Annotated in this window: 104 protein-coding genes and 1 pseudogene (2 of these 105 running past the window's edge); 56 read left to right on the top strand and 49 right to left on the bottom strand. The window is 72.3% G+C overall.

Annotated elements, in window-relative coordinates; translation table 11 throughout:
- A protein-coding gene (locus CRP56_RS39155; RefSeq protein ID WP_097272315.1) for a sensor histidine kinase crosses the window boundary here: on the top strand, positions 1–746 show its 3' portion. It extends 457 nt beyond the left edge of the window; only the last 746 of its 1,203 coding nucleotides appear in the window; the start codon falls outside the window, past its left edge; it ends in the stop codon at positions 744–746.
- On the top strand, positions 743–1,420 hold the full coding sequence (locus tag CRP56_RS39150; RefSeq protein WP_097272313.1) for a response regulator: 678 nt from the start codon (positions 743–745) through the stop codon (positions 1,418–1,420). The genes CRP56_RS39155 and CRP56_RS39150 overlap by 4 nt, the downstream gene beginning before the upstream one ends.
- A gap of 7 nt (positions 1,421–1,427) precedes the next feature.
- Here the strand turns inward: CRP56_RS39150 and CRP56_RS39145 are convergent, their stop codons facing one another.
- Genes CRP56_RS39145 through CRP56_RS39135 form a run of 3 tightly spaced genes read right to left on the bottom strand, consistent with a single transcriptional unit; the run spans position 1,428 to position 3,969 of the window.
- On the bottom strand, positions 1,428–2,075 hold the full coding sequence (locus CRP56_RS39145; protein ID WP_097272311.1) for a 3-oxoacid CoA-transferase subunit B: 648 nt from the start codon (positions 2,073–2,075) through the stop codon (positions 1,428–1,430).
- Complete coding sequence (locus tag CRP56_RS39140) at positions 2,072–2,767, bottom strand: 3-oxoacid CoA-transferase subunit A (protein ID WP_097272309.1); 696 nt, start codon at positions 2,765–2,767, stop codon at positions 2,072–2,074. Before CRP56_RS39140 ends, CRP56_RS39145 begins: the two co-directional genes overlap by 4 nt.
- Positions 2,764–3,969: a thiolase family protein gene (locus tag CRP56_RS39135; protein ID WP_097272307.1), complete on the bottom strand. Its 1,206-nt coding sequence runs from the start codon at positions 3,967–3,969 to the stop codon at positions 2,764–2,766. Before CRP56_RS39135 ends, CRP56_RS39140 begins: the two co-directional genes overlap by 4 nt.
- Positions 3,970–4,040: 71 nt before the next feature.
- Between CRP56_RS39135 and CRP56_RS39130 the strand changes: the two genes are divergently transcribed.
- Positions 4,041–4,922 carry a LysR substrate-binding domain-containing protein gene (locus tag CRP56_RS39130; RefSeq protein WP_097272305.1) on the top strand — a complete coding sequence of 294 codons (882 nt, stop codon included), beginning with the start codon at positions 4,041–4,043 and terminating at the stop codon, positions 4,920–4,922.
- Positions 4,923–4,949: 27 nt separating this feature from the next.
- Here CRP56_RS39130 and CRP56_RS39125 read toward each other — a convergent pair whose 3' ends face one another.
- Both CRP56_RS39125 and CRP56_RS39120 read right to left on the bottom strand, forming a co-directional pair.
- Positions 4,950–5,681 (bottom strand): dienelactone hydrolase family protein, encoded by a 732-nt coding sequence (locus tag CRP56_RS39125; protein ID WP_097272303.1) that lies wholly within the window; start codon positions 5,679–5,681, stop codon positions 4,950–4,952.
- Positions 5,682–5,895: 214 nt separating this feature from the next.
- Positions 5,896–6,411: a putative immunity protein gene (locus CRP56_RS39120; protein WP_097272301.1), complete on the bottom strand. Its 516-nt coding sequence runs from the start codon at positions 6,409–6,411 to the stop codon at positions 5,896–5,898.
- A 427-nt stretch (positions 6,412–6,838) separates the two neighbouring features.
- Here CRP56_RS39120 and CRP56_RS39115 point away from each other — a divergent pair, with 427 nt between their 5' ends.
- The 4 genes from CRP56_RS39115 (at position 6,839) to ligA (ending at position 12,849) form a co-directional block, all read left to right on the top strand.
- On the top strand, positions 6,839–8,254 hold the full coding sequence (locus CRP56_RS39115; RefSeq protein ID WP_097272299.1) for a family 2B encapsulin nanocompartment shell protein: 1,416 nt from the start codon (positions 6,839–6,841) through the stop codon (positions 8,252–8,254).
- A 53-nt stretch (positions 8,255–8,307) separates the two neighbouring features.
- On the top strand, positions 8,308–9,759 hold the full coding sequence (locus CRP56_RS39110; RefSeq protein WP_097272297.1) for a family 2 encapsulin nanocompartment cargo protein terpene cyclase: 1,452 nt from the start codon (positions 8,308–8,310) through the stop codon (positions 9,757–9,759).
- A 14-nt stretch (positions 9,760–9,773) separates the two neighbouring features.
- The gene (locus tag CRP56_RS39105) at positions 9,774–10,649 is read left to right on the top strand and encodes a geranyl diphosphate 2-C-methyltransferase (protein ID WP_097272295.1); all 876 of its coding nucleotides are present in this window, start codon (positions 9,774–9,776) and stop codon (positions 10,647–10,649) included.
- A gap of 112 nt (positions 10,650–10,761) precedes the next feature.
- Entirely contained in the window at positions 10,762–12,849 is a 2,088-nt protein-coding gene (ligA, locus tag CRP56_RS39100) for an NAD-dependent DNA ligase LigA (protein ID WP_179851227.1), read from the top strand.
- 39 nt (positions 12,850–12,888) lie between these two features.
- On the opposite strand, the gene CRP56_RS39095 is transcribed toward ligA, so the two are convergent.
- Positions 12,889–13,575 carry a TetR/AcrR family transcriptional regulator gene (locus CRP56_RS39095; RefSeq protein ID WP_097272290.1) on the bottom strand — a complete coding sequence of 229 codons (687 nt, stop codon included), beginning with the start codon at positions 13,573–13,575 and terminating at the stop codon, positions 12,889–12,891.
- A gap of 53 nt (positions 13,576–13,628) precedes the next feature.
- Here CRP56_RS39095 and CRP56_RS39090 point away from each other — a divergent pair, with 53 nt between their 5' ends.
- Together CRP56_RS39090 and CRP56_RS39085 are read left to right on the top strand one after the other, a co-directional pair.
- Positions 13,629–14,750, top strand: coding sequence for an FAD-dependent oxidoreductase (locus CRP56_RS39090; RefSeq protein ID WP_097272288.1), 1,122 nt, complete (start codon positions 13,629–13,631; stop codon positions 14,748–14,750).
- A gap of 182 nt (positions 14,751–14,932) precedes the next feature.
- Positions 14,933–15,832 carry an NAD-dependent protein deacetylase gene (locus CRP56_RS39085; protein ID WP_097272286.1) on the top strand — a complete coding sequence of 300 codons (900 nt, stop codon included), beginning with the start codon at positions 14,933–14,935 and terminating at the stop codon, positions 15,830–15,832.
- A gap of 69 nt (positions 15,833–15,901) precedes the next feature.
- Here the strand turns inward: CRP56_RS39085 and CRP56_RS39080 are convergent, their stop codons facing one another.
- The 10 genes and pseudogenes from CRP56_RS39080 to CRP56_RS39035 form a co-directional block, all read right to left on the bottom strand.
- A complete protein-coding gene (locus CRP56_RS39080) occupies positions 15,902–18,022 on the bottom strand; it encodes a PQQ-dependent sugar dehydrogenase (protein ID WP_097272284.1) in 2,121 nt (706 codons plus the stop codon).
- 38 nt (positions 18,023–18,060) lie between these two features.
- Positions 18,061–19,224, bottom strand: a complete 1,164-nt coding sequence (locus CRP56_RS39075; protein WP_097272282.1) for a sugar phosphate isomerase/epimerase family protein — start codon at positions 19,222–19,224, stop codon at positions 18,061–18,063.
- Between the two features lie 196 nt (positions 19,225–19,420).
- A complete protein-coding gene (locus CRP56_RS39070; RefSeq protein WP_257041543.1) occupies positions 19,421–20,572 on the bottom strand; it encodes an inositol-3-phosphate synthase in 1,152 nt (383 codons plus the stop codon).
- A 427-nt stretch (positions 20,573–20,999) separates the two neighbouring features.
- Positions 21,000–22,262 (bottom strand): Gfo/Idh/MocA family protein, encoded by a 1,263-nt coding sequence (locus CRP56_RS39065; protein ID WP_097274910.1) that lies wholly within the window; start codon positions 22,260–22,262, stop codon positions 21,000–21,002.
- Between the two features lie 95 nt (positions 22,263–22,357).
- Positions 22,358–23,404: a substrate-binding domain-containing protein gene (locus tag CRP56_RS39060; RefSeq protein ID WP_097272277.1), complete on the bottom strand. Its 1,047-nt coding sequence runs from the start codon at positions 23,402–23,404 to the stop codon at positions 22,358–22,360.
- Between the two features lie 323 nt (positions 23,405–23,727).
- Positions 23,728–24,756, bottom strand: coding sequence for an ABC transporter permease (locus tag CRP56_RS39055; protein ID WP_097272275.1), 1,029 nt, complete (start codon positions 24,754–24,756; stop codon positions 23,728–23,730).
- Positions 24,753–26,276: a sugar ABC transporter ATP-binding protein gene (locus tag CRP56_RS39050; RefSeq protein ID WP_097272273.1), complete on the bottom strand. Its 1,524-nt coding sequence runs from the start codon at positions 26,274–26,276 to the stop codon at positions 24,753–24,755. The genes CRP56_RS39055 and CRP56_RS39050 overlap by 4 nt, the downstream gene beginning before the upstream one ends.
- Positions 26,277–26,427: 151 nt before the next feature.
- Positions 26,428–27,609, bottom strand: a complete 1,182-nt coding sequence (locus CRP56_RS39045; protein WP_097272271.1) for an ROK family transcriptional regulator — start codon at positions 27,607–27,609, stop codon at positions 26,428–26,430.
- Positions 27,610–27,869: 260 nt separating this feature from the next.
- Positions 27,870–28,529, bottom strand: coding sequence for a DUF1707 SHOCT-like domain-containing protein (locus CRP56_RS39040; protein ID WP_257041542.1), 660 nt, complete (start codon positions 28,527–28,529; stop codon positions 27,870–27,872).
- A gap of 180 nt (positions 28,530–28,709) precedes the next feature.
- Positions 28,710–28,787: pseudogene (locus tag CRP56_RS39035) on the bottom strand (VOC family protein); the annotation flags it as partial.
- A 309-nt stretch (positions 28,788–29,096) separates the two neighbouring features.
- Here CRP56_RS39035 and CRP56_RS39030 point away from each other — a divergent pair.
- The 4 genes from CRP56_RS39030 (at position 29,097) to CRP56_RS39020 (ending at position 31,190) form a co-directional block, all read left to right on the top strand.
- The gene (locus CRP56_RS39030) at positions 29,097–29,951 is read left to right on the top strand and encodes a methyltransferase domain-containing protein (protein ID WP_179851226.1); all 855 of its coding nucleotides are present in this window, start codon (positions 29,097–29,099) and stop codon (positions 29,949–29,951) included.
- Between the two features lie 87 nt (positions 29,952–30,038).
- The gene (locus CRP56_RS39025; RefSeq protein WP_097272267.1) at positions 30,039–30,425 is read left to right on the top strand and encodes a YrdB family protein; all 387 of its coding nucleotides are present in this window, start codon (positions 30,039–30,041) and stop codon (positions 30,423–30,425) included.
- 43 nt (positions 30,426–30,468) lie between these two features.
- Positions 30,469–30,624 carry a hypothetical protein gene (locus CRP56_RS47800; RefSeq protein ID WP_179851225.1) on the top strand — a complete coding sequence of 52 codons (156 nt, stop codon included), beginning with the start codon at positions 30,469–30,471 and terminating at the stop codon, positions 30,622–30,624.
- Between the two features lie 38 nt (positions 30,625–30,662).
- A complete protein-coding gene (locus tag CRP56_RS39020) occupies positions 30,663–31,190 on the top strand; it encodes a hypothetical protein (protein ID WP_097272265.1) in 528 nt (175 codons plus the stop codon).
- Positions 31,191–31,291: 101 nt separating this feature from the next.
- On the opposite strand, the gene CRP56_RS39015 is transcribed toward CRP56_RS39020, so the two are convergent.
- On the bottom strand, positions 31,292–31,495 hold the full coding sequence (locus tag CRP56_RS39015) for a cold-shock protein (protein WP_059190954.1): 204 nt from the start codon (positions 31,493–31,495) through the stop codon (positions 31,292–31,294).
- Between the two features lie 244 nt (positions 31,496–31,739).
- Positions 31,740–32,363 (bottom strand): histidine phosphatase family protein, encoded by a 624-nt coding sequence (locus tag CRP56_RS39010; RefSeq protein WP_097272263.1) that lies wholly within the window; start codon positions 32,361–32,363, stop codon positions 31,740–31,742.
- A 122-nt stretch (positions 32,364–32,485) separates the two neighbouring features.
- Between CRP56_RS39010 and CRP56_RS39005 the strand changes: the two genes are divergently transcribed.
- Positions 32,486–32,896, top strand: a complete 411-nt coding sequence (locus CRP56_RS39005; protein ID WP_097272261.1) for an AAA family ATPase — start codon at positions 32,486–32,488, stop codon at positions 32,894–32,896.
- Positions 32,897–32,940: 44 nt separating this feature from the next.
- Here the strand turns inward: CRP56_RS39005 and CRP56_RS39000 are convergent, their stop codons facing one another.
- Both CRP56_RS39000 and CRP56_RS38995 read right to left on the bottom strand, forming a co-directional pair.
- Complete coding sequence (locus CRP56_RS39000) at positions 32,941–33,354, bottom strand: cytidine deaminase (RefSeq protein WP_097274906.1); 414 nt, start codon at positions 33,352–33,354, stop codon at positions 32,941–32,943.
- Positions 33,355–33,376: 22 nt separating this feature from the next.
- On the bottom strand, positions 33,377–33,757 hold the full coding sequence (locus CRP56_RS38995; RefSeq protein ID WP_097272259.1) for a winged helix-turn-helix transcriptional regulator: 381 nt from the start codon (positions 33,755–33,757) through the stop codon (positions 33,377–33,379).
- An 87-nt stretch (positions 33,758–33,844) separates the two neighbouring features.
- Between CRP56_RS38995 and CRP56_RS38990 the strand changes: the two genes are divergently transcribed.
- A complete protein-coding gene (locus CRP56_RS38990) occupies positions 33,845–34,825 on the top strand; it encodes a zinc-dependent alcohol dehydrogenase family protein (RefSeq protein ID WP_097272257.1) in 981 nt (326 codons plus the stop codon).
- 36 nt (positions 34,826–34,861) lie between these two features.
- On the opposite strand, the gene CRP56_RS38985 is transcribed toward CRP56_RS38990, so the two are convergent.
- Entirely contained in the window at positions 34,862–36,778 is a 1,917-nt protein-coding gene (locus CRP56_RS38985; protein WP_097272255.1) for an ABC transporter ATP-binding protein, read from the bottom strand.
- 261 nt (positions 36,779–37,039) lie between these two features.
- On the opposite strand from CRP56_RS38985, the gene CRP56_RS38980 reads away from it, so the two are divergent.
- A complete protein-coding gene (locus CRP56_RS38980) occupies positions 37,040–38,254 on the top strand; it encodes a GNAT family N-acetyltransferase (RefSeq protein WP_097272253.1) in 1,215 nt (404 codons plus the stop codon).
- A 57-nt stretch (positions 38,255–38,311) separates the two neighbouring features.
- On the opposite strand, the gene CRP56_RS38975 is transcribed toward CRP56_RS38980, so the two are convergent.
- Together CRP56_RS38975 and CRP56_RS38970 are read right to left on the bottom strand one after the other, a co-directional pair.
- Positions 38,312–39,001 carry an NADPH-dependent F420 reductase gene (locus tag CRP56_RS38975; protein ID WP_097272251.1) on the bottom strand — a complete coding sequence of 230 codons (690 nt, stop codon included), beginning with the start codon at positions 38,999–39,001 and terminating at the stop codon, positions 38,312–38,314.
- 117 nt (positions 39,002–39,118) lie between these two features.
- Positions 39,119–39,364, bottom strand: a complete 246-nt coding sequence (locus tag CRP56_RS38970; protein ID WP_097272249.1) for a DUF5133 domain-containing protein — start codon at positions 39,362–39,364, stop codon at positions 39,119–39,121.
- A 181-nt stretch (positions 39,365–39,545) separates the two neighbouring features.
- On the opposite strand from CRP56_RS38970, the gene CRP56_RS38965 reads away from it, so the two are divergent.
- A complete protein-coding gene (locus tag CRP56_RS38965) occupies positions 39,546–40,526 on the top strand; it encodes a tetratricopeptide repeat protein (RefSeq protein WP_097272247.1) in 981 nt (326 codons plus the stop codon).
- Between the two features lie 32 nt (positions 40,527–40,558).
- On the opposite strand, the gene CRP56_RS38960 is transcribed toward CRP56_RS38965, so the two are convergent.
- On the bottom strand, positions 40,559–41,260 hold the full coding sequence (locus CRP56_RS38960; RefSeq protein WP_097272245.1) for a hypothetical protein: 702 nt from the start codon (positions 41,258–41,260) through the stop codon (positions 40,559–40,561).
- Between the two features lie 300 nt (positions 41,261–41,560).
- Between CRP56_RS38960 and CRP56_RS38955 the strand changes: the two genes are divergently transcribed.
- Entirely contained in the window at positions 41,561–42,883 is a 1,323-nt protein-coding gene (locus tag CRP56_RS38955; RefSeq protein ID WP_097272243.1) for an alpha/beta fold hydrolase, read from the top strand.
- A 28-nt stretch (positions 42,884–42,911) separates the two neighbouring features.
- On the opposite strand, the gene CRP56_RS38950 is transcribed toward CRP56_RS38955, so the two are convergent.
- Positions 42,912–43,841, bottom strand: a complete 930-nt coding sequence (locus tag CRP56_RS38950; protein WP_097272241.1) for an ornithine cyclodeaminase family protein — start codon at positions 43,839–43,841, stop codon at positions 42,912–42,914.
- Positions 43,838–44,566 carry an IclR family transcriptional regulator gene (locus CRP56_RS38945; protein WP_097272239.1) on the bottom strand — a complete coding sequence of 243 codons (729 nt, stop codon included), beginning with the start codon at positions 44,564–44,566 and terminating at the stop codon, positions 43,838–43,840. Before CRP56_RS38945 ends, CRP56_RS38950 begins: the two co-directional genes overlap by 4 nt.
- A gap of 197 nt (positions 44,567–44,763) precedes the next feature.
- Here CRP56_RS38945 and CRP56_RS38940 point away from each other — a divergent pair, with 197 nt between their 5' ends.
- The 3 genes from CRP56_RS38940 to CRP56_RS38930 are packed head-to-tail and all read left to right on the top strand — an operon-like array spanning position 44,764 to position 47,686.
- The gene (locus CRP56_RS38940) at positions 44,764–46,086 is read left to right on the top strand and encodes an amidohydrolase family protein (RefSeq protein ID WP_373559733.1); all 1,323 of its coding nucleotides are present in this window, start codon (positions 44,764–44,766) and stop codon (positions 46,084–46,086) included.
- Positions 46,083–47,186, top strand: coding sequence for a dipeptidase (locus CRP56_RS38935; RefSeq protein ID WP_218878011.1), 1,104 nt, complete (start codon positions 46,083–46,085; stop codon positions 47,184–47,186). Before CRP56_RS38940 ends, CRP56_RS38935 begins: the two co-directional genes overlap by 4 nt.
- On the top strand, positions 47,183–47,686 hold the full coding sequence (locus CRP56_RS38930; protein ID WP_097272235.1) for a carboxymuconolactone decarboxylase family protein: 504 nt from the start codon (positions 47,183–47,185) through the stop codon (positions 47,684–47,686). Before CRP56_RS38935 ends, CRP56_RS38930 begins: the two co-directional genes overlap by 4 nt.
- Here CRP56_RS38930 and CRP56_RS38925 read toward each other — a convergent pair.
- From CRP56_RS38925 to CRP56_RS38905, 5 genes are all read right to left on the bottom strand, one after another.
- Positions 47,679–49,118 carry a GH1 family beta-glucosidase gene (locus CRP56_RS38925; protein ID WP_097272233.1) on the bottom strand — a complete coding sequence of 480 codons (1,440 nt, stop codon included), beginning with the start codon at positions 49,116–49,118 and terminating at the stop codon, positions 47,679–47,681. The genes CRP56_RS38930 and CRP56_RS38925 overlap by 8 nt on opposite strands.
- A 97-nt stretch (positions 49,119–49,215) precedes the next feature.
- Positions 49,216–50,235 (bottom strand): LacI family DNA-binding transcriptional regulator, encoded by a 1,020-nt coding sequence (locus tag CRP56_RS38920; RefSeq protein WP_097272231.1) that lies wholly within the window; start codon positions 50,233–50,235, stop codon positions 49,216–49,218.
- Between the two features lie 86 nt (positions 50,236–50,321).
- Complete coding sequence (locus CRP56_RS38915) at positions 50,322–51,302, bottom strand: alpha/beta fold hydrolase (RefSeq protein ID WP_097272228.1); 981 nt, start codon at positions 51,300–51,302, stop codon at positions 50,322–50,324.
- A 130-nt stretch (positions 51,303–51,432) separates the two neighbouring features.
- The gene (gene hppD, locus CRP56_RS38910) at positions 51,433–52,638 is read right to left on the bottom strand and encodes a 4-hydroxyphenylpyruvate dioxygenase (protein WP_097272226.1); all 1,206 of its coding nucleotides are present in this window, start codon (positions 52,636–52,638) and stop codon (positions 51,433–51,435) included.
- Between the two features lie 178 nt (positions 52,639–52,816).
- Positions 52,817–53,488, bottom strand: coding sequence for an IclR family transcriptional regulator (locus tag CRP56_RS38905; protein ID WP_097272224.1), 672 nt, complete (start codon positions 53,486–53,488; stop codon positions 52,817–52,819).
- 171 nt (positions 53,489–53,659) lie between these two features.
- On the opposite strand from CRP56_RS38905, the gene CRP56_RS38900 reads away from it, so the two are divergent.
- From CRP56_RS38900 to fahA, 3 genes are read left to right on the top strand one after another with little or no spacing between them, the layout of a single operon-like run.
- Positions 53,660–54,841 carry a homogentisate 1,2-dioxygenase gene (locus CRP56_RS38900; protein ID WP_097272222.1) on the top strand — a complete coding sequence of 394 codons (1,182 nt, stop codon included), beginning with the start codon at positions 53,660–53,662 and terminating at the stop codon, positions 54,839–54,841.
- Positions 54,838–55,704: a hypothetical protein gene (locus CRP56_RS38895; RefSeq protein WP_097272220.1), complete on the top strand. Its 867-nt coding sequence runs from the start codon at positions 54,838–54,840 to the stop codon at positions 55,702–55,704. The genes CRP56_RS38900 and CRP56_RS38895 overlap by 4 nt, the downstream gene beginning before the upstream one ends.
- A complete protein-coding gene (fahA, locus tag CRP56_RS38890; protein ID WP_097272218.1) occupies positions 55,701–56,897 on the top strand; it encodes a fumarylacetoacetase in 1,197 nt (398 codons plus the stop codon). Before CRP56_RS38895 ends, fahA begins: the two co-directional genes overlap by 4 nt.
- Here fahA and CRP56_RS38885 read toward each other — a convergent pair.
- Positions 56,872–57,237: a MarR family winged helix-turn-helix transcriptional regulator gene (locus CRP56_RS38885; RefSeq protein WP_257041538.1), complete on the bottom strand. Its 366-nt coding sequence runs from the start codon at positions 57,235–57,237 to the stop codon at positions 56,872–56,874. The two genes, fahA and CRP56_RS38885, sit on opposite strands and share 26 nt — an antisense overlap.
- A 97-nt stretch (positions 57,238–57,334) precedes the next feature.
- Here CRP56_RS38885 and CRP56_RS38880 point away from each other — a divergent pair, with 97 nt between their 5' ends.
- The gene (locus CRP56_RS38880; protein WP_097272214.1) at positions 57,335–58,603 is read left to right on the top strand and encodes a cytochrome P450; all 1,269 of its coding nucleotides are present in this window, start codon (positions 57,335–57,337) and stop codon (positions 58,601–58,603) included.
- Positions 58,604–58,632: 29 nt separating this feature from the next.
- Here CRP56_RS38880 and CRP56_RS38875 read toward each other — a convergent pair whose 3' ends face one another.
- From CRP56_RS38875 to CRP56_RS38865, 3 genes are all read right to left on the bottom strand, one after another.
- Positions 58,633–59,658, bottom strand: coding sequence for a YihY/virulence factor BrkB family protein (locus tag CRP56_RS38875; protein ID WP_097274902.1), 1,026 nt, complete (start codon positions 59,656–59,658; stop codon positions 58,633–58,635).
- Positions 59,659–59,727: 69 nt separating this feature from the next.
- Positions 59,728–60,387, bottom strand: a complete 660-nt coding sequence (locus tag CRP56_RS38870; RefSeq protein WP_097272211.1) for a response regulator — start codon at positions 60,385–60,387, stop codon at positions 59,728–59,730.
- Positions 60,384–61,526 (bottom strand): sensor histidine kinase, encoded by a 1,143-nt coding sequence (locus tag CRP56_RS38865; RefSeq protein WP_097272209.1) that lies wholly within the window; start codon positions 61,524–61,526, stop codon positions 60,384–60,386. The genes CRP56_RS38870 and CRP56_RS38865 overlap by 4 nt, the downstream gene beginning before the upstream one ends.
- 290 nt (positions 61,527–61,816) lie before the next feature.
- Here CRP56_RS38865 and CRP56_RS38860 point away from each other — a divergent pair, with 290 nt between their 5' ends.
- Positions 61,817–62,467 carry a hypothetical protein gene (locus CRP56_RS38860; protein ID WP_097272207.1) on the top strand — a complete coding sequence of 217 codons (651 nt, stop codon included), beginning with the start codon at positions 61,817–61,819 and terminating at the stop codon, positions 62,465–62,467.
- 130 nt (positions 62,468–62,597) lie between these two features.
- Here the strand turns inward: CRP56_RS38860 and CRP56_RS38855 are convergent, their stop codons facing one another.
- On the bottom strand, positions 62,598–63,065 hold the full coding sequence (locus tag CRP56_RS38855) for a winged helix-turn-helix transcriptional regulator (RefSeq protein ID WP_097272205.1): 468 nt from the start codon (positions 63,063–63,065) through the stop codon (positions 62,598–62,600).
- Positions 63,066–63,158: 93 nt separating this feature from the next.
- Here CRP56_RS38855 and CRP56_RS38850 point away from each other — a divergent pair, with 93 nt between their 5' ends.
- Both CRP56_RS38850 and CRP56_RS38845 read left to right on the top strand, forming a co-directional pair.
- The gene (locus tag CRP56_RS38850; protein ID WP_097272203.1) at positions 63,159–63,662 is read left to right on the top strand and encodes a PaaI family thioesterase; all 504 of its coding nucleotides are present in this window, start codon (positions 63,159–63,161) and stop codon (positions 63,660–63,662) included.
- 98 nt (positions 63,663–63,760) lie between these two features.
- Entirely contained in the window at positions 63,761–64,228 is a 468-nt protein-coding gene (locus tag CRP56_RS38845) for a hypothetical protein (RefSeq protein WP_097272201.1), read from the top strand.
- Here CRP56_RS38845 and CRP56_RS38840 read toward each other — a convergent pair.
- Positions 64,210–65,421 (bottom strand): MFS transporter, encoded by a 1,212-nt coding sequence (locus tag CRP56_RS38840; RefSeq protein WP_097272198.1) that lies wholly within the window; start codon positions 65,419–65,421, stop codon positions 64,210–64,212. The two genes, CRP56_RS38845 and CRP56_RS38840, sit on opposite strands and share 19 nt — an antisense overlap.
- A gap of 352 nt (positions 65,422–65,773) precedes the next feature.
- Here CRP56_RS38840 and CRP56_RS38835 point away from each other — a divergent pair, with 352 nt between their 5' ends.
- Positions 65,774–66,448, top strand: coding sequence for a hypothetical protein (locus tag CRP56_RS38835; protein ID WP_097272195.1), 675 nt, complete (start codon positions 65,774–65,776; stop codon positions 66,446–66,448).
- Between the two features lie 18 nt (positions 66,449–66,466).
- On the opposite strand, the gene CRP56_RS38830 is transcribed toward CRP56_RS38835, so the two are convergent.
- Complete coding sequence (locus CRP56_RS38830) at positions 66,467–67,204, bottom strand: VOC family protein (RefSeq protein ID WP_097272193.1); 738 nt, start codon at positions 67,202–67,204, stop codon at positions 66,467–66,469.
- 298 nt (positions 67,205–67,502) lie between these two features.
- On the opposite strand from CRP56_RS38830, the gene CRP56_RS38825 reads away from it, so the two are divergent.
- The 8 genes from CRP56_RS38825 (at position 67,503) to CRP56_RS38790 (ending at position 75,123) form a co-directional block, all read left to right on the top strand.
- Entirely contained in the window at positions 67,503–68,354 is an 852-nt protein-coding gene (locus CRP56_RS38825; protein ID WP_373559732.1) for an ABC transporter permease, read from the top strand.
- 38 nt (positions 68,355–68,392) lie between these two features.
- The gene (locus CRP56_RS38820) at positions 68,393–69,445 is read left to right on the top strand and encodes a taurine ABC transporter substrate-binding protein (protein ID WP_097274900.1); all 1,053 of its coding nucleotides are present in this window, start codon (positions 68,393–68,395) and stop codon (positions 69,443–69,445) included.
- Entirely contained in the window at positions 69,432–70,247 is an 816-nt protein-coding gene (locus CRP56_RS38815) for an ABC transporter ATP-binding protein (protein WP_097272189.1), read from the top strand. The genes CRP56_RS38820 and CRP56_RS38815 overlap by 14 nt, the downstream gene beginning before the upstream one ends.
- Positions 70,248–70,283: 36 nt before the next feature.
- Positions 70,284–71,168 carry a TauD/TfdA dioxygenase family protein gene (locus CRP56_RS38810; RefSeq protein ID WP_097272187.1) on the top strand — a complete coding sequence of 295 codons (885 nt, stop codon included), beginning with the start codon at positions 70,284–70,286 and terminating at the stop codon, positions 71,166–71,168.
- 55 nt (positions 71,169–71,223) lie between these two features.
- Entirely contained in the window at positions 71,224–71,487 is a 264-nt protein-coding gene (locus tag CRP56_RS38805) for a hypothetical protein (RefSeq protein ID WP_097272185.1), read from the top strand.
- Positions 71,488–71,762: 275 nt separating this feature from the next.
- Entirely contained in the window at positions 71,763–72,872 is a 1,110-nt protein-coding gene (locus tag CRP56_RS38800; protein WP_097272182.1) for an LLM class flavin-dependent oxidoreductase, read from the top strand.
- Entirely contained in the window at positions 72,869–74,269 is a 1,401-nt protein-coding gene (locus CRP56_RS38795) for an NtaA/DmoA family FMN-dependent monooxygenase (RefSeq protein WP_097272180.1), read from the top strand. Before CRP56_RS38800 ends, CRP56_RS38795 begins: the two co-directional genes overlap by 4 nt.
- Positions 74,270–74,298: 29 nt before the next feature.
- Positions 74,299–75,123 (top strand): DUF1684 domain-containing protein, encoded by an 825-nt coding sequence (locus CRP56_RS38790; protein ID WP_097272178.1) that lies wholly within the window; start codon positions 74,299–74,301, stop codon positions 75,121–75,123.
- Between the two features lie 34 nt (positions 75,124–75,157).
- Here CRP56_RS38790 and CRP56_RS38785 read toward each other — a convergent pair whose 3' ends face one another.
- The gene (locus CRP56_RS38785) at positions 75,158–75,940 is read right to left on the bottom strand and encodes a DUF899 family protein (RefSeq protein WP_097272176.1); all 783 of its coding nucleotides are present in this window, start codon (positions 75,938–75,940) and stop codon (positions 75,158–75,160) included.
- Positions 75,941–76,061: 121 nt separating this feature from the next.
- Positions 76,062–76,949 carry an SDR family NAD(P)-dependent oxidoreductase gene (locus tag CRP56_RS38780; protein ID WP_097274898.1) on the bottom strand — a complete coding sequence of 296 codons (888 nt, stop codon included), beginning with the start codon at positions 76,947–76,949 and terminating at the stop codon, positions 76,062–76,064.
- Between the two features lie 71 nt (positions 76,950–77,020).
- Between CRP56_RS38780 and CRP56_RS38775 the strand changes: the two genes are divergently transcribed.
- Both CRP56_RS38775 and CRP56_RS38770 read left to right on the top strand, forming a co-directional pair.
- On the top strand, positions 77,021–77,950 hold the full coding sequence (locus CRP56_RS38775) for a LysR family transcriptional regulator (RefSeq protein WP_179851353.1): 930 nt from the start codon (positions 77,021–77,023) through the stop codon (positions 77,948–77,950).
- A gap of 128 nt (positions 77,951–78,078) precedes the next feature.
- Positions 78,079–78,960 (top strand): YhjD/YihY/BrkB family envelope integrity protein, encoded by an 882-nt coding sequence (locus tag CRP56_RS38770; protein WP_257042068.1) that lies wholly within the window; start codon positions 78,079–78,081, stop codon positions 78,958–78,960.
- A 22-nt stretch (positions 78,961–78,982) separates the two neighbouring features.
- Here CRP56_RS38770 and CRP56_RS38765 read toward each other — a convergent pair whose 3' ends face one another.
- Positions 78,983–79,414 carry a VOC family protein gene (locus tag CRP56_RS38765; RefSeq protein WP_097272172.1) on the bottom strand — a complete coding sequence of 144 codons (432 nt, stop codon included), beginning with the start codon at positions 79,412–79,414 and terminating at the stop codon, positions 78,983–78,985.
- 40 nt (positions 79,415–79,454) lie between these two features.
- Positions 79,455–80,612, bottom strand: coding sequence for an FUSC family protein (locus CRP56_RS38760; protein WP_097272170.1), 1,158 nt, complete (start codon positions 80,610–80,612; stop codon positions 79,455–79,457).
- A 168-nt stretch (positions 80,613–80,780) separates the two neighbouring features.
- Between CRP56_RS38760 and CRP56_RS38755 the strand changes: the two genes are divergently transcribed.
- Complete coding sequence (locus tag CRP56_RS38755) at positions 80,781–81,698, top strand: glycoside hydrolase family 16 protein (protein WP_097272167.1); 918 nt, start codon at positions 80,781–80,783, stop codon at positions 81,696–81,698.
- Here the strand turns inward: CRP56_RS38755 and CRP56_RS38750 are convergent.
- Complete coding sequence (locus CRP56_RS38750) at positions 81,661–82,671, bottom strand: helix-turn-helix transcriptional regulator (protein ID WP_097272166.1); 1,011 nt, start codon at positions 82,669–82,671, stop codon at positions 81,661–81,663. The two genes, CRP56_RS38755 and CRP56_RS38750, sit on opposite strands and share 38 nt — an antisense overlap.
- Before the next feature lie 107 nt (positions 82,672–82,778).
- Between CRP56_RS38750 and CRP56_RS38745 the strand changes: the two genes are divergently transcribed.
- On the top strand, positions 82,779–83,201 hold the full coding sequence (locus CRP56_RS38745; protein WP_097272164.1) for a VOC family protein: 423 nt from the start codon (positions 82,779–82,781) through the stop codon (positions 83,199–83,201).
- A 14-nt stretch (positions 83,202–83,215) separates the two neighbouring features.
- On the top strand, positions 83,216–84,310 hold the full coding sequence (locus tag CRP56_RS38740; protein WP_097272161.1) for a winged helix DNA-binding domain-containing protein: 1,095 nt from the start codon (positions 83,216–83,218) through the stop codon (positions 84,308–84,310).
- 7 nt (positions 84,311–84,317) lie between these two features.
- On the opposite strand, the gene CRP56_RS38735 is transcribed toward CRP56_RS38740, so the two are convergent.
- Positions 84,318–84,773 (bottom strand): Lrp/AsnC family transcriptional regulator, encoded by a 456-nt coding sequence (locus CRP56_RS38735; RefSeq protein ID WP_097274894.1) that lies wholly within the window; start codon positions 84,771–84,773, stop codon positions 84,318–84,320.
- A gap of 79 nt (positions 84,774–84,852) precedes the next feature.
- Here CRP56_RS38735 and CRP56_RS38730 point away from each other — a divergent pair, with 79 nt between their 5' ends.
- Positions 84,853–85,902, top strand: coding sequence for a Glu/Leu/Phe/Val dehydrogenase dimerization domain-containing protein (locus CRP56_RS38730; protein ID WP_097272159.1), 1,050 nt, complete (start codon positions 84,853–84,855; stop codon positions 85,900–85,902).
- A 13-nt stretch (positions 85,903–85,915) separates the two neighbouring features.
- Here the strand turns inward: CRP56_RS38730 and CRP56_RS38725 are convergent, their stop codons facing one another.
- Positions 85,916–87,169, bottom strand: coding sequence for a sulfite oxidase (locus CRP56_RS38725; RefSeq protein WP_097272157.1), 1,254 nt, complete (start codon positions 87,167–87,169; stop codon positions 85,916–85,918).
- 316 nt (positions 87,170–87,485) lie between these two features.
- On the bottom strand, positions 87,486–87,956 hold the full coding sequence (locus CRP56_RS38720; protein ID WP_097272155.1) for a DUF5709 domain-containing protein: 471 nt from the start codon (positions 87,954–87,956) through the stop codon (positions 87,486–87,488).
- Between the two features lie 313 nt (positions 87,957–88,269).
- Between CRP56_RS38720 and CRP56_RS38715 the strand changes: the two genes are divergently transcribed.
- The 10 genes from CRP56_RS38715 (at position 88,270) to CRP56_RS38670 (ending at position 105,353) form a co-directional block, all read left to right on the top strand.
- A complete protein-coding gene (locus CRP56_RS38715; RefSeq protein WP_097272153.1) occupies positions 88,270–90,288 on the top strand; it encodes a DUF1996 domain-containing protein in 2,019 nt (672 codons plus the stop codon).
- A gap of 68 nt (positions 90,289–90,356) precedes the next feature.
- Complete coding sequence (locus tag CRP56_RS38710) at positions 90,357–90,848, top strand: hypothetical protein (protein ID WP_097272151.1); 492 nt, start codon at positions 90,357–90,359, stop codon at positions 90,846–90,848.
- Positions 90,849–91,038: 190 nt separating this feature from the next.
- Positions 91,039–91,905: a DUF4132 domain-containing protein gene (locus tag CRP56_RS38705; RefSeq protein ID WP_097272149.1), complete on the top strand. Its 867-nt coding sequence runs from the start codon at positions 91,039–91,041 to the stop codon at positions 91,903–91,905.
- Positions 91,902–96,809: a DNA-binding protein gene (locus tag CRP56_RS38700; protein WP_179851223.1), complete on the top strand. Its 4,908-nt coding sequence runs from the start codon at positions 91,902–91,904 to the stop codon at positions 96,807–96,809. The genes CRP56_RS38705 and CRP56_RS38700 overlap by 4 nt, the downstream gene beginning before the upstream one ends.
- A gap of 74 nt (positions 96,810–96,883) precedes the next feature.
- Positions 96,884–98,044 (top strand): ATP-binding protein, encoded by a 1,161-nt coding sequence (locus CRP56_RS38695; protein WP_097272147.1) that lies wholly within the window; start codon positions 96,884–96,886, stop codon positions 98,042–98,044.
- Positions 98,041–101,562: a vWA domain-containing protein gene (locus CRP56_RS38690; protein WP_097272145.1), complete on the top strand. Its 3,522-nt coding sequence runs from the start codon at positions 98,041–98,043 to the stop codon at positions 101,560–101,562. Before CRP56_RS38695 ends, CRP56_RS38690 begins: the two co-directional genes overlap by 4 nt.
- Complete coding sequence (locus CRP56_RS38685) at positions 101,559–103,412, top strand: hypothetical protein (RefSeq protein ID WP_097272142.1); 1,854 nt, start codon at positions 101,559–101,561, stop codon at positions 103,410–103,412. Before CRP56_RS38690 ends, CRP56_RS38685 begins: the two co-directional genes overlap by 4 nt.
- Before the next feature lie 221 nt (positions 103,413–103,633).
- Positions 103,634–104,356 (top strand): nucleotidyltransferase family protein, encoded by a 723-nt coding sequence (locus tag CRP56_RS38680; RefSeq protein WP_097272140.1) that lies wholly within the window; start codon positions 103,634–103,636, stop codon positions 104,354–104,356.
- Positions 104,353–104,610 (top strand): BON domain-containing protein, encoded by a 258-nt coding sequence (locus tag CRP56_RS38675; protein WP_097272138.1) that lies wholly within the window; start codon positions 104,353–104,355, stop codon positions 104,608–104,610. The genes CRP56_RS38680 and CRP56_RS38675 overlap by 4 nt, the downstream gene beginning before the upstream one ends.
- Positions 104,607–105,353 carry a metallophosphoesterase family protein gene (locus CRP56_RS38670; RefSeq protein ID WP_097272136.1) on the top strand — a complete coding sequence of 249 codons (747 nt, stop codon included), beginning with the start codon at positions 104,607–104,609 and terminating at the stop codon, positions 105,351–105,353. The genes CRP56_RS38675 and CRP56_RS38670 overlap by 4 nt, the downstream gene beginning before the upstream one ends.
- 9 nt (positions 105,354–105,362) lie before the next feature.
- Here the strand turns inward: CRP56_RS38670 and CRP56_RS38665 are convergent, their stop codons facing one another.
- Both CRP56_RS38665 and CRP56_RS38660 read right to left on the bottom strand, forming a co-directional pair.
- Positions 105,363–106,079, bottom strand: a complete 717-nt coding sequence (locus CRP56_RS38665; protein WP_179851222.1) for a YoaK family protein — start codon at positions 106,077–106,079, stop codon at positions 105,363–105,365.
- Positions 106,080–106,136: 57 nt separating this feature from the next.
- The gene (locus tag CRP56_RS38660; RefSeq protein ID WP_097272132.1) at positions 106,137–107,840 is read right to left on the bottom strand and encodes an NAD-dependent malic enzyme; all 1,704 of its coding nucleotides are present in this window, start codon (positions 107,838–107,840) and stop codon (positions 106,137–106,139) included.
- 120 nt (positions 107,841–107,960) lie between these two features.
- Between CRP56_RS38660 and CRP56_RS38655 the strand changes: the two genes are divergently transcribed.
- The 3 genes from CRP56_RS38655 (at position 107,961) to CRP56_RS38645 (ending at position 110,157) form a co-directional block, all read left to right on the top strand.
- Positions 107,961–108,890 carry a LysR substrate-binding domain-containing protein gene (locus CRP56_RS38655; protein WP_097274889.1) on the top strand — a complete coding sequence of 310 codons (930 nt, stop codon included), beginning with the start codon at positions 107,961–107,963 and terminating at the stop codon, positions 108,888–108,890.
- A gap of 92 nt (positions 108,891–108,982) precedes the next feature.
- Entirely contained in the window at positions 108,983–109,627 is a 645-nt protein-coding gene (locus CRP56_RS38650) for a dihydrofolate reductase family protein (protein WP_097272130.1), read from the top strand.
- Positions 109,628–109,638: 11 nt separating this feature from the next.
- On the top strand, positions 109,639–110,157 hold the full coding sequence (locus CRP56_RS38645; RefSeq protein WP_097272128.1) for a mycothiol transferase: 519 nt from the start codon (positions 109,639–109,641) through the stop codon (positions 110,155–110,157).
- 16 nt (positions 110,158–110,173) lie between these two features.
- Here the strand turns inward: CRP56_RS38645 and CRP56_RS38640 are convergent, their stop codons facing one another.
- Positions 110,174–111,691: the 3' portion of a multicopper oxidase family protein gene (locus CRP56_RS38640; RefSeq protein WP_097272126.1), read on the bottom strand. 66 nt of this gene lie beyond the right edge of the window; the window shows 1,518 of its 1,584 coding nt (coding positions 67–1,584); its start codon lies beyond the right edge, outside the window; its stop codon occupies positions 110,174–110,176.

Raw genomic sequence — 111,691 nt, 5'->3', positions numbered from 1 at the left:
GCAGCTACGTCCGGGTACGCCGTGAGTACGCCGCCGCCCGCGCCGAACACGCCGCCCGGGAGCGGGAGGAGGAGGCCAGGCACCGGGTGTTCCAGGAACGGATGCGCATCGCCCGGGAGTTGCACGACGTGGTCGCCCATCACCTGACCCTCGCCGACGCGCAGGCCTCGACCGCCGCCCATCTCGCGGCGACCCACCCCGAGCAGGCGCTGGACATCATCGGCAAGCTGCCCCAGACCACCTCCGCCGCCCTGAGCGAGCTCAAGGCCACGGTCGGGCTGCTGCGCCAGGACACCGACCACGGCGACGACCTCACCCCGGCGCCCGGACTGCGCGACCTGCCCGAGCTCGTCGACGCGTGCGCGGCGGCCGGCCTGACGGTGACCGTCAGCGTCGAGGGACAGGCGTGCCGGCTCACGCCGGTGCTCGACCTGACGGCGTACCGGATCGTCCAGGAGGCCCTCACCAACGTCAGCAAGCACGCCGCCACCCCGGCCGCGCGCGTCCGCCTCGCTTACGCCCCGCACCGGCTGACCCTGAGCGTCACCAACGACGCGGCCCCCGGCGGCCCGCCGGTCACCCCAGGAGGGTTCGGCCTGGTCACGATGCGCGAGCGGGCCACCGCCGCGGGCGGCACCTTCCACGCGGGCCACCGCCCGCAGGGCGGCTTCGAGGTCGCCTGCACCCTCCCGCTCGACGACCGCGAAGACGTTCAGGAACACGACCCCGAAGGCCCCGCCCGATGACCATCCGAGTCCTGCTCGCCGACGACCAGGCGCTGCTGCGCGCCACCTTCCGCATCCTCATCGACTCCGTCGAGGACCTGACCGTGGTCGCGGAGGCCGCCGACGGTCAGGAAGCCGTCGACCTGGTGGCCGAGCACCGCCCCGACGTGGTGCTCATGGACATCCGGATGCCGAACCTCGACGGAGTGTCCGCCACCGCCGCCATCTGCGCCCGGCCGGAACTGTCGGGGACCCACATCCTCGTCCTCACCACCTTCGAGAACGACGAGAACGTCGCCAAGGCTCTGCGGGCCGGCGCGAGCGGCTTCCTCGGCAAGGGCGTCAGCCCTGACGTCCTGCTGGCCGGCATCCGCACGGTCGCGGCGGGCGAGGCCCTCCTGTCGCCCGCCGCCACCCAGGCCCTCATCGCCCGCTTCCTGGCCACGCCCGACACCGACGGCTTCCTCACCCTGCCCGACGCCGTCCAGGCCCTGACCGACCGCGAGCGCGAGGTCGTGGCCCTGGCCGCGCACGGCAAGTCCAACGCCGAGATCGCCGACCGGCTGGTGCTGAGCCCGCTGACCGTGCGCAGCCACATCCATCGGGCCATGACCAAGCTGGACGCCCGCGACCGCGCCCAACTGGTCGTCATCGCCTACCAGAGCGGCCTGGTCAAACCACGCCCACACATCTGACAGGGGTTCAGGGCTGCTCGATGCCGCACCGGTGCGCGAGTTCGTCGGCGCTGATGCCGTACGTCTCCCTGATCCGTACGCCGTCGGCGCCGACGTCGAAGACGCCGTGGTCGGTGTAGACGCGGCTGACGCAGCCGAGGCCGGTGAGCGGGTAGCTGCAGTGCGGTACGAGCTTGGGCTCGCCGGTGCGGGTGAAGAGGGTCATCATCACGTAGACGTCCTTGGCGCCGATGGCGAGGTCCATGGCGCCGCCGACGGCGGGGATGTCATCGGGTTTCCCGGTGGTCCAGTTGGCCAGGTCGCCGTTGAAGGCGACCTGGTAGGCGCCGAGGACGCAGACATCGAGATGTCCGCCGCGCATCATGGCGAAGGAGTCGGCGTGGTGGAAGTAGGCCGCGCCCGGCAGTTCGGTCACCGGGACCTTGCCCGCGTTGGTCAGGTCGGGGTCGACGGCGTCGCCCTCGGCCTTGGGGCCCATGTTGAGCATGCCGTTCTCGGTGTGCAGCACCACCCCGGAGTCGGCCGGCAGATGGTCGGCGATCTTGGTGGGCTGTCCGATGCCGAGGTTGACGAAGGACCCGGCCGGGATGTCGCGGGCGATGACGGCGGCCAGCTCGTCCATCGAGAGACGGTGGTCGGTGTGCGCGGTGGTCATCGTGCCCCCTGGACGGTGTAGTGACGGGCCGCCACCTGGACGATCCGGTCGACGTAGATGGACGGGGTGACGACGGCCTCGGGGTCGAGCTTGCCGGCCTCGACGACCTGCTCGACCTGGACGATGGTCGTCGTGGCTGCGGTGGCCATGACCGGTCCGAAGTTACGGGCGGTCTTGCGGTAGACGAGGTTGCCCAGCGTGTCCGCGACATGGGCGCCGATCAATGCGTAGTCGCCCTTGATCGGGTACTCCAGCAGATACGTGCGGCCGTCGATCTCCCGCACCTCCTTGCCCTCGGCCAACGGTGTGCCGACCGCGGTCGGGCAGTAGAACGCGCCGATCCCGGCCCCGGCTGCGCGCATCCGCTCGGCGAGGTTGCCCTGCGGCACCACCTCCAGCTCGATCTTCCCGGCGCGGTAGAGGTCGTCGAAGACCCAGGAGTCGGCCTGGCGCGGAAAGGAACACAGCACCTTGCGCACCCGGCCGGCGGCCAGCAGCGCGGCCAGTCCGACGTCGCCGTTGCCGGCGTTGTTGGACACGATCGTGAGATCCTTCGCGCCCTGCCGGATGAGCGCGTCGATCAGGTCGAACGGCATCCCGGCCAGGCCGAATCCCCCGACGAGGACGGTGGAGCCGTCCTCGATCCCGGCGACCGCGGCGTCCGCGCTCTCGACGATCTCCGCCCGGCTCATCGGCCCTCCCCCGTGGCAGCGCAGTTCTCCAGTACGACGGCCAGGCCCTGGCCGACCCCGATGCAGATCGCGGCGACGCCGTAGCGCTGCCCCGTCTCGCGCAGCACCTTGGCCAGCGTGGCGAGGATGCGGCCGCCCGAGGCGCCCAGCGGGTGGCCGATGGCGATGGCGCCGCCCTTCTGGTTGACGATCGCGGGGTCGATCTTCCACCCGTCGACGCAGGCGAGGGACTGCACGGCGAAGGCCTCGTTGAGCTCGACCGCGCCCACCTGGTCCCAGCCGATCCCGGCCCGGGCCAGCGCGCGGTTGGCGGCCTCGACCGGGGCGTAGCCGAAGGCCTGCGGTTCCAGGGCCATGACGCCGCGGCCGGCGATACGGGCGATCGGGTCGGTGCCGATCCTGGCCGCCGCCTGCTCGCTGCCCAACAGCACCGCGGAGGCGCCGTCGTTGAGCGGGCTGGCGTTGCCCGCGGTGATGGTGCCGCCCTGCTCCGGGGTGCGGAAGACCGGCTTGAGCCCGGCGAGCTTCTCGGGCGTGGAGCCGGCGCGAATGCCCTCGTCGCGGGTCAGGTCGACGCCGTCGACCGGCGCGACCAGGTCGTCGTAGAAGCCGGACTCCCAGGCGGTGTGGGCGAGTTGGTGGGAACGGGCGGCGAACTCGTCCTGCCGTTCCCGGGTGATACCGAAGCGCTCCTGAAGCTGTTCGTTGGCCTCGCCGAGGCTGACCGTCCACTCCTTCGGCATGCGCGGGTTGACCAGCCGCCAGCCGAGCGTGGTGGAGACCGCGGTGACATCGCCGACCGGGAACGGCTTCGCCGACTTGGGCAGCACCCAGGGCGCCCGCGTCATCGATTCGACACCCCCGGTCAGCACCACCTCGGCGTCGCCGGACTCGATCGTGCGGCTGGCCATCATGGCCGCGTCGAGGCTGGAGCCGCAGAGCCGGTTGATCGTGGTGCCGGGCACGCTGACCGGGAGCCCGGCGAGCAGCGCCGCCATGCGGCCGACGTTGCGGTTCTCCTCGCCGGCGCCGTTGGCGTTGCCCCAGACCACGTCGTCGATCGCGGCGGGGTCGAGGTGCGGCACCTTGGCGAGCGTCGAGGTGATCGCGGCGGCGGCGAGGTCGTCGGGGCGGACGCCGGCCAGCGCGCCGTTGAAGCGGCCGAACGGCGTCCGGGTGGCGGCGTAGAGGAATGCGCTCATGGCTACGACGCTAGCCCGCCTGCTAGATATCCTGAAGTACGTATATCCGAGTCGATTGATATGGACAATGTATGGATCTGCGGCACCTCAGGTACTTCGTCGCGGTGGCCGAGGAGCGGCACTTCGGCCGTGCCGCCGAGCGGCTGCACATGGCGCAGCCGCCGCTCTCGCAGCAGATCCGCCAGCTGGAGGCGGAACTCGGCGTCGAGCTGCTGCACCGCACCACGCGCCGCGTCGACGTCACGGAGGCGGGCCGCGCCTACCTGGAGCGGGCGCGCGCGATCCTCGCCGAGGTCGACGAGGCCGCCCAGCACGCCCGCCGGGTCGCCGCCGGGACGGTGGGCCACCTCGCCATCGGGTGCGTGGGGTCGGCGACGTACAGCCTGCTGCCGACGCTCTCCCGGCGGCTCACGGAGGACCTCCCGGGCGTCGACTTCTCCTTCCGCGGCGAGATGCTCGCCCCCGACCAGGTCGAGGCGCTGCGCACCGGCGCGATCGACGTGGCGCTGCTGCGGCCGCCGGCCGCCGACCTGTCCCTCACCGTGCACACCCTGCGCCGCGACCGGCTCGTGGTCGCCGTGCCGGTCGGGCACCGGCTCGCCGGGCGCAAGCGGCTGCGTGTCGCGGACCTCGCCGGCGCCGACCTGATCGTGCACTCGGCCGACCGCCGGTCGGTGATGTACGACGTGGTGCTGGGCCTGCTGCGGGACGCCGGCGTCGAGCCGCACATCCGGCACGAGGTCGGCGAGACCTCGACGCTCATCACGCTGGTGGCCGGCGGCCTCGGCGTCGCCGTCGTCCCCGAGCCCGTGACCGCGCTGACCCTCGACGGCGTGGCCTATCTGCCGCTGGCCGGGGCCGCCGCCCGCGTGGAACTGGCCGTCGCCCACCGCGCCGACCGCGCCGAACCGCACCTGGCGCGGACGGTGGGGATCATCCGGGCGGCGTTCTGAGGCGTCGTACGACGCCGGGCCGGTGGCTCAGGTGGTCAAGGTACGGCCGAGAAGGGGCAGCAGGCGGTCCCAGTGGAGCCGCAGCGCGTTGGCGTCGAAGGCATCGGTGTCGGACATCGTGAAGCCGTGGACGGTGCCCGGGTAGATCTCGGAGGTGTAGGTGACACCCGACCCGTCCAGGGCCTTGTTGAGCTCACCGAGCGCCTCGGGCGTCAGGTCGCTCTCGGCGTGACCGAAGTGGACCTCCGCGGTGAGCTCGGCCAGGCTGCCCGGCCCGTCGGCTCCCACGGGAGCGTGGAACGCGGCAAGAGCGCCGACCTGACCCGGGTGGGCCACGGCGGTGCGCGTCGCCAGGAGGCCGCCGATGCAGTAGCCGGTCACCGCGACCGGTCCGGCGCTGACCTCGGGCTGAGCGGTGAGGAACCTCAGGTAGGCGTCCGCGTCGCTCAGGACGCGTTCCTTGGTGTGCGCCTCGATCAGGGGCATCAACTGGGCGAAGACCGCGGGCCGGGCCTCTTCCCCGATGTGCTCGGGGAGGTCGATCACCGGTGCCGGGCCGTGCCGGTAGAAGGGGTTGGGGACGAGCACGTAGTAGCCGTGTGCGGCCAGTTGACGGGCCATGTCCCGCAGTACGCGCCGGATGCCGAAGCCGTCCGGGTACATCAGCACCCCGGGGTGCTGCCCGCCGTGGTCGGGGAGTGCGGCGAAGGCATCGGCCTGGCCGTCCGCGGTGGGAATCCGCAGCGTTGTGACGGTCATGAACTCTCCTGTCGTGGTTGATGTGACGAGCGTGTGATCAACACGACGGAGGTGGAGCCCGCGCGGTGGCGCGAGATTCCCGAGCGAACAGCGGGCGCACACCGGCCCGTTCGGCGCTCAGAACAGCACCGGGTCACCTGTCCGTGCGTGGCGCGATGCCGTCCCGGTAGTCATGTCTGCAACATAGCCCAGCCAGCAGGGCCGCCGTCAACGGTCAGCAGTCGAACACCGACCAGCAGATGTCGTTCCGCAACCGCTGGTCGTCGAGGACCAGTTCGCGGATCGACTCCGGGAGCCGGTCACGCTGCCACTGGCACTCGCGTCGTCCGGCCACCTCGCTCTCGGCTTTCGGTGCGGCGGCGCGTGCGGCTTTGATCGCGTAGGCGGCCGCGCCGAGTTCGTGCGCGGCGACATGTGCGACTACCGCGGCCTGTCCGGCGGCATAGGCGGCGTGCCGTGCCGCTCCCCGCAGGTCGCGAGCGGCACCCATGGCATGGCCGCCCGCCGCCCGGGACTCCATCATCCTGACCTCGCCGCGTGTCCAGGCGCGGGCGTGCTCGATGGCCTGGCGCGGGCGTGGGTCCTCGGGCCGAGCCGTCTCGAAGAGGCCGAGGACGTGTTCCGCGCAGGCTGCCGCCCAGAGGGCGAGGAGATGGTGATCGGCGTCGGTGAGGGTCCCGCCGCGGCGGATCGTCACGAAGCGGGGGTCCCTGGCCTTCGGGAGGATCACGGTTGCCTTCCTTCCTGCGGGCCTTCGTCTCGTCCACGAGACCGCGCACCAGCGTGCCATGCCCCTCCCGGAGCCGGCCGTGAAACCGGGCCGAGGCGGAGAACAGCGGGTGTCACGGCTTGATCATGTACGACTCGCTTGCCGCCGGGCGTCGTTCGGCCTGGTGAGAGGTCTGTGGGGCTCGTAGCGGTCCGGAGAGAGTGGCGCAATGTTGCTCTTGGGTCGATAAACCGGATTCACATGATTGTCACCGCTTCGAAGGAAGCAGCCGGCTTCTCCGGGCGAGGCGGCGCGACCGGCCGTTACGGTCCTGCCGGGTGGATGGATCACCGCCGCCGTCCCGCCCCGTCACCGAACCCTCCCCGACTCCCGACCGGCGTACAGCTGTGCGCCGGACGCCCGGCCACGCAAGGAGCAGCCCACCCCGATGACCGTGGACAGCAGCCCGGAAGCCGAGGCCGCACCGGCCGCGCCGCAGCAGTCCCTGAGCACCGCCGCCGCACGCAATCTGACCACCATCACGAAGTCCGCCCCGCAGATGCAGGAGATCACCTCCCGCTGGCTGCTGCGGATGCTCCCCTGGGTCGAGACCAAGGGCGGCGCCTACCGGGTCAACCGGCGGTTGCGCCACACCGTCGGCGATGGTCGCATCGAGTTCGTGCAGGAGGGGGCCGCGGTCCGGGTGATCCCCCGTGAACTCGGCGAACTGGCCCTGCTGCGGGGCTTCGAGGACCTGGAGGTCCTCACTGCGCTCGCCGACCGCTGCGCACAGCGCGACTTCGCCGCCGGCGAGGTCATCGTCTCGCGCGGCAGCCCGGCCGACCGCATCCATCTGATCGCCCACGGGCGGATCCGACAGGCCGGTGAGGGCAAGTACGGCGGGGAGATCGCCCTCGGAGTCCTCGCCGACGGCGCCCACTTCGGGGAGAACGCCCTCCTCGACGCGGACGCCCGCCACGACCACACGGCCACCGCCGAGACCTCCGGCACGCTGCTCACCCTCTCCCGCGCCGACTTCGCCGCCGTACGGGACTCCGCGCCCGGTCTCCAGGCCCATATCGCCGAGTTCGACTCCGGCACCCGGCGACCGCAGAACAAGCACGGCGAGGCCGAGATCGCCCTGTCGGCCGGTCATGTCGGCGAGGTCGACGTGCCGAACACCTTCGTGGACTACGAGTTGAAGCCCCGGGAGTACGAACTCTCCGTCGCGCAGACCGTCCTGAGGATCCACACCCGGGTGGCCGACCTCTACAACGGGCCGATGAACCAGACCGAGGAGCAACTCCGGCTGACCATCGAGGCGTTGCGTGAGCGCCAGGAGCACGAGCTCATCAACAACCGTGAGTTCGGGCTGCTCCACAACGCCGACTTCAAGCAGCGCATCCAGCCCCACTCCGGTCCGCCCACCCCGGACGACATGGACGATCTGCTCTGTCGCCGCCGCGGCACCAAGTTCTTCCTCGCCCACCCCAGAACGATCGCCGCGATCGGCCGCGGCTTCAACGCCTACGGGCTCTACCCGGACCACGTCGACGTCGGCGGGCAGTCCGTCCCGGCCTGGCGCGGGGTTCCGATCCTGCCCTGCAACAAGATCCCGATCAGCGAGGAGCAGACCAGCTCCATCATCGCTCTGCGCACGGGCGAGAAGAACCAAGGGGTCATCGGCCTGTGGCAGACCGGACTGCCGGACGAGGTCGAACCGGGGCTCTCGGCGCGCTTCATGGGCATCAACGAGCAGGCGGTCATGTCCTATCTCGTCAGCACGTACTACTCCGCCGCGGTGCTCGTGCCCGACGCGCTCGGCGTCATGGAGAACGTGCAGATCGCCCGCGGTCGCGACTGACGCCCCCGCGCGCTTGCCGAGCCCGTCCCCGACACCACAGCAAGGAGTAGTGGATGCCCGAATCCGGGCCCCCTGGACCGTCCATCCCCGGGCAGCGGTCGCTGCCTTCCGGCGCCGCGCCGGAGGTTCCCACGCCGGCGGTCCCCGATCTTCCGATCACCGCGGCCGCCTTCGGACTTGAGGCCGTACTGCATCCGACGACCGCTCCCCCACCCCCGCCGGTCACCGGCACGCCGCCTGCCGAGCCCGTCTTTCAGCGGGTGTTGGGCGGGCCGACCGGGCTGGGCACCAACTCGCTGTCGTTGGCGGGCAGTTCAGCAGGAACGGCTCCGTCACCACCGGTCGCCGTCGCGGAATCCGCCGCGCCTCCCGTGCCGGAGGCCGTGCCCGAGACCGCGCCGGGTGTCGAGCGGGTCCTGGGCGGACCCACCGGCCTGGGCACGGCCTCGCTGTCCCTCGCCCGCACCGCGCTTCAGCCGCCGCCGGAATCCGTCCCGCCGCCCCCGGCCGCCGCGCCACCCGCCGAGGGCCAGGCGGTTCCCGGCCTCTACCACCACCCGATCCCGGAACCCGACCCGCAGCGCGTCGAGGAGGTGAGCCGGCGGATCAAGCGGTGGGCCGAGGAGGAGGTCCAGCTCTATCCCGAGGAGTGGGAGGGGCAGTTCGACGGCTTCTCGGTCGGCCGGTACATGGTCGGCTGCCATCCCGACGCCCCCACGGTCGACCATCTCATGATCGCCACCCGGCTGATGGTCGCGGAGAACGCGGTCGACGACTGCTACTGCGAGGACCACGGCGGCTCACCCGTCGGCCTCGGCGGCCGCCTTCTGCTGGCCCACACCGCGCTCGACCCGCTCCACACCACCCCGGAGTACGCGCCGGCCTGGCTGGAGTCGCTCGGCTCGGACCCGCCGCGGCGCGCCTATCGCAGTGCCATGGACTACTTCACCGCCATGGCCTCGCCCTCCCAAGTGGACCGCTTCCGCCACGACATGGCCCGGCTGCACATGGGTTACCTGGCCGAGGCCGCCTGGGCCGAGACCGATCACGTCCCGGAGGTGTGGGAGTACCTGGCCATGCGCCAGTTCAACAACTTCCGCCCCTGCCCCACCATCACCGACACCATCGGAGGCTACGAGCTACCAGCCGACCTGCACGCCCGGCCGGAGATGCAGCGTGTCATCGCCCTGGCCGGCAACGCGACCACCATCGTCAACGACCTGTACTCGTACACCAAGGAACTCGCCAGCCCCGGCCGGCACTTGAACCTGCCCGTGGTGATCGCCGAACGGGAGAAGCTCTCGGAGCGCGACGCCTATCTCAAGGCGGTCGAGGTCCACAACGACCTCATGCACGCCTTCGAGGCGGCGGCGGCCGACCTGGCCGCGGCCTGCCCGCTGCCCCCCGTGGTGCGCTTCCTCAAGGGCGTGGCCACCTGGGTCGACGGCAACCACGACTGGCATCGCACCAACACCTACCGCTACAGCCTGCCCGCCTTCTGGTAAGGAACGGACACTCAGTGACCACAGAAATCACCCCCACCGTCTCTGCGACGATCCCGGCCCCCGCGACCCCCTACCAGGGGGACATCGCCCGGTACTGGAACAACGAGGCGAGGCCGGTGAACCTGCGCCTCGGTGACGTGGACGGGCTCTACCACCACCACTACGGCATCGGCGCCGTCAACCACGAAGCCCTCGGCGACCCGGAACACAGCGAGTACGAGAAGAAGCTCATCGCCGAGCTGCACCGACTGGAGTCCGCCCAGGCCGAGTTCCTCCTGGACCACCTCGGCCCCATCACCGCCGACGACACCCTCGTCGATGCCGGCTGCGGGCGCGGCGGCTCGATGGTCATGGCCCACCAGCGCTTCGGCTGCAAGGTCGAGGGCGTCACCCTGTCCGCCGCCCAGGCCGACTTCGGCAACGGACGGGCGCGGGACCTGCGGATCCAGGACCATGTGCGCTCCCGGGTGTGCAACATGCTCGACACCCCCTTCGAGAAGGGCAGCGTCACCGCGTCGTGGAACAACGAGTCGACCATGTACGTCGATCTGCACGACCTGTTCGCCGAGCACTCCCGCTTCCTGAAGGTGGGCGGCCGGTACGTGACCATCACCGGTTGCTGGAACCCCCGCTACGGCCAGCCGTCGAAGTGGGTCTCCCAGATCAACGCCCACTTCGAGTGCAACATCCACTCGCGGCGTGAGTATCTGCGGGCCATGGCCGACAACCGGCTCGTGCCGCAGACCGTGATCGACCTGACCCCGGACACCCTGCCCTACTGGGAGCTGCGGGCGACGTCGTCGCTGGTCACCGGGATCGAGGAGGCGTTCATCGAGTCGTACCGGGACGGCTCCTTCCAATACGTGCTGATCGCGGCCGACCGCGTCTGACAGCCGGTAACGGCAGGCGTGGCGGCTCCATACGGGCCGCCACGCCTTCCTCATGGTCACCCGGCGCCTCGGCGGCGGGGCGTTGTCAGTGGCGGCGTGCAAGATGATCCGCATGACGACACCAGCTGCACAGATCGTGGATGCCGCCGCCTACGCGCAGGCGGTCGAGGACGCGGTGAAGGCCGCGGCCGCCTACTACGAGGGCGGCACCTCGCCCCTGGACGACGACACCTACGACCGGCTGGTGCGCGGCATCGCGCAGTGGGAGGACGCCCACCCCGATCAGGTCCTCCCCGACTCCCCCACGGGCAAGGTCGCCGGCGGCGCGGTGGAGGGGGACGTCCCGCACACGGTGCCGATGCTCAGTCTCGACAACGTCTTCTCCGCCGAGGAGTTCACCACCTGGGCCGCCTCGCTGGCGCGCCGTATCGGCCATGACGTCACCCGTTTCAGCAGCGAGCCGAAGCTCGACGGGCTGGCGATCGCCGCCCGCTACACCCGCGGCCGCCTGAGACAGCTGATCACCCGCGGCGACGGCACGGCGGGGGAGGACGTCAGCCATGCGATCGGCACCATCGAGGGCCTGCCCGCCACCCTGTCCGAGCCGGTCACCGTGGAGGTCCGCGGCGAGGTCCTGATGACGACGGCCCAGTTCGAGCACGCCAACGAGGTGCGCACACAGCACGGCGGGCAGCCGTTCGCCAATCCGCGCAACGCCGCGGCCGGCACCCTGCGCGCCAAGGACCGCGCGTACACCGTGCCGATGACGTTCTTCGGCTACGGACTGCTCCCGCTGCCCGGTACCGACACCGCTCTCGCCGACCGGCTCGGCGAGAGCGCGCACAGTGAACTGATGGCGCAGGCCGCCGGGTTGGGGGTGAACACCACCGCGTCGACCGCCGTGCCCGGCACCACCGCAGACGGCGTCGAGGAGGTCCTGGCCCGGGTCGAGGAGATCGCCTCACTGCGCGCCGAGCTGCCGTTCGGGATCGACGGCGTCGTCATCAAGGCCGACCTGGCCGCAGACCAGCGGGCCGCCGGTTCCGGCAGCCGTGCCCCGCGATGGGCGATCGCCTACAAGCTGCCCGCCGTCGAGAAGATCACGCGGCTGCTGGACGTGGAGTGGAACGTGGGCCGCACCGGCATCATCGCCCCGCGCGCGGTTCTGGAACCGGTCGAGATCGACGGCTCCACCATCACCTACGCCACCCTGCACAATCCGGCCGACATCACCCGGCGCGACCTGCGCCTGGGCGACCACGTCATGGTCTACCGGGCCGGTGACGTCATCCCCCGCGTCGAGGCCCCCGTCGCCCATCTGCGCACCGGCGACGAGCAGCCCATCGCCTTCCCCGAGGTGTGCCCGCGCTGCGGATCGGACATCGACACCAGCGAGCAGCGCTGGCGCTGTACCAACGGCCGCAACTGCCACCTGGTCGCCTCCCTCTCCTACGCCGCGGGCCGCGACCAGCTCGACATCGAGGGTCTGGGCCACACCCGGGTCGTCCAGCTCGTCGACGCCGGCCTGGTCGCCGATCTCGCCGATCTCTTCACCCTCACCCGCGAGCAGCTCCTGGCCCTGGAGCGGATGGGCGAGACCAGCACCGACAACCTGCTGGCCGCGCTGACCACGGCCAAGGGCCGGCCGCTGTCCCGGGTGCTGTGCGCGCTCGGGGTGCGGGGCACCGGACGGTCGATGTCCCGGCGGATCGCCCGCCACTTCGCGACCATGGACCGCATCCGGGCCGCCGACGCCGAGGCGATGCAGGAGGTGGAGGGCATCGGCACGGAGAAGGCGCCGTCCATCGTCGCCGAACTCGCCGAGCTGGCCCCGCTCATCGACAAGCTCGTCGCGGTCGGGGTCAACATGACCGAGCCCGGCGCGACGCCGCCGCCCGCGGCGGACGCCGACCCTGCCGAAGTACCCGGGGACGCCATGGCCGCGGACCTGCCGCTGGCGGGGATGACCGTCGTCGTCACCGGCTCGATGACCGGCCCTCTCGAAAAGCTCTCCCGCAACCAGATGAACGAGCTCATCGAACGGGCAGGCGGCCGCTCCTCCTCCAGCGTCTCCAAGAAGACGGCCCTGGTGGTCGCCGGAGAGGGCGCGGGCTCCAAGCGCGCCAAGGCCGAGGACCTCGGCATCCGGTTGGCGGCGCCGGACGAGTTCGCCGCGCTCGTCGCCGACTTCCTGCCCTGATCTGCCCACGGCCCCCTTCGGGGGTCTTGGCGGAGGCGCTCAGGACCGGGCGAGTTTGGCGGCCACGGCGTCGAGGACCCAGTCCAGGCCGGTCTCGAAGGATTCCTCGGCATCCACGTGGGTGGCCTCGTGCACGGCCTTGGACAGCGCCGGGAAGCGTCCTGTGGCCAGCATCCTCGTCACGTGCGGGCCGTTGGCGCGCTGCCAGTCGCTCTTGGACAGGCCCGTGGCGCGCTCGGCCCGCAGGTTCGCCACCTCGCGTCGGATCGCACCGGTGGTGTAGGCGCTCACCGTCTCCGCGGCGCGCATCACGGTGTCGATGTCGGCGAGGCCGTCCAGGGCGGCCAGTCGGGCCTCGGTCACGGCGAGGCCGTTCGGGCCCAGGGCCGGACGGCCGCCGAGCAGGTCGGCCAGCCATTCGTGGCGAAGCACGGCCTGCCTGGTGCGGCGGGCGAGGACGCGCAGCGTCTCCCGCCAGTCCCCGGGTGGCACCTCGGGGAGGATCTCGGCCTGGACCTCGTCCACCATGAGGTCGAACAGCTCCTCCTTGGTGGCGATGTAGCCGTACAGCCGCATCGGTCCGGCCTTCAGCCGGGCGGCGACCTTGCGCAGCGACACCTCGTCCAGTCCACCCTCGTCGGCCAGCTCGACGGCGGCGGCGACGATCCGCTCCCTGTCGAGCGGCACGGGGCGCGTCGGCGGCTCCGGCCGGTCCCACACAGTCATGGTCACATCGTACTGTTGCGATGCAGCGTATCGAACCAATACAGTGTATCAACATGAGGCATCGTATCGCCGTGGTCGGAGCCGGTCCCTCCGGTCTCACGTTCGCCCGTGTCCTGCACCGCCATGGCCACTCCGTCACCGTCTTCGAACGCGATCCCGCTCCCGATGCCCGCCCTCCGGGCGGCACGCTGGACCTGCAGGCCGGGTTGGGGCAGCTGGCCCTGGACAAGGCGGGGCTGCTGGCGGAGTTCCGGACGCTGTCCCGCCCCGAGGGGCAGGCCATGCGGATCCTGGACACGGACGGGACCGTCCTGCGCGACTGGCGCCCCCGGCCGGGCGACGAGGCCAATCCCGAGATCGACCGGGGGCAGCTCCGCGACCTGCTGCTCGGCCCGCTCGACGTCCGGTGGGGTCGGGGTGTGGCAGAGGTGGTGCCCAAAGCCCCCGCCGACGGCGTGCTCGTCCGGTTCGAGGACGGGCGACAGGAGGTGTACGACCTCGTGATCGGCGCGGACGGCGCCTGGTCCCGGGTCCGTCCGGCCGTTTCGCCGGTGACGCCGCACTACACGGGGGTCACCGCGGTGGAGACCGCCCTCGACGACATCGACACCCGCCATCCCGACCTCGCCCGGCTGATCGGTGACGGCTCCCTGGCCGTGTACGGGGTGAACCGAGGTCTCGTCGCCCAGCGCAACAGCGGTGGCCACGCCAAGGTGTACGCCCAGTTCCGGGTGCCGCTGGACTGGCACAGGGACCTGGACCTGTCCGACGTCGAGTCCGTCCGCGCCAGTCTCCTGGCCCTGTTCGACGGCTGGGCCGCTCCCGTCCTCGAACTCCTGCGCCGCGGCACCGTTTTCACCCCTCGCACGCTGTACGTCCTGCCCGTGTCCCACACCTGGGCCCACGTCCCCGGCGTGACGCTCCTGGGCGATGCCGCCCACCTGATGCCGCCGCTTGGGGCGGGCGCGAATCTCGCGATGCTGGAGGGCGCCGAACTCGCCGAAGCCATCGCCGCCCAGCCCGAGGACCTGGACAAGGTCGTCCGCGCCTTCGAGGAACAGATGTGGGCACGAGCGGGCCGATGGGCGCAGAGGACGGCGGCCGGCCTGGAACGTCTCGTGAGCCCCGACCCCGCCCGGGCCGTCGCCGTTTTCGACGAGGTCCAGCCGTCGTGACGTGCTGATGGACGGCTGCCGAGCCGAGGTCGGTCAGGCGGGTCATTGGGGTGTGACCTGGCAGCCGTCGGGGTCGGCGAAGGTGAAGGTCCGGCCGAAGGGGCCGGCGTCGACCTGGAGACGTCACTGGGCTACAGGTCGCGGCACGCGGAAACCGAGCGCGGTTCCGTACGCTGGCGGACATGCGGATGCGTCCCACCCTTCACTGGACCCCTCCCTCCGACCTGCCGCCGGGCACCACGGATCTGCGGCCGGTGGTCGAGGCGGTGCGTGCCGGTGGTGTCCTCGTGCTGAGTGGGGCGGGCATCTCCACGGAGTCGGGCATCCCCGCCTACCGGGGCGAGGGCGGAAGTCTCAGCCGGCACACCCCGATGACGTACCAGGACTTCACCTCCAGCCCGCGTGCCCGGCAGCGGTACTGGGCGCGCAGTCATCTCGGGTGGCGTACGTTCGGCCGCGCGCTGCCCAACGCCGGTCACCGGGCCGTGGCCGCGTTCGCGCGGCACGGGGTGCTGTCGGGTGTGATCACGCAGAACGTCGACGGTCTGCACCAGGCCGCCGGCAGCGAGGGGGTCGTGGATCTGCACGGGCGGCTGGACCGGGTCGTGTGTCTGTCGTGCGGAGCGGACAGTCCGCGCCGCGATCTCGCCGTACGGCTGGAGGCGGCCAACGCCGGATTCGCGCCGACGGTCGCGGAGATCAATCCCGACGGTGACGCCGATCTCACCGATGACCAGGTCGGTGACTTCCGGGTGGTGCCCTGCGGGGAATGCGGCGGGGTGCTGAAGCCGGACGTGGTGTTCTTCGGTGAGCCGGTGCCGGTCCAGCGGATCGAGCAGTGCCGAAGGCTGGTCGCTGAGGCGTCCTCGCTGCTGGTGCTGGGCTCCTCGTTGACGGTCATGTCGGGGCTCAGATTCGTCCGCCAGGCGGCCCAGGCCGACCAGCGGGTGTTCATCATCAACCGGGATCCGACGCGGGGCGATCAGTTCGCCGTCACCCGCGTCGCGCTCCCCCTCGGGACCGCCCTCACGACCATCGCCGACCAGCTGGACATCGCCGTCGACGGACAGCCTGCGGCGTAGCGGGACACCGAGCGCGGGGCGCCCCCCCCTGAGGGCGCCCCGCTGGTGTGCTGTCCCGTCGTCAGTCGGTCAGTCCTCCGGGGTCAGGGCGACCTCGGCGCTGCCCGAGAGGGACGGCAGGCCCGCCGGGGGCGTGTCCGTGTAGCTTGCGTTGAAGACCGCCTTCAAGTTGTCCGAGCCGGAGTGACCGCCGTCCACGAACGTCTTGAAGGAGCCGGAGCAGCCGTTGCTGGTGGACAGCGGGTGGCCGTGCGTGTCGTGGCCGAGGATGAACGAGACGCTGACCTTGGCGCAGTCCACCGGCTGGTCGTCCGTGACGGTGACCTGCCAGGTGACCGTGTCCCCCCAGTGGAACGGGGTGCCTCCGTGCGGGGCCGGGTCGGTGGTGAGCGAGACGACCGGCGCCTTGTTGCCGACGACGACCGGAAGGGAGGCGGAGGCCGAGCGGCCGGTGCTGTCGGTGACGTTCAGCGTGGCGTCGTAGACCCCGTTCTTGTCGAAGGTGTGCGTCGGGTTGGCCTCCCTGGAGTCCACGGTGCCGTCGGCGTCGAAGTCCCAGGCGTAGCGCAGGGCGTCGCCGTCGGCGTCCTTGGTGCCGGCGCTGGAGAACCGGACCGCCAGCGGGCTGGTGCCGTTGACGACGTCGGCCGCGACCTTGGGCTCCGGGGTGCGGTTGCCGCGGACGAAGTCGATGCGGGAGAGCTGGGCCTCGGGCAGCTCCGCGAAGTACCCGGTGCCGTACTCCAGGACGTAGAGCGCCCCGTCGGGGCCGAACTCGGCGTCGATCGGGCCGTCCGTGGTGATCCCGGGGATCGCGTCCTCGATCTTCAGGACCTCGTTGTTCTTGCCGAGGGTCAGTGCTTTCATCTGGTCGCGGGTCCACTCGTAGAAGAGCGGCTTGCCGTCGAAGTACTGGGGCCAGCGGTTGGCGGCCTTGTTGTGCTTGTCGTAGCGGTAGGCCGGGCCGCCCATGGGGCCGATGCCGCCGGTGCCGAGTTCGGGGAACTTCGGGGTGGCGCCGTAGCCGTAGACGATCTCCGCGTTCTCGACCGGGGGCAGCACGCTGCGGCCGGTGTTGTGGCGGGAGTCGTTGACGGGCTTGGCGCAGTCGAAGGCGCCGCTGGAGGTCTGGGTGGCGAAGTCGTAGTCCTGGTAGGGCTGGTCCGTGGTCACGCAGTACGGCCAGCCGTAGTTGGCGGGGCGGTCGATGACCATCCAGCGGCCCTGGCCGGCGGGGCCGCGGCCCGGGTTGGCGGTGTTGGCGTCGGGTGAGTAGTCGGCGACGTAGACCTCATCGGTCTTGTCGTCCACGCCGAAGCGGAAGGGGTTGCGCAGGCCCATGGCGTAGATCTCGGGCCGGGTCTTCGCGGTGCCCGGCGCGAAGAGGTTGCCGTCGGGTATCGCGTAGCCGCCGTGGCGCTTGACCTTGATGCGCAGGACCTTGCCGCGCAGGTCGTTGGTGTTGCCCGCGGTGCGGCGCGCGTCGTAGGCGGGGTTGCGGTCGGGGCGGTCGTCGAGCGGGGCGTAGCCGTCGGAGGAGAACGGGTTGGAGTCGTCGCCGGTCGACAGGAACAGGTTGCCCTTGTGGTCGAAGTCGATCTTGCCGCCGACGTGGCAGCAGATGCCGCGGTCGGCGGGCACGTCGAGGATCTTCTGCTCGGTGTTGTAGTCGAGCTTGTTGCCGACGAGCTTGAACCGCGAAAGCCGGGTGACGCCCTTGTACTTGGCGAAGTCCGCGGCCGTGCCGAACTGCGGCGCGTCACCCTCGTTGACGCCCGGGGTGGCGGGGTCGTCCATGGGGGTGTCGAGGCGGGGCGAGTAATAGAGGTAGACCCAGTGGTTCTTGGCGAAGCCGGGGTCAACGGCGATGCCCTGCACGCCTTCCTCGTCGTGCTGGTAGAGCCCGGCGGGGCTCTTCTTCATGTCGGCGGCGAGGAAGTTGACGCCGCTCTTGGGGTCGTGGATGCGGACCTCGCCGGTGCGTGCCGTGTGCAGCACCCGCCGGTCGGGCAGGACGGCCAGGGCCATGGGCTCGCCCGGGCGGTCGTTGAGGGTGACCTTCTGGAAGTCCGACGAGGTCGGCGGTGTGGGGTCCGACGGGTGGGCCTGGGCTGCGGGAAGCGGCAGCAGCCCGACGGCTCCGGCCAGCGCGCCCGCCCCGAGCAGGGTGACGATCCGTCTGTTACGCACTCAGAACTCCTTTGATCTGACCAGCGGGTGACGTTGCGTCAGTTGCAGGCGCGCAGGGCCGCGAGGTTGTCGTAGCCGATCTTGGCGAAGTCCAGGGACTGGCCGGGCACGGTCGTGCTCGGTGCGTTGTCCTGCTCGACCATCGGGTTGTGGTAGTTCTTCGCGCCCACCCGGGTGAAGAACTTCTGGTAGTCGATGTCGCCCGTGCCGAAGGGCACCATGTCGTAGCCCAGGCCGCTCTGGAGGTTCACGACGCCGTCCTTGGCGTGGAAGAGCGGGAAGCGGTTGGTGTTGCGGGCCACGAGCGCGGCCGGGTCGAACACGTCCTCGCGCTGTGAGCCGTCGTGGGCGGTGTACGTGTGGAACTTGTACTGGGCCACGTGGGCCCAGAACACGTCCAGTTCCAGGTACACGTTCTTGCGGTCCGTCACCTTCAGGAAGTACTCCAGCTTGCGGATGCCGGAGCTGCGGGTCGGGTTGCCCTGGGCGTCGAGCGGGCCGCCGTCGAGCAGGAAGTCGTAGGCCGCGTCGTGGTTGTGGGTGTAGAGCTTGATGCCCTCGCGGCGGGCGATGGCGCCCAGGGTGTTCCACTTCTCCGCGGCCACGTCCCAGTCCGCGCGATAGCGGGTGTTGGTGGGGTCGGCGCCGGTCCCCATGTGTTCCATGCCGAGGATGTTGGCGATCTCCAGGAAACGCTTGAACGTGTCGAGGTCGGACGAGGTCAGCGGCCAGGACGGCGGGATGTAGCCGTGGCTGCCCTGGGCCCGCAGGCCGTACTCGTCGAGCCAGGAGCGCAGGAGCTTCGCGCCCGCCACCGTGCCCAGGTCGGCGCCGCCGGGCGCGTTGGCGTGCTGGCCGTAGCCGGCGAACTCCACCTGGCGGTAGCCGAACCGGGACAGCTGCCGGAACACCTCGCGGAAACCGGAGGGCAGGTCGGAGGCGAGCGGGTCGCGGGCGACGGCGTCACGGACGGTGTAGAGGATGATGCCGCGCTTGTGCGGGGGCACCAGAGCGGAACGTCCCCGGTCACCGGCGGCGGCTTCTGATCTGTCCTGCGCGAGCGCGGGTGAGGCGCCGAAGACCGGGGCGGCGATCGCCACGGCGGCGGTGGCGGTGCAGGTGCTGAGGAAACGGCGGCGGCTGACGCCGAGCGTGCGGCGCAGGGCGTCGCCGGTGACGGCTTCGTCGTTGAACGCGGTCACAGGGGTCTCACTTTCGTTGTCGCGATGCTGCGGGTGCCTGACGGACGCCGGCGCACAAGGGGGCCGGCGAGCCGCTGGAGGTGGCCGCTGGGCGGCCGAACACTGCGCGCGGGGGGTGGAGTTCAGAACGAGCGGACCTTCGTCGTCGCTCGTGAGAGGACGCGGCCGTGGGCTGCTGCCGCGCGGGGATGACGGATCAAGAAGCGTTCCGCAGCCGGTCGGCGAACGACAGCAGCGCGGTGAACTGCTCCGTCAGTCCCGACGGGCCCGCGTCGGGGTCCTTGAAGTAGAAGCCCAGCTCCGGGAGGGGGCCGGACAGGCCCGCCTCGTGGGCGCGGGCGACCAGACGGGCCAGGTCCAGCACGAGGGGTGCGGCCAGCGCGGAGTCGCAGCCCTGCCAGATGGTCTGGAGGATCATGCGCGAGCCGAGGAAGCCCTCGAAGGCGACGTGGTCCCAGGCGGTCTTCCAGTCGCCGAGCACGGGGACGTCGTCGATGTGGACCTCGCCCTGCGGGGTGTGCCCGAGGGTGTCGGCCAGGACGCGTTCCTTGCCGGCGTTCTTCGCCGCCGCCGCGCCCGGGTCGGCCAGCGCCGCCCCGTCGCCGCCGCCCAGCAGGTTGGTGCCGGACCAGGCCCTGACGTGCAGGGCGCGTTGGACGAACATCGGGGCGAGCGCGGCCCGCAGCAGCGTCTGGCCGGTCTTGCCGTCGCGGCCCGCGTGGGGAAGTCCGGCGGCCGCGGCGGCCTCGGTCAGGGCCGGGGTGCGCAGCCCGGTGGACGGCGTGAAGTTGACGTAGGGGCAGCCGGCGCGCACGGCGGCGGCCGCGTAGAGGGAGCTGGCCGGCAGCCGTACGGCGTCCGGTGCGGGCAGCGGCTCCGTGGAGGAGACGTTGACCACGACCACGCGGGCCAGTGCGTGGCGCTCGCGGAAGGCGGTGAGGTCGGCGGCGAAGTCGGCGATGAGCTCCTCGTCGCCGCGCGGGTCGTCCGCGAGCGGGCCGCCGATGCGTATCTCCTCGTCGGCGGCGCGGAGTTCGGCGCGTACGGCGGGGGCGAGCCCGTGCGGCAGGACGCCTGCCTCGGTGAGCTGCTCGGCCCGCTTGGGCAGCGGGCAGTGGGTGGTGTCGTGGCCGCCGAAGACGAGGGCGGACAGGGCCGGCAGACCGGCGCCGTCGAACGGCTGTGTCTCGGTGACCATGCCGGTCGGCGGGTGCAGTCGGGCGGTGACCGCCGCGCATCCGGTGACGGCGGTGGTGGCGACCGATCCGCGGGCTCCGACGAACCAGACGCCGGTGCGCGCGGGGCGCTCGCCGGTCGGGGGCTGCGATGCGTTCACGTCGTTGTTCACGAACTGCCTCCCTGCCATGTCGCTGTGCCGAGGTGATGTGGAGGACGGTGGGTGGGGGCTCGGAGGCCTCCCGCCCACCGCCGGCATTCGGGCGGCTTTGGCCGCGGTCCGGGAGGGCTGCTCCCGGCTGCGGTTACGGCGTGCGGGTGAGCGGCGAAGGGCCGCGGGGGGTGAAGTGCGGGATACCTGGGGGCTCTTGGCCCTGCGCGGTGCGGGACGTCCTCGGTAAGTCGGTCTCGGGGGCGGGGGGTCGGCCGTACGACCTGTTGGCGCCGTCAGTGTCGAACCACTGTGTGGTTCCTGTGCACGAAAGGGACCGTAGCCCCGTTCGTCCGTGGCGGGAACCCCTTGTGCACGAAGAAGGCGAACTTCTTCCCGGACGAGGACAAAGCGGGGTTGGAGGTAGGCAACCCCGCTTCAGCGTGGGTCAGTTGCCGCCACCTGCGAAGGCGGCGTCGAAGGAGGTGGTCGGGGGGTGAACGGGCGTGTAGACGGAGTTCTTCTCGGCGCTCTCCTCCACGGCGGCGAGCACCCGCTGCACCTGGAGGCCGTCCGCGAAGGACGGCATCGGGTCGGTGCCGGTCGCGATGGCCTCGACGAGGTCGCGGGCCTGGTGGACGAAGCTGTGCTCGTAGCCGAGGCCGTGGCCCGGCGGCCACCAGCCCTCCAGGTAGGGGTGATCCGGTTCGGTGACGACGATCCTGCGGAACCCCGCGGTCGCGGCGGGCTCCTGGTGGTCGTGGAAGGACAGTTCGTTGAGCCGCTCCAGGTCGAAGGCGAGGGAACCCAGCTCGCCGTTCACCTCCAGCCGCAGCGCGTTCTTGCGGCCCGACGCCATCCGGGTGGCCTCGAACACGGCGAGCGTCCCCGAGGAGAACCGGCCGGTGAAGACGGCCGCGTCATCCACCGTCACCGGCCCGCGCCGGGAGCCGCCGGAAGCGGTCAGGCCGGAGGAGGCACCGTCCAGGCGCGGACGCTCCTTGATGAACGTCTCCACCTGGGCGGAGACCCCGACCAGCGGCTCCCCCGTCAGATACTGCGCGAGGTCGACGATGTGCGCGCCCAGGTCGCCGAGCGCCCCCGACCCGGCATGCTCCCGCTGAAGCCGCCAGGTGAGCGGGAAGTCGGGGTCGACCAGCCAGTCCTGGAGATAGCTGACCCGCAGGTGACGCAGTGCTCCGAGCCTGCCGTCGGCGATGAGCCGGCGGGCGAAGGTGAGAGCGGGCACGCGCCGGTAGTTGAAGCCCACCATCGCCAACTGCCCCCGCGCCCGGGCCGCTTCGGCGGCCGCGACCATGGCCTCCGCCTCGGCGACCGAGTTGGCCAGCGGCTTCTCGCACAGCACGTGCTTGCCCGCCTCCAGTGCCGCGATGGCGATCTCCGCATGGCTGTCGCCCGGTGTGCAGACGTCGACGAGCTGGACGTCGTCGCGGGCGATGAGGGCGCGCCAGTCGGTCTCCGCCGCGGCCCAGCCGTGCTGGTCGGCCGCCGCCCGCACGGCGTGCACGTCGCGGCCGGCGATCGCGGCCAGGACCGGCCGCAGCGGCAGGTCGAACACGTGCCCAACGGTGCGCCATCCCTGGGAGTGGGCGGCGCCCATGAACGCGTAGCCGACCATTCCCACGCCGAGTGCCGGCGGTGCGGTCGGGTTGTCCCTCTGTTCGCTACGGGGTTCCACATGGGCTTCCATACGGGCTTCCTCACCGGCTTCCATACGGATTTCCTCCTCGTCGGAGCGTCACTGACTCGTCGCTGTGCTCGCGCGGGGCCCGCGGCCCGGCCCGGTCAGACGAAGCCGGTCGGCAGGTACTGGTCGACGTTGTCCTTGGTGACCACGGCCGAGTAGAGCGTCAACGAGGACGGGATCTCGAACTCGGCGAGGCCGCCGACGCCCTTGCTCTGCCCGAGGGCGCGGGCGAGGTCGATCGCGGAGGCGGCCATCGTGGGCGGGTACAGGACGGTCGCCTTGAGAACGCTGTTGTCGGCCTTGATGGCGTCCATCGCCGACTTGGCGCCCGCGCCGCCGACCATCAGGAAGTCGTCGCGGCCGGCCTGGTCGATGGCGCGCAGCGCGCCGACGCCCTGGTCGTCGTCGTGGTTCCAGAGGGCGTCGAAGTTCGACTGGGCCTGGAGGAGTTGGGCCATCTTGGCCTGCCCGGACTCGACCGTGAAGTCGGCCGCCTGACGGGCGACCTTCTTGATGTTCGGGTAGTTCTTCAGGGCGTCGTCGAAGCCCTTGGTGCGCTGCTGGGTCAGTTCGAGGTTGTCGAGGCCGGCGAGTTCGACGACCTTGGCGTTCTTCTTGCCCTTGAGCTGTTCGCCGATGTAGTGCCCGGCGTTGAGGCCCATGCCGTAGTTGTCGCCGCCGATCCAGCAGCGGTAGGCCTGCGGGGAGGCGAAGACGCGGTCGAGGTTGATGACGGGGATGCCGGCCCGCATGGCCTGGAGACCGACCTGGGTGAGGGCCTTGCCGTCGGCCGGGAGGATCACGAGGACGTCGACCTTCTTGTTGATCAGCGTCTGGATCTGGCCGATCTGGGCGGCGGTGTCGTTGGAGCCCTCGGTGATCTCCAGGGTGACGTCGGAGTACTTCTTCGCCCGGCTCTTGGCGTTGTCGTTGATGGCGTTGAGCCAGCCGTGGTCGGCCTGCGGGCCGGCGAAGCCGATGGTGACCTGCTTGCCGGGCTTGTCGTCGGCGACCGGGGCGTTGTCCGCGGCCGGTTCCTGGTCCTTGGTCTCGTTGCTGGTGCAGGCCGTCAGCAGCGCTCCGGCGGACACGGCTGCGGTGCCGAACAGCAGTGCTCTGCGGCTGGTGGCGGGGGTTCTTGCCATGGTGGATCGACCCTTCGACTGGGCGGTGAGCGTCAGGACGGGGTGGCGGGGGGCCGGACGGCGGTGTCAGGGGCCGCCGTCCGGCGGCGTACGGCACGGGCGGCGTCCTCGTGGCGCCGGCGTGCGGCGGGTGGCACGGGTGGCTTCTGGCGGCTCCGTGCGCGGTGCGGGCACGGCGGCTCCGAGCGGCTCCGCGCGACGTACGCGACGGGCGCCGTCAGGCCTCTCCGTGCGGGGCACGGCACAGTGGCTTCAGGCGGCTCCGTGCCGCGCACGGCACGAGCGTTGTCAGGCCGCTGCGTGTTGCGTACGGCACGGCGGCGTCAGGTGTCCCCGTGCGGTGAGCGGCGCTGGACCAGGACGGCGGCGACGATGATGGCGCCCTTCGCGATCTGCTGGACAGCGGTCTCGAGGTTGTTCAGGGCGAAGATGTTGGTGATCGTGGTGAAGATCAGCACGCCGAGGACGGAGCCGACGATCGTGCCGCGGCCGCCGCTGAGCAGCGTCCCGCCGATGATCGCCGCGGCGATGGCGTCCAACTCGTAGAGGTTGCCGTTGGTGTTCTGGCCCGAACCGGCGAGCACGATCAGCATGAAGGCGGCGATGCCGCAGCACAGTCCGGACAGCAGGTACAGGTACAGCCGCTGGCGGCGGACGTCGATGCCGGCCAGGCGTGCCGCCTCCGCGTTGCCGCCGACCGCGACGGTGCGCCGGCCGAAGGTGGTGCGGTTGAGCAGCAGCCAGCCGATGACGGTGACCGCGGCGAAGATCAGGACGAGGGGCGGGATGCCGAGGACGTAGGAGTCCCGGCCGCCGAGATCGAGCACCGACTGGACGGTCACGACCTGGGTGCTGCCGTCCGTGATCTGCAGGGCAAGGCCCCGGGCGGAGGCGAGCATGGCCAGCGTCGCGATGAACGGGACCATCCTGCCGTAGGCGATGAGCAGTCCGTTCACCAGTCCGCAGCCCACCCCGACGACCACGGCGGTGAAGAGGATGCCCGCGAAGCCGAAATCCTGTGTGGCCACGGTCGTCGCCCACACCGAGGCGAGCGCGACCATCGCGCCGACCGACAGGTCGATGCCGCCGCTGGTGATGACGAACGTCATGCCGACGGTGACGACGCCGATCACGGACGCCTGGGTGAGCACGAGTTGGAGGTTGCTGGTCGCCAGGAACTCGTCCGGCGCGGTGATCCCGCCGACCGCGACGAGGACGGCGAGGACTCCGAGCAGGGACAGGGTGCGCACGTCCCACCGCAGTCCGGTCAGGCGTGAACTCCCTTTCTTCTCCGGGGATTTCGCGGAGGACGTCGGCGCGTCCTTCGGCGCCGCGGTGGCCGGCTGCGTCATGACGTCGGGCTCCCTTCCATCACAAGATCGAGTACGCGGTGCTCGTCGAGCTCCCGGGCGTCCGCCGTGTGGACGACGCTGCCTTCGCGGAGCACGAGCACCCGGTCGGCGAGGCCCAGGACCTCGGGCACCTCGCTGGACACGAGGAGTACGGCCAGGCCCTCGTCGGCCAGCCGGCGGATCACGGCGTAGAGCTCGGCCCGGGCGCCGATGTCGACGCCCCTGGTCGGCTCGTCCAGCAGCAGGACCTTGCAGCCGCGCAGCAGCCAGCGGGCGAGCACCGCCTTCTGCTGGTTGCCGCCGGACAGGGTCCTGATCGCGGTGTCGGGGTTGTCCGGCCGCAGGGACAGTTCCCGGACGGCCTGGTGGGTCGCGGCGCGTTCGCCGCGCCGGTCGATCCAGCCCGCGCGGGCGAACCGGGACAGGGTGGAGACCGAGACGTTGCTGCTGACGGACTCCAGCATCAGCAGGGCCTGTGCCTTGCGTTCCTCGGGGGCGAGGCCGATGCCGGCGCGCACGGCGGCGCGCACGCTCCCGGGTCGCAGGGGGCTGCCGTCGACGAGCACCCGGCCGGCGTCGGGTTTGCGGGCCCCGTAGATCGTCTCCAGGATCTCGGAGCGCCCCGAGCCGACCAGTCCGGCCAGCCCGACGATCTCCCCGGGCCGCAGCTCCAGGTCGACGGGCGCGAACTCCCCTCGCCGGGTGAGCCCTTCGACCTTCAGCACCGGCTCCCGCTGCGCGGCGAACCCGGCCGCGGGGCGCTCGGGGAAGACGTACTCCACGTTCCGCCCGGTCATCAGGGCGACGACCTCGTGGGTGGGGGTCGACTCGGCGGGCAGGCCGCCCGCGACCGAGCGGCCCTCCTTGAGGACGGTGACCCGGTCGCCGATGCGGCGGATCTCCTCCAGGCGGTGCGAGATGTAGATGACGGCGACGCCTTCGGCGGTCAGATCGGCGACGATCCTGAAGAGGTTGTCGACCTCTTCGGGGTCGAGCGCCGCCGACGGCTCGTCCATCACGATCAGCCGCACCTCGTGGGAGAGGGCGCGGGCCATGGAGACGATCTGCTGCTGGGCCGCGGACAACTCGCCGACGAGCCGGGCGGGTTCGATCTCCGAGTGGCCGAGGCGTCGCAACAGTCGCGCGGTCGCGGTGCGGGCGGCGGCGCCGCGCACGACGAATCCGGCGGAGGTGGGTTCGTGTCCGAGGAAGACGTTCTCGGCGACGGACAGGCCCTCGATCAGGTCGAGTTCCTGGTAGATGGTGGCGATGCCGAGGCGCATGGCGGCGATCGGTGACCCCAGGGTGACGGGCTCGCCCCGCCAGGTGATCTCACCGTCGTCGGGCTGGTGGGCGCCGGCGAGCACTTTGATCAGTGTGGACTTGCCGGCGCCGTTCTGGCCGAGGAGGCAGTGGACTTCACCTGCCTCGACCTCGAGGTCCACGCCGTCGAGGGCGCGGACGCCCGGGAAGGACTTGGTGATGCCGGACATGGTGAGCAGGGGTGGTTGTGGTGCCATGAGTTATCCCCTCGGCGGATGCGGGCCGTGAGTGGGCAGGGCTGGGCTGGGAAGGGCGGAGCAAGGCAGAGCAGGGGCAGGCCTGAGGGCCGTGCGGGCCCTCACCGACGTGAGGTCACACGTGTGGTGCTACGCCGTCCTCCGGCGCCGGTCAGGCCGGCGAGAAGACGTGGTCGCTGATGAGGCGGGCGGCACCGATGGCTCCGGCCACCGGCCCCAACTCCCCTAGTACGATCGGCAGGTTGCCCGTGGCCAGCGGCAGGGACTGCCGGTACACCTGGGTCCGGACACTGGCCAGCAACGTGTGACCCAGTCCGGTCACACCTCCGCCGATGACCACCAGTCCCGGGTTGAAGAAACTGACGAGTCCGGCGACGACCTGTCCCAGACGTTGGCCGCCCTCCCGGATGAGTTCCAGAGCCACCGTGTCCCCCGCCGCGGCGGCGGCCGACACATCCGCGGCGGTCAGGCTTCCCGCTGTCTCCAGCCGGGTGGCGAGATACGCCGACCGGCCCTCGCGGGCGGCCTGTTCCGCGTCCTCGGCCAGCGCGGCCCCGCTGAAGTGGGCTTCCAGGCAGCCCCGGTTGCCGCAGGCACAGGGCCGCCCGTCGGGCACCGCCTGGATGTGCCCGATGTCGCCCGCGCTGCCGGTGACACCCCGGTGGACACCCCCGCCCACCACGATGCCGCAGCCGATACCGGTACCGATCTTCACGCACAGGAAGTCACCCACGGAACGGGCCACACCCGCGTGCTGCTCCCCCATCGCCATCAGGTTCACGTCGTTGTCGACCATCACCGGACAGCCCAGCTCCTGACTGAGCGCCTCCCGCACCGGGAAGCCGTCCCAGCCCGGCATGATCGGCGGCGCCACCGGCACACCCTCGGGAAAACGGACCGGCCCCGGAACACCGATGCCGGCGCCGTCGAAACCCTCCGCGAGCCCGGCCGCCTTCAACTTGGCGGCCATGGACAGGACTTGCTCGAACACGGCGACCGGACCCTCGCGGACGTCCATGGGCTGGTTGAGATGGCCCAGGACCTCCAACTCCGCGTTGGTTATGGCGACATCGACCGAAGTCGCGCCGATGTCGACACCGAGGAACCGCAGCCCCGGGTTGAGCCGGATGTTGTGCGACCGACGGCCGCCGCGGGACGGAGCGAGCCCGTCCGCGACCACCAGCCCGGTCTCCAGCAGCCGGTCCACCTCCACGGCCAGCTTCGAACGGGACAGGTCCACCAAGTCGCCCAGCTGGGCTCGGGAGTTGGACCCGTTGTCACGCAGCAGACGAAGCAGCCGCGCCTGATGGGCGTTCTCAGGCCGAGCAGTCATCCGTCGCACGGTCCCTCCCCTCCTCACCCACGGCCGGGAACCAGGCGCCGTCTCCACCGACCGCGCCACCCAGGCTGTCGGAGAGGAACGTAACAACCATTTTCCAGACTGGGAAGTACTTACGCAGGAGTTGAGGCCTTCTTTTTCCACACTCAGGACAAAGTCCGGGATGCCTAGGGGCTGCGCAGGGCCGCCGCCCCCTGTGGAAGGGGACGGCGGCCCTCGTGTCTCGTGTGGTTGGTGTGGCAGCGCTGACGGAGTCAGTCCCCCGTCGGCCGGGCGGAGGGCCTGCGCAGCAGCCACTGCCGGAACCCCCGGCGCGGAGGCCGCACCACCACGCTGCCGTGGGCCTTCTGGCCGACCAGTTCCACGCGCAGCCTGACCGGTGTGCCGTCCGGCGGCGTCTGCGTGGGGCGGTATTTGAGCGGGCAGTGGATCCGGGTCAGTTCGTCGGCATCGATCTCGATGCCCGGCCCCGTGACGAGCGTCAGGGTCTTCCCCGTCATGGCGACGTCGATCTGCAGGGTGTCCTGTGTGATCACGGCCTCGGTGAAGTCGAGTGTGACGTCGCACCAGCTCACCGCGAGCTCCAGCCGCCGCGGCAGCACCCAACGCCCCGTCCGCTTGACCGCCCCGCTGAACACGTGGTCGATCCGGACGACGTCCTTGGGCACCACGCCCCCGGCCGCGACACCGCCCGCCGGGGCCGACGCCACGGGCAGATCCGCGGTCAGTCCGGCCAGTTCGCTCAGCGTCCGCGCCGACAGGGCGGCTTCGAGCCGCTCGTCCAGTTCGTCCGCCGTCAGCAGGCCGTCCCCCGCGGCGATCCGCAGTACGTCCACCACCCGGTCCCGGTCGGCGTGAGAGGCACGCAGTTCGGGCGCCGAACCGGGGCCGGAGCGCTTTCCGTTGGGCGACATCTCTCCCGGCAACTCTCCCGACAACTCTCCCGACATGCTTCCGTCCTGCTCCTGTCCGACGTCTCCGCGCGGCGCGGGCAGCGGCGATGCACGGGTATAGGGCATCCATCATGCCGGGGCCCGTGCGCGCCGACAACGGCCTCCCGAGCCCCCCGTTGACGGGGGATTCGCGACCTGGGGCTACGGCGCGAGGGTGCGCAGGACGCAGAACTCGTTGCCCTCCGGGTCCGCCATGACCACCCAGCTCCGGTCCGCGCCTACGCTCCCGCTCGTACGGACGGAGACTCAGGGGAGGGCCAAGGGATCACTGAAGGGGGACCCTTTTCAGGGGCCACGTCGCGGCTCGTAGACTCACGGTGTGGCATTCATGAGCACCCCGCACTGCTGCTTCCTGTGATCGGAAGGCATTGAGGGCGAGGCCGGACGGCGTCGCCCCCCTCGGTGTGCCTGCCGCGTGAACCACGTTCCCGAAGCCGCCCGTTCCTCTCTGAGGGCAGCGACGCTGACGCCCTGAGCGCGCGCGTACAGGCACGGTCCCTTTCCCTTCGGCCCTGCCAGGAGCGCCTCGTGCCCGTGTTGCTTCCCCCTGCCCTCGAACGATCCCTCGACCTGCTGCGCTGCCCGACCTGCCGCACGCACCAACTCCACCCCGACCGGGGCGCGTTGCGCTGCCCGGTGGGCCACACCTTCGACATCGCCCGCCACGGCTACGCGGGCCTGCTGACCGGCACACGCGCCACCAGCGGTGACGACACGGCCATGGTCCAGGCCCGGGACCGCTTCCTGGCCACCGGCGCCTACGATCCCGTCCGCGGGGCCGTGGCCCGCTTGGCGGCCGGCGCCGCTTCGGAGCGGGGCACGGTCCTGGACGTCGGATGCGGCACGGGCTACTACCTGGCCGGTGTACTCGACCAGTTGTCCGCCGCCCGTGGACTGGGGCTGGACACATCCGTGTGGGCGCTGCGCTCGGCGGCCCGGGCCCACGACCGAGCCGCCGCGGCGGCCTGGGACGCCTTCCGCCCCTTCCCGCTCGCCGACGGAGTCGCCGACGTCGTCCTGAACGTGTTCGCCCCGCGCAATCCGGAGGAGTTCCACCGCGTACTGCGCCCGACCGGCCGACTGGTCGTGGTCCGTCCAACCGGTCGCCACCTGGTGGAGCTGCGCCGCCGGTTGCCGGGGATGGTCACGGTCGACCGGTCCAAGGAAACGCGCCTGCACCGGGCGCTGGCCCCCTTCTTCGAGGCGGTCGCCACCGAGCCGGTGGAGTACCCCATCGTCCTCACCCGGACGGAAGCCCGGGACCTGGTGGCGATGACGCCGAGTGCGCGGCACGTGAGCGAAACGGATCTCGACGACGCCGACCGCCTGCCCGACCGGCTCACCGTCTCGGTGCTGGCCACCGCCTACCGACCGCGGCGATGACGATGCCTATTCCCGCGGCTAGGCTGAGGGCCGCGCCGGAGACAACAAGGCTCGGTCCGGTCGGACAAGGCGAAAGGCAGGACGCTGATGACCTCCGGTCCCGGACTGGGCTACCACCCGGCCATGCTCGCGCTGCGGCTCGTGCTGGAGGTCACCGCGCTGGTGTGCTTCGGATACTGGGCCTGGCACATCTCCCCGCAGGGGCTGCGGTACGTCACGGTGGTGGCCGTACCCGTGCTGGTCGCCGCGGCCTGGGGGGTCTTCGCGACCCCCGGCGACGAGTCCCGCTCCGGAAACACCGTCGTGGCGACCCCCGGTCCCCTGCGACTGCTGCTCGAACTCGCCGTCTTCTTCGGCGGCGCGGCAGCCCTCTACGCGGCGGGGGCCCGCACCCCTGCCCTGGTGCTCATGATCGTGCTGGTGGCCTACCACGCCGCCTCCGTCGACCGGATCGCGTGGTTGTTGCGACACTGACGCCGACCGGTCTGCCGACGGCGTCGGACACTACGCTGCACACGTGATCGAGGATCCGAACGTACGTCTCACCGACGTGCTCGACCGTCGCTCGGACGGGCACGAGCCCGCGCCGGAGGCGGTGCTCTCCGCGCTGTTCGAGGGCGGGGTGTTCGTCCCCTTCACCGAGACCGGATCGGTGGCGACGCTGCGCGGCTGAGGGACATCCTGGAGAAGACCGGCGTCGCCGTCCTCGGGGTGCGCTCCGGGAACGGGCAGGCGGTCTTTCCCGAGCAGGTGCTGCGGGACTGGGCGGCCCACGGGCCCGGAGCGGAGACGGAGCTCAGCTGGTCCACCGACCCGGTGGCGGTCGCCCTGCGGGACGCACTGGCCCGGCGGATCCGCGAGTTCCCCGCCGTCCGCTCGGTGTGGGTGGCACACGTCCGATGGCAGGTCGGCGGCGAGGAACACCTGCTGCTGCATGTCGCCGTGGACGAGGAGCCGCCCTCGGTCTCCGCCGACCGCCTGATGCAGATGCTGCCGGGCGAAGAGGTGCAGCTCGGCCAGGAACATCCGAAGGTCGGCATGCTCGCCCTCCACACCACCACGCACGCCGACGCGATCGCCCACCTGGACCACCTGGGCCCGGACACGGTCCGCCAGGACGCCGGGTCGGGGCAGGTCCGGGTGATGTCCCGCGAGTACGACGACCCGTCGGCGCTCCCCGCGAGTGACCCACCGCAGCAACCACCACGGGCCAGGCGCCGCTGGTTCGGCCGCACCTGACGGGAGCGAAAGAAGTGCGCCGCCGCGCAGAGTGAACTGCGCGGCGGCGTACTCGATCACGCTCGCGATCCCGTGGCCCGAGCGGGCCGACCGGGCCGGAATCAGGCGGGGGTGATGTTCTCCGCCTGCGGGCCCTTCTGGCCCTGGGTGATGTCGAAGGTCACCGCCTGGCCCTCCTGCAGCTCACGGAAGCCGGAGGCGTTGATGTTGGAGTAGTGCGCGAAGACGTCCGGACCGCCGCCGTCCTGGGCGATGAAGCCGAACCCCTTCTCCGAGTTGAACCACTTCACGGTTCCGCTGGCCATGTTGATGCCTTTCCGTAGACGTACAGGAACCGCAACGCGCGGCCCTGGAGGTGATCGTCCTGGTCCAGCACACTGCACAGCAAAACGCCCACGCCAAAGCGCGGGCAGGTACTGCGAACCACGACAGCCGAGACTGACGCTACACGGCGAAGCGGATCATCTCCAGAGAGCAACAACTATGAAACCGGGCCAATGAACAACGGCGGCATCACGGCGGGCCCGTACGGCAGTTGCCACTGCCGCCTCAGCAAGGCGCCCGAAGCGGGGGCGGGAACCCGGTCCAGCGCAGCTCCTCCGGGAGGTGACTCATGTCGTTGAGGACCAGGACACCGGCCGGCCGGTCCGGGGCATAACGGATGACGGTGAGCGCGGCATTGCCGGCGTTGATCCCCGTCCAACGCCAGGCCGGGGCGTCCATCGCGGCGCGCACCAGCCAGGCGATGAGAAACGCGTGGGTGACGACCAGCTCGTGCCGGGGCGCGTCTCCCTCGTCAACCGGCCCGGTGAAGGCCGCCTCCGCCTGGCGGGCCAGTTCCGCGCCACTCGTCCGCTCCTCGTCCGTCACCCACGCGAGGCGCGCCACCATCGCGTCTGCGAACGCCGAGGGCAGCTCATCCCGCTGGGGGACGTACGGCACATAGTCGCCGGCCGCCCGGGACTCCCGCAGCGGCACCTCACCCAACTGCTCCCCCACCAGCCGAGCCGTCTGCGCCGCACGGGGCAACGGACCATGGTGTACGGCGGTCAGCGGTACGCCGTGCAGGCGCTTGCCCAGCAGCTCGGCCTGCCGTCGGCCGGCCGAGGTCAGCGCGTTCTCGTCGGGTGTGGCCTCGCCATGGCGAGCGAGATACAGGTATCGATCTTGCATACCGGGGTGGACGCTTCCCCACCGGGCCTCGGTTCCCGCCCGCACGGAGTCCGTTTCCCACAGACGGCACGTTTGCGCGAGCATGCCGCAACGACCTTGGCGCGCCGCTTCGGAGAGGCCTGATGGATACGAGACCCGAGCCCCGGCCGCTCCTGCTGTGCGGACTTCCCGGTTCCGGGAAGACGACGCCGGCCAAGCGGCTGGCCGAAGAGATTCCGGCGGTGCGTCCGTGCCCGGACGAGTGGTTGGCCGCCCTCGGTGTCGACCTGTTCGACGAACCCGCGCGCGACCGCCTCGAGCGGCGCTTCTGGCACCACGCCCAGGACCTGCTGAGGCTCGGACAGACGGTGATCTTGGAGTTCGGCCTCTGGGGCCGTGCTGAGCGGGACGAGAAACGTGCGGCGGCGCGCGCACTCGGGGTTCCCGTCGAACTCCACTTCGCGGCCCACCTCCGGGCACCCACCCGGGCGCATGGCCTCATCGAGCGCGCACGAGTGAACGGGTGTGGCTTACCTCGGCGTTGGACAGGGTAGTGCGCCATCCGCCGAGGAAGGCCAGTGGCAGGTGGCTGCCGTGGCTACTCGGTCTCGAGTTGGTGGTCGGACCAGACATAGGTTTCCGGCAGCAGCTCGGCGACCGGGATGGTTCGAAGGTGGTCGCCGTTGCCGACGATGACCTTGAGGGTGGGGAAGTAGTCGAAGAGGACCTGGCGGCAGCGGCCGCACGGGGAAACCACTCCGCGGTCCCGGTCGCCCACGGCGACGATCGTGTCCAGGTCGTAGGCGCCCTGGGCAGCCGCCGTACCGATGACGACCAGTTCGGCGCAGGGTCCGCCGGTGAAGTGGTAGGCGTTGACCGCGGTGACGATCCTGCCGTCCGCGGCGCGGGCCGCGGCTGCCATGGTGTGGTTGTCGCCCCGGCAGCGCGTACGGGCGATCCGCGCGGCGGCCTCGATGAGTTCGTGGTCGACGGCGTGGGTCTGCGTGGTCATCTTCACTGCCTTCGTCGTTCCGTCAGCCGGTTCGACCCTCGGCCTCGGTGGCGGCTTGGGTTGTCTCCTGGAAGGTGGTGATGGCCTCGCCGTTGTCCCTCGCCCAGGTCGTCAGGACCTCGATGGGGTCCACGAGGGTACGGCCGAGGTCGGTGAGGCGGTACTCGACGCGCCTCGGCGCTTCGGCGTGCCGTTCGACCAGCCCGTATCGCTGGAGTCGGCGCAAGGTCTGGGTGAGGACCTTGCGGGAGATGCCGCCGATGAGATCGACGAGCTCGCCGTGTCTGCGGGGCCCGCTGCTGAGACCGTAGATCACGAGCACGGCCCATTTGTCGGAGATGATCTCGACCGCCAGGCGCGTGGGGCAGTCGGCGAGGAAGGAAGGGCCGGCCACGTTCTGCATGGGAATCGAAGGTACCAGGAGGTAACCGACGGCTTCGTAACGTCTTCCGCGAGCAACGAAACCAGCACCAGATGCGGAGGATCCACCATGCAACGAGTCGTCGTGTTCGACGAGTTCGGCGGTCCGGAGGTCATGCACGTCGTCGAGGAGCCGGTCGTCGAGCCCGCCGCCGGCGAGGTGCGCGTCAGGATCGAGGCGTTCGCCGTCAACCCGCTCGACCAGATGATGCGTTCGGGCACCTCACCCGCGCCCGTCCCCCTGCCCCACGCCCGTCTCGGCGTCGAAGCAACCGGCGTCGTCGACGCGTTGGGCCCCGGCACCGCCGGACTGAAGATCGGCGATCCCGTCATCCTCGTGGCCGTCCCGGACCCGAGCACCCGGGGCACTTACGCCGAGTTCACCACGCTCCCCGCGAGCCAGGTGATCCCCCGGCCGGCCGGGCTCGGCGTCACGGAGGCGGCGGCCGTCTGGGTCGGATACTCGACCGCATACGGCGCGCTCGTGGAGAAGGCGGGCGTACGGCCCGGCGACCACGTCCTCGTCACCGCCGCGTCCGGCGGTGTCGGCCGGGCGGCGATGCAGATCGCCCGCCAGATCGGCGCCGTCCCCCTCGCCCTCACCCGGCACACCTCGCGCAAGGGCGAGCTGCTCGCCGCCGGTGCCGACGCCGTCATCGCCACCGACCACGAGGACGTCGCCGAAGCCGTCCGCCGCCACACCGACGGGGCCGGCGCCGACATCGTCCTCGACGTGGTCATGGGCCCCGGCCAGCAGGAGCTCCTGAAGGCGGCCCGCCCCGGCGGAACGCTGGTCGCCGCGGGCTTCCAGGACCCTCGGCCCACCCCGTTCCCGACCGGCGCACCGCTGCGGATATTCAGCTACCGGAGCTTCGAACACACCCTCGACGCCACCGTGGTGAAGCGCATGGCGGCTTTCCTGGACGCCGGTGTGCGCCTCGGTGCGCTGCGGCCCGCCGTCGACAAGGTGTTCGCCCTCGACGACGTCGTAGCCGCACACCGCCATCTCGAGTCGGGCCTGCACTCAGGGAAGATCGTCGTCACGGTCTAGCGGACCGGAGACGGAGGGGAACGGAGGGAGGCGTCGTCAGGAGCCGGTGGTCGTGCGGGCGTGCGGCGGGGTTCTGCGGTCCTCGTCCGGCGACGGGCCGGCCGGTCCGGGCAGTCCGTCGAGGCCGGCTGCCGGCATCGCTCGCTCGGGATCCGATTCCGCGTTCTCGCCGAGGAAACCACCCGACTGGTGCTGCCACAGTTTGGCGTAGGCACCGTTCGTCGCGAGCAGTTCCTCGTGAGAGCCCTGCTCGACGACGGTCCCGTGGTCGAGGACGACGAGACGGTCCATGCCGGCGACGGTACTCAGGCGATGGGCGACGACCAGCGCCGTACGCCCGTCCATCAACCGCCACAGCGCGTCCTGGACGAGGATCTCGCTCTCCGAGTCCAGCGCGCTGGTCGCCTCGTCGAGCAGCAGGATCGGGGCGTCGCGCAGGATGGCCCTGGCGAGGGCGACGCGCTGGCGCTGGCCGCCCGAGAGCTTCACTCCCCGCTCGCCCACCAAGGTGCCGAAGCCGTCGGGGAGTTGCTCGGCGAACTCGGTGACGTGCGCGGCCGCGGCCGCCGCGTGGATCTCCTCGTCGGTGGCGCCGGGCCGGGCGAAGGCGATGTTGTCGCGCAGGCTGCGGTGGAACATGGCGGGTTCCTGCGGGACGTACGCGATGAGTGAGCGCAGGTCGGTCTGGCGGAGCCGGCTGATGTCCTGACCGCCGATGACGATGCGTCCGTCGTCGATGTCCGACATCCGCAGCAGGAGGCGGGTGAGGGTGGTCTTGCCGCCGCCGGACCTGCCGACCAGACCGATCCGGGCGCCCGCGGGCACGTCCAGGTCGAGTCCCCGGAAGATCGGCTTGGCGCCGGCGTGGGCGAAGGTGACCGCCTCGAAGCGGATGCCGGTGTCGCACGGCGCGAGCGGTTCCGGGTCGGCCGGGTCGAGCACGGTCGGCGGGTCCAGCAGCAGCTCCGTGAACTGCGCGGCCTCGGTCATCGAGCTTTCCAGGCGCCGGTAGATCTGGTTGAACTCGAACATGATCTGGGTCGCGTTGGAGTAGTACGTGAAGGCGACGACGACCTCCTCCACGCCCTGGCCCGGGCCGCCGAAGGCGATCGCGACCAGCAGGCCCAGCACGTTGGTCAGCACGGACATCGGGGCGATCAGGGTGTCGACGCGCAGATTGGCGTAGTCCCACGACCGCAGCGTCAGCCGCCGGGAGTCGGCGACCCGGCTGCGGTGTTCGTCGGCCTCGCGGCGCTCGGCGGCGAACGCCCGGATGGTCTCCATGTTGGTCAGGCTGTCGGCGACATGGCCGGACACCCGCGCGAGCGCCGCCTCACGGTCGTTGACGAGCCTCTGCCGACGCCGGATCAGCGGCGTGGCGGCCGCCGCGGTCAGCCCGATCATCACGAACAGGCCGACGACGAGCATCGGTTCGTAGCTCCACAGCACGACGGCACCGAACACCAGCGGGACGAGACTGCCCACGATCCGGAACGTCACCGTGTCGACGAAGTCCTCGAAGCGCTTGCCGAAGCTCAGCACCCGCTTGGTCAGGGAGCCGGCGAAGTTGTCGTGGAAGAACGCCGCGTCCTTGGCGAGGAGTTCGTCCATGCCACTCACGTACAGGTGCTCCATGCCGAGGGCGTCCACGCGGTTCAGGCAGTACTGCCCGATCCGCCACACCACCTCGGCGAGCAGCAACACCCCGCCGAAGCCCAGTACGTACGGCAGCGCCGAGCCGAGCGTGAGACCGCCGTCATCGGAGGCCTGACCTGCCAGCTTGGCGATCAGCAGGGGGGCGACGTAGCGGATGCCGGTGTTGCCGAGCGCCGGCAGCAGCAGCCCCGGCAGGGCCAGTCGTCGTAGTCGCATCAGCTCCCTGCCGTAGCGGCGCAGCGCCAGAACGACCGCGCTCCTTCCCGGCGTCGGCCCCTGAATGTCTGTTGTCCCCATCACGCTCCCGGTGGTTCGGAAGTCGGAAGTGTCCCGTCAGGGGAGGTACTCAGTCCAGGCATTTACGACGGACCGATGAGAACCGGACACTGCGGTAGATGGGTGTCGGGGGGCGTAGGCGAACCTTGACGAACCGTGACGAGGGGGCTGGTTCTCCCCTGGGACGGGCCGTAATTCGCTTGATCCCGTCACGCGGCCTCGCTGCACTGTCCACGGCACCACGCGTCGTGGTGCCGTGCACTCGAGGAGGCGGCGGCAGCAATGGAGATACGTTCCACGACCGACGAGGACCTGGAGGTCTTCGTCGACACGGTCCATGCCGCCTTCGGGCGCTTCCCCGAGACCCCGGTCGACGGCGGTGGGCTGTGGTGGTCGGCGCTCGAGACCGACCGCTGCCTGCTCGCCCTGACGGCGGACGGACGGCCCGTGGGCACCGCCGCCTCGCACGCCTTCGAACTCACCCTGCCCGGTGCGACCTTGGCCTCGGCCCCGGGCATCACGGCCGTCGGCGTGCTGCCCTCGCACCGGCGCCAGGGCGTGCTCAGCGCGATGATGCGCCATCAGCTCGCCGAGTTCCGGGACCGCGGGGAGTTCCTGGCGGTGCTACTGGCCTCCGAGGCCACGATCTACGGCAGGTTCGGCTACGGGCCGGCCACCTGTACGGGGCAGCTGACGGTGCCACGTCGGCGGGCCGAGCTCAGCGCTCCCCGGGCGGGCCGGGCGGCAGCCGGCACCGGCTCGGTCGAGGTGCTGCGGCGCGCCGACTGCGGCGAGCTCCTGGAAGAGGTCTACGACCGGTATCGCCGCGCCCAGCCCGGCGCGCTGTCGCGCCCGCACCGCTGGTGGGCGCTGCGCGCCGGCCAGCCGCCGATCTCACCGGCGCCCCGCTACATCGCCGTTCACCGCGACGCCGACGGCGTGCCGGACGGATACGCCAGCTACTCGCTCGGTGAGCACGAGACGCTGAAGGTCGACGAGATCATCACCACCGACAGCGCCGCCTTCACCGCCCTGGCGCGGTTCCTGCTCGGTCACGACCTGGTCGGCAAGGTGGTGTTCCGGCACGTCCCGCCCCAGCATCCGCTGCGCTGGCAGCTCGCGGACTTCCGCGCCGGCGAGGTGAGCGGCGACACGGACTGGCTGTGGGTGCGGCTGCTGGACGTCCCGCGGGCGCTGACCGCGCGCGGCTGGTTCACGGACGGCGAGCTCGTCCTCGACGTCGAGGACCCGTTCCTCGTGGAGCGGGGCCGCTGGCTGCTGACCGTCTCCGAGGGCAAGGCCGACTGCGTTCCGACGGACCGGGCGCCCGACCTCTCCCTGGACATCCGCGACCTGGGCTCGGTCTACCTCGGCGGCACCGCCCCGAGCACGCTCGTCCGTGCCGGACACATCCGGGCCCACCACCCGGACGCGGCCGCGCTCGCCGACGCCCTCTTCCGCGGCGACCAACTCCCGCACTGCCTGCACTGGTTCTGACCGGGGCGGGTGCCCACGTGCCCACACAGGACGGCGTCAAGCCGGGTTCAAGGCCCGCTAACGGGCGCCCTGGATGTGGAAGTTGAAGTCGGCGTGGCCGAGCCTGCCCATCAGGCGCAGCCAGATCGGCAGCAGCATCTCGGTGCCGCGGGCGGTCTCGATGCCGCCGAGGTCGATGACACTGTGCTCGGGCCAGCCGAAGGAGACCAGCAGCTCGGTGACCTGCTTCTTGGCGCCGGTGTCCTCGCCGGAGACGAACACGTTGTGCTGCCCGGCCACGCGCGTGGGCTCGACCATGACCGAGCAGGTCATGGTGTTGAGGGTCTTGACGACCTTCGCCTCGGGGAAGGCGCGCTGGATCTGCTCGCCGAGGCTGTCGGTGTTGACGGGGTCGAGCGTGGGCGGCATGCCGGCGGAGAAGTCCAGCGGGTTGGCGACGTCGATGACGACCTTGCCCGCCAGGTTCGCGCTGCCCGCCGCGTCCAGGGCCGTCAGGGCCGCGGTACCGGCGGTGGTGTTGACGATCGTCTCGCCGAGGGCGGCGGCCTCGGCGAACGGCTTCAGCTGTACGTCGGTGTGGTCGGCCTGCCAGACGGCGAACGGCGGGTTGCCCATGCCGTCGGGGTCGGTGCGGGCGAGGGTGGCCTGTGGATCGCGGGTTCCGATGACCACCTCATGGCCGAGTGACGCGAGCTTGGCGGCGATCGTACGGCCGACGATGCCGGTGCCGAGAACGGCGTAGCGCATGAGGTTCGGTCCTTCCGCGATGTGGCGGGACGGCGAAGATGCGTCCAGCTCCCCGGGATGAACCTAGAGCGAGTCGTCCGGAATTCCCAGCCACCGGACGACTCGCCCACCAGGCGGTCAGGCCGCCAGTGTCCTCTCCTCGTGCGCGTCGCTCTCGGCGTGCGCGCCGTACCGCAGCAGCAGCGCGTCCGCCGCGGCCAGGGCCTCGTCGGCGGTGCGGGCGCCGGTCAGTACGCAGAGGGTGTACGTGGCGTCCTCCAGCGCGCGACCGCACCGCCGGCCGCCCGACGCGTCGTACTCGATGCGGGCCTCGGCGAAACGCGCCAGCGCGGTCCGCAGTTCTCTCTCAGCCGGAAGGATCATCGCGAGTCCCCTCTTCACCTGTAGCCCTCTGACACCGCCGCTCGACACCCCGTGCCGTCCGGCAGACACCAAGTGCCCCGCTGTGCGGGATCTACGCCCTCAGACGCAGGTAACGCTCAGGTCACGAATCCGACGCGCACGCCACCGGGGGCCGTGTCCCGGGCCTGGATATTCTCTGCCGATGTCGAACAAGTCGGTGGCGGCGGGTGTCACGCTCGCCGGTGTGATGGCGCACTGCGGCGGAAGCCTGGTCGGTGCCGTGCGGTTCCTGGTCGGCGCGATCGCCTCCGCGCCGGACGCCCCGGAGCCGTACGCGGCCCTCGCCGAGCTGTGGCGGGACCGGCGCTCGGAGTTCGAGGAGGAGCTCCGGCGGGACGCCTCGCTGAGCGCCGTGGTGGCGCAGGCGTACTTCTTCTTCCTCGACGGGGAGATGGACGACGCGGTGATGGCGCTCGGCTCGGCCACCGGCGCCCGGCCCGACGTGGCGTGGGGCGCCGCCCCGTGGTTCGGCGATGCCCGGCTGCTCGGCGCGGTGCGTGCCGAGGCGATGGCGGAGGCGTGTCTGCGGACGTTGGACTACGGCCACGATCTGGACTCCGACGAGATGCGCGAGCGGTTCAGCCCCTGGTTCCGAGCCGTGGACGTCGTGTCCGCGCGCAGCCCCGTACCGGAGCCCCTGGCCTCCATGGCGCGGCTGCCGCGGGCCTGCGGCCGCTACGATCTGGCCTTCGCGCTGTGCGACCGCGCGCTCGAACCCGCCCTGTGGACCGAGGTCGCGCGAGCCGGCACCTTTCGCGTGATGGGCCGGCTGGACCAGGCCGCGACCGCCTTCGAACGGGCGCTGGCCCTGGAACCCGACAACTGGTCGGTCCATCTGGACCTCGCCGACGTACGGGCCGAGCAAGGCGACTTCGCCGGGGCCGCCGCCCAGGCAGAGCAGGGTCTGGCGCACGCGCCCGGCGAAGCCTCCCTCCGCGCCGCGGCCGCCGCCTACCGCACCCGGCTGTCCGGCTCGTCCGACGATCTCCGAGCGCTGATCGCGCTGGCGCCGCAGGTCCCGAACCCCGGTTACCGCCACCTCCTGATCGACCACGCGTGCGCGGCGGAGGGGCTGCCCCGCGAACTGGTGGCGGAGGCGCGGCGCGCAGCGCGCCAGGGCTGAAAACGGGGACGGGCGAAGGTCCGCCCTTTGGGCTAGGCCGGGATCATGACGGTGAGCCACTGCGCGTCGCGGGGGCGGTAGCCGTGACGTTCCATCAGGCCCGCCACGATCGCCGGGACATGGCCGGCGCCGTACACGACGGCCACCCGGATCGGTTCGTCACCGCGCTCGGCATAGATCTCGCCGAGCGCGGCCAGCAGCCGTGCGTCGCGCCGGTCGGTCATGGCGTGTTCGACGGGATCGTCTGCCAGCCATTCCGCCCGCAGCGTGGCGGGGAGGTCGTCGACCGCCATGTCCTCGTCGAGGAAGGCGCGCGGACCGCGCAGCGCGAACACCAGGCCCATCACGGGGGCCGCGATCATCAGGAGCAGATACATCCACCGCGGCAGGGTCTTCAGGTCCGCGATCGCCTCCGCCGCGGTCACGTCCGGGTTGATCACCGGTACGGAGTCCGGGATCAGCGTCTCGTCGCGCTGCTCCGCCAGGCCGTTGCGCTTGCGCCGCGGGGCGAACCGGTAGGCGAGGGTGAGGGCGCTCACTCCGGCCGACTTCCCCCTGATGCCCTCCAGCACGATGAGGTCGCACTCCTCGAGCCTGCTGCGCACCTGGGAGTAGAACGTCGGCAAGGCGACATGCAGCATCGGGAAGATCACGAACTCGAGCGGCTTGTCGCGCCGCCGCATGGTGATCACCGCGGATCTGACGGCATACCCGGTCACTTCGATGATCTGCATCGTCGCCCCCCGCGCCCCCGGCCGTCCCCCTGACGCCCGTATCAGGAACACGAGCCCGCTTCGGGGCGCGGTTCCCGGCCGGTGTCCGGCACGACGTCGACGGCATATTACTGAACCGTAACCTTCCGGCCGCTACCCGCGGTAACCCCTACGGCGCTACCGTCCTGACACTTCATCTAAGAGTGGCATCGGAGCAGCGGTGGGACGACCGCCTCCGCATGCCCGCGTCCCGCCCGACCGGTCCGTCAGGTCACCGAGCCGCACCTGAAGCTCGGCCTCCCCCTTCTCCGGAGGTCCCGCATGCCCGCTCCCGTACGTCTCGCCGCCGTGGCCGTCACGGCCGCCGCCTGCCTCGGCGCCTCGACCGTCCCGGCGCTCGCCGCCGACGGCGGCACCGTGGTCTCCCGCGGCGTCACCATCCCCGCCTTCTACAACCCGCCCGCGACGCTGCCCAGCGCCGACGGAGCACTCGTCCGCAGCGAGCCGCTGCCGCTCGCGCTGAGCCTGCCCGGCATCGACGGCCCGCTGCCCGGCAGAGCCACCCGCCTGATGTACAAGTCGACCGACTCCACCGGCCGGCCCGTGGCGGTGACGGGCGCGTACATCGAGCCGTCCGCCGCCTGGCAGGGCACCGGCCCCCGGCCGCTGGTCGCCCTCGCCCCCGGGACCATGGGACAGGGCGACCAGTGCGCCGCCTCCCTCGCTCTCGAACACCCCCTCCAGCTCAACGGGCAGACCGTTTCCGTCGGTTACGAGGATCTGGCCGTCTACCGCCTGCTCGCCAAGGGCATCGCCGTCGTCGTCACCGACTACGCCGGCCTCGGCGCGACGGACCGGCTGCACACGTACGTCAACCGGGTCGACGAGGCCCACGCCGTCCTGGACGCCGTCCGCGCCGCCCGTTCGCTCCCCGGCACCTCGCTCACCACCGCCTCACGCGTGGCCCTGTTCGGCTACAGCCAGGGCGGCGGCGCCACCGCCGCGGCCGCCGAACTCCGGTCCGCCTACGCCCCCGACGTCCTGATCGCCGGCACCTACGCGGGGGCGCCGCCCGCCGACCTGACCGAGGTCACCAAGGCCATCGACGGCAGCGACCTCGCCGGAGCACTGGGCTGGTCCGTCAACGGCTTCCTCCAGTCCGACCCCGCTCTGCGGCCGATCGCCGACGCCCATCTCAACGCGACCGGCCGCGCGGCGCTCGACGACCTGTCCACCATGTGCGTGGGGGACGCGCTGTTCGCCTACAACTCGGCGCGGAGCACCGCCTGGACGACCGACGGCAGGTCCATCAGCGAGGTCATCGCGGCCGAACCCGCCCTCCAGGCCTTCCTCGACGCGCAGCGCATCGGCACCATGCGCCCGAGCGGGCCGGTCCGGCTGGCGACCGGCACGAGCGACGACCTGGTGCCGCACGCGCAGGCGCGGAGGCTCGCCGTGGACTGGTGCCGACTGGGCGGTAACGTCACCTACAAGCCGGTGATCCTGCCCGACGCGGGCCGCGGGCTGATCAACCACTTCGCTCCCCTGCTCACCGATCAGGGCGACGCCATCTCCTGGCTGACGGATCGCCTGAACGGCAAGCCGGTCACGTCCGCCTGCGCCCTGCTGCCGTTGCAGCCCTGACGGCAAGCCTCGTCGCCGGTGGTCCTCGCTACCCGGCCGACCGGCCCGTCACCGCGCTGTGCACCACATACGCGGCCGCCACGTCCAGAACCGCGTGTCCGGTGGACTTGTACACGGTGAGCTCGTCCGGGGTGCGCCGGCCGGGGGCCGAGCCGTCGAGGACCGCGCCCAGGAGGGTGACGGTCCGGTCCGGCGGGAGGCCCTGCAGTTCGTGGGCGCCGGAGGGCGGTGGCGTGGCGGCCGCTCCGGGCCACTCGGCGTAGAGCGTCCCGTCCTGGACGGTGGCGGCATCCAGCTCGTGGCCCTGGGAGCCGCCGACCGAGCTCACATGGGTGCCCGGGGCCAGCCAGTCACGGCGTAGGACAGGGGTGGTCGCTCCGGTGCAGCAGTAGACCGTGGCCGCCTGCCGTACGGCCTTCTCGATGCCGTCGGCCGCACGGCCCGCGGGGTGCAGCGCGGCCGTCGCGCGAGCCGCGTCGTAGTCGCGGCCCACGACGGTGACGGGCTCGTCGGGCCGGAGCACGGCCAGCAGGCCGACCTGCGCGCGGGCCTGCACGCCGGTGCCCACGACCACGACGGGACCGGGGCGGGCCAGGACCAGGGCGCTGTGGGTGGCGGACGCCGCGGTGCGCCAGGCGGTGATGGGCTCGGCGTCCATCACGGCCAGGGGGCGGCCGTCCTCGGGATCGAAGAGGGCGACGATGCCACGGTGGGTGCTGCGGCCGGGGTGGCGGGGGTCGGCGAACACCGTCACCAGTTTCGCGGCGAGGCCCTGCCCGGGGACGTATCCCGGCATGGCGCCCAGCAGCCCGTGCGGGGTGAATGCGGCCGACCGCGGCGGCGCCGACGCCCGGTCCTGCGCCACGGCGACGAGCGCGTCGGCGACGGCGACCATAAGGCGGCGCGGGTCGAGGGCGGCCAGCGTGGCGGCTTCGTCGAGCACGAGGATCTCGGTCATACGTCACCCTCCCGGCACAACAGACCCGTCAGCGTGTCGACCGCCGAGGCGAGTGCGTCGCCCAGCGTCGGCAGGTGTTCCTCGTCGATCTCAGCGGCGGGCCCGACCAGCGTGATCGCGCAGACGGGCGCCCCGAGGACGGGTACGACCGCTCGGCTGACGGACGCCACGAACCGGTCGTTGCGCCCGTGTTCGACGGCGTAGCCCGCGGCCTCGGCCCGGCCGATGTCGGCGAGCAGGCCGGAGTCCCCGTCGAGGGCGTGCCCCTGTGCGCGGGCCGCGTCGAGGTAGGGGCCGCGCGCTTCGGGTGTGAGCGCGGCGACCAGGGCGAGCGGCCCGGCGAAGCGGTGGGCGGGCAGCCGGTCGCCGAGCAGGGTGCTGATCATGGCGAGGCGGTCCGGCCGGACGACGTCCACGACGCGTGAGCCGTCGCTCTCCAGGACCTGGAGGTTGACCATCAGCCCGGTCTGCGCGGAGAGCTTCTCCAGCACCGGACGGGCCACCGAGGCAAGGGAGTTGTGGGCGGCCCGGGCCGAGAGGAGGAGTACGGCCGTGCCGGGCAGGTAGCGGTCGCCGGCGCGCAGGACCCAGCCGCGCCGGACCAGGTCCACGAGGATCCGGTAGGCGGTGGCCCGGTGCAGCCCGACCTCGTCGGCGAGCTCGGTGAGCCGGGGCGGCCGGGGCGCCCGGCCGACGGCCTCGATCAGGTCCAGTGCTTTGTCCACGGCCGTACGCGGTGCTTGCGGCGCTGGTGGCACCTGGGGCGCTCGTGGCATCGAAACCCTTCCGGCAGCGGCGTGCGGAGCCTCCCGGTGGGGCATGTCGCTCGCCGGGGTCCGGGGGTAGGGTACCGCTTGTTTCGTTGACCGAGAGCGTTGTTACCCACAGTGCAACAAGGTCGCCTATCGAGGGAGTGGTCAGCTTGACGAGCGACACAGCCGGAGCGGCGACGCCGTTCGCGCCGCCCGAGTCGGGTGCGGTCGTCGTCTACCGGGGCGCCACCCTGTTCGACGGGACCGGCAGCCCGCCCCGGCCGGGCACGTCGATCGTCGTCGACGGCTCCGTGATCCGGGCCGTCGTGGACGACGCCGACCCCGCGGCGGTCGTCGAGGGGGCCGAAGTCGTCGATCTGACGGGGCAGTTCGTCACTCCCGGGCTCGTCGACGCGCACCAGCACCTCGCCACGCCGCCCGACCGTCCGGCCGCCGAGGCCGTCCTGCGCCGTCTGGTGCACAGCGGGGTCACCGCCGTACGGGACATGGCCGACGACCTGCGGCAGATCGGCGACCTCGCGCGGGCGGCACGGGTCGGGGAGATCCCCGCGCCCGACATCCACTACGCGTCGCTCATGGCGGGCCCCGGCTTCTTCGACGACCCCCGCACGCACCAGGTCACCCAGGGCGCGGTGGCGGGCGAGGTCCCCTGGATGCAGGCCGTCACCGACGCGACCGACCTGCCGCTGGCCGTCGCCCTGGCCCGCGGCACCTCCGCGGCCGCCATCAAGGTGTACGCCGACCTGGACGCCTCCCTCGTCGCCGCCATCACCGCCGAGGCGCACCGGCAGGGGATCCCGGTGTGGGCGCACGCCGCCGTGTTCCCCGCGTCGCCGGGCGATGTCGTCGCGGCCGGTGTGGACAGCGTCTCGCATGTCACCCTGGTCGCCCACGAGGCGGCGACCGGGCCGCTGACGTCGTACAAGGACAAGCCGCCCGTCGACCACGCGAGCCTGGTCACCGGCGAGGACGAGCGGCTGGCGAAGCTCTTCGCCCGGATGCGTGAGCAGGGTGTCGTGCTGGATGCGACCGCCGGGTTGTACGCCTCCCGGGAGTTCGCGACCGACGATCCGGAGGCGGCCGAACGCGCCGACCGCAACACGGAGTTGGCGATCGCCCTGACGCGACAGGCGCACCGCGCGGGAGTCGAGCTGGCCACCGGGACCGACTACGAGACGCCGCCCGAGGAGCCGTTCCCCGCGTTGTACGAGGAACTCGCCTTTCTGGTACGGCGATGCGGCCTCCCGGCGGCGGACGTGCTGCGTTCGGCGACCCTCGTGGGCGCCCGCAGCGCCGGCGCCGGACACCTCACCGGCAGTGTGGAACCGGGCAAGCTGGCCGACCTCGCGGTCTTCGCGCGCGATCCGCTGGCCGACATCGACCACCTGCGCACCATCACCCTGACCGTGAAGCGGGGCCGCCGCTTCCCGCGCGCCGCCCACACCACCGACCGACCCGGGGAGAACCGTTGACCGGCACGCCGATGATCATCAACGCGCTCGGCCAGCTCGACAATCCCAACGCCCCGCAGTCACTGGCCGCGGCGAGCGACCTCAACGCAAGCGGCGAGCAACTCACCGTCGACGCCCGCACGTTGGCCGAGGCGCGCGCCTCCGGCTTGACCGCCGTCAACATCACCCTCGGCTATGTGATGGGTGACCTGCCGCCGTACGAGCACACCCTGCACGAGATCGACGTGTGGGACGACGTCGTCGCCCGGCATCCCGAGGATCTGCTCAAGGTCACCGGCGTCGCCGACATCCACACCGCGCACCGCGACGGGCGGATCGGTGTCATCTACGGCTTCCAGAACGCGGAGGCCGTCGGGGACGACGCCGGCCGGGTCGCCGTGTTCGCCGAACGCGGTGTCCGCGTGGTGCAGTTGACGTACAACCAGGCCAACCAGCTCGGCGGCGGTTCGATGGCGCCCGCCGACACGCCGCTGACCGCCTTCGGGCGCGAGGTGGTCGACGCGCTCAACGACCGGCATCTGATGGTCGATCTCTCGCACAGCGGTGAGCGGACGTGTCTCGACGCGGCCAAGCATTCCTCCGTACCCGTGTCGATCAACCACACCGGATGCCGGGCGCTGACCGATCTGCCGCGCAACAAGACGGACGAGGAACTGCGCCTGGTGGCCTCCCGGGGCGGTTTCGTCGGCATCTACTTCATGCCGTTCCTCAACCCCACAGGCCACGCGAGCGCGGCCGACGTGGTCGAGCATCTCGTGCACGCCGTGAACGTGTGCGGAGAGGACCACGTCGGCATCGGCACCGACGGGCCGGTCACCGCCATCGACGACCTCGACGCCTACCGGGCGCGGCTCGCGGAGCACGTGGCGCGCCGCCAGGAGGCCGGTGTGTCGGCGGCCGGGGAGCGCGCGGACACCTTCCCCTTCGTGGTCGACCTGCGCGGCGTCGAGCAGTTCCGTGAGTTGATAGGCCTGTTGGAGCGGCGTGGCTGGTCCACGACACGTATCGAGAAGGTCATGGGGCGCAACTTCGTCGCGTTCGCGGAACGGGTGTGGCGAACCCCCGACACAGACCGGCCTGCCCTGGGAGGCGCGCAGTGAGTGAGCACAGCAACGGATCCGCACCGCGCAGGATCTTCATCGACAAGCAGAGCCCGCAGGCCTTCCAGGCTCTGGTGAAGACCTCGGAGGCGGTGGGTGCGACGGCCGCCGAGGCGGGGCTCGACCGGACGACCGTCGAGCTGATCAACCTGCGCGTGTCCCAGGTGAACGGCTGTGCCTACTGCCTCGATCTGCACACCCGCAGGGCCCTGCGCGCGGGCGAGTCGCCGCAGCGCTTGGGCGTCCTGCCGGCCTGGCGGGACGCCGACGTGTTCACCCCCGTGGAGCGGGCGGCACTGGAGCTCGCGGAGGCGACCACCCACGCGACCGACTCCGCCGCCCAGGAGGCCGCCTACGGTGTCGCCCGTCGCGTCCTCACCGAGGACCAGATTTCGGCCGTGATCTGGGTGGCCGTCACCATCGGCGCGTTCAACCGCGTCTCCATCATGAGCAAGCACCCGGTGACGGCACCGCGCCAGGCCGCCGCCACCGTCAAGTGAGTGATGCGTCAACTGCTGCGCTGTGCTTGCTCACCAGTTCCCGGTACCACAGCGCACTGTCCTTGAGCGTGCGGCGCTGGGTCTCGTAGTCGACGTGGACGATGCCGAAGCGCTTCGAGTAGCCGTACCCCCACTCGAAGTTGTCCATCAGCGACCACACGAAGTACCCCCGCAGATCCACGCCGGCGGCAAGGGCCCGTTGGGCCGCGGCGAGGTGGCGGTGGATGTAGTCCACCCGCTCGGGGTCGTGCACGGCGTGACGGCCGTCGGGACCGACGGTGACCTGGTCCTCGAAGGCCGCTCCGTTCTCGGTGATGACCAGCGGCTGACCGGGGAACTGGGTGTGCAGGTCCAGGAGGAGTTCCTCCAGGCCGTCGGGGTCGATGTTCCAGCCCATGGCGGTGTGCGGGCCGTCCGTCGGGTGGAACTCGACCTGCGGTGAGCCGGGCCAGGGCGAGCCGCCCACGTCCTTGTGGCCGTCGTTGTTCTGGCGGGGCGCGCCGCCGTCCCAGAGGCCGACCGTGGTGGTGGCGTAGTAGTTGACGCCGAGCAGGTCCAAGGGCTGGTGGATCCGGGCCAGATCGCCGTCCTCGACGAACGCCCAGTCGGTGATCCCCGCGGTGTCCTCGATGAGGTCCTGCGGGTAACGCCCGCGCAGCAGGGGCTCGGTGAAGGCCCGGTTGGCGAGGGCGTCGATCCGTCGTACGGCCTCCTGCGCACCCTCTCCCTTGCCGCGCAGCACATGGAAGTTGAGGGTGATCGAGTACTGCGGGTCATTGGTGGTGACCGCCCTCAGCTGCTCGACCGCGAGACCGTGGGCGAGGTTGAGGTGGTGCACCGCGGTCAGGGCCGCGGCGCCGTCGGTGCGGCCGGGGGCGTGCGCGCCGGAGCCGTAGCCGAGGTAGGCGGAGCACCAGGGTTCGTTGAGGGTCGTCCAGATCGCGACGCGGTCGCCGAGGGCTTCGCCGACGATACGGGCGTAGTCGGCGAAGGCGTGGGCGGTGGCGCGGTTCGTCCAGCCGCCCTCGTCCTCCAGCGCCTGCGGCAGGTCCCAGTGGTAGAGCGTCGCGACCGGCGTGATGTCCCGGGCGAGCAGACCGTCGACCAGCCGGCTGTAGAAGTCCAGGCCCTTGGGGTTGGCCGGGCCGCGACCCGTGGGCTGTATGCGCGGCCAGGCGAGGGAGAAGCGGTAGGCGCGCAGGCCCAGCGACGCCATGAGGTCGAGGTCGGCTTCGAGGCGGTGGTAGTGGTCGGCGGCGACGTCACCGGTGTCGCCGTTCCAGGTCTTGCCCGGGGTGTGGGAGAAGGTGTCCCAGATCGAGGGGCCGCGCCCGTCCTCGTCGGCGGCGCCCTCGATCTGGTAGGCGGCGGTCGCGGAGCCGAGGAGGAAGTGCGCGGGGAAGGACAGAGGCGGCTGCTGAGCTGTCGTCATGCGGATTCTCTCTGCTGGTATCGGCCGGGAACCAACGCGATGTTAACGTTAACAAGCTGCCCAGGTCTGCACCCTGACGAACCTTGATTCCCGTCGGTCAGGGGCGGGCCGTGCGGGCAGCCGCGGTGCTGCGTCGTACGACGAGGTCCGGGGCGATCTTGTGGCGTTCCGCGGGCTCCCCGCCCAGCATCCGCACCAGCACCTCGATGGCGCTGCGGCCGAGGTGGGCGAAGTCCTGCCGGACCGTGGTCAGGGCCGGGACCAGGTATCCGGCGCCCTTCATGTCGTCGAAGCCGACGACCGACACGTCCTGCGGCACCCGCACGCCCCGCTCGGCGAACGCGGCCAGAGCTCCCATCGCCATCTGGTCGTTCCCGGCGAAGACCGCGGTGGGCAGGCCGGCGTCGGCGGCGCAGAGTTCGTGGGCGAGACGGAATCCGCTCTCCGCGCTGAAGTCGCCCTCCAGCAGGGCCCCTTCGGCACCCGCGGCGGCGAGTTCCGCCCGCCAGCCCTCGACGCGGGCCCGGGCGTCGAAGGTGCGCAGCGCACCCGTGAGGTGGGCGATGTCGCGGTGTCCGAGGTCCAGGAGGTGGCGTACGGCGAGACGGGCGCCGAGTTCCTGGTCGACCTCGACGAAGCTCAGATCGGGGCTGGGGACGTTGCCGGACATCACCACCGCGACCGGCACGCCGATGGAGAGACGGGTGAGCGCCTCGACGGCGACGGGACGGTCGGCGACGACCGCGATCGCCTCCACCGACTGGTCGGTGAGCCGTCGCAGCGTCTCCACGAGGTCACCAGTGGTGCTCTCGCCCTGCCGGCTGGCCAGGCTCACCCAATAGCCGGCCTCCTTGGCGGCCGTCTCCACGCCGAGGAGGATGCGCGGCAGCTCGAACAGGTCCGAGCCCACGATCACGACACCGATCGTCGAGGAGCGGCGGCTCTTGAGGGCCCTGGCGACACTGTTGCGGCGGTATCCCAGCTTCTCGATCGCCGCCTCGACCCGGGTCCGGGTCTCCGGGCGGACCGAGGGATGGCCGTTGATGACGCGGGAGACGGTGATGTGCGAGACGCCTGCCTCCCGGGCCACGTCCATCATGCCTGGCGGCCGGTCCATGTCACTCGTCCTCTGCCCTCGATCTCAGCAGGCGGCCTCGCGCCCCGCGCCGATACTGTCACAGGCGCCGGAACCTGAGCCGAGCCTCAGCCAGGCAGTACCGCCAGCCAGTCGGTGAGGATCCGGTTCACCTCGGCGGGGCGTTCCTGCTGGATCCAGTGGCCGCAGCCGTCGAGGACGTGGGACGAGATCAGCCCGGGAAGCGTGACCGGGTAAGCCTTGATCGCGTCGGCCAGCCAGGCCGTGGACGCGTCCAGGCTGCCGCCGATGAACAGGGACGGCTGGGTGATCGGGGCACCGTCGAAGGCGGCGAGATCCTCCCAGTCGCGGTCCATGTTCCGGTAACGGTTGAGCGCGCCGGTCAGACCCGTGCGCTCGAACTCCCCGGCGTAGAAGTCGAGTTCCTGCTCCCCCAGCCACTTGGGCAGCGGGCCGCGCGGGAACCGGTCGCGCAGCGTCCCGCCCTTGCCGACGAAGTGCGGATCGGGAGCGCCGGGTGGAGGCATGGTGTCGGCGGACAGCGCCGCGTAGAAGCCCGCGAGCCAGCCTCGTACATCGGGTTCCATCTCGGCTTCGGCGCGGCCCGGTTCCTGGAAGTAGGAGACGTAGAACTCCTCTCCGCCCATCCGGGCGAAGAGGTCGCTGGGGCGGGGCCCGCCACGCGGGGCGTACGGCACGCTCAGCAGCCCCACCGCCCGGAACACGTCCGGCCTGAGCAGGGCGGAGTTCGCGGCGATGGCCGAGCCCCAGTCATGGCCGACGACCACCGCCGACTCCTCGCCCAGGGCGTGCGCCACCGCGACGTTGTCCTCCACCAGGTCGAGCATCCGGTACGCGTCCACGGCGGCGGGCTTGGCCGAGCGCCCGTAGCCGCGGACGTCGACGGCGACCGCCCGGTACCCCGCCGCCGCGAGCGCGGGCAGCTGATGGCGCCAGGAGTACCAGGATTCCGGGAAGCCGTGAACGAGCAGCACCAGCGGTCCGGTTCCCTGCTCGACCAGGTGGATGCGGCCTCCTGGCGTGTGCACCGATCGGTGGACGACTTCGGCGGCGTACTGCGTCGTCATACGGCTCCTCCCGAACTCCCGGGCTTTCGAACTCCCGGCTCCCGAACCTCCGTACCGCCGATCCTGCGCAACTCCCCGCCCCGACGACCACCCTGTTTGCCGGTTCAGCAAATCAGGCGGCTCGTCACTTCTAGAAGTTGCCGCGCTTCGCCTGCTCCCGCTCGATCGCCTCGAACAGGGCCTGGAAGTTGCCCTTGCCGAAGCCCAGCGAGCCATGGCGCTCGATGAACTCGAAGAAGACCGTGGGCCGGTCACCGATCGGCTTGGTGAAGATCTGCAGCAGGTAGCCGTCCTCGTCGCGGTCGACGAGGATGCCGCGCGAGGCGAGTTCCTCGATCGGGACGCGGACGTTGCCGATGCGGGCGCGCAGCTCGGGGTCGGTGTAGTAGCTCTCCGGGGTGGCGAGGAACTCGATGCCCTTGGACCGCAGGACGTCGACGGTCCTGATGATGTCGTTGGTGGCGAGGGCGAGGTGCTGGGCGCCGGGGCTGCGGTAGAAGTCGAGGTACTCGTCGATCTGCGACCGCTTCTTGCCGACCGCCGGCTCGTTGAGCGGGAACTTCACGCGGTGGTTGCCGCTGGCGACGACCTTGCTCATCAGCGCCGAGTACTCGGTGGCGATGTCGTCGCCGATGAACTCGGCCATGTTGGTGAAGCCCATGACACGGTTGTAGAAGTCGACCCACTCGTCCATGTTGCCGAGCTCGACGTTGCCCACGACGTGGTCGAGGGCCTGGAAGACGCGCTTGGGCTCGCCCTCGGGCTTGACGTAGCCGGAGGTCCGGGCGACGTAGCCGGGCAGATAGGGGCCGTTGTAGCGGGAACGGTCCACCAGGGTGTGGCGGGTCTCGCCGTACGTGGCGATGGCGGCGATCCGGACCGTGCCGTGCTCGTCGGTGACGTCGTGCGGCTCCTCCAGGACGGTCGCGCCCTCCGCGCGGGCGTGCTTGATGCACCGGTCGACGTCAGGTACCTCGAGGGCGATGTCGATGACGCCGTCCCCGTGGCGACGGTGGTGGTCGAGCAGCGGGCTGTCCGGGTCGACGCCGCCCTTGAGCACGAACCGGATCGCTCCGGAGCGGAGCACGAACGCGTGGTGGTCGCGGTTGCCGGTCTCGGGGCCGGAGTAGGCGACCAGCTCCATGCCGAAGACCGTCTGGAAGTAGAGCGAGGCCTGTGTCGCGTTGCCCACCGACCAGACCACCGCGTCCCACCCGGTCACCGGGAACGGGTCACCCGCAGCGTCGTACTCCACGAGGCCGACCAACTGCTTGAGCTGCTGCAGATCGAGTTCCGCGAGGCGCTCCTGGCTCGTGAGGGTCTGCTCGATGCTCATGGGTCATCCCTTTCGGTGTGCGTGTCACCAACGCGTGGCGGTAGAACACACCGGGACCCCCCGCCTGCACAAGAGTCGCCTCTCAGGCTGTTCAAGCTGCTCAGTTTGCCCCGTTCAGCGGGGCTACCACTGGGCAATATGACCAGTCGAGAGAGAAGGTTCGTGTCGTCGAACGCCGTCAGGCCGTGCCGAGCGACGACAGCCGCGCGGCCGCCGCCTGCACCGCTGCGGCGACCGACTCGACGTCGAACTCGTGCATGGCCACCACCCCGACCGAGGCGCCCGCCGCACCCGGCACCCCGAAGCCCGCGGCGATCCCGGTGGCACCCTGCTGAAGCTGTCCCGAGGTGAGGCTGTAGCCCAGCTCCCGCGCCCGCACGATCTCCTCCGGCTCGTCCGGCAGCGGCGGCTGCGACGCGAGGATGGCGACGCCGTTCGCCCCGCGCTCCAACGGATGCCGGACCCCGATGCGGTAGCCCACCTGGACGGGACCGTGCTGAACCGTCGGCTGCGCACCCGCCACCGGGACGCATTCGCGGGCGCCGTGCGCCAGCGTCAGGAAGGCGGAGGCACCGGTGGCGTCGGCGAGTTCCTGGAGCACCGGTTGCGCCACCAGCACGAGTTGGTGCTGGAACCGCCCGGCCAGCGTGGCGGCGCCGGCCCCGAGCCGCACTCGCTTGCCCTGCCGCGAGACCAGCAGGTGCTCCTCCAGCGTCTGCACGATCCGGTACGCGACGGCCCGGTCGATCTCCAGCTGCGCCGCCAGGTCCGCCACCGTCAGCCCCTCGGCCGTCAGAGAGATCAGATCCAGCGCCCGAAGCCCACGGTCCAGACCTTGCAGGGTGGCCATCAACACCTCCGAGAGAACGACAGCCTTTTGGGCCGCCACGTCAAGCCACGTCAAACGCACCGACGCGCCCAGGATCACCGGCCGGATCTTGACTGGCCTGTCGCCCCGAACCTACCGTCAACGCGTCGCTACCATCGCACAAAAATGTGCGCTGAGCGCACAAGGAGATTCGTGCCGTACTACCACCAGGCGGGGGCGGTTCCGCCGAAGCGCCACACCCAGCACCGGGACCCGGACGGGCACCTCTACTACGAGGAGCTGATGGGCGAGGAGGGCTTCTCCTCGGACTCCTCCCTGCTCTACCACCGGCACATCCCGTCGGCGGTGCGGGAGTACCGGGTGTGGGAGCTCGGCGACCAGACCCTGGTCCCCAACCACCCCCTCGTCCCCCGCCATTTCCCCACGCACAAGCTCTTCGCGGACGGCGGGTCCGGCGTCGACGCGGTGACCGGCCGCAGGCTGCTGCTGGGCAACGAGGACGTACGGCTCGCGTACGTCGTGGCCGACACGGTCAGCCCGTACTACCGCAACGCGATCGGCGACGAGTGTCTGTACGTCGAGGACGGCCACGCGCGCGTGGAGACGGTCTTCGGCGACCTGGAGGTCGGCGACGGCGACTATGTGATCGTCCCGCGGGCGACCACGTACCGGATCGTCCCGGACGGGACCGTGCGCGTCTACGCGATCGAGGCCGGCTCGCACATCGGCCCCCCGCGCCGCTATCTGTCGAAGCACGGCCAGCTCCTGGAGCACGCGCCGTACTGCGAGCGGGACTTCCGCCTCCCGGTCGGGCCGCGGCTCGCCGAGGGCGAGAACGTCGAGGTGTACATCAAGCACCGCGGCCCGGGCGGGGTCGTGGGCACCGTCCACACGCTGCCGAACCACCCCTTCGACGTCGTCGGCTGGGACGGCTGCCTGTACCCGTACGTGTTCAACATCCGTGACTTCGAGCCGATCACCGGCCGGGTCCACCAGCCGCCGCCGGCCCACCAGGTCTTCGACGGCCACAACTTCGTGATCTGCAACTTCGTGCCGCGCAAGGTGGACTACCACCCGCTGGCCGTGCCGGTGCCGTACTACCACTCCAACGTCGACTCCGACGAGGTCATGTTCTACTGCGGCGGCGACTACGAGGCGCGCAAGGGTTCCGGCATCGGACAGGGCTCGGTCTCGCTGCACCCGGGCGGTCATCCGCACGGTCCCCAGCCGGGTGCGATGGAGCGGTCGATCGGGGCGGAGTTCTTCGACGAACTCGCCGTCATGGTCGACACGTTCCGTCCCCTCCAGCTCGGCGAGGCCGCCCGCGCGAGCGACGACGGGACGTACGCCTACTCCTGGGAGCAGAACCGATGACTGCGCAGATCCCGCCGGTGCTCGTCGGCCTGTTCGACGACGCCGCGGTCTTCCCGCCCGGCAGCCTGCCGATCGAGGAGGCCGTGCGGGCGCACTTGGCGCACCGTCGAGGCGCCCACGCGGGGCTGGTCGGCGCGTTCGTGCTCGCCGCCCAGGACATCGACCGACTCGCCGAACTGACCGCCGACCTCCCGGAGGGCTCCTTCGACCTCTCGGTGACCGTCGCGCTGCCGGGTGTCTCGGACGCTCTCGCCGCCGCGCATCGGATTCCGGCCGTACGGCTCGTCGGTCTTGAGGTCGCCGTACCGGACGGCGTCGCCGCCGACACGGTCGTACCCGCCCTGGCCGCGGCGATCGACGACGACTCCGGCCTCACCGTGTACGTCGAGGTGCCGCGCGACGACCGGCGTGCGGCGCTGCTCACCGCGCTTGCCGGGACGCCGTATCCGGCCAAGTTCCGCACCGGAGGCGTCCGCGCCGAGCTCTACCCCGACGAGCACGAACTCGCGGCGGCCGTCCTGGCCGCGACCCGGGCCGGGGTGGCGTTCAAGGCGACTGCCGGGCTGCACCACGCGTTGCGCAACACCGACCCCGAGACCGGCTTCGAACAGCACGGCTTCCTCAACCTGCTCCTGGCCACCGACGCGGCCCTGAAGGGCGCCGAGGAGGCGGAGGTGGTCGCGTTGCTGGCCGACCGTGACGGCGACCGGGTCGCCGCGCGGGTGCGCGCTCTGTCGCCCCAAGTCCGTGATGTTTTCCGCTCGTTCGGCACGTGCTCCGTCGCCGATCCCGCCATCGAGTCGGCCGGTCTCGGCCTGCTGCCCGCCACGACCGTCGCCGACCTGACCGAGGTGTCCGCATGACCAGCACCACCCAGTTGACCGTCCCGGCCGACTCCCTGTTCGGCCTGACCAACCTGCCCTACGGCGTCTACTCCACACCCGGCCAGGAGCCACGCGTGGCGACCCGCTACGGCGACCACGTCATCGACCTGGCCGTGCTGCTGGACGACGACGTCTTCGCCCGGCCGAGCCTCAACGCCTTCATGGCGCAGGGCCACGCCCGCTGGGTCGCGGTACGGGCCGAGATCACCGAGCGTCTCCAAGGCGAGATCCCCGGCGCGGCCGTCCACGACCTGGGCGCGGTGACTCTGCATCTGCCCTTCGAGGTCGCCGACTACGTCGACTTCTACGCCTCCGAGCACCACGCCTCGAACCTGGGCAGGCTCTTCCGGCCCGACAACCCGGACCCGCTGATGCCCAACTGGAAGCATCTGCCGGTGGGTTACCACGGCCGTGCGGCGTCGGTCGTCGTCTCGGGCACGGACGTCATCCGCCCCTCCGGGCAGCGCAAGGGCCCCCAGGACCCGGCACCGGTCTTCGGTCCCTCGACCCGCCTCGACATCGAGGCCGAGCTGGGTTTCGTCCTCGGGACCGGCAGCGCCATGGGCGAGTCCATCGGCGTCGAGGACGCGGAACGGCACATCTTCGGGGTGGTGCTCTTCAACGACTGGTCCGCGCGCGACATCCAGGCCTGGGAGTACGTCCCGCTCGGCCCCAACCTGGGCAAGTCGTTCGCCTCCACCGTCTCCCCGTGGGTGGTGCCGCTGCTCGCGCTGGACGCGGCCCGGGTCCCGACTCCGGTGCAGGAACCCGCCGTACTGCCGTATCTGCGCATGGAACAGCCGTGGGGTCTCGACGTGGACCTAGCCGTGGAGTGGAACGGCCAGGTCGTCTCCCGGCCGCCGTACGCCGCCATGTACTGGTCGCCCGCCCAGATGCTGGCCCACCAGACCGTCAACGGTGCCCCCTCGCGCACCGGTGACCTGTTCGCGTCCGGCACCATCTCGGGCCCGGACAAGGAGCAGCGCGGTGCCTTCATCGAGCTGACCTGGGGCGGCAAGGAGCCGATCACGGTCAACGGGCAGGAGCGCACGTTCCTGGAGGACGGCGACGAGATCGTCCTCACCGCCACGGCCCCGGGCGCCGTCGGCACCCGGATCGGCTTCGGCGAGGCCCGCGGCCGGATCGTCAGCGGCAAGCGCCGGGAGGCATGACGAGCAGTTGATGTATGACATGGTCGAGGAACAGCGCCCGCACGGCCTCCTCATGGAGCGGAGCCGCCGTCTCGATCGCCGAGCGCCCCTGCTCGGTGATCACCACGAACGCGCCGCGCGCGTCCTCCAGGCACTCCTCGCGCACCACCAGCCCGCGTCCGGCCATCCGCGCGATGTGGTGGGACATCCGGCTCTTCTCCCACTCCAGAGCCCGCGCCAGATCCTGGCAGCGCCGCCGCCCTTCCGGCACGTCCGTCAGACGGCCCAGGACCGCGAAGTCGGCGGCGGACAGGCCCGACTCCGCCTGCAACGTGCGGGCCGGCCGACCGCTGAGCTTCACGTGCAGCCGGACGAAGTTCCGCCAGACGCGCCCAGTTCCCTAGTGATGCCGCGCACACCCCGCCTGAGCTGCACCGCTGCCGTGTTAGCGTCCGGCCGTGATCCCTCCGGCACTGGATGTAACCGACACCCGTGATCCCCTCGGTCTGCTCGACCTGTTCGGCGCCCCGTTCGTCCAGGACCCGTACCCCTGGCTGGACCGCCTGCGATCCGAGTCTCCCGTGCACCACGACCCCGGAACCGGGTTGTGGCTGGTCAGCCGCTACGCCGACGTGCGTCACGTGTTGATGCGTCCGGACCTTTTCCTGCCGGACAACGCGCAGGACGCCATCACCCCGCTGCCCGTCCCCGTACTGCGCATTCTCGTCCGGGCCGGCTTCACGCTGCCTCCCGCGCTGGCCAACAACGGCTCCCCGAGCCATCCCGGACTGCGCCGACTGGTCACCCGGTTCTTCAACGCACATCGCGTCGCGACCGCCGTGCCGATGATCGAGCGCATCGCCGACGAACTGCTCCAGCCGGTGGCCACCGCCCTCGACGCGACCGACGACGGCGACCTGTTCCCGTCGTTCGCCCAGACCCTCCCCTGCCGCGTGCTGATGGATCTCCTCGGCATCCGCGGCATCGACCCGGCCACCCTCATCCGCTGGAGCGACGCCTCGCTGGAGCTGTTCTGGGGCAGACCCGCGCTCGAACGGCAGCGGGAACTGGCCGGGCTCGTCGCGGACTTCCACCAGTGGCTCACCGAGACCGTGCGGGGCGGTTCGGCGCCCGCGGACTCGTTCATCGGCGCTCTGTCCCGTCATCGGCTGCCCGACGGCAGGTTGCTGGACGTCGGGACCGCGGTCGGCATGTGCTTCTTCGTCTTCATCGCCGGCCAGTCCACCACCGGGCAACTCATCGCCACCGTGCTGAGCCGGGCACTGGCCGAGCCCGGCGTGTGGGCCCGGGTGGCCGGGGAGGCGGGGCCGGCCGAGGCCTGGGTGGAAGAGGTCCTCAGACGTGAGCCGCCGGTGACCAGCTGGCGCAGGATCACTGCGCGGGCCACGGAGCTTTCCGGAGTACGCCTGCCGGCGGGCGCCCCCCTGCTGCTGATGCTGATGGGCACCGGATCCGACCCGGAGGTCTTCCCGGCCCCGGAACGGATGTGCCCGCACCGCGAGAACATCCGCCACCATCTGGCCTTCGGCGTCGGCCGCCACCGGTGCCCGGGTGCGTCCCTGGCGCGCACGGAGGCCGCCGTGGCACTGCGCGCGGCGGCCCGCCGGCTGCCCCGCATACGGCAGGCGGCGGGTTCGTCGGAGACCCCCATGCTGGGCCTGCTGTCCTTCCGCGCCCCACTGCGGGTGCCGGTGGAGCAGCGTTAGCAAGGCACAGCCGACCCCCCAGGTCCGCTTCAGAGCCCGTCCGCGAGCCGTCGCCGGTCCTCCTCGTCCCACGTCCTGGTGTCGCGCGGCTCGGTGTACGGCTCCGCGTCCGGTGGGAGTCCGCCGGCGACGGCCCGCTGCCGTGCCGTCTCCGCGTCGAACTCCAGGCCCAGCAGGACGGCCAGGTTGCTGATCCACAGCCAGATCAGGAACACGATGACGCCGGCCATGGTGCCGTACGTCTTGTTGTACGAGGCGAAGCCGGCGACGTACAGCGCGAAGCCGGCGGACGCCACCAGCCAGATCAGCAGGGCCAGGACGCTGCCCGGGGTGATCCAGCGGAACCCCTTCACGCGGGCGTTGGGCGTCGCCCAGTACAGGATCGCGATCATGATCGTGACCAGCAGGACAAGGACGGGCCATTTGGCGATCGCCCACACCGTCAGTGCCGTGTCCCCCAGTCCGATCGCGGTCCCGGCCTGGCGGGCCAGGCCACCGGTGAAGACCACCATCAGCGCGCTGGCCACCGCCAGCACCATCAGGACGACGGTCACCCCGAGCCGCAGCGGCAGGACCTTCCACACCGGACGCCCCTCCGGGACGTCGTAGACGGCGTTGGCGGCGCGGATGAAGGCGGCCACATAGCCGGATGCCGACCACACCGCCAGGACGAGGCCGACGATCGCCATGACCGAGCCGGTGCCGGCCCGGTCCTGCAACTGCTGGACGGCCTGGGTGATGATGTCGCGGGCCGATCCCGGGGTGAGCTGCCTCAGGTTGTTCAGCACACTGTCGGTGGCCGACTTGCCCGCCACACCCAGCAGGGAGACGAGCACCAGCAGGGCCGGGAACAGCGACAGCACTCCGTAGTACGTCAAGGCCGCCGCGCGGTCGGCGAGTTCGTCGTCCCGGAACTCGCGCAGGCTGCCCTTCAGCACCGCGCCCCATGCCTTGGCGGGCAGCTTCGCCGGTGTGTCCGGTTCCCGCTCTTCCACCTCGGGGGGCGGTCCGAACCGCTCCTCGTCGTCGCGCCCGTTCTTCCGCCGTCCGCTCATGGCCACCGGGTAACCACGACGCCGGGCGCCACACCGCGTCCGCGGGTCACGTCCGCGCGGTGCCTCGGTTCAGAGCAGTCCCAGGTCACGGGCGTGCAGTGCGGCCTGGGTGCGGTCGCGCAGGGCGAGGCGGGTGAGGATGCGGGAGATGTGGTTCTTGACGGTGCCCTCGCTGAGATACAGCTGGGCGGCGATCTCCCGGTTGGTCCGGCCGCGTGCCACGAGCCGCAGGATGTCGATCTCCCGGGGGCTGAGACCGGTGGCGACGGCGGCGGGACCGGCCGCGGGAGCGGGTGCGGGCAGGGCCGCGGCGAGCCGACCGGCCACGGAGGCGTCGAGCTGGGTGACTCCCGCGTGCGCGAGGCGGATCGCGTGCGCGAGTTCCTCGGCCGGCAGGTCCTTGAGCAGGTACCCGCCGGCACCGGCCCGCAGGGCCCGGACGACGTACTCCTCGTCGTCGAACGTCGTCAGCATCACCACCTGGCACTTCGGTGCCCGGTCGCGCAGCACGGCGACGGCCTCCACGCCGTCGAGCTCGGGCATCCGTACGTCCATCAGCACGACGTCGGGCCGCAGCTCGACCGCCTTCGCCACCGCCTCCCGGCCGTTCACCGCCGTCCCCACGACCGTGATGCCCGGCCGGATCGAGAGCAGTGCCGCGATGCCGTCCCGGATCAGCTGCTGGTCGTCCACCACCAGCACGCGGACCGACGCCGGCTCCTGGCTCACCGCTCGTCCCCGCCCCGTGGCACGAGCACCGTGAGCCGCGTGCCCCGGCCGGGCGCGCTGTCGATGTCCACGCTGCCCGCCACCAGGTGCACCCGTTCCCGCATGCCGGTCAGGCCGAAGCCGGTCGTGGTCTCGGCCGGCGCGAATCCGCGGCCGTCGTCGGCCACCGTCAGCCGGGCCCCGTCATCGGCGAGCCGCAGATCCACCGACACCTCGGAGGCACGCGCGTGGCGCAGCGCGTTGGTCAGCCCCTCCTGCGCCGCCCGGTGCAGCGCGGTCAGCGCGGCGGTGCCGTAGCCGCCCTCCTCGCCCGTCACCGCGACGCTGACGCGCGGTCCCGCGCCGTCCTCCCGCGCCCATGCCGCGAGCGTGGCCGACAGCGCCGGGCGGGGTGCCTCCTCGCGCAGCGCGCGCACCGACTGCCGTACGTCGCCCAGCGCCAGCTTCACCGACTGCCGGGCCTCGGTCATGGCCCGCCCGGCCGCGTGCGGGTCCAGCGCGGCGAACTCCGAGGCGATCTCCAACTGCACGGAGATCGCCGTGAGATGGTGGCCGAGACTGTCGTGGATGTCACGGGCCAGCCGGTTGCGTTCGGTCGCGGCGGACAGCTCCGCGACGCGGGCCGCGTACTCCTGCACCTCGCGCCGGGCCCGTTGTTCGCCGACGGCGACGGCGGCCATCGAGATCGCCAGCACCAGGCCGACGGCGAGCATCAGCAGGTCGGACACGTACTCCGTGTCGCGGTACCCGTCACGGGTCGTCAGGAGGCGGCCGGTGAGCGGTCCGGCCAGACACAGCGCGCCGAGCACCAGGGCCGCCGTGCGGCCGAGCGCGAAGTAGGCGGTGAACGGCAGGAGCACGAACAGCACCCGGGACAGCTCCGAGGCGTCCAGGACGACGACCGCACCCGTCAGCACGCACTGCGCGAGCAGCAGCGGCACCGGTGGCAGGCGCCTGCGGCGGCCGGCCGCCTCCACGGCGGCCAGGGCCGCGAGGCCGGCGACGAAGCCGGCCGTGTGCCAGGACAGCAGGCCCGGGCCGTCGACGCCCAGATCCGCCGCCAGATAGTAGAGACCGCCGAGGAGGACCGCGCCGTACAGCAGCGGTGACACCCACGGCACCGGCACATACGCCGCCATGCACACCCCCCCACCCCCGATACCACCGCCCAGGCTAAGCCGGACCCGACCGCACGGCGACAGCCCCGGCGGAACCGGCCCCGCGGCCGACCGAACAAGGCCGAACGGCACATGACGAACGGCACCGCCCCGACCGGCCGGACAGCGCCGAGCGGCACCACACCAGCCCGGGCAGCGGTGACCACCGGCGGCGGACCTCACCGCCCGGCACCTGCCCCGACCCGCTCCCCGCTTCCTACGGTTTCGCCCTGCCCCCCACCCATCGCCGTAGAGGAACCGGAGTCAGCCCCATGTCCTCACCGTTCAACCCCGCACCCGCACTCGCCCCCGTCCGCCTCATCCGTCTCGGCGCCCTGTCCGGGACGCTCGCCGGCCTGCTCATCGCCCTGCCCGCGCTGGTCGAGGCGTTCACCGGCGAAACCACCGCCACCAGCCTCCTCCTCGCGCTCGCCCCCGCCTTCGCGCTGCCTTTCCTCACCGCGCTCCACCAGCGGCAGCGCACCGCCTCCGGCCGCTTCGGGGAGACCGCCTACGTCGTCAACCTCATCGGCCTCGGCCTCTTCGGCGGGGCGGCGTTCGCCGCGAACGTCGTCCTGTTCCATCTCGACGACCACACCATCGACACGGAACTGACGGGCCCCACCCTCCCGACGCTCGCCGCTTGCGCGGTCGTGTTCGCCGTCGGCTGCGCCCTGTTCGGGGCGGCGACGATCCGCGCCCACACCCTCCCGAGGGTCCCGGCCTGGGGGTACGCCGTCGTGCTGCCGCTGTTCGCCTTCGTGACCGCGCTGCCCGATTCCGTACTCACCAGCGCCCTGCACATCGCCGTCGGCACCGTCCTGGTGTGGCTGTCGACGGCGTTGTGGCAGTCGGCACCGACGGCTTCGCCGGGCGGGGCGGGGTTCGGTGGTCACGGAACGGATCAGCCGGCAACCCGCTAGGTTCACGGGCAACGGTGCCGCGTCGCGCGGCCCGTCCTCAGCCGACGCCACCCTCCGCCCGCACGTCACTCTCCCAGCCCCCACTGCGGGGGTTGGGACACCGTTGCCCCGCTGGCGCAGCCGCCCCGCGTCAGGTCAGCGGCCGCGCTCCCGGCCCCGCCTCGACCGTCACGTCCCTCGGGGTCAGCGCGCCGTGCTCCCCGGTGCAGGCGACGACCGCGCGGACCGGGCATCCGCAGGCGCTGTGCCGCATGTCGAGGACCGGACCGGCCGGGTCCGGGGTGTGGGCCTCGCCCCACTGGCGCAGGGCGACGAGCACCGGCCACAGGTCCCAGCCCTTCCGGGTCAGCCGGTACTCGTTACGGGAGCGGCTGCCGGGTTCGCGGTAGGGGACGGTCGTGAGGATGCCGGCCTCGGTCAGCTTGCGCAGCCGGTCGCTGAGGACCGCCTCCGACAGGCCGATGTGCCTGCGGAAGTCGTCGAAGCGGCGCACGCCGTTGGCCGCGTCCCGCACGATCAGCAGCGTCCACTTCTCCCCCACCACGTCGAGGGTGCGCTGCACGGAACAGTTCTCGGTACTGAATGCGAGCCAGTCCACCGGGCCATGATAGCCAGCTGGCTTCGTCATTGACAGTCAGGTGCGGACAGAGCTAGCTTCGCCGTACAAAGTCAGCCGGGAGGGCGCAGACGCATGGGACGCACACGTACATACACCTGGGACGACCCCATGGTCACGGCCGGTGCCGTGGGCCGCTCGTCAGGCCTGGACTTCCTGCGTGACGTCCTGGACGCCAAGCTCCCGGCGGCGCCGATCTCCGCCACCCTCGACTTCACGCTCGACGAGGTGTCCGAGGGCCGCGCGGTCTTCTCGCTCATCCCGGGCGAGGAGCACTACAACCCGATCGGCAGTGTGCACGGCGGCGTCTACGCCACCCTTCTCGACTCGGCGCTGGGCTGCGCGGTGCAGTCCACGCTGCCCGCGGGCATGGGCTACACCTCGCTCGACCTGAGCGTGAAGTTCCTCAAGCGGGTCTCGGTGGACACCGGCCCGGTGCGGGCCATCGGCACGATCGTCCACCGCGGCCGGCAGACGGCTCTCGCCGAGGCCACGCTGGTCGACGCCGAGGACCGGGTGCTGGCGCACGCGACCAGTTCCTGCATGCTCTTCCCGCTGCCGCCGACGGCAGCCGCCTGAGCCGACCGCGCACTGCTCCGTTCGAGTGGTGCGCTCGGGCGCACGGTCGTAGCGTCGAAAGCGGGACATCCGTCGGCCAGCGGCAGCGGGGATCGGCCATGCAGCTACGCGCACTCACCACGACGGCCGCGCTCTTCGCCGTGGCCACTCTCGTCACCGCCGCGGGCACCTCGCCCGCGGCCCGGCCCGCACCGGCGCCCGTGACGCAGGCCGTCCAGCCACGCACCGCGCCACCGGTCCTCGTCGACTGCCTGTGGCACCCGCAGGTACGTCCGACGGACTTCATGCTCGCCTGCGGCGACGGCAACAGCCGTCTGGCCTCCCTGCACTGGACCCGGTGGGACGCGGGTGCGGCGCGGGCCGACGGCGTGAACTGGGTCAACGACTGCAAGCCGTACTGCGCGGCCGGGCACTTCCACGCCTACCCGGTGACCGTACGACTGGACCGTGCGCGGCCGTGGAAGAAGCAGCCCCAGGTGTCGCACTACTCCCGGATCACGCTGACGTACCCGGCCGCGCGGCCGGAGCAGTTCGGTCCGACGGTGTCCTATCCGCTCTGGGACTGAGAGGCGGGGACCTGCTCGCGCCGGGCGCCCGTGATCACCTCGGAGCGGCTGCCGCCGCGGTCCATGAATCCGCCCATGAACGCCAGGCCCAGCCCGGCGACGCCCAGCGCCGCGCCGACCAGCGACGGTGAGGCCCAGCCCCAGCCCGCCGAGATCGCGAGGCCGCCGAGCCAGGCGCCGCCCGCGTTGGCCAGGTTGAAGGCGGAGTGGTTGGAGGCCGCCGCCATGGTCGGGGCGTCCTTCGCCTTGGCCATCAGCAGCATCTGGACGGGCGTGGTGATGAGGGCGCCCATCGCACCGATCAGCGTGATCGTGATGAGGGCGGGCACGGTGCTGTGGACGGTGAAGTAGAACGCCACCAGCGCCGAGGACATCAGCGCGAGTCCCGCGTACAGCGTCGGGCGCAGGGCGCGGTCCGTGAGGGGGCCCGCGACGAGCGTGCCGACGGTCATGCCGACGCCGTAGAGCGCGAGGACCAGCGTGGTCGAGGAGTCGGACAGGCCCGTGAGGTGGGTGAGCATGGGCACGAGGTAGCTGTAGACGGCGAAGAACCCGCCGAATCCCACGACGGCCGTGGCCAGGCCGATGGCCACCTGCTTGTTGCCCATGGCCCGCAGTTCGTGCCGGACGCCGGTCTGCGGGCCGCGAGGCTGGTGCGGGACGAAGAGGGACAGCGCCACCAGGGCGACGACGCCGATCACGGCCACCGCGACGTAGGCGGCCCGCCAGCCCAGCTGCTGCCCGAGCGCCGTACCGGCCGGGACGCCCACGATGTTGGCGACGGTCAGCCCGAGGAACATCTTGGAGACCGCGCGTGCGGCCCGGTCGGGCGTGACCAGCCGGGACGCGACCACCGCGCCGACACCGAACAGCGCCCCGTGGGGCAGTCCGGCGAGGAAGCGCGCGGCGAAGAGCAGGCCGAAGCCGGGGGCGAGCGCGGACGCGACGTTGCCGACGACGAACAGCCCGGACAGGAGCAGCAGCAGCCTCTTGTGCGGGATGCGTGCGCCGATGCCCGTCAGCACGGGGGCACCGACGACGACACCCAGCGCGTAGGCGGAGACGATGTTGCCGGCCTGCGGCACGGACACGCCGATTCCGTCAGCGATCTGGGGCAGCAGCCCCATCGTGGCGAATTCCGTCGTACCGATGCCGAAAGCGACAACAGCCAGGGCCAGGAGAGCCAGTGGCATGGCGCAGGAGAACCTTTCGAAGGTGGTGCAGAAGTACGAGGGGGCGGGTCTGGGCCGTGTCGAAGCGGCTTCCCTCACCCGGCATCGTCGCCCGGCGCCCCCCAGGGCAAGGTGAGCCCACAACCAGTGCAGCAGCGTGGCGGCGCGGGTCATTCCAAGATCCCGGCCCGCCTTCCATGACTCATGTCACACCCGTGTCCGCACGGCTCGGCTCATGCGCCCTCCCGTGCCCCCGTGCGCCCGGGCTCTCGGCCGGTTTTCGACCGCCGATCGAGCATTCGTTCGGCGCCCTGGGTAGTTGTCCCGGGTCGGCGCAAGCAGGTGCGGGAGGCACGCGCAGGGGGCTGAGACTGTGGCACGCCCGTCATGGACGTCCGATCCGGTCGAGGAACAGCGTCGTCGAAAGAGGGATGTGGTGCGCCGGCTGCGCGCCCAGGGCCGCTACGGGCCGCGGTTCCGTGATGTGCTGCCCTCGTTCACCGTGCTCGCCGTCCTGGTGTGCGCGGCCGTGGCGGGGCTCGCCGCCGGTTTCCGGGCCGTCGGTGTCGTGGTCCCGGTCGTCGGCGTGCTGCTCACGGCGGTCGTGCTCACGGTGGGGGTCAGGCGCCGCCGCCCCGGCGCTCGACGCCGACGCGGCCACTACACGCCGCAGGAGCTGCTCGAACTCGACATTCAGGGGCTGGCGCTGGCGGTGGCGCGGATGCTGCGCCGGGACCACTGGAAGGTGCGTCTGTTACCCGCGCCCGACCGGCCGCGGCTGTGCGCCCGGCACCAGGACGGGCGACGGCTCGACGTCGCCTTCCGGCCGGTGGCGGAGCCGTTGCCGGACGAGGCCCTGCCGCACCCCTTGGCGCACGGTGAGGACCCGGACTCGTTCATCCACGTCGTCGTGCACCGGGGCACGTTCCGGGCCCGTGACGTCCGGTGGGCGCGGCGCGAGGGCCGGACCGTCCTGCTGGACGGTCCGGCCCTCGCCCGCTGGGCGGACGGGGCGTCCCTCGACAAGCTGCTCGCCGGGGAACCCTGACCTGCAAGGTCGCGCCGTTCACGGAGCGAGGACGCAGAACTCGTGGTCCTCCGGATCCGTCTGGCACGTCCACGCCACGTCGCCCTGGCCGATGTCGAGGTCGGCCGCGCCCAATGCCCGCAGCCGGTCCACCTCCGCCGCCTTGTCGTCACCGGGGTAGGGCAGCAGGTCGAGGTGGAGGCGGTCCGGCACGGTCTTGGTGTCGGGGGTGCGGAGGAACTCGAGATACGGGCCGCCGCCCTTGGCGGACCGCAGCGACGCGTGGTCGTCGGCCACCTCGTGCACGGTCCAGTCCGTCGCCTCGCCCCAGAACCGGGCCATGGCCCGCGGGTCGGTGCAGTCGACGACCACCGCGGCGACCGGCCCGGTGTCCCGGTAGATCTCGCGCGGCTCCAGCACACAGAACTCGTTGCCCTCGGGATCGGCGAGGACCGTCCACGGCACCTCGCCCTGCCCCACGTCGACGGGGGTCGCCCCGAGCGACCTCAGACGCGCGATCAACTCGGTCTGCTGGTCGGCGGAGGTGGTGGCGAGATCGAGGTGCACCCGGTTCTTCACCGCCGTCTTGGGTTCCGGTACGGGCACGACGTCGATGCCGAGGACGACCGGGTCCGGCCAGACCAGGCCGCCGGGCGGTCCGACGTAGGTGGTCGCGCCGGCGCTGTACGCCGTCCAGCCGAGCGCCTCCGCCCAGAACCGGCCGACCGCCGAGGCGTCGAGGGCCTTCACGTTCACCATCACGGGTCGCAGCGCCATGCCGGTGATCCTAAGCGTCTGTTCCAGAGAGTGGGACGCCTGTTGGAGCCGGGCCGGGGCTGCGGTAGAACTGTCCGCATGATCTCCGAGCTCTTGGTGCGACGCCTGGTCATCGACCTGTGCCTGCGCGCGGGCTCCTGTTGTCTCTGATCCGACCCCTCTGACGCGCCCTTCCTCGCGGTGAATCCCCCCGCCTGAGGGCGGTTGCCGCGCCCCTTCTACAGGTGCGCCCTCTTCTCCTCATCCTCACCCTCACTCGTCGGCCGCTCGTCATGCCCCGGCGCCCTGGAGGACACCCGTGTCCACAACATCGTTTCAGAGCAAGGTTTCTGACCAACCGTCACCTCCGCGCGAACGGCGTGCGTGGGCGCGGGTGCGCCCGGTCGCGTTGCCGTTCGCCTCCCTTCTCGTCTTCCTCGGCCTGTGGCAACTGCTGGCGGCGAGCGGGACGTGGAGCGAGACGCTGGTGCCGCCGCCGGCGAAGGTGTGGGACGCGTTCGTCGACGTTTCCACCACCCATGACGGCGTACGGGGCTACAACGGCACCACGCTCATCGAGCACCTCGGCATCAGTCTGCGCCGCATCGCGCTCGGCGCCGGGATCGGCATCGTCGCCGGTGTGGTCCTCGGGCTGCTCATGGGCACCGTCGGCTGGCTGCGCCCGCTGTTCGAGCCGTGGGTCACCTTCCTGCGGACGCTGCCGCCGCTGGCGTACTTCTCGCTGCTCATCATCTGGCTGGGCATCGACGAGGAGCCGAAGGTCACGCTGCTGGCCGTGGCCGCGTTCCCGCCGGTGGCGGTGTCCACCACCGCGGCCGTGGCGGCCGTACCGAAGCAGCTGATCGAAGCCGCCCGGGCGCTGGGCGGTTCACGGTGGGACGTGGTCAGGGACGTCGTCATCCCCTCCGCGCTGCCGGAGACGCTCACCGGCGTCCGGCTCGCCGTGGGCGTGGCCTACTCCTCCCTGGTCGCCGCCGAGTTGGTCAACGGCCTCCCCGGGATCGGCGGCATGGTCAAGGACGCCGCCAACTACAACAACACCCCCGTCGTGCTCGTCGGCATCATCGCCATCGGCGTCTCCGGGCTGATCATCGACGGCCTGCTGCTGCGGCTGGAGCGCACGGTCGTGCCGTGGCGCGGACGCGCGTGAACCGCCCTGCAATCCCCTTCCACAGAAACGGCACCACCATGTCCCCTCGCCCCCAAGGCCCCTCCCGTCGTCTCCTCCTCGCCGGCGCCCTGGCCACCGTGTCCGCCGCCGTCACCGGCTGCTCCTCGGACAGCGACGCCGCCACGTCCGGCGGGTCCAAGCAGCTGCGCATCGGCTACTTCGCCTTCCCCAGCGGCGACTTGCTGGTCAAGAACAGAAAGCTGCTGGAGAAGGCGCTGCCGGGATACACGATCAAGTGGATCAAGTTCGACTCCGGTGCCAGCGTCAACCAGGCCTTCATCGGCAAGTCCCTCGACATCGCCGCCCTCGGCTCCAGCCCCTTCGCCCGCGGCATCTCCGGCAGCTCACCCATCCCGTACAAGGTGGCGTGGATCCTGGACGTCGCGGGCGAGAACGAGGCCCTCGTGGCGCGCAAGGACACCGGCATCACCGACATCGCCGGGCTCAAGGGCAAGAAGATAGCCACCCCGTTCGCCTCGACCTCCCACTACAGCCTGCTGGCGGCGCTGAAGGCGGCCGGACTCGCCCCGTCCGACGTGCAGTTGATCGACCTCCAGCCGCAGCCGATCCTCGCCGCCTGGGAACGCGGTGACATCGATGCCGCCTACGTCTGGCTCCCCACGCTCGACGAGCTGCGCAAGACCGGCACCCAGCTCACCAGCAGCAAGGAGATCGGCGCCGCGGGCAAGCCGACCCTCGATCTGGCCGTCGTGTCCGACGAGTTGATCGGCCGGGACCCGAAGGCCATCGCCGCGTGGCGCAAGGCGCAGGCCGAGGCGCTGCGCCTGCTCAAGTCCGATCCGGACGGGGCGGTCAAGGCGGTCGCCGCCGAGATCAACATCAGCGAGGCCGACGCCAAGGCCCAGTTGGCGCAGGGAGTCTTCCTCACTCCGGAGCAGGTCGTCTCCGCCGACTGGCTGGGCACCGACAGCGGTCCGGGCAAGCTGCTCACCTACGTCAGCGACACCGCCGCCTTTCTCGCCGAGCAGAAGCAGATCGACGCGGCGCCGTCCGAGGACGCGGTCCGCAAGGCGTTCTATCTGAAGGGGCTGTCCGATGTCGTCAAGTGAGCTCGCCGCCGCGCCGGTTGTCGAAGCGGAGCGCGCCGGGTCCGTCCGCATCGAGCAGGTCACGCACCGGTACGGGCGTGGCGGCGAGGCGTTCACCGCCGTCGGTCCGGTCGATCTGACCGTCCCCGCCGGGGAGTTCCTGGTGCTCGTCGGCGCGTCCGGGTGCGGCAAGAGCACGCTGCTGCGGCTGATCGCCGGGTTCGAGCGGCCCACGCACGGTGCGGTGCGCGTGTCGGGCGCCGAGCCGCGCCCCGGTGTCTCGGCCGGCGTGGTCTTCCAGACGCCGCGGCTCTTCCCGTGGCGGACCGTGCGCGGCAACGTCGATCTGGCGCTGCGCTACGCCGGGGTGGAGCGGGCCCAATGGCCGCAGCGCCGAGCCGAGTTGCTGGCCCGGGTCGGGCTGGAGGGCACCGAGCGGCGACGGGTCTGGGAGATCTCCGGCGGGCAGCAGCAGCGCGTCGCGATCGCCCGGGCCCTCGCCGCCGAGAACCCGCTCCTGCTGCTGGACGAGCCGTTCGCCGCCCTGGACGCGCTGACCCGGGAGCGCCTCCAGGAGGACGTGCGCCAGGTGACCGAACGCACCGGGCGGACCGCGGTGTTCGTGACCCACTCGGCCGAGGAGGCGGTGTTCCTCGGCTCCCGCATCGTGGTGCTGACCAAGAGCCCCGGCACCGTGGCCCTGGACCTGCCGATCAGCCTGCCGCGCGGCGACGTCGACGCCGAAGAGCTCCGCAACTCCCCCGAGTTCGCCGAGCTGCGCGCCCAGGTGTCCCACGCCGTCAAGTCCGCGGCGGCGGCCTGACCCCCGTACTCCCCTCTAAGGAAAGGAGTTCCACCCGTGAGCATCCTCAGCGAACGCCCGGCCGTCACCGGGCTCCCGATCACCCCGCTCGGCCCGAACTTCGGTGCCGAACTGCACGGCATCGACCTCGCCCGGCTCGACGACGACCAGGTCCGCGCGCTGCGCGAGGCGCTGGTGGCGTACAAGGTGCTGTTCGTACGCGGCCAGCACGGCCTCGACGACGCGGCCCAGATCGAGTTCGGCCGACGGCTGGGCGAGGTCACCGTGGGGCATCCGGTGCACGACTCCGGTGACGTGCCCCCCGAGGTGTACTCCCTGGACAGCCAGGACAACGGGTTCGCCGATGTGTGGCACACCGACGTGACCTTCGTACGGCGGCCCCCGGCCATCTCCGTGCTGCGGGCCGTGGTCCTGCCGCCCACCGGCGGTGACACCAACTGGGCGGACAGCCAGCTCGCCTACGAGTCCCTGTCGCCGGGGCTGCGCGCCCACATCGACACCCTCATCGCCGTCCACGACGGCAGCCGCGAGTTCGGCTACTACCTGGCCCAGCGCAGGCAGGGCCAGGGCAATCTGTGGGAGGGCGAGGTGTTCACCTCGCTGACGCCGGTGGAGCATCCGGTGGTGCGGGTGCACCCGGAGAGCGGGCGCAAGGGCCTGTTCGTGAACCCGGGCTTCACCTCGCACATCGTGGGCGTCTCGGAGCACGAGAGCCGCGGCCTCCTCGACATCCTGTACGCCCACCTCACCAAGCCGGAGCACGTCGTACGCCACCGCTGGCAGGCCGGCGACGTGGCCCTGTGGGACAACCGCAGCACGGCGCACTACGCCAACCGCGACTACGGCGACCAGCACCGGGTGATGCACCGGATCACGCTCCAGGGCGACGTCCCGGTGGGCCCGGGAGCCGCCACCGGCTGACCTGGGAAGGGCCTGGACGCCGACGCTTCCCGGGGGCGTCAGTAGTCTTCCGGCCATGGAGAACTCGGCCGAGACCGCATGCCGTGTCTGTGGACCGGACGACGGCGAGGAGCTGTTCGACCGGCACGGCCTACCTCAGTACGTGATCTGCGACTGCTGCTACAACGAGTCGGGCATCGGCGACGACACCCTGATGCAGGTCCGCGAGCTCCGCGGCCTGTGGGTCGGCCACGGTGCCCGGTGGCACCGGCCTGCCCGGAAACCGGCGGACTGGGACCTGCTGACCCAGATCGCGAACATTCCGCCCAGGTGGCGGTGAAAAGGGCGGCATCTGGATGCCCTTGACACCCGCCGGGGCATGCGACGTACGTTGAATTCGAGAATTCCTGGCGGGTGGAGGCCCTCGATGCACGCTCCTGGCGCGGCACCGCACGGTGTCCGCAAGGGTGCGTGGCTGATCATCCGGCGGCATGTCGACTACTGCCGCACCTCCTCCGCGGTCTGTCCTTCCGTACACGTCTGACCTTTCTCCTCGTGGCCCGCCCTTGTGCGCCGCACGGCCGCGAGTTCACTCGTTCTCGGAAGGAACTCCTCTTGTCCCGCCCTGCCCTGCACCTCGCCGTCGAGCTCGACGGCGACGGCGCTCATCCCGCGGCCTGGCGCCGCGCCGCCCACGCACCCGACGAACTGCTCACCCCGCGCCGCGTGGCCCGGGTCGCCGCCGTCGCGGAGAACGCCGGGTTCACCCTGATCACCCTCGACGACGGTGTGCTGCCGCCCGGCGCCTCGCCGAACCCGGTGGGCCGGATCGGGGCGGTGGAGCGGGCGGCCTTCGTCGCCGCCTCCACGAGCAGCATCGGCATCGCCCCCGTCGTACCGCTCACGTACGCCGAACCCTTCCATGTCTCCAGCCAGTTGGCGTCCCTGGACCATGTCTCCGCGGGCCGCGCCGGGTGGGTGGTGACCGAGGAGGAGCAGCCGGAGGCGGCGCGCGCCTGGGGCCGCCCGCTCGTCGACGGTGCCGACGCCCGGGCCCGGGAGTCACGGGACGGGCTGGAGGTCGCCCGGGCGCTGTGGGACTCGTGGGAGGACGACGCGGTCATCCGGTCCGTCGCCACCAGCCGCTACCTCGACCGGGAGCGGCTGCACTACATCGACTTCACCGGGGAGACGTACGCCGTGAAGGGTCCGGCGATCGTGCCGCGCCCGCCGCAGGGGCAGGTCGTCGTCCTGGGCCGGCCGGACCGGGTGCCCGCCGCACAGCTCGACGTCGGCCTCGTCGGCGGACCTGACCTGACGTCCGTCACCGCGGCCGCCGCTGCCGCCGGTACGGCCCGTGTCTTCGCCGAGGTCGAGGTCGCGCTCGACACCCCGGACGCCACCGCCGCCGACCGCGTCGCCGACCTGGAGCGGCACGGCCCGTGGCCGGACCGGGGACGACTGCGGCACATCGGCTCCGCCGGGCAACTGGTCGAGCTGCTCGGGGAGTTGAGCCGTCACGTGGACGGGGTACGGCTGCGTCCGCTGGTGCTGGACGAGGATCTGGCCGTCCTCTCCCGGCTCGTGCTGCCCGCCCTGTCCGAGCGGCGGCTCGTCGCCCGGCCGCTGCCGGGCACCTCCCTGCGCACGGCCTTGGGGCTGGCGCGCCCCGCCAACAGCTTCGCAGCCGCATCCGCCGTATCCGTTCGGGAGGACGCCCGATGACTCGCACCGACCCCCTCGACGTCCCCCGGCCGCACGCCCAGCTGCACTTCGGGGTCTTCTTCCAGGGCGTCAACCACTGGACCATCTGGTCGGCCCCCGAGAGCGGCTCCCAGATCGACCCGGCCTCCTTCCGCAAGGTGGCGCAGACCGCCGAACGCGGCCTGTTCGACGCGTTCTTCCTCGGCGAGGGGCTGCGGCTGCGCGAGGTCGACGGCAAGATCCACGACCTCGACGTGGCCGGACGGCCGGACGCCCTGACCCAACTCGCCGCGCTGGCCGCCGTGACCCGCCGGATCGGCCTGGTCTCCACCTCCAACTCCACCTTCAACGAGCCCGCCGACCTCGCCCGCCGCCTCTCCGGCCTCGACCTGCTCTCCGAAGGCCGGGCCGGCTGGAACGTGGTGACCACCGACAACGCCTGGACCGGCGCCAACTTCCGGCGCGGCGGCTACCTCGACCACGCCGACCGCTACCGGCGCGCCGAGGAGTTCCTCACCGTGGCCCGCGCGCTCTGGGACGGCTGGGCGGACGGGGCCGTCGCCGCGGCGCAGACGGCGTCCGCGTGGGCCGCGCCCGGTGCCGTACGCCAAGTCCGCCACCGTGGACCGCAGTTCGACGTCGACCTCGCCCCGACCCTGCCGCGCAGCGCCCAGGGCCACCCGGTGATCTTCCAGGCCGGTGACTCGGGCGAGGGACGTGACTTCGCCGCCCGCAACGCCGACGTCATCTTCTCCGCGCACGGCAACGACTTCGACGACGCGCTGGCCTTCGCCGAGGACATCCGCACCCGGCTGCGCGCCGTCGGGCGGCCCGACGACGATCTGCGGATCCTGCCCGGCACCGAGATCATCATCGGCGCCACCGAGGAGGAGGCGCAGGAGAAGAAGCGCTGGATCCGGCTCCAACAGGTCACCCCCGCAACGGCGTTGGGCATCGCCACCCTGCTGTGGGGCATCGACCTGTCCGACCGCGACGCCGACGGGCCGCTGCCCGCGGAGGACCCGGTGGTCGCCGAGAACGACGGCTCCTTCGGCGCCCGGCGCGTCGCCGACCCGAGGGCGGTCGTGGCGGAGTGGCGGGCGAAGGCGGAGGCGCACGGCTGGTCGCTGCGCGAGACCGTGATCGCGCTCGGCCCGCAGCGTGGCCACGTCGGCACGCCGGCCGGACTGGCCGACAAGTTCGCCCACTTCGTACGGCACGGCGCGCTCGACGGCTTCAACGTGACGCCGTACCTCATCCCGGACGGCCTCGACGACATCGTCGACCTGCTCGTCCCGGAACTCCAGGAACGCGGCGTCTACCGCACCGAGTACACCGGTACGACCCTGCGCGACCACCTCGGCCTGCGCGAGCCGCTCACCCACCGCGCCGCCGCCGACCGGCGCCAGGCGAGCTGACCGAACACCCCTGCCCCTGAGGAGAATTCATGACCATCGAGGCGACCGCCACCGACCTCCAGGCCTTCACCGAGAGCTGGCTGGAGTGGTACCGCGCCCAGGAGACCCGGCTCGCCGACCCGCACGGGTTCCTGGCCATCACCGGCCTGCACTGGCTCGACGAGCGTCCGCAGCGCTTCCCCGACGCGCCCGGCGCCTGGCACACCGGCCCCGAGGGTGTCGTCGTCACCCTCGACGAGGGCGAGGAACTGGTCGTCGAGGGCACCCCGGTGCGCGGTGAGCACCGCTTCGGCGTGCTACCCGAGCGCGGTGGTGTCAACGCGGTCTGGGGCGATGCGGTCATCGAGGTCGCCAAGCGCGGCGGTCATGACATCGTCCGCCCCCGGCACCCGGACGCCGAGCTGCGCACGGCCTTCACCGGTACCCCCGCCTACGCCCCCGACCCGCGCTGGGTCGTGCGGGGCCGCTACCTCCCGTTCGACGAGCCGCGTCCGACCACGGTGGGGGCCGCTGTCGAGGGGCTCGAGCATGTGTACGACGCCCCGGGCCGCATCGAGTTCGAGCTGGAGGGGCGTGAGCTGTCCCTGACCGCGTTCCCCGGGTATGCCGAGGGCACCCTGTCGGTGCTGTTCACCGACGCCACCTCCGGGGTCACCACCTACGCCGCCAACCGCTCCCTGACCGTCGGTCCGCCGGCGCCCGACGGCACGGTGACGCTGGACTTCAACCGTGCCGCCAACCTTCCGTGCGCCTACACCGACCTCGCCACCTGCCCGCTGCCGCCGGCCGAGAACCGGCTGCCGGTCGCGATCGAGGCGGGTCTGAAGATCCCCCGCGAGCGCGGCGGCGCCTGAGCGGACCGCCCCCGGTGCCGCCGGTGCCCGCCCGTCAGTGGCAGTGGCCCCGGCGGCCGAGGGTCTGCACCGGGGTCGCCCCGGGCCGGGTCCACTGGGCCACCGGGCGGCTGGTCGGGCCCCAGGTGGGGTTGCCGTCCGCGTCCGAACGCCACGACCAGCAGGCGTCGTACCCCTCCGGCCAGCCCTCGGGCTTGTCCTCCCACCTCTCGCGGCGGCCGTAGGGCGTCATGTCGAGCAGGGCGAGGGAGAGGTTGAGCGGCTCGTTGCCGCGGCCCGTCGTGGAGTACGTGAGGAAGGCGCGGTCGCCGTCGCGCAGGAAGCAGGTGAGGTGGCCCATGTCGCCGCCGACCGGGGCGGGCGTGTCGCGCACCGAGTACCAGGGCTGGGTGTAGCCCATGAACTCGACGAAGGAGGCCACCTCCTCCCAGGGGCCCGAGGTCAGGATGGCGAAGGAGACGCCCCTGGCATTGAGGTAGACGGCGTCCTTCAGGTGCCAGGCCGCGGTGGTGCAGCCCTCGCACTGACCCTGGGGCGGCGCGCCGTCGTACCACATGTGCTTGTACACCACGAGCTCGTCGCGGCCCTCGAACAGGTCCAGGAACGGGACCGGGCCGTCGGGGCCGGCGACCTCGACCGTCCCGTCGAACTCCACCATCGGCAGCCTGCGCCGGTCCGCGGCGAGGGCGTCGCCCGCCCGGGTGTGGGCCTTCTCGCGGACCAGGAGTTCGTCGCGGGCCTTCTGCCAGGTGGCCAGGTCGACGACGGGCGGTCGGCCGGTGGGCACGGCGGTCGGGTCGTCCGGTGTGGTCGTCATGGTGCGTCCTCCGTGGTGTCTCGTGCCGGGCGGTGTCGTACACCGTCCTGGGACGGTCACCGGAAGAGACTGCGGACGCGACCGAAACTCATCGATCCAGGCCTCTGGAATCCTGGCGAAGTCAGGGTGTGACGATCCTGTCCTGTTCCACCGGTGGTGTGCCGTCGTGCCACGGCAGGGCCCTGCCGAACCGGACGAGTTCGCCGTGGAGGGCGGGATCGACGCGCTCGGCGAAGATCAGGTCGAGTACCGCGACAGCGGCCTGTGACGGTGACTGGGCGTGGCTGTAGTCGCTGAACCAGGGGCGGGAGGTGGCGGTGTCGACCATGCCGGGGCAGACCGAGGCGACCAACGTGCCGGTGGCGAGGTCGTGGTCGCGGCGTGCGGCGGCGACCGCGCGGACCGCGGCGACCTGCGCGACCTTCGAGGGCACGTTCAGCCAGACCGGCCAACCCGCCTCCGTCGCCGTCCCGTTGTGAATCGCCGCGCGCCAGGACTCGACCGCCGCCTCGACCTGGTCGAGGCTCGCGTTCTCGAAGTGGTGGTGCAGCCGTGGGTCGAGATGGCCGAGCGTGCCGAGGCTGCTGGCCACCACCAGCAGCCGGCCGCCGGGGCGCAGTACGGGGCCGAAGGAGCGCAGGACGGCGTGGGTGGCGGTGTTGGAGACGTCGATGACCTCGTCGGCGCGTGCTGCCTGTGAGTCCTCGGGGAGCAGGCGGGTGACGGCGTTGGAGATGACGATGTCCACGCCGCCGTACCGGCTTTCGAGCTCCTTGGCGAGGGCGGCGACGGCGTCCGTGTCGGTGACGTCCAGGACCCGGCCCTCGACGCGGGCGCGGGTGCCCGGCAGTTGGGCGACTTCGCGGGCGGCGTCCTCGACGCGCCGAGGGTTGCGGCCGGTGAGCAGGACGAGGTCGTCGGGGTGCAGGCGGGCCGCCAGGCCTTCGACGAGGGCGCGGCCGAGTCCTTGGTTGGCGCCCGTGACCAGGGCGATGCGTGAGGCACTCATGACGACCACGCTAGGAACGCCGCGTCCATGAGTCCAACGAAAGTTCGGCAAGCGTGGTATGCGTGATCGTCATGGACTTCACGGATGTGTCGCTGACCTCGCTGCGCGTGTTCCGTGCCGTCGCCGAGCAGGGGACGTTCACCGCGGCCGCCGACGCGCTGGGATACACGCAGTCGGCGGTGTCCCGGCAGATCGCCTCGATCGAACGGGCGGCGGGCGCCGAGCTGTTGGAGCGGCGCCGCGACGGTGTACGGCTCACCGCCGCCGGGCACGTCGTCCTGCGCCGGGCGACGGTGGTGCTGGACGAGATCGACGCCACGGCACGAGAGCTGTCCGGTCTGCCGGAGCAGGCCGGCACGGTCCGCCTGGGATGGTTCCCCAGCGCCGGCGCCGTCCTCGTGCCCCGGGCCCTGGCCGCCCTGCGGCGCACCGACCCCGGCCTCACCGTGGCGGGCCGGGAAGGCAGCACTCCGGCGCTGGTGCGCGCCCTGCGGGCGGGCAGTCTCGACCTGGCCCTGCTCGCGTCGGCACCGCCCTTCCGGCCGCCGGACGCCGAGTCTCCGCCGCTGGTGCTGCGGACGCTCACCGAACGCGCGCTGTGCCTCGCGGTGCCCGCCGGTCACCCGCTCGCCCGGGGTGAGTTCGTGGACGTGGCCGATCTGCGGGGGCAGCGCTGGATCACCGGGTCCGGCTCCGGGGAGGACCGGCTGCTGGGGGTGTGGCCGGGGCTGGACGAGCGGCCGGAGATCGCCCACACCGCCCGCGACTGGCTGGCCAAGCTCCAGCTCGTCGCCGCCGGCTGCGGGCTGACGACCGTACCGGCGTCCCTCGCCCCCGCGGCGCCCCCCGGCGTTCGCGTCCTCCCGGTCCGCGGCGGGCCCCAGGAACAGCGGCGCCTGCTGCTGGCGCGCCTCCCCCACCCGCCGGCCGAGCCGGTCACCCGGGTGGCGGCGGCCCTTCGCGCGGTGGCCGTCGCGCTGGACGCCGACGCCGCTCCCTGAGCGGGCCGGCCTCGCCCCGCGTCCCGGCCTGAGGACGCTCGTCACCGGGTTCTGGCTCGGGGCGCGGAGCGAGCACCCCGATCGGGCCAGCACCGCTCGACGCCCGGGCGGGTGACGCCTTGACTGGCATGAACGGCGCGGCGGCACAGGTGGGAGGCGCGATGGCGTGGAGGGCGCGGCTGGAGCGCCTGCGTACCCACGCCGAGCAGCGGTTCCCGGTCATCGTCGAGCTGACGGGCAGGCTGCTGTCAGGGAACCTCCTGGACGCCGGGACGAGGCTCGCCGCGCAGGCGTTCCTGGCCGTGATCCCGCTGCTGTTCGCGATCGCCGCGTTCACCCCGCACAGCGTCCGCGAGCAGTTGCGGGAGTCGCTGCGCGCCATGTTCGGTCTGACCGGCCACTCCGGCGTGGAACTCGATCAGGTGCTGGGCACCTCCGCCGACGACAGTCTGCGCGAGACGACCGGCGCTGTGGGCCTGGTGGTGGCGCTGGTGTCGGCCACCAGTTTCAGCCGGGCCATGGCCCGGGTCTGCGAGCGGGCCTGGCGGCTGCCGAAGTCGGCGACCAGGATCGCGGCCTGGCGCTGGCTGGTGTGGCTCCTCGTGCTGGTGCTCGTCGTGCTGCTCCAGGAGCCCATCCGCGAGGGCTTCGGCGCCGGCGCGTGGCTGGGCGTCCCGCTCTTCTTCGTCCTGAGCACCGGCCTGTGGCTGTGGACGCAGCGCCTGCTGCTGGCCGGCCGGGTCCCCTGGCTGCCGCTGCTGCCCGGAGCGCTGCTCGCCTCGGCCGCCACGAGCGCCCTGGCCCTGACGGCCCGTCTCTACATGCCCGGCGCGCTCAACCGCACCCTGGACGAGTACGGCTCCCTGGGCGTGGTCCTGACGCTGCTGTCCTGGCTGATCGTGGTGTGCGCGACGGTCACCTTCGCGGTGACGATCGGTGCCGTGCTGGCGGAGGAGCCGCCGCTCGACCACGTCCTGTGGCGAGGCGGCCCCCCACCTCGCCGCGACTGAGAACGGATGCCGAGTCGAGTGCTCAGTCGAGGCAGAACTCGTTGCCCTCGACGTCCTGCATCACGATGCAGGACTCGTTGACGCCGTCGGCCTTCAGCAGCTGCACCCGCACCGCGCCGAGCGCGAGCAGTCGCGTGCACTCGGCCTCCAGCACGGCGAGGCGCTCCTCGCCGACGAGCCCGGTACCGACCCGCACGTCGAGGTGCACCCGGTTCTTGACGACCTTGCCCTCGGGGACGCGCTGGAAGTACAGGCGCGGGCCGACGCCCGTGGGATCACTGGCCGCGAACCAGGCGTCCCGCTCCTCCGGGGGCTGGGCCTCGTTGTAGGCGTCCCAGTCGGCGAAACCCTCCGGTGGCGGCGCCTCGTATCCCAGCACCTCGCACCAGAAACGGGCGACTCGCTCGGGCTGCGCGCAGTCGAAGGTGACCTGGAATTTCTTGATCGATGACATCGGGGCACCCTAGCAAGGCCGTTGTCCGGTCCCCTCGGCGTCACACCCTCTCCACGCCCAGATGGTCGGCCAGACGGTACGCCTGTGCCAGCAGCGTCCCGTACGTGACCAGCGCGTCGGGGTCCTCGGGCGCGGCGCCCGGGAGCTGCCGGCGCAGGGCGTCGAGGGTGCGCCGCAGCTCGGCGGTGGCGTCGTTCAGGGCCCGTCCGGTGGTCTCGTCCCCGCCGTCCCGGGCGAACCGGTACGCGCTGTAGAGGTGCACGGCGCGCGCCGTGTCGCGCAGAAAGTCCGCGTAGGCCGTGGTGACGGCGTCGGCCGGCCGGGACGTGGTGCCCTCGGCCGCCTCGCGCACGGTGCGCGTCACGCCCACGGTGTGGACGGCGACGTGGTCGAGCACGGCCAGCGCGTCGGCGTACGTCGTACCGTGCGGGGCCGCGTGCTGTCGGCGCGGCCGCCTGAGGTTGCCCCGGAGGCTCTCCTCGCTCCAGCCGATCGCCGACCTGGCCTGGTCGACGAGGCGTCCCAGCCGCAGGGCGCGCTGGTGCCGTACGTCGGCGTCGTGGCCGTCCCACTCGGCGGCGGTGAGCGCGTCGGCCACGTCGTCCAGGATGTCGCGGGCCTCGCGGGCCGCCTCCGCCAGCGCGGCGCGGGTGTCCCGCAGATAGGTCGGGGGCCGGATCAGCGCGTTGACGGCCACCCCGACCAGCGCGCCGAAGACCGCTTCCGAAAGGCGTGCGGCGGCCCCGCCGAGCGTGACCTGGCCGCCGGTCAGGACGAACAGTGCCCCGGTCGCGCCGAAGATGCCCTGGCTCCCCAGGCGCCGCCACTGTCCCAGCAGCAGGACCAGCGGCAGGACGACGGCCATCGTGACCATGGCGTTCCCCACCAGCATCGCCGCGGCGGTCGCCACGATGGTGCCCACCGCGATCGCCGCCAGCTGCTGGAGCCCGTGCGCGACCGACCGGTACACCGTCGATTCCACCAGCGCGATCGCCACCCACGGCGCCACCAACGCCATCGGGGCGGCCAGCCACCACCCCGCGACGGCCCACGCCACCCAGGCCGCCAGCGCGGCCTTCCCGGCCTGCGCCACCACGTCCCGCTCACGCCCGGGCTCCGCCCAGGCCCGTCGCACGGCCGTCACCGCGTTCCGGGCGCGCCACCTGGTCGCCCGGCTCGTCCTGCCGATCCACTCCATGCCCCATCAGGTGCCACATCTGGGACGAACGGCACCTGGGACCGCCACCGCGGGTTCGGGCGCGGCGGAGTGCGGTCGTCCGATTCCCGGGCCGTCGCGGGGGTGGCTGCCCGTCGGCTCGCGCGCGAGGATGCTTCTTCGAGCCGGTGAGCATCGAGGGAGCCTCGGATGGGTTCACATGCGGCGCCGCACCACCACCGGAAGGCCTTTCTGGTCGCATCCGCGGTCGTACTGACCGCGGCCGGTCTGCTCGGACTCCCCCGCGCGGACGGGGCGCCTTCCGCGGCCGACGCCGCCGACGCCTGCCGCAGCACGAGCGTCAACCTGCCGCGCGGCGACTGCGGGCCCTTCTGGCAGGTCCTCGCGGAGGACTTCAACGGCGATGTGGTGCCGCTGGGCGCGTTCAGCGACTGCGACCACGACGCCGACACCTCCGCCGCCCACTGCGGAGGCCTCAGCGGCTCGTACCGCGACAACTGGTGGGCCTATCCGACCGGTTGGCGCGACACCGCCAACAGCCGGGGCCGGGACGTGGTCGGTGTCTATCACCCCGAGGACACCGTCAGCGTCGGTCCGGCGGCCGACGGCGACGGACGGATGACCATCCGGATGTGGCGGCCCGCCGACGGCGGCCCCGTGCACGCCGCCGCGGTGGTCCCGCGGGCCGTGATGGAGATGACGTACGGCAAGTACAGCGCGCGGATCAAGGTGACGAAGCCGGCGCCCGGCTACAAGTCCGCCTGGCTGCACTACGGGGGCGGCTGCGAGATGGACCATCCCGAGGGCGAGTGGACCGGTTCGCTGACTGCGTTCCACCATCCGTGCGGGGGCGGCGAGCAGGGGTCGTTCCCGGGCAGCGACGACTGGACCGAGTGGCACACGGTCTCCACGGAGTGGACGCCGGGGCACGTCCGCTTCTTCGTCGACGGCCGGCAGATCGGACAGGACACTCGCGGGGTGCCCGACCAGCCGCTGTCGTGGGTGCTGCAGAACGAGAGCGCGCTGGAGGGGCCGGGGGCGGCGCCGGGCAGCAGCGCCCAGCTCGACATCACGTGGGTCGCGGCGTACGCGTACGACTGGGGGTGATCCCATCGGCGGCGCGGCGGTAGCGGGTGGCCAACTCCGCGAAGGCCGCGGCCAGTTCGGGTGGGCCGACCACTTCGATGTCGGCGTCGAAGTGGCCGAGGGCGGTGGCAAGGCCGGTCCATGACCAGGAGCCGAGGGTGAGCCGGCAGTGGTGGGGGCCGAGTTCCTCGACGGTTCCGTCCTGGGCGAAGGGCGCGACGTCGGCGGCCGGGAGGTGCAGGACGACTGCGCCCCGGCAGGGCCAGTCGGTGGTGGTGCCGTCGTTGCCGCGGAACCGGCTGGTGACGAACGTGGCGACGTCCCCGCCGGGGAGGGCGCGGGGCGTGAAGCGGGGGCCGGTGGGGGTCCGGGGGCGGATGCGGTCGACGCGGAACGTACGCCAGTCCTCGCGGTCGAGGTCCCAGGCGACGAGGTACCAGCGGTCCCGCCAGGTGACCAGGTGGTGGGGTTGCACGCGGCGGCGCTCGGCGGTGTCGGCGCCGCCGTGCGCCGGGGTGTGGTCGAGGCGCAGTTCCTCGCGGGCGTGGACGGCACGGCTCAGCTCCCTCAGCACCTGGGCGTCGACCCGCGCGGCGTCCGGGGCCTCCGGCGGCGGGACGGCGGTGACGCGCACCAGATCGATGCGGTGCCGCAGGCGGGGCGGCATGACCTGGCGGAGGGTGGCCAGGGCGCGTTCGGCGTCCTCGGCGACGCCGGTGCGGGTGGCCGCGGTCCGCAGCGCGACGGCCAGGGCGACGGCCTGGTCGTCGTCGAACAGCAGGGGCGGCAGCTGGGTCCCGGCCGCGAGGCGATAGCCGCCGCCCGGGCCCTTGACGGTCGTGATCAGGTAGCCGAGGTCGCGCAAGCGGTCGATGTCGCGGCGCACGGTCCGCGCGGTGATGTCGAGACGCCCGGCGAGCTCCTCGCCGGACCAGTCACGGTGGGTCTGCAGCAGGGACAGCAGCGCGAGCAGCCGGGAGGACGTTTTCCGCATGGGACCCATGGTCGCCGAGGTAGCGGACACAACCTGTCCGCTACCTCCGCCAGGGTGGCGTACGAGCCGGTCGCAGGGCCGTGCCACATCGAGGCGAGGAGCCGACCATGTCCGTCACGACCACCACCCACCTCAACTTCCGCGGCGCCGCGCGCGAGGCGCTGGACTTCTACCGGTCCGTGTTCGGCGGCCGGACCGTCGCGGTCACGTACAAGGACGCCGGCGCCGTACGGGACGAGAGCGAGGCGGACTGGGTGATGTGGGGCGAGGTGACCGGGGACGACGGCTTCCACGTCATGGCCTACGACGTGCCCGGCCACCTGCCCTGGAACCAGGGCGAGAACCCGTTCTTCGTCTCCGTGCGCGGTACCGACGCCGAGGAGATCAGCACCCTGTGGGGCAGGCTCGGCGCCGGCTCGACCGTCGTACGTCCGCTGGAGCCCGCGCCGTGGGCGCCGCTGTACGGCATGCTCACCGACCGCTTCGGCGTCACCTGGGTGCTCGACGTGGCCGTCCCCTACAACGCCTGAGCCCCGGGAACGCCATGACCGTCCTCGACGACCGCGCCCTCAACCGCGCCACCCTCGCCCGCCAGCACCTGCTCACCCGCACTGACGCCGCCGTGCCCGAGGCGGTGGCCCACCTGTGCGGACTGCAGGCGCAGGAGCCCCAGGAGCCGTTCATCGGGCTGTGGTCCCGGCTCGCCGGCTTCGCGCCGGGGCGGCTGGACGAGGCGATGACCGGCCGCGCGGTGGTGCGCACGCACCTGATGCGCCGTACCGTCCACCTCGTCACCGCGGGCGACGCGCTCGCCTGGCGGGCCCGCCACGACGCGATGCTGCGCGGGCGCGTCCTGGGCACCTACCGGCGGGAGTTGGCCGGCATCGACCTGGACGAGGTCGCCGCCGCAGGCCGGGCGGTCATGGCCGACCAGCGGCCCCGCACCATGCGCGAGCTCGTCGAGGCCCTGGCGGACCGCTGGCCGGGGCCGCCGCGCCGGGTCCTGGGCGAGCTGGTCGTCGCGGCCCTCGTGCCCATGGTCCAGCTGCCGCCGCGCGGCCTGTGGCGGCAGTCCGCCGGCGTGCGCAACCTGCCGCTGGCCTCCTGGCTCGGACGGGACATCGATCCGCTGCCCGCCGGGGACGGCGACCCCGTCGGGCGGCAGCTGGTACGCCGTTACCTCACGGCGTACGGGCCCGCCGCCGGCGCGGATCTGCGCGCCTGGTGCGGTCTGTCCGGACTTCCCGCCGCGGTCAGGGCCGTACGGGAAGAGCTCGTCGTCTTCCGGGACGCGCGCGGCCGGGAGCTGTTCGACCTGCCCGACGCGCCCCGCCCCCACCCCGACACCCCGGCGCCCGTCCGCTTCCTGCCGGCCTTCGACAACGCCCTCCTCGGGTACCACGACCGCAGCCGCATCGTCGACGCCGCCCATGTCGGGGTGTCCGTCGCGGGCCATCGCACGGTCCTGGTCGACGGACGGGTCGCGGCGACCTGGGCCGTGCGCGAGGACCGTCTGCGCATCAGTCCCCTGCGCCGCCTGACCGCTCTGGAGGAGGACGCCGTTCGCGCGGAGGCCCGGGAGTTGGCCGCCTTCCTGGACGAACGGATCGAGCACATTCACATCGACACGGTCACCTGACGCCGGCTCACGGCAGCGGATCGAGCACCGGGTTCGTGAGGTGCTGGTAGATGATCGAGGTGCGAAAGCCCACGATCTCGCGCCGGTTGGTGAACTGGTCCAGCAGGAAGGCGTGCAGGTGGTCGATGTCCTGCGCCGTGACGTGGACGAGGAAGTCGTCGCTGCCCGCCATCGTGTAGACGGAGACGACTTCCGGGAGCCGGGTCACCGACTCCTCGAAGGCCGCGACGACGTCCCGGCGCAGCGGCCGGATCTGCGTGGCGACCATCGCCTGCACCGAGCGGTTGAGCGCGCGCAGGGAGACCTGCGCCCGGTATCCCTCGATGACGCCGCGCTGCCGCAGCAGCCTGGTGCGTTCGAGGCAGGTGGACGGCGCGATGCCGAGCTTCTCGGCGAGGGCGCGGTTGGAGAGCCGACCGTCCTTCTGGAGATGGTGCACGATCGCCGAATCAACTTCGTCCATGGTCGCCTCCATGAGCCGGATTCCGAATTTCCTTCGGCCGAACGCCAGTTGGGCCGTTCACAACCCTAGCTTCGACCGTATGAGCCAAGCACTGGAACACGAAGAGGTCGTCGTCCGCCGCGGCCGGCGGTCCGGGCTGCCGATCATCGTCGCCGTCCATTCACGCGCGCTCGGACCGGCGGTCGGCGGCTGCCGGATGCGCCGCTACGACAGCTGGCGGGACGGACTCACCGACGCGCTGCGGCTGTCGGAGGCCATGACCTACAAGGCGGCCGTGGCCGGCCTCGACTTCGGCGGCGGCAAGAGCGTGATCGCCCTGGACCGGGACACCGACCTCACCGCGGAGCTGCGCGAGGCCGCCCTGGAGGACCTCGGCGAACTGATCGCCTCGTGGCAGGGGTCGTACCGCACCGGCCCCGACATCGGCACCGGCCCGCAGGACATGGTGGTGCTGAAGCGGTTCACGCCGTACGCGTACTGCGCGCCCCAGGAGCACGGCGGGACCGGCGACTCCGGCGGCCCCACCGCCTCCGGGGTCCTCGCGGCGCTGCGCGCCGGGGCCCGGCATGTCTTCGGCGACGCCTCCTGCGCCGGCCGCACGGCGGTCGTCAGCGGGTTCGGTTCGGTCGGTGGCCGGGTCGCGGCCGCACTGGCCGCCGAGGGCGCGCGGGTCCTGGTCTCGGACGTCGAGGAGTCGCGCATGCAGGCGGCGCTGGCCGCCGGGTTCGGCTGGGTCGAGCCGGACGAGGCACTGTCCGCACCGGCCGACATCCTCGTCCCGGCCGCGATCGGCGGCGTCCTGAGCGAGGAGAGCGTGCCGCGGCTGGCGGCGCCCCTGGTCGTCGGCCCGGCGAACAACCAGCTCACCGAGGACTCGGTCGCCGACACCCTCGCACGACACGGAGTCGTCTGGATCCCGGACTACGTCGCCGGCGCCGGCGGCATCGTCTACACGCTCAGCCGGGAATCGGACCACGACAGCGACGAGGCCTCCCGCAAGCGGGTGGACGGAATCGGAGACACCGTCAACCACGTGCTGGAACTGGCCCGTTCGACCGGCGTCACCCCGCTGCGGGCGGCCCGGCAACTGGCCGAGGCCCGGCTGACCGCTGCCTCTCGGAAGGTCTGAGCGGCTGCACCACTCACACGACGGTCACCGGATGCCGGACCACGGCGTCGAACAGATAGCCCTGGGTGTTCGGCACGGTCGTGTCCGGCTGGGTGCGGCCGGCGCGGTCCGTGGCCCGGGCGAGCAGGCTGTACGGTCCCGGCGCCGGCGGCCGCCAGTCGGTGGACCAGCGGACCCAGCCGTCGCGGTGCCCGGCGTCGTGCAACCGGGCCCGCCGCCAGCGCGCCCCGCCGTCCGTGCTGACGTCCACGCGGACGATGCCGCCGCCCCCGGACCAGGACCGGCCCGTCAGCCGGTGCTCCCGGCCCGCGTCGAGGCTCGCGCCCCACGCGAGTTCCCAGGCGCTCTTCACGGTCTGGCGGGTCAGCGGGGCGCTGCCGCCCGGCGGGTAGGAGTCTCCGAAGAGCCGGTAGAAGTCGGTGTTCCAGGGCGAGTACAGGGGCTGGGCCGACACCTCGATGTCGCCGACCCACTTGATCGACGCGATCCCGACCCAGGACGGGACCAGGACGCGTACCGGGTGGCCGTGGTCGTACGGCAGCGGCTCACCGTTCATCTCGTACGCCAGCAGCACGTCGTCCAGCGCCTTCGACAGCGGCAGCGGGCGGCGGACCCGGCCGAGGTCGGTCCCGTCGGCGGTCACGTAGGAGGCGTCCAGGCCCCGGGGCATCACATCGACGGCGGCGCCGCCGAGCCCCGCGCGCCGGAGGACGTCGGCGAGCCGCACCCCTCGCCAGCGCGCGGTGCCGATCGCTCCCAGCGTCCAGGCGGTGCCGCTGACGGTCTGGCCCTGCTGGGAGGTGAAGTAGCTGCGCCCGTTGCCCGCGCACTCCACGAACGCCGTACGGGTGACGGCGGGGAACCGCTTCAGGTCGTCGAGGGAGAGCTCCACGGCGCGGCCGTGGACCAGTCCGTCGCCGTGCACGGTCAGGGTCCAGTCGGCGGCGTCGAGGACCGGGGTGGAGGTGTGGTTGCGGACGAAGAAGTGGTCCACCGGTGTGTGATAGCCGGTGCCCGCGAGCGAGGCGAACCGGGTCTCCGCGTTGGTGCCGCGCACCGTGAACCACTCGTCGGGCAGCGGTTTGACGATCCCCGGTGAAGTGGCCGCCGCCGCACGGGCGTTGAGCGCCGCGGGGACGGCGAGGGCGCCACCGGTCGCCGCCAGCAGCCGGAGCATGTCCCGCCGCGAGACCCCGTCCGCGCGGGCCTCCCCGGCCAGCCACTGCCGGAGTCTGCGACGGTCGTAGGCGGTTTCGGGTGTGCGCATGGAGGTCTGCCCTTTCGGAGGAACGGCCAGGGGTGAAGCGGGGGTTGGAACCCGCCGGGTACGCGGGTGCGCGCGTGCGCGGGTTGTACGGGTGCGCGCGTGCGCGGGTTTTCCGGACGTCGCCGAGCGGCGCAGGTCAGCGCGGGGAACCGCGCCGACCGGGCACTGTGGCCCGGTCGTTGCGCTGCTACACGTGGAAGATCAACAACAGCCGTGCGACGAGAGCACGCGGTACCGCTGAACGGCGGGGCGGCGTCGGCTGAGGATCATGCGGGCCATCGTACGAGGAAACCCCGACCCCTGACAGGGGCAGCCGTCACTCGTCCACGGGGTCCTCCCGTACGACGTGCACGGCGGCCTCCTCGGCGCCCGCCGCGCCGCCGTCGATGCCCTCGTCCGCGGCGACCAGCTCCTTGGTGGTGTCCTCGTGGGCTCCCTCGTCCGGCGCCACCAGCCGGCCGGCGCGCTCGGCGCCGACCTCCGGGTCGCGCGGTTCGCCCGCCGCCCCGGGGGTGTCCCCGATCCCGTCCCCGGCCGGTTCCGTCACGTCGGCGACCTCCTGGCGCAGCCGCTCGTCCAGGGACTCGCCTTCCCGCTGCTCCGCCGCCGTGGTGCCGGTCTTGGTCACGCCCAGCGGCTTCTCCGGCGGCGAGTACCCCTCGTCCAGCATGTCGTCGTACGTGCGCTCGTCGACCGCGTCCTGGAGATCCAGCGGAGCGGCGTCCTCCTGGTCCTCGTTGCCGCCTGTCGGCTGGTAGACCTCGTCGCCCATGTTCTCGTCACTCATGATCGCCTCCCGGACGTGCTGGGTGGGTGCTTCTGTCTGCGGGGAGTACCGGGTACCCAGGGCGTGACACCTGTCGTCCGACGTGGATTTCCGGGCCGGACGAGGGGGCTGACCTCCTGCGGAGCCTCTCGGCGCCTATGAGGGTGCTGTGAATTTCCGGGGCGGTTGAACACAGGCCGCTCCGCATCCGTATGGGGCCGGGGGATTTCCATGCCGGACGGACCACCACCGACGCAGGAGTACTTCCGTGGGACGCAGTAAGCGCAGACGCCCGACAGGTGCACGGCGGGCCACCTTTGCCGCCGTGGCTCTCATGCTGGGAGGCGGTGGCCTGGTGGCCGCGAACGTGTACGCCTCCGCGACCGAGGACACCTCCTCGCCGACGACCCTGTCGGCCGAAGGTGGTTGGGGAGCGGGCACGATCGACTGCCCTGACGTGGGTGACAAGTTGACCAGCGTGCCCGACGGCGCGCGGGCTGACGTCGACAACGAACTCGCCCAGCTGGACCAGCAGACGGCCCAGGCCTACCAGCGGTTGCAGGACCCGGCGGTGCAGAACCGTGAGGCCGCCGTGAGCCAGGTCGTGCAGCCGCTCTCGGAGAACCGGGCGGCGACGATCCAGCGCATCGCCGCCGCACTCGAACGGACCGGTGAACGCCCCGAGGGCCTCGACCAGTTGGCCGCGTGCACGCTCCGCGAGTCCGACGACCAGGCCGGCGGGCAGGGCCAGGAGGGGCAGGGCGACCAGAACGGCCAGGACGGTCAGAACGGTCAGGGCCAGAGTGGCCAGGACGGTCAGAACCAGGGTGGCCAGGGTGGTCAACAGCAGGGCAACGGCGGTCAGTCCGGCAACGGTCCCGTCGCCGCCGACTACGCCGACATCACCACCGCGCCGCCCGCCGCACCGGCCCCCAACCCCGGCGCCGACGCCTCCAAGGGCAGCTTCGTCACCAGCTGCGGCGTGAACGCCAACGGCCTGTTCAACTCGGACAACGTGATCGTTGCCCCCGGCGTGTCCAACGGCGCCCACCACTTCCACGACTACGTCGGCAACCAGGCCAACAACGCCTTCGCCGACGACAACGAACTGGCGGGCGGCGACACCAGCTGCGTCGACAAGGGCGACAAGTCCTCGTACTACTGGCCTGTCATACGGCTGCAGAACGGCACCCAGGAGCAGGACGCTGGCAGCCCCGGCGGCGGCATCGAGGGCAACGCGGGTGAGATCGTCACGCCCAAGGAGGTCACGCTCACCTTCGTCGGCAGCCCGACCAGCAAGGTCACGGCCATGCCCCGGCTGCTGCGCATCATCACCGGCGACGCCAAGGCGTTCGTCAACGGCACCGCCAACGCCAACGCGTCCTGGAGCTGCACCGGCTTCGAGGACCGCCAGCTGAAGGACAAGTACCCGCTGTGCCCGCAGGGCAGCGACGTGGTCCGCACCTTCAAGTTCCAGAGCTGCTGGGACGGCCGCAACATCGACAGCGCCAACCACCGCACCCACGTGGCGTTCGCCCAGGCCGACGGCGCCTGCCCGGCCGGCTTCAAGGCGATCCCGCAGCTCGTCCAGCGCATCGTCTACGACATCGACGCGCCGAGCCTCCAGGACGGCGGCCGCACCACGCCGCTGTTCGCGGTGGACGCCTTCCCCGAGCAGCTGCACAAGCCCGTCACCGACCACGGCGACTTCATCAACATCTTCGACGAGAGCCTGATGAACGAGATGGTCGGCTGCATCAACGACGGCAAGCAGTGCGGCGCGGGCACCGGCGGGGGCGGGGGCGAGGAACCCGGCAACGGCGGTAACGACAACGGGGGCGGCGACAACGGCGGCGGCGACAACGGGGGCAACGGCTCGGACGGCGGTGCCACCCAGGAGCCCGGTTCCGGTGGCGGCGACAACACGACGGCCCCCGCGCCTGGTTCCGGTTCCGACTCCGGCTCGGGTTCCGGTTCCGGTTCTGGTTCCGGTTCTGGTTCCGGTGACAACGGCGGCTCCGACGACAAGCCCCAGGAGCAGCCGACGCCGCCCGCCAAGGAGAGCACCGCACCGGCCGCCGACGAGCCGAGGACGTACACCTCGCCCTCGGCCACGCAGCGGCCCAACTCCCAGTCCCCGGCAGCGGACGACAACACGGCAGGCGCCTCCGGGAGCAGCAGCCCCTCGACCGGTGCCGTGGCGCAGCCTCCGCTCGGGGCGCAGACCGAGCCCCAGGGCGGCGGGGGCAGCCTCGCCGAGACCGGCACCCAGCTGTGGCCGGCCGCGGCGGGCGCGGTGCTCCTGATCTCCGGGTTCGTTCTGCTACGACGCACCAGGCGCCGTTACATGTGAGCCGGTGAGCCCACCCCGCGCCGATATGGAAGTGCGGGCGGACCTCGGGACATGTCAGGGTCGCTGCCGTGACCCTGATGAACGTGCTCGTCGACTTCGCCCGCACCGGCCGGATCGGGCCCCTGGAGTGCGGAATGCCCCTGACCGAGGCCGAGGAGCTGCTCGGTCCGGGGTGTCCGCACCCCGCCATCCGGTTGAGGGGGCCGGACATCGACGGCTACCCGTACACCTGGGGCTCCCTCGAGCTGACCGTCACCCGGCGGGCGGTGAGCGGCCTCGGCATCGACGCGTATCCCGGGTCGACCGTGCGGCTGCCCGAACTCGTCCTGCCCGACGCGGAGTCGTACGAGTCCACCATCGACCGCGAGCAGCTTCTGGCGGCGCTGGATGCCGCGGGCTGTGCACACCACCTCAACGACCGGCTCACCTTCGGCGAGCAGAGCAGCATCCTCACCCGGCCCGGCGACGTGTGCGCGGTTTTCGGCCTCCGCGACCGGAAGGACCAGGTGCCGCACCCGGGCCGCCACTATCTCCTGGTGATGCACAAGCACACGGCCTGACCTCGGTCAGGGCGCGCACCGCGCGCTCCGGTCCGCCTCCGCGCTCCACCGTCGAGGCCCCGGTCCCGGCCTGCGGGACCGATTGTCAGTGATCGCCGCTAACGTTCCACGCATCGTCGCACTGGCGCCGGGATGTCCCCGGTTGAACTGTGCTTTCTTCTTGCTGCGCTGATGCGGAAGGCGGGGACTCGTGGGTTGGCTCTCGGCGGGTGACGGGTATGAAGTCGCCCTGGTGGACGGGCGGGTGGCGGCGCGTGCCACCTCGGGCCGGGCGGCGGGGCGGCAGTTGAAGTCGCTGCCGCGCGCGCTGCGGGACCACCCGGAGGTGGACCGGCTGCGGCGGTTCGCCGAATGGCTGGATCGGCACGCCACGGCCTGCGTCGCACAGGTCGACTCCTGGATGGTGTCGTCGCTGCCCGTGCCCACCGGTCTGCTGGCCCGGGTGTGGCCGGACGAGGCCTGGCAGTCGGCGCTGCGGGACATCGCGGTGGTGGGCGACGACCCGGACGAGGTCGGGTTCCTGCGCGGCGCCACCGAGGACGGCGAACTGCGGGTGGTGAACCTGGACGGCGAGACGGTACGGCTGTCGCCGCGCACGGTCACGCTGCCGCACCCGGTGCTGCTGCCGGACCTGGAGGACATCCGGGAGTTCGCGGCGGAGCTGGGCATCGTGCAGCGTGTCGAGCAGATCCACCGGGCGACCTGGCAGCGGCCCGACGACCTCGATCCGAAGGCCACCGAGATACGCGAGTTCACCGGTGGCTCCTTCCGCTCCCGCTTCGCCCTCGCCGCGCGCGCCAGTTCGCTCGGCTACCGGGTCTCCGGGGGCTATTCCACGGCCCGGGTGCGGGACGGCGGGCGGACCGTCGAGGCCGCGGTGTGGATCGGGGAGCCGTACTGGGAGGACACGGTGGAGACCGGTGCCCTGACCTGGCAGGACCAGGACGGGCGGGCCCTGCCGCTGCGGGAGGTCGGGCCGGTGGCCTGGTCGGAGGGGATGCGGATGGCCGCGGCGCTGTACGCCGGGCGCGTGATCGAGGAGGGCAAGAGCGCATGAGCGGGGGGACGCAGGTGTCGTACGAGGAACTGCTGGCGGCGGGCGCGGTGTTGCCGCCCGACGTCGAGGGGGCGGGCGAGCGCGCGGTGCCGCTTACGGCGCGCAGCTACCGCCATCCCGGTCTGGACGACCGTGTGGTGGTGCGGCTGGTCGCCGGTGAGCTGGGCGCGGCCGAGGACCTGGCCGCCGGGTTCCTCGGCATGGAGCAGGACGCCGAGCCGGCCGTCGTGGGCCTCGGCCTGCGCCAGTCGCTGGGCTTCCCGGAGTGGGTGCTGGTGCACCACCCGGAGGACGGCCACCACGCCCTGGGGGTCGTGCCGGACCTGGAGCGGGCGGCCCGGCAGGCGAAGTCCCGGCCGAAGGCCGCGCTGGACGCCTATCTGGAGCTCGGCGGGCGGCTGGCGGCGTCGGTGCCGCACTTCCTGCCGACGTTCTACGAGCAGGCCGGCCGGGTGTTCCTCGCCGAGGAGAACGCCACCTATGCCGCCCAGTTGTTCACCCGCGCCCGCAAGGCCGAGGCGGAGCACGGGCTGACGGTGGAGGAGGAGCGCCTCGACGCGGTGTTCCTGGAGTTCGCGCTGGCCGGTGCGCTGCCGGTCAAGGTGCTGTCCGCGTACGGCAAGGAGCTCGCCGCGCGGGTGTCGGCGCAGGAGGCGCTGCGCCGCTTCACCCGGCTGTGTCTGCGCCGCACGGCGGGCGGGCTGCCGCCGTCCGCGCAGATGGCCACCGACCTCCGCAGGCTGGCGCGCGCCGCCGGTCAGGACACCGACCGTGCCGAGCAGGAGTATCTGGCCGAGTTGCTGGAACTTCCGGCGACGCTGCGGGCCGCGGCCGGCTGGTGGAAGGGCCACCGGGCCGCCCTGGTGGCGCTGGCCGAGCGTGAACGGCGGGTGCGGGGCGCCCTGTTGGACATGCTTCCCGCCGGTTCGGACGACGACCTGCCCGCGATGTGGCTGGAGGTGCTGGAGACCTCGGGCGCCACGGCCGGGCTGTGGGACGGCTCCCTGCCCGCCGAGGAACGGCCGAGTGACGGTACGGCGGGCTGGCTGGAGCGCTTCCTGACGTTCCGGGAGCGGGCCCGGTCCTGGCGCGGCTCCACCCGGATGCCGGAGCTGTACCCGCTGGTGGAGCGGGCAGCGGACCGGCTGCGCGGCGAACTCGCCGCGTCGGGGCGGGCGTTGAAGGTGCAGCAGGACATCGACCTGATCGACCTGCTGCTGTCGCTCGACGTGCCGGTGGCCGCGCCGGGCAAGGACGAGCATCTGCCCCTGCAGAGCTGGGCCGTCGGCGAGGGGCAGCGGGACCTGGTGCTGCTGGGCGCCGACTCCCGGTTCCGGGACGCCTTCCTGCGGGGCGCGGACCAGTTCCACAACCACGACCAGGCGCACCGCGCCATCCGTCTGCTGGCCGACTCCCCCGGTGGCCGGCCCTGGCTGGCGGAGTGGGTGAGTTCGGTCGTACGGTGCTTCAGCGCGGTGGGTCTGCCCGGTCTGCCGAACGCGCTGACCCGGCTGGGCTGGCTGCCCGCCGAGGCGCTGGCCCTCGCGGAGGACGACGTCCGCGCGGCGGTCGGCACCGACCTCGCACCGGTGCTGGCGCGCACCCTGCGCGCCGGGATCTTCGACGAACTCGGCTGGCCCGCCTGGGAGGAGGCGACCGCCGCCCTCGTGCCCAAGGACCGGGTGGAGGACGTCGTCGTCGCCGACGCCTGGCCCCACCTCGTGGTCGCGGGCAAGGCCCAGGCCCGGGTCATCGGCGTCGACGGCACGCTGCTCACCCACGACCTGCGGCTGCCCGCGAACGACGTGTCGGGCGACCCGGGCTTCCACCACGTCGACGGTGAACTCCTCGTCTACTGGAATTCCCGCAAGGACGGCCTGCGCGGCTACTGGCACTCCCGTGCCGACCGCGTCGAGTCCCTCAAGGGCCCCCACGGCACGCGCGGCACCGAGATGGACTGGTACCGGGGCGACTTCCCGATCACGCTGCCCCTGCCGGACGGCGGCCGGACCACCGGCCGCGGCGTCCTGCACGCCGGGGACACCACCCTGCCCGAGGAACGGCCGCTGCTCTTCGACGGCTCCTCCTACTGGGTGTGGCACGCGGACTCCGAGGACCGCGAGGCGCACGGCTGGTACGAGTACGACCCGGCCACGAACGAGCGCGGGCGCATGAGCAAGCCCGCGTTCCTCGCCGGCGCCCTGCGCGACGCGCCCGAGGGCAGCGAGTACGCGGGCGGACGGCTGCGGCCTTCCCTCACCGCCGGCACCACCCCGGCCTGCACGCCGGTCGCCGGACTGACGGGCCTGCGCCTGGTGAAGCTGCCCGACGGCTCCCATCGCGCCGAGGACCTCGCCGGACGCACCGTCACCGTGCCCGCGGAGGCGGGCCGTCCGACCGCGCTCGTGACGTTCCCCGGCGCCGAGCGGCCCAGTGTCGTCGTGCGCAACAACTGGCAGCTCGAAGTGGTCGACGCCGACGGGGTCGTCACGGCCTGGGGCAAGACCGACCGCACCCCGGGGGTCTTCGGCGAGGGCACGTTGCTGCTGCCGCCCGTGCAGTACTGGGACTGTCTGACGCCGCGTGACCCGGAGGGCTCGAAGGCGCTGCGGGGCGTCGACCGGGACACGGCCGCCGCGCTGCTGGCCGCCGCGGCGAGCGAGACCGAGGAGGCGCTGCCCGACGCGATCCGTGCGCTGCTGCCGGTCACCCACGAGGCGCTCGTGCGGGGCATCGCCGGTGTCGCCCGCTATGCCGCGGCGCAGCAGGCCGTGCTGGACGCGGCGGCGACCCGGCTCACCCGTGCCCTCGAAGGCGACCTGGAGGACGAGGGGCCGGCCGGCCCGGCGGACCGCCTGCTGGCGGACGCGATGAACGGCCTCGGGGTGTCCCGCCGGTACTGGTGGCACCGCGACGACGAGGCCGACACCGTCTTCCGTGCCCTGCGCGTCCTGGCCCGGGCCACCGGGCTCGCCGACACCGCCCTCCCCGACCGTCCCGACGTACAGCTGCACCTCGACGGCCACGCGCTGCCGAGCGGCGACCCGGACCTGGAGACCGTCCTCGACCGGGCCATCGCCCTCGCCTACCGGGCGGCCTCCGGCACCACCTCCGGGGAACATCGCGAGGTACTGCGCACGCTGCTGGGCGAGTTGGACCGGCTCGGGCTGGTACCGGCCGCGTCCGCTCACTGGCGCAAGGTCGGTCTGCACCTGGAGGCGGCCCCGCTGCGCACCCCGGGCGGCGACTGGCGCGAGGGCGTGTGGAACGGCGTGCTCCCGCTGGCCGACGGTGCCTTCGTCGCCGTGACCGGACGCCGGGCGCTCGGCGACGACGGCTGCACCTTCACGGGCTACTTCCACGACCCGGCCGGACGCTTCGAGACACCGCGGCCCTACCAGGCGGTGTCGTCGGAGCCGCTGGGCGAGGAGGCGGCCACGGGACGCGTCGGCGCCTTCCTGGCAGAGCTGGCGGAGCGTGGTCCGGCGCCCTGGTTCCCGGAGGCCGCCGAGGAGTTCGCGCGGCTGACCGGCGTGACCGACACCATGGCCCGGCTGATCGTGGCCGGCCTGCCGGGGATCGACGTCTACGAGCGGAGCTTCCTGAGCGCCGAGGCGCGCACGCTCCTCGGGGTGAAGGTCGCCCCGGCCGCGGTGGCCAAGGACGAACTGAGCGGCGTCGACGGTGCCGTACGGGCCGCCGTCGTGGGCGCGTTGCTGCCCGCCGAGCCCGCCCGCCTGTGGACCGACGGCCCGGACGTGGCCGCTGCCGCCGCCGTGTGGAACGCCGAGGTCGGCAAGCGGGTCGCCGTCCCCGAGGCGTTGCTCAGCGACGCGGTCCGCGCCTTCCGGTACTCGACCTGGCCGGTGCGGGACGCGCTGCCCGCGCTGCTGGATCCGGCCGGTTCCCCGCAGCTGAGCCGGGACCTGGAGTGGGCGGTCAGCGGCGACCGGGTCCGGCCCGTCGGCGACGACACGGACGGCTTCACGGCGGGGACCCTGACCGGTTCGGTCGGCCTCGTCGCCTGGCTCGCCCACCGGCTGCCCGCCGGCGACCCGGTCCGCGCCGCCCTGCCACCGGCGCTGACCGCGGTGCGGGAACGGCTGGCCCACCCCGGACTCATGCTCGACCTGGGGCGCTACATCAGCCTCCCGGACTTCCGGAAGACCGCCGGTGCCCCCACCGAGGTCGGCCAGGGCTTCGAGCGGTACGGCGCCGTCGTCCTCTCCACCCACGACGACCAGCCCGCCCCGGGCCTGCGGGTCGCCCTGCTCGACGAGGCCGGGCAGGACCCCTACCTGCCCGCGGTCCGCGTCGACGACCAGCGGCCCTACGCCGCCGAAGCGGCTCTGCGCCTCGTGCGCGACCAGCGGTTCGCGGCCCTGCTCGCCGACCCCGGCGCGCCGATCGCGGGCGACCGGGACAAGGACGGCACCTGGTGGCCGCAGGACCCGAGCCGCTCGGTTCCCGACCTGGTCACGGAGGCCGCCAAGGAGTACGGCCTGGGCGAGGACGCCGCCGCGCTCTATCTGATGCTGCTCGCGATGCCCGACCCGACCGACCGCATGACGGCCCGGTGGACGGGCTGGAAGCCGGCCCGGCTCAAGGCCGCCCGCGCCGAACTCGCCGCCGGCGACCTCGTCGTCGAGGCCACCCGGACCCGGGCCGGACGCTCGCTGTTCCTGCCGGGTGGCTGGGTCGAGCAGTCCGCGCCGCGCGCTCCGCTGGAGCGCTGGAAGCTGCCCCTGTTCGGCGAAGTCACCGACGAGCACGTGCCGTTCGGTGTGATCGTGCCGCTCGAACCGGCCGCGGACCTCTACCGCCGGGCGTGGCAGCGCGTCCAGGACGGTGACGCTCCCCGGTTCGAGGAGCTGAAGAAGGCGCGGCGGGGACGCCGCCGCTGACGCGCCGCCCGGGGCGCCGCTCACCGGCGGCGCCCCCTCACCCACGCAGATCTACCTCCCGAGCAAGGACCTCCATGACCCTGACCGACACGGCGACGGCCCTCCCGCCCCGGCAGACCCTGCCCGCCGAAGAACGCTTCGCCACCGAACTCGCCTTCCTCGCGGCCCATGACGACGGTCCCCGCCCGCCCGGCTGGCTGCTGACGCCCCGCGCGGTGATCACCTTCGTCTGCGGCAGCGGCGGCGAGGCCCTCAAACTGCCCGGGGCCCACGCGGGGCTGCCGGACGAACTGGTCGTCGCCCCCAAGTTCGTCGGCGAACGCGCCCTGGTGGAGCGGTGCGTGGTCACCCTCGCCGGAGAGCGCGGCCTGCTCCTCGTCGGCGAACCCGGCACCGCCAAGTCGATGCTGTCCGAACTGCTGTCGGCCGCCGTCAGCGGCACCAGCGCGCTCACCGTGCAGGGCACCGCGGGCACCACCGAGGACGCCCTGCGCTACGGCTGGAACTACGCCCTGCTCCTCGCCCAGGGCCCCACCCCGCAGGCGCTCGTGGACTCGCCCGTGCTCGCCGCGATGCGCGCCGGGCAGGTGGCCCGGGTCGAGGAGATCACCCGCTGTCTGCCCGAGGTCCAGGACGCACTGGTGTCGATCCTGTCCGACCGGCGGATGAGCGTGCCCGAGCTGTCCGGCACCGCGGACGCCCAGGTCGCCGCCGCTCCCGGGTTCACCGTCATCGCCACCGCCAACCTCCGCGACCGCGGGGTGTCGGAGATGTCCGCCGCCCTCAAGCGCCGCTTCAACTTCGAGACCGTGCACCCGATCGCCGACGTCGAGGCCGAGACCGCTCTCGTCAAGCGGCAGGCCACGGCCGCCGTCGAACGGGCGGGCGCCGCCTTCGGCGTCGACGACGCGGTGCTCGACGTCCTCGTCACCGTCTTCCGCGACCTGCGGGCCGGCCGCTCGGCCGAGGGCTGGGACGTGGAGCGCCCCGGCACGGTGATGTCCACCGCCGAGGCAGTACAGGTCGCCGCCTCCCTGGGGGTCGCCGCCGCCTATCTGCCCGGCGGTGACTCCCTCGACCTGGTCCCCGGCCATCTGCTGGGCGTGGTCCGCAAGGACGACCCGGCCGACCACGCGCGACTCCTCGGCTACTGGGACGGCCCCGTGCGCCGCCGCGCCGAGGACGGCTCGGCGACCTGGCGTCGCCTCTGGGACCTGCGGGAGAACCTTCGGTGACGCTCGTTCAGGAACCGAGGGCGGCCCTCACCGCCCTCGCCGACTCGACCGTGCCGTACCTGCTGGGGGTACGGCACCACAGCCCGGCGCTCGCCGCCGCGGTGCCCGCCCTGCTGGACGCCTCCGGCGCCGAGGTCGTGTGCGTGGAGCTGCCCGCCGACTTCCAGCCGTGGCTGACCCATCTCGGCGCGCCGGGCACCGTCGCCCCGGTCGCGCTGGCCGGGGCCGGTGAGGGCGGGCGGCTCGGCTTCTACCCGTTCGCCGACTTCTCGCCCGAACTCGCCGCGATCCGCTGGGCCCGGGAGCACGGGGCGGAGGTCGTGTGCTGCGACCTGCCCATGTCGGACCCGCGGTGGGCCGGCCTACCGGCCGGTGACCTGGTCACCTCGGCCGACCGGACGCCCACGGCGTTCGCGGCGGCGCTCACCGCGGCCGGTACGGGCCGCGACGGCGACGACATGTGGGACCGCAGCGTGGAGGTGCTCGCGCCGGGCTGCACCCCCGAGGCCGTCCGCCGCGCCGCCCTGTCCGTCGGCTGGGCCCTGCGCCGCGACGCCGAGTCCGCGGGCGGGGTGCCCGCGGTGGACCTGGCGCGCGAGACGTACATGCGCGAGACGATCACCCGCGCCGCGACCGACGGACGCCGGGTCGCGGCCGTCGTCGGCGCCTTCCACGCACCGGCGTTGACCGAAGGTGCCGACACAGGAGGCGCGCCGCCCTCCGGCGAGGAACTCCCCGCCGTCGTCACCTCCCTCGTCCCGTACGCCTTCGACCTGCTGGACTCCCGTTCCGGATACCCGGCCGGCATCCGCGACCCGCGCTGGCAGCAGTCGGTGTTCCTGGCCGCGGGCGATCCCGAGCGGCTGTACGAGGCCGCCGCCCGTGCGATCACCGACGTGTGCCGTGAGTTGCGCGCGGGCGGGCATGTCGCCGGCACCGGTGAGGCCAGGGAGACCCTGCGGGTGGCGGGTGACCTGGCCCGGCTGCGGGGGCTTGCCGCACCCGGGCGCGGCGAGGTGCTGGAGGCACTGACGACGGTGATGGGCCAGGGCGAGCCCCTGGGCCGCGGCCGGGCGCTCGCCAAGGCACTGGAGACGGTGCTGGTCGGCACCGACCGGGGCCGGGTCGCCCCGGGTACGCCCCGCTCCGGGCTCGGCCCGTCCGTCGAGGCCGAACTCGCCGCACTGCGCCTTCCCGGCCCCGACGACCCCACCGCGCGCGAGCTGCGGCTCGACCCACTGCGCTCGGCCCTGGACGGCCGCCGCGAGATCCTCCTCCAGCGACTCGCCGTCTGCGGCGCCGGATACGGCGAACCGGTCCAGGTGTCCGGCACGGGCGACGCGTCCGCGCTCACCACCCGGTGGCGGCTGTCGTGGACCCCCGCCGTGCCCGTCCGGCTGGACCTGGCCGGCATCCGCGGCGTCACCGCGGCGCGCGCCGCCGAGGGCACCCTGCGCGAGAACTTCCGCAGGGAGTCGGCGGAGGGCGGCCCCACCAGCGCCCTCGTGCTCACGGGACTGCGCGACGCCGCCCGCTGCGACCTGCCCTCGCTGGTCGCGGAGCGCCTGGCGGACGCCGCCGAGGTCCTCCCCACCTGTGCCACCCTCCCCGAACTCCTCGCCGCCCTCGACCTGTTGGAGGCACTGCGGCGCGGTCACCTGCCCGGCACCACACCCGAGGGCCGGCGGACGGCGGCCGAACTCGCCGCCGAACTCCTGGAGTCGGCGGTACGGTCCCTGCCGGGCCTGGCGGGCAGCGACGACCCCGAGGAGACGGGCGCCCTCATCGCCCTCGCCTCCCGGGCCGGCGAACACCGCCTCGGACTGCGCATGGACGACGCCCTGAGCGACCTCGCGCGCACCGGTTCCCCGCTCGTCCAGGGAGCCGCCCTCGCCGCCCGCGTCCTGCTCGACCTCGACGACGCGGACACGCTCGGCTCCCGCGCCGCGGGCTGGATCGACACCGCCACCGGCCCTGACCAGCGGCATGCGCTCAGCCGCCGGCTCACCGGCCTGCTCGGCGGAGCCGCTCCGCTGCTGCAGTCGGCGCCGACCGCGCTCGACTCTCTGCTCGACCGGATCGACGCACTCACCGACCAGGGCTTCCTCGACCGACTGCCCGCCCTGCGCGGTGGGTTCGACACCCTCAGCCCGGCCGGCCGCGACCGGCTCCTCGACACGGTCACCGAGCGCCTGGGCGACCGTCTCGACCTCGCGCTCGGCGCCTCGCCCCACCTGCTCGCGCTGTGGACGGCCGCCGACGCGGCGGGCCGGGCGGCGGTCGAGTCACTGCGCCCACCGCTGGGCATGTGCCTGCCCGCGGCCCAGGACACACCGGCGCCGAAGGCTCCCGACACCCCGCCCCCACCTCCCTCCGAGGAACACCCCGCCTCAGCTCTCCACCTCACTCCCACCGACCGCTGGCGCCTCCTCCTCGGCCGGGAGAACGAGAAGCTCCCGCAGAACGCCCACCGTTACGCCCACGCGCTCGACGAGCTGTACGGCACCGGCCGCGGTGAGGGCTCCGCCGACCTGGGCCGTGCGGGCGGGCAGGCCGGCGGCCAGGACGCGTCCTTCCCTACCGCCCGCGAGTGGGCCGAGGAACTCGACGCGCTGTTCGGCGCCGACGTCCGCGAGGAGGTCCTCGCCCGGGCCGCCGACCAGGGCCGCGCGGACGTACTCACCGAGCTCGACCCGAAGGCCGTCCGCCCCTCTGTCGACCTGCTGACGTCCGTGCTGAACCTGGCCGGCGGGATGCCCGAGCAGCAACTGGCCCGGCTGCGCCCGCTGGTGCGCCGCCTGGTCGACGAACTGGCCAAGGAGCTGGCCACCAAGCTGCGCCCGGCACTCACCGGCCTGGCCACACCCCGTCCGACGCGCCGTCCGGGCGGCCGCATCGACCTGCCGCGGACCCTGCGGGCGAACCTGGCCCACACCCGCAGGACCGAGGACGGCCGCACCCTGGTCGTCCCGGAGCGGCCGGTGTTCAGCACCCGGTCCCGCAGGGAGGCGGACTGGCGGCTGGTCCTGGTGGTCGACGTGTCCGGGTCGATGGAGGCGTCGGTCGTCTGGTCTGCGCTGACCGCGGCCGTCCTCGGCGGAGTGCCCACGCTCAGTACGCACTTCCTCGCCTTCTCCACGGAGGTGATCGACCTGACGGACCGCGTCGACGACCCGCTGTCGCTGCTGCTGGAGGTCCGGGTCGGCGGCGGCACGCACATCGCGGCGGGTCTGGCACACGCCCGGTCCCTGGTGACCGTCCCGAGCCGGACGCTCGTGGTGGTGGTGAGCGACTTCGAGGAGGGGTATCCGCTCGGCGGACTCCTCGGCGAGGTACGCGCCCTCGCGAGCTCCGGGGTGCATCTGATGGGCTGCGCCGCCCTGGACGACACCGGCGCCCCCCGCTACTCGGTCCCCGTGGCCCAGCAGCTGGTCGCGGCCGGGATGCCGGTCGCCGCCCTCAGTCCCATGGCCCTCGCCCGCTGGGTGGGGGACCGTCTCCGCGGAGAGGCCCGATGAACGCCGAACTTCCTCCCGTGGCGCCCGAGGTGGTCGCCGCCGCCGTGGAGCAGCTGACGTCCCGGCTGCGCAAGAAGCTGGACGCCACGATCGAGACGTACGCGACGCTGCCCGTCACCGTCGACGGCGACGTACGGCGGGTGCGATGCGGTGAGGACGCCGAGGTCACACTCACGCCCGGGCCGTCCGGCGCGGTGACGGACGCCGGTCAGGCGGAGTGCAGCTGTCTGCTCGCGCCCCGGTGCCTGCATCGCACGGCGGTGCTGGGCGCCGCTCCCGTGGCCGACGCGGACACGGCCGTCGAGACGCCGGTTCCCCCGCCGCAGGGCACGCCCGATGACGCGCCGGAGCCGGCGACTTCGGGGCAGGACGTGGACGCCGGGCCGACCCCCGCGCAGGTGGCCGCCGCGGCCGGGCTGTGGGGAGCGGCGGCCGCGCTGCTGGCGGCCGGGGTGCCGGGCGCGGGTGCCGTACCGCAGGCGGAGCTGCTGCGGGCGGCGCACACCGCCCGGCTCGCCGGGCTGCACCGGCCGGAGGCGGCGGCCCTCCGGGTGGTACGTGCCGTACGCGCCGCCCGTGCCCGGCACGACGGTCATCGGCTGGCCGACCTGGTGGCGGCGCTGCGGGAACTGCTCCTCACCAGCGGCCTGTTGGCCGCATCCGACCCGGACCCGGCCCTGGTCGGCACCGCGCGGCGCGGCTACCGGCCGGGCGGTGGTCTGCGGGTCCACGGCGTGTGCCGGGAGCCGGTGATCTCGGCCACCGGCTACGGCGGGGTCGTCACCCATGTCCTCTCCGACGACGGGCGTTGGTTCTCGGTGGCCGACGTCAAGCCCGGCGGACCCGCCCGGGCGCGGGGTGCCGCGACGGCCACCGTGGCGCTCGGGTCCGGCAGCGTGGATCACGCCCAGTTGTCCCGGGGCGGGCTGCTGATCTCGGGTGCGACGCTGTCACCGGACGGTCGTCTGGGCGCCGGCAAGGGGGTGCGGGCGACCCCGGTGCCGGGACTGTCCTGGACGTCGGGCCCCCTCGCCGGCCTGTTCTCCCGCCCCTTGGCCGAGGCCGCCGCGGCACGGCTCGCGGTCGGCGCGGCGAGCGACCCGGAGCGGTCGGGGCAGGGCGCCGAGGAGCTGATCGGCTGTGCCGTCATCGTCGTAGGAGCGCACGAGGACCACCTGTTCGTACGGGAGTTGGCGCCCGACGGGACGGACGGGGAGGGCCTGCTGTTCCGGCTGGTGCCGGCCAATGGCCACCCGGGGCTGGCGCACGCGGCCAACTTCCGCAGACTGGCCGCGCGGCCGGGGCTGCGGTTGCGTGTGGTGGGGCGCCTCGATCCCGACCGGGCCGCGACGCTCCGGCCGCTCGCGGTCGGACCGCTGCCGGACGGCGCGGCGACCCTGCGGCTGCCGGCGGAGTGGGCGGGGCACGCCGATCTGGGCTACGACCGCCTGGAAGGCGCGCATTTCCCGCCCGCCGAGGATCTGCCGGCCGTGACCGGGGTGTCCGCGCTGCCGCCGGACCCGGTGGCCGAGGCCCCGCTGTGGCGGCTGCGGCGCCTGGTGGAGGTGGCGGTGTCCGGGGGCCGGCGCGCCGCCGCCGAGCCCGCTCGTGACGGCGATCGGGCCGCGGGGGCCGCGGCCCTGCGGCGCAGTGGCTTCCGGACGGCCGCGGACCTGGCGGAGGCGCTGGCCGCGGAGGCCGACCGCCGCGGCCGCGATGTGTTCGGGCGGACCCGGCAGGCCGACCCGGACGGGTACGCGCGGGCGTGGCTCGCCGCGGCCGTCTGTCTGTCCGGCACGGAACGGGCCCTGATCGAGGCGACCTGGCGGCCGCGGGCCGTGCTGGCGTGATCACGCGGCCGCCGTGGTCCCCTGCGATGCTCCCGGTCGTGTCACCGGCCGTCGACAGGGGTATCCGGCGGGTCGATCCCGTGAGCCATGACCAGTACGGCACGTCCGGCATCTCGGTACAGCGACGCGTCCGTGTCACGGACCGTACGCCGGGTACTCGGGGCGCTCTGGCGATGAAAGGTCAGCTCTGGCGATGGAAGGTCAGTGAAGAAGGGGCAGTGATGACGCAGCACGGCGACGAGACGGCCGGTCGGCGTAGCGACGTGGCCGAACTGCACCTCGCCTCGGAGGAACCGGAACCCCTCCTCCACGGCGGCGCACTCGCGCACGACTCCCTCACCGACGACGCCGACCCGGAGGAGCTCCCGGTCGACCGCAACCAGGCCATCCTGCGGGCCGCGAAGCGGACCGGGGCGCTGCTGAAGCAGACGGGACATCCGTTCGCCCTCGCCGGCAGCGTCGCCGTGTACGCGCACGGCGGCACCCAGAACCTCCAGCACGACGTCGACTTCTGCATCCGCCCCGAGGACGCCGAAGCCGTCGCGGAGGCCCTGCGGGCAGCCGGTCTGCCGGTGCGCAGGCCGCCCGAGGACTGGCTGCTGAAGGCCACCTGTCTCGGCCAGCAGGTCGACCTCATCTTCGAACTGGCCCACCAGCCCGTCACCACGGAGCTGCTGGGGCGGGCCCAGAACCTGTCGGTGGACTCGGTGCACATGCCGGTCCTGGCGCCGACCGACCTCATGCGCAGCCTCATGGCAGCCTTCTCCGAACACCACTGCGACTTCGGTGCGGTGCTGCCGATCGCCCGCACCCTGCGCGAGAAGATCGACTGGGACGACGTACGCCGCACCTGTGCGGGCACCCCGATGCCCGACGCCTTCCTCTACTTCCTGGAACGGCTGGACGTCATCCCACCCCAGCCGCGCGAAGAGGTGCCGCGATGACCGATCCCGCCGGGAACATCGAGTACCGCGTCGCCCATCTCCGCGAGCGGCTCGCCGCCGAGGAGCTCGGCGAACTGGGCGTAGGCGTGGAGGTGCGCGGTCAGACGGTCGTCATCACCGGCACGGTCCCTTCGGCCGAGTGCCGGGACATCCTGCTGCGCACCGCCCGCGAGGAGCTGGCCGAACTCGCCGTCCACAGCGATGTCGTGGTCGCCGAGAACACCTCACCCGATCATGCGGAGGAACTGCCGTGATCCGCGTCGCCGCCGTCGGTGACATCCACATGGGCGCCGAGAGCCAGGGGCTGCTGCGGCCCGCGTTCGACACCCTGCCGGACTGCGCCGACCTGCTCCTGCTCGCCGGGGACCTCACCCGGCACGGCACGCCCGAGGAGGCCCGTGTCGTGGCTCGGGAAGTACAGGGGCTGGCGGTGCCGGTGGTGGCCGTACTCGGCAACCACGACCACCATGACGACCAGCCCGAGAAGGTCACCGGCATTCTCCAGGACGCCGATGTGACCGTCCTGGAGGGACAGTCCACCGTCCTGGACTGCGCGGGTACGCGCGTCGGCGTGGCCGGGACCAAGGGGTTCGGCGGCGGATTCGTGGGGCGCAGCGCGGGCGAGTTCGGGGAACCGCTGATGAAGGAGTTCGTCCGCTACTCCCGGCGCTGCGCCGACGGCCTGCGCGAGGCGCTCGAAGAGCTGCGGGAGCGGGACTGCGAGGCACGGATCGCGCTCACCCACTTCTCCCCCGTGGCCGACACCCTCGCCGGTGAGCCCCTGGAGATCTACCCCTTCCTCGGCAGCTACCTCCTGGCCGAGGCGATCGACACCGGCGGCGCCGACCTCGCCGTCCACGGCCACGCCCACCGGGGCACCGAGCACGGGATGACGGCCGGTGGCGTACGGGTCCGTAACGTCGCCCAGCCGGTGATCCGCCGGGCGTTCAACGTGTACCAGCTGCACACCGCGGACGAGGGGGCGGCACGGGTGTAGCCCGGGCCCTCACCGCGCGGCCGACCGTCGCAGGGCCGCAGGCCTCGCCGACATGGACAGCGCGACCAACGCCGTCCCCACCGCCTCCGCGACCAGCGTCCCCTGCGTGCCGACCAGGCGGACACTCAGCGCCCCGAGTCCCGCCCCGGCCAGCAGCGTGAGGACGCTCAAGGTGCGCCGGAGGTCGCCGTGCGCCGTGCGTTCCGCCGCGCGGCTGCCGATGAGGCCGGTCAGGGTGCCGGTCATGACCGTGGTCGTCAGCTCCGGTACGCCCACGCGCCGGACGGCCGCGTTCTGCAGGCCGAGCGCCACGGCACAGAGGAGCACCTGCAAGGAGCGGTCGCCGTCGGCCGTCGCGGCGAGGGCGAGGAGGAGGGACTCCGACGCCGCGCACAGGGCAAGCAACGTACGGGAGTTGACGCGGTGCGGTGGCACCGCGCGGATCAGCAGCGCACCGCCGACGAAGCCGCCGAGGGCGGTCAGGGGTGCCGTCGCCGGGTGCCCCGGCGCGCCGCTCAGCGCCAGGCCGACGAGGACGACGTTGCCGGTCATGTTGGCCACGAACACATGGCCGAGGCCGAGCAGGCTCACGGCGTCGATCACTCCGCTGAGGAGGGTGAGCACCAGCAGCGGTATCGGGAGCCAGTCGTGCCGGGGGTCGGCGATGAGGGCGGTGCGCAGGAGGGGCGCGGGGCGGTCGGCCTCCGTCTGGGTACGGCAGTTCATGTGGTCGTCCGTCTCCGAGCTTCGCCATCGCTTCTCGGACAGCTTCGCCATCGCGTCTCAGACCGCGGTCACCGGGCGGTACACCGGCTCCCACATGGCCTCGCGGACCCGTTCCTCGATCGTGGCGTCGATCGTCGTACGCGCGACTCCGTCCTCGGCCGCCGCTCGGGCCACGGCGACGGCCACGGCGGTGGAGGTGCGGCGCAGTTCGTTCGTGAGCGGCAGGATGGCCGCCCCGGGTGCGGTGGGGTCGACCTGGGCCGCGACGGCGTGCGCCGCGGCGGCGAGCATGCCGTCGGTGACGCGGGTGGCGCGGGCGACGACGGTGCCCAGGCCGAGGCCGGGGAAGACCAGCGCGTTGTTGGCCTGGCCGATCAGGTGGGTGATCCCGTCCCGGGTGACCGGTTCGAAGGGGCTGCCGGTGGCGACCAGGGCGCGGCCGTCGGTCCAGTCGAGCAGCTCGGCGGGGACGGCTTCGGCGAGCCGGGTCGGGTTGGACATCGGCAGGATGATCGGGCGGTCGGTGTGCGCGGCCATGGCACGGACGACGGTCTCGGTGAAGGCGCCGCCCTGGCCCGAGGTGCCGATCAGGATGGTGGGACGGACCCTGCGGACCACCTCCTCCAGCGGGATGCCGCCGAGCTTGTCGTCCCGCTGCCAGTCGGCGACCTCGTCGGCGGGGCGGGCGTAAGGCTGCTGGAAGTCGCGCAGACCGTCCTGGTCCTGGGTGAGCAGCCCGTACCGGTCGACGGCCCAGAAGCGGCGGGTGGCGTCCTCGTGGCCGAGGCCGTCCGCGGCCAGGGCGTCCCGGAGCTGGTCGGCGACGCCGATCCCGGCCGTGCCCGCGCCGAAGACGACGACGCGGTGCTCGCGCAGCGGCAGCCCGCTGGCCCGGACGCCGGAGAGGACGGCGGCGAGGTTGACCGCGCCGGTGCCCTGGATGTCGTCGTTGAAGACGAACCGCTCGTGGCGGTAACGGTCGAGGATGCGGCGGGCGTTGGCCGGTCCGAAGTCCTCGAAGTGCAGCAGCGCGTCGGGGAAGAGCCGGCTCACGGTGGTGACGTAGGCGTCGATGAAGGCGTCGTAGGTCTCGGTGTCCACGCGGGGGTGGCGGTTGCCCAGGTAGAGCGGGTCGTCGAGGAGCTGCTCGCGGTTGGTGCCGACGTCGAGGACGACGGCCAGGGTGCGGGCCGGGTCGATGCCGGCGGCGGCCGTGTAGACGGCGAGCTTGCCGACCGAGATGTCGATGCCGCCCACGCCCCAGTCGCCGATGCCGAGGATGGCCTCGCCGTCCGTCGCCACGACCAGGTCGACGTCGGCGGCCGTGAGCTCGGAGGCGCGCAGTGCGCGTTCGATGTCCTCGGGGGCGTCGACGGAGAGGTAGATGCCGCGCGGGCGCCGGTACTCGTTGCTGTACCGCTCGATGGCGGTGCCGACGGTCGGGGTGTACACGATGGGCAGCATCTCGGAGAGGTGGTCGCTGACCAGCCGGTAGAAGAGGACCTCGTTCCGGTCGTGCAGGGCGGTCAGGTACACGTTCTTGGCCAGGTCGCTGGGTTGCGCGGTGTACTGCCCGTAGGCGCGGTCGGCCTGCTGGTCCAGGGGCAGCACGCGGGGCGGGATGAGACCGTCGAGGCCGAGGGCACGCCGTTCGGGCGCGGTGAAGGCCGTGCCGCGGTTCAGCCGGGGGTCGGCGAGGACGGCCCGGCCGCGGGCCGATGTCTCGAAGCCTCGGGTCTGCGGGTTCCACCGGGTGTTCATCGTCGTTCTCCCTGAAGGGGCGGGTCGGGGCTCACGGTCGGGTTCCATCGTCGTCTTGCCGTATTCAATGCGTCCAATGCCTGGATACGTCCGAATGCATGCACCTCTAGCATGGGTTCCATGGACGTGCAGGTACTGCGGTCGTTCCGGACCGTGGCCGAGGGGGCGACCGTGACGCAGGCCGCCGCGGAGGCGCATCTGACCCAGCCGGCCCTGTCCCGGGCCCTCAGGCGGCTGGAGCGCGAGGTCGGCGCCGAGCTGTTCCAGCAGGTGGGCCGGGTACTGCGGCTGACGCCGGCGGGGCAGGTGTTCAAGGAGCACGTGGACGCCGTACTGGACCGGCTCGACCAGGGGCTGCGGGCGGTGCGGGAGACGGTGTCCCCGGAGTCGGGCCTGATCCCGCTCGCGTTCCTGCACTCGCTGGGCACCTGGCTGCTGCCGTCGCTGATCACCGGCTACCGGGAGCGGTTCCCCCTCGCCCGTTTCGAACTGCGCCAGGGCAGCGAGGCCGTCCTCCTCCAGGCGCTGCTGGACGGCACCGCCGACCTGCTGCTCACCGCCGAGGACCCCGGCCATCCGCTGGTGACCTGGCGGCGTCTGCTGGTGGAGCCGCTGTGGCTGGCGGTGCCGCCGGGGCACCGGCTGGCCCAGCGCCGGCGGGCGCGGCTGGCCGAGGTCGCCGACGAGCCGTTCATCATGCTCCGGCACGAGCAGGGCCTGCGGGCCGTCACCGAGGCGCTGTGCCGAAGGTCCGGCTTCACTCCGCGGGCCGGCTTCGAGGGCGACGAGGTGGCCACGCTGCGCGGCCTGGTCGCGGCGGGCCTGGGCGTCTCGCTCCTGCCCCGCCCGCACTCCGCAGCCCCCGCCGGCCGCCGCGCCCCGCGCTACCTCCAGGTCACCGACGTGGAGACCACCCGCGACATCGGCATCGCCTGGCTGACCTCCCGCACCCTGCCGGTCAACTCCCGGCGCTTCATCGACCACGCCCTGGACCACGCGGCGGCGGTCGCGGAGCAGGAGCACGTGCACGTGGCCGCGCAGGAGCAGTGAACGCCCCTTCTCCCAACAGATCGCGAAATCGGCGATGAGTTTCGGCGGCGGGCCGAGTCTCACCATCGTCGTCGCCGCCTCAGGAGGAACACATGGCACAGCTACTGCGCGTACAGAACTTCATGGTCTCGAGTGACGGCGTCGCCGCCGGTGAGCACCAGAGCCTGGAGAACCCGTTCGGCCTCGACGGGGCCGAGCGGCTGTTCTCCTGGGCCGGTGCCACGGCCAGCTGGCCCAACCGCACCGACCCCGGTGGCACCCGCGGCCTGGACGATTACTTCACCCGGGATTTCAAGCACAACATCGGCGCCGAGATCATGGGCCGCAACAAGTTCGGACCGCAGCGCGGCCCCTGGGAGGACCACCAGTGGCGCGGCTGGTGGGGCGAGGAACCGCCGTTCCACACCCCGGTGTTCGTGCTGACCCACCACTCCCGCCCGTCGATCACTCTCTCCGACACCACGTTCCACTTCGTGGACGCCGACCCGGCCACCGCGCTGGAGCTGGCGCGGGAAGCGGCGCAGGGCAAGGACGTCCGGCTCGGCGGCGGGGTCACCACCGTCCGCGAGTTCCTCGACGCCGACCTCGTCGACACCCTCCATGTGGCGGTCGCGCCGGTGAAGTTCGGGACCGGGCTGCGGCTGTGGGACTCCCCGGACGACCTGCGCGACCGCTTCCATCTGGAGGTCGTGCCCAGCCCGAGCGGCGTGACCCACCACCTGCTCTGGCGCAAGTGACGAGCCCGCCGATGCCGCCACCCGTTCAGGACAGTGAAGTCAGCGCCCTGCTCAGGGTGTTGGACTCCCAGCGACGTCATGTGCTCGGCGTCCTCGACGGCCTGGACGCGGCCGCCGAGGACGCGCTACGACGGCCCGTGCTGCCCTCGGGATGGCACTGCCTGGGGATGGTCCAGCATCTCGCGCTGGACGTCGAGCGCTTCTGGTTCCGGGCCGTCGTCGCCGGGGACGAGGAGGTGATCCGCACTCTGCCGAGCGGCGACGAGGCCTGGCGGGTGGCCCCCGGTGTACCGGCGGCCGCCGTGCTGGACGGCTACCGGCGGGAGGCGGAGCTCGCCGACGCGGTCATCGCCGCCACCCCCGCCGGTGCCGCCCTGGCCTGGTGGCCGCATGACCTGTTCGGCGAGCCGCACCTCCACACCCTGCGGGACGTGCTGCTGCACGTCATCACCGAGACCGCGTGCCACGCCGGACATCTCGACGCGGCCCGCGAACTCATCGACGGCCGCCGCTGGTTGGTCCTGACCTAGGGCGGCCCTGCGGCGGTCAGCCCCGGTAGGCGACCAGGGCCATCATGCCGACCTCCGCGTGGTAGGCGTTGTGGCAGTGCAGCATCCACTGGCCGGGGTTGTCGGCGTCGAAGACGACGGAGAGCTTCTGCTTCGGCAGCACGACGGCGGTGTCCTTGCGCGGGCCGCCGCCGTCGAGCTGGTAGGTGTGCCCGTGCAGGTGCATCGGGTGCCACATCTGCGTGGTGTTGACGAAGTCGAGCCGGACGCGCTGCCCTTCCTCGACCGTGAGCGCGTGCGCGGTCGGGTCGTCCATCTCGAACGGCCTGCCGTTGACGGTCCAGTCGTAGTCGGCCATGCCGCCGCCCAACTCGACGCGGAGCACCCGGTCCACCTTCCTGGACGCCAGTCGGACGTCGTCGGCCGCGCGCAGCCGGGACGCCGTCAGAATCCGGCCGTCCAGTTCCTTCGGACGGACCGTCGCCTTCGGCGCGGCGCCCGCTCCCGTGCGGACCAGGGCCATGCCGGTGGCGTCCTTGCCCTCGGCCAGCGCGACGAGCGGGAAGACCCCGTCGGCGAGGGTGACCAGGACGTCGTACCGCTCCCCCATCCCGATCAGGAGGGCGTCGACCTGCTGGTGCTCGACGGGAAAGCCGTCGGTGTGCGTGACGGTCATCCGGTGGCCGCCGAGCGCCACCCGGTACGCGGTGTCGCCGCCCGCGTTGATCAGACGCAGCCGGACCCGCCGCCCGGGCCTGCCGCGATAGACGTCGGGGTCGGCGGGGACCCGCCCGTTGACCAGGTGGTACGGGTACTTGACGTCCCCGGCGTCGCCGCCGAGCAGCGCGCTGTCGGCGCCCATCAGCATGAACGTCGTCGACATGCCGCCGGAGGGAGACGCGGAAGCCTCTCCCATGTCCATGCCGTCCATGCCGCTCATGTCGTGGCCGCCGGAGCCGTCGCCCATGTCCATCCCGCCCATTCCCTGGCGGAGTTCGGCGAGGACCTCGTCGGGGGTGCCGGTGACGCCGTCGACCCAGTCGTCGAGGACGACGACCCATTCGTCGTCGTACGACAGCGGCTCCCGGGGGTCCTCGACGACGAGCGGCGCGTACAGGCCGCGGTCGAGCTGGACGCCGACATGGGGGTGGACGAAGTACGTGCCGGGCGCGTCGGCGATGAAGCGGTAGGTGAGGTTGGCGCCCGCGCGGACGGTCCGCTGGGTCACCGGGGGGACGCCGTCCATGTCGTTGCGCAGGGCGATGCCGTGCCAGTGCAGGGAGGTCGCGGTCCGGTCGGGCAGCTGGTTGGAGAGTTCGGCGGCGAGGCGGTCACCGGCGGTGAGGCGGATCTCCTGGCCCGGGGCGCGGCCGCTGAACGCCCAGCTCCTGGCCGTGATGCCGGCGCCGAGGTCGAGCACGGCGGGGGCGGCGGTCAGGGTGACCTGCTGCGTCCTGCCGGTGCCCTTGCGCCGCCGCTCGGCCGCGGCGACCGCCGGGCCGGAAGGGTCGGCCAGGGCGGCGGGGGCCGTACCGGAGTCGCTCGTGCAGGCGGC

The sequence above is a fragment of the Streptomyces sp. TLI_55 genome, assembly GCF_900206255.1.
In the GTDB taxonomy this organism is placed as follows: domain Bacteria; phylum Actinomycetota; class Actinomycetes; order Streptomycetales; family Streptomycetaceae; genus Streptomyces; species Streptomyces aquilus.
This window is presented reverse-complemented; position numbering and strand designations above follow the sequence as displayed.

What these genes read in the sequence shown, in the direction of transcription:
- CRP56_RS39150 (WP_097272313.1), top strand. Translation starts at nt 743, where the DNA reads ATGACCATCCGAGTCCTGCTCGCCGACGACCAGGCGCTGCTGCGCGCC.
- CRP56_RS39145 (WP_097272311.1), bottom strand. Translation starts at nt 2,075, where the DNA reads ATGACCACCGCGCACACCGACCACCGTCTCTCGATGGACGAGCTGGCC.
- CRP56_RS39140 (WP_097272309.1), bottom strand. Translation starts at nt 2,767, where the DNA reads ATGAGCCGGGCGGAGATCGTCGAGAGCGCGGACGCCGCGGTCGCCGGG.
- CRP56_RS39135 (WP_097272307.1), bottom strand. Translation starts at nt 3,969, where the DNA reads ATGAGCGCATTCCTCTACGCCGCCACCCGGACGCCGTTCGGCCGCTTC.
- CRP56_RS39130 (WP_097272305.1), top strand. Translation starts at nt 4,041, where the DNA reads ATGGATCTGCGGCACCTCAGGTACTTCGTCGCGGTGGCCGAGGAGCGG.
- CRP56_RS39125 (WP_097272303.1), bottom strand. Translation starts at nt 5,681, where the DNA reads ATGACCGTCACAACGCTGCGGATTCCCACCGCGGACGGCCAGGCCGAT.
- CRP56_RS39115 (WP_097272299.1), top strand. Translation starts at nt 6,839, where the DNA reads ATGACCGTGGACAGCAGCCCGGAAGCCGAGGCCGCACCGGCCGCGCCG.
- CRP56_RS39110 (WP_097272297.1), top strand. Translation starts at nt 8,308, where the DNA reads ATGCCCGAATCCGGGCCCCCTGGACCGTCCATCCCCGGGCAGCGGTCG.
- ligA (WP_179851227.1), top strand. Translation starts at nt 10,762, where the DNA reads ATGACGACACCAGCTGCACAGATCGTGGATGCCGCCGCCTACGCGCAG.
- CRP56_RS39095 (WP_097272290.1), bottom strand. Translation starts at nt 13,575, where the DNA reads ATGACTGTGTGGGACCGGCCGGAGCCGCCGACGCGCCCCGTGCCGCTC.
- CRP56_RS39090 (WP_097272288.1), top strand. Translation starts at nt 13,629, where the DNA reads ATGAGGCATCGTATCGCCGTGGTCGGAGCCGGTCCCTCCGGTCTCACG.
- CRP56_RS39085 (WP_097272286.1), top strand. Translation starts at nt 14,933, where the DNA reads ATGCGGATGCGTCCCACCCTTCACTGGACCCCTCCCTCCGACCTGCCG.
- CRP56_RS39065 (WP_097274910.1), bottom strand. Translation starts at nt 22,262, where the DNA reads ATGGAAGCCCATGTGGAACCCCGTAGCGAACAGAGGGACAACCCGACC.
- CRP56_RS39060 (WP_097272277.1), bottom strand. Translation starts at nt 23,404, where the DNA reads ATGGCAAGAACCCCCGCCACCAGCCGCAGAGCACTGCTGTTCGGCACC.
- CRP56_RS39055 (WP_097272275.1), bottom strand. Translation starts at nt 24,756, where the DNA reads ATGACGCAGCCGGCCACCGCGGCGCCGAAGGACGCGCCGACGTCCTCC.
- CRP56_RS39050 (WP_097272273.1), bottom strand. Translation starts at nt 26,276, where the DNA reads ATGGCACCACAACCACCCCTGCTCACCATGTCCGGCATCACCAAGTCC.
- CRP56_RS39045 (WP_097272271.1), bottom strand. Translation starts at nt 27,609, where the DNA reads ATGACTGCTCGGCCTGAGAACGCCCATCAGGCGCGGCTGCTTCGTCTG.
- CRP56_RS39040 (WP_257041542.1), bottom strand. Translation starts at nt 28,529, where the DNA reads ATGTCGCCCAACGGAAAGCGCTCCGGCCCCGGTTCGGCGCCCGAACTG.
- CRP56_RS39025 (WP_097272267.1), top strand. Translation starts at nt 30,039, where the DNA reads ATGACCTCCGGTCCCGGACTGGGCTACCACCCGGCCATGCTCGCGCTG.
- CRP56_RS39015 (WP_059190954.1), bottom strand. Translation starts at nt 31,495, where the DNA reads ATGGCCAGCGGAACCGTGAAGTGGTTCAACTCGGAGAAGGGGTTCGGC.
- CRP56_RS39010 (WP_097272263.1), bottom strand. Translation starts at nt 32,363, where the DNA reads ATGCAAGATCGATACCTGTATCTCGCTCGCCATGGCGAGGCCACACCC.
- CRP56_RS39005 (WP_097272261.1), top strand. Translation starts at nt 32,486, where the DNA reads ATGGATACGAGACCCGAGCCCCGGCCGCTCCTGCTGTGCGGACTTCCC.
- CRP56_RS39000 (WP_097274906.1), bottom strand. Translation starts at nt 33,354, where the DNA reads ATGACCACGCAGACCCACGCCGTCGACCACGAACTCATCGAGGCCGCC.
- CRP56_RS38995 (WP_097272259.1), bottom strand. Translation starts at nt 33,757, where the DNA reads ATGCAGAACGTGGCCGGCCCTTCCTTCCTCGCCGACTGCCCCACGCGC.
- CRP56_RS38990 (WP_097272257.1), top strand. Translation starts at nt 33,845, where the DNA reads ATGCAACGAGTCGTCGTGTTCGACGAGTTCGGCGGTCCGGAGGTCATG.
- CRP56_RS38985 (WP_097272255.1), bottom strand. Translation starts at nt 36,778, where the DNA reads ATGGGGACAACAGACATTCAGGGGCCGACGCCGGGAAGGAGCGCGGTC.
- CRP56_RS38980 (WP_097272253.1), top strand. Translation starts at nt 37,040, where the DNA reads ATGGAGATACGTTCCACGACCGACGAGGACCTGGAGGTCTTCGTCGAC.
- CRP56_RS38975 (WP_097272251.1), bottom strand. Translation starts at nt 39,001, where the DNA reads ATGCGCTACGCCGTTCTCGGCACCGGCATCGTCGGCCGTACGATCGCC.
- CRP56_RS38970 (WP_097272249.1), bottom strand. Translation starts at nt 39,364, where the DNA reads ATGATCCTTCCGGCTGAGAGAGAACTGCGGACCGCGCTGGCGCGTTTC.
- CRP56_RS38965 (WP_097272247.1), top strand. Translation starts at nt 39,546, where the DNA reads ATGTCGAACAAGTCGGTGGCGGCGGGTGTCACGCTCGCCGGTGTGATG.
- CRP56_RS38960 (WP_097272245.1), bottom strand. Translation starts at nt 41,260, where the DNA reads ATGCAGATCATCGAAGTGACCGGGTATGCCGTCAGATCCGCGGTGATC.
- CRP56_RS38955 (WP_097272243.1), top strand. Translation starts at nt 41,561, where the DNA reads ATGCCCGCTCCCGTACGTCTCGCCGCCGTGGCCGTCACGGCCGCCGCC.
- CRP56_RS38950 (WP_097272241.1), bottom strand. Translation starts at nt 43,841, where the DNA reads ATGACCGAGATCCTCGTGCTCGACGAAGCCGCCACGCTGGCCGCCCTC.
- CRP56_RS38925 (WP_097272233.1), bottom strand. Translation starts at nt 49,118, where the DNA reads ATGACGACAGCTCAGCAGCCGCCTCTGTCCTTCCCCGCGCACTTCCTC.
- CRP56_RS38920 (WP_097272231.1), bottom strand. Translation starts at nt 50,235, where the DNA reads ATGGACCGGCCGCCAGGCATGATGGACGTGGCCCGGGAGGCAGGCGTC.
- CRP56_RS38915 (WP_097272228.1), bottom strand. Translation starts at nt 51,302, where the DNA reads ATGACGACGCAGTACGCCGCCGAAGTCGTCCACCGATCGGTGCACACG.
- hppD (WP_097272226.1), bottom strand. Translation starts at nt 52,638, where the DNA reads ATGAGCATCGAGCAGACCCTCACGAGCCAGGAGCGCCTCGCGGAACTC.
- CRP56_RS38905 (WP_097272224.1), bottom strand. Translation starts at nt 53,488, where the DNA reads ATGGCCACCCTGCAAGGTCTGGACCGTGGGCTTCGGGCGCTGGATCTG.
- CRP56_RS38895 (WP_097272220.1), top strand. Translation starts at nt 54,838, where the DNA reads ATGACTGCGCAGATCCCGCCGGTGCTCGTCGGCCTGTTCGACGACGCC.
- fahA (WP_097272218.1), top strand. Translation starts at nt 55,701, where the DNA reads ATGACCAGCACCACCCAGTTGACCGTCCCGGCCGACTCCCTGTTCGGC.
- CRP56_RS38875 (WP_097274902.1), bottom strand. Translation starts at nt 59,658, where the DNA reads ATGAGCGGACGGCGGAAGAACGGGCGCGACGACGAGGAGCGGTTCGGA.
- CRP56_RS38865 (WP_097272209.1), bottom strand. Translation starts at nt 61,526, where the DNA reads ATGGCGGCGTATGTGCCGGTGCCGTGGGTGTCACCGCTGCTGTACGGC.
- CRP56_RS38860 (WP_097272207.1), top strand. Translation starts at nt 61,817, where the DNA reads ATGTCCTCACCGTTCAACCCCGCACCCGCACTCGCCCCCGTCCGCCTC.
- CRP56_RS38850 (WP_097272203.1), top strand. Translation starts at nt 63,159, where the DNA reads ATGGGACGCACACGTACATACACCTGGGACGACCCCATGGTCACGGCC.
- CRP56_RS38845 (WP_097272201.1), top strand. Translation starts at nt 63,761, where the DNA reads ATGCAGCTACGCGCACTCACCACGACGGCCGCGCTCTTCGCCGTGGCC.
- CRP56_RS38840 (WP_097272198.1), bottom strand. Translation starts at nt 65,421, where the DNA reads ATGCCACTGGCTCTCCTGGCCCTGGCTGTTGTCGCTTTCGGCATCGGT.
- CRP56_RS38830 (WP_097272193.1), bottom strand. Translation starts at nt 67,204, where the DNA reads ATGGCGCTGCGACCCGTGATGGTGAACGTGAAGGCCCTCGACGCCTCG.
- CRP56_RS38820 (WP_097274900.1), top strand. Translation starts at nt 68,393, where the DNA reads ATGTCCCCTCGCCCCCAAGGCCCCTCCCGTCGTCTCCTCCTCGCCGGC.
- CRP56_RS38815 (WP_097272189.1), top strand. Translation starts at nt 69,432, where the DNA reads ATGTCGTCAAGTGAGCTCGCCGCCGCGCCGGTTGTCGAAGCGGAGCGC.
- CRP56_RS38805 (WP_097272185.1), top strand. Translation starts at nt 71,224, where the DNA reads ATGGAGAACTCGGCCGAGACCGCATGCCGTGTCTGTGGACCGGACGAC.
- CRP56_RS38795 (WP_097272180.1), top strand. Translation starts at nt 72,869, where the DNA reads ATGACTCGCACCGACCCCCTCGACGTCCCCCGGCCGCACGCCCAGCTG.
- CRP56_RS38790 (WP_097272178.1), top strand. Translation starts at nt 74,299, where the DNA reads ATGACCATCGAGGCGACCGCCACCGACCTCCAGGCCTTCACCGAGAGC.
- CRP56_RS38785 (WP_097272176.1), bottom strand. Translation starts at nt 75,940, where the DNA reads ATGACGACCACACCGGACGACCCGACCGCCGTGCCCACCGGCCGACCG.
- CRP56_RS38780 (WP_097274898.1), bottom strand. Translation starts at nt 76,949, where the DNA reads ATGAGTGCCTCACGCATCGCCCTGGTCACGGGCGCCAACCAAGGACTC.
- CRP56_RS38775 (WP_179851353.1), top strand. Translation starts at nt 77,021, where the DNA reads ATGGACTTCACGGATGTGTCGCTGACCTCGCTGCGCGTGTTCCGTGCC.
- CRP56_RS38770 (WP_257042068.1), top strand. Translation starts at nt 78,079, where the DNA reads ATGAACGGCGCGGCGGCACAGGTGGGAGGCGCGATGGCGTGGAGGGCG.
- CRP56_RS38765 (WP_097272172.1), bottom strand. Translation starts at nt 79,414, where the DNA reads ATGTCATCGATCAAGAAATTCCAGGTCACCTTCGACTGCGCGCAGCCC.
- CRP56_RS38760 (WP_097272170.1), bottom strand. Translation starts at nt 80,612, where the DNA reads ATGGAGTGGATCGGCAGGACGAGCCGGGCGACCAGGTGGCGCGCCCGG.
- CRP56_RS38755 (WP_097272167.1), top strand. Translation starts at nt 80,781, where the DNA reads ATGGGTTCACATGCGGCGCCGCACCACCACCGGAAGGCCTTTCTGGTC.
- CRP56_RS38750 (WP_097272166.1), bottom strand. Translation starts at nt 82,671, where the DNA reads ATGCGGAAAACGTCCTCCCGGCTGCTCGCGCTGCTGTCCCTGCTGCAG.
- CRP56_RS38745 (WP_097272164.1), top strand. Translation starts at nt 82,779, where the DNA reads ATGTCCGTCACGACCACCACCCACCTCAACTTCCGCGGCGCCGCGCGC.
- CRP56_RS38740 (WP_097272161.1), top strand. Translation starts at nt 83,216, where the DNA reads ATGACCGTCCTCGACGACCGCGCCCTCAACCGCGCCACCCTCGCCCGC.
- CRP56_RS38735 (WP_097274894.1), bottom strand. Translation starts at nt 84,773, where the DNA reads ATGGACGAAGTTGATTCGGCGATCGTGCACCATCTCCAGAAGGACGGT.
- CRP56_RS38730 (WP_097272159.1), top strand. Translation starts at nt 84,853, where the DNA reads ATGAGCCAAGCACTGGAACACGAAGAGGTCGTCGTCCGCCGCGGCCGG.
- CRP56_RS38725 (WP_097272157.1), bottom strand. Translation starts at nt 87,169, where the DNA reads ATGCGCACACCCGAAACCGCCTACGACCGTCGCAGACTCCGGCAGTGG.
- CRP56_RS38720 (WP_097272155.1), bottom strand. Translation starts at nt 87,956, where the DNA reads ATGAGTGACGAGAACATGGGCGACGAGGTCTACCAGCCGACAGGCGGC.
- CRP56_RS38715 (WP_097272153.1), top strand. Translation starts at nt 88,270, where the DNA reads ATGCTGGGAGGCGGTGGCCTGGTGGCCGCGAACGTGTACGCCTCCGCG.
- CRP56_RS38700 (WP_179851223.1), top strand. Translation starts at nt 91,902, where the DNA reads ATGAGCGGGGGGACGCAGGTGTCGTACGAGGAACTGCTGGCGGCGGGC.
- CRP56_RS38695 (WP_097272147.1), top strand. Translation starts at nt 96,884, where the DNA reads ATGACCCTGACCGACACGGCGACGGCCCTCCCGCCCCGGCAGACCCTG.
- CRP56_RS38685 (WP_097272142.1), top strand. Translation starts at nt 101,559, where the DNA reads ATGAACGCCGAACTTCCTCCCGTGGCGCCCGAGGTGGTCGCCGCCGCC.
- CRP56_RS38680 (WP_097272140.1), top strand. Translation starts at nt 103,634, where the DNA reads ATGACGCAGCACGGCGACGAGACGGCCGGTCGGCGTAGCGACGTGGCC.
- CRP56_RS38675 (WP_097272138.1), top strand. Translation starts at nt 104,353, where the DNA reads ATGACCGATCCCGCCGGGAACATCGAGTACCGCGTCGCCCATCTCCGC.
- CRP56_RS38665 (WP_179851222.1), bottom strand. Translation starts at nt 106,079, where the DNA reads ATGAACTGCCGTACCCAGACGGAGGCCGACCGCCCCGCGCCCCTCCTG.
- CRP56_RS38660 (WP_097272132.1), bottom strand. Translation starts at nt 107,840, where the DNA reads ATGAACACCCGGTGGAACCCGCAGACCCGAGGCTTCGAGACATCGGCC.
- CRP56_RS38655 (WP_097274889.1), top strand. Translation starts at nt 107,961, where the DNA reads ATGGACGTGCAGGTACTGCGGTCGTTCCGGACCGTGGCCGAGGGGGCG.
- CRP56_RS38650 (WP_097272130.1), top strand. Translation starts at nt 108,983, where the DNA reads ATGGCACAGCTACTGCGCGTACAGAACTTCATGGTCTCGAGTGACGGC.
- CRP56_RS38645 (WP_097272128.1), top strand. Translation starts at nt 109,639, where the DNA reads ATGCCGCCACCCGTTCAGGACAGTGAAGTCAGCGCCCTGCTCAGGGTG.